This window comes from Streptomyces sp. CB01373, from assembly GCF_002803075.1.
In the GTDB taxonomy this organism is placed as follows: domain Bacteria; phylum Actinomycetota; class Actinomycetes; order Streptomycetales; family Streptomycetaceae; genus Streptomyces.
Genome location: NZ_NNBK01000011.1, coordinates 306,506 through 413,467, shown reverse-complemented (window position 1 = coordinate 413,467; position 106,962 = coordinate 306,506). Strand labels below are relative to the sequence as shown.

General features: G+C 70.3%; 96 protein-coding genes and 2 pseudogenes (1 of these 98 running past the window's edge). 47 read left to right on the top strand and 51 right to left on the bottom strand.

Annotated features, from left to right (window positions below; genetic code table 11):
• Window positions 1-97 precede the first annotated feature (97 nt).
• Window positions 98-727, bottom strand: coding sequence for a recombinase family protein (locus tag CG719_RS19745; protein ID WP_159024900.1), 630 nt, complete (start codon window positions 725-727; stop codon window positions 98-100).
• A 494-nt stretch (window positions 728-1,221) separates the two neighbouring features.
• On the opposite strand from CG719_RS19745, the gene CG719_RS19740 reads away from it, so the two are divergent.
• From CG719_RS19740 to CG719_RS19710, 7 genes are read left to right on the top strand one after another with little or no spacing between them, the layout of a single operon-like run.
• Window positions 1,222-1,617 carry a hypothetical protein gene (locus CG719_RS19740; RefSeq protein ID WP_100569971.1) on the top strand — a complete coding sequence of 132 codons (396 nt, stop codon included), beginning with the start codon at window positions 1,222-1,224 and terminating at the stop codon, window positions 1,615-1,617.
• 58 nt (window positions 1,618-1,675) lie between these two features.
• Window positions 1,676-3,919, top strand: coding sequence for a hypothetical protein (locus CG719_RS19735; protein ID WP_100569970.1), 2,244 nt, complete (start codon window positions 1,676-1,678; stop codon window positions 3,917-3,919).
• 36 nt (window positions 3,920-3,955) lie between these two features.
• The gene (locus CG719_RS19730) at window positions 3,956-5,182 is read left to right on the top strand and encodes a hypothetical protein (protein ID WP_100569969.1); all 1,227 of its coding nucleotides are present in this window, start codon (window positions 3,956-3,958) and stop codon (window positions 5,180-5,182) included.
• Window positions 5,179-6,348, top strand: a complete 1,170-nt coding sequence (locus CG719_RS19725) for a serine/threonine protein phosphatase (RefSeq protein ID WP_234375649.1) — start codon at window positions 5,179-5,181, stop codon at window positions 6,346-6,348. Before CG719_RS19730 ends, CG719_RS19725 begins: the two co-directional genes overlap by 4 nt.
• Window positions 6,345-7,499, top strand: a complete 1,155-nt coding sequence (locus CG719_RS19720; RefSeq protein WP_234375648.1) for a protein kinase domain-containing protein — start codon at window positions 6,345-6,347, stop codon at window positions 7,497-7,499. Before CG719_RS19725 ends, CG719_RS19720 begins: the two co-directional genes overlap by 4 nt.
• Window positions 7,500-7,513: 14 nt before the next feature.
• On the top strand, window positions 7,514-8,224 hold the full coding sequence (locus CG719_RS19715) for a vWA domain-containing protein (protein ID WP_100569968.1): 711 nt from the start codon (window positions 7,514-7,516) through the stop codon (window positions 8,222-8,224).
• Window positions 8,221-8,649, top strand: a complete 429-nt coding sequence (locus CG719_RS19710; RefSeq protein WP_100569967.1) for a hypothetical protein — start codon at window positions 8,221-8,223, stop codon at window positions 8,647-8,649. Before CG719_RS19715 ends, CG719_RS19710 begins: the two co-directional genes overlap by 4 nt.
• Here the strand turns inward: CG719_RS19710 and CG719_RS19705 are convergent.
• Complete coding sequence (locus tag CG719_RS19705; protein ID WP_159024899.1) at window positions 8,618-9,127, bottom strand: hypothetical protein; 510 nt, start codon at window positions 9,125-9,127, stop codon at window positions 8,618-8,620. The two genes, CG719_RS19710 and CG719_RS19705, sit on opposite strands and share 32 nt — an antisense overlap.
• Before the next feature lie 190 nt (window positions 9,128-9,317).
• Here CG719_RS19705 and CG719_RS19700 point away from each other — a divergent pair, with 190 nt between their 5' ends.
• On the top strand, window positions 9,318-9,770 hold the full coding sequence (locus tag CG719_RS19700; RefSeq protein ID WP_159024898.1) for a hypothetical protein: 453 nt from the start codon (window positions 9,318-9,320) through the stop codon (window positions 9,768-9,770).
• Between the two features lie 168 nt (window positions 9,771-9,938).
• Here CG719_RS19700 and CG719_RS19695 read toward each other — a convergent pair.
• A pseudogene (locus CG719_RS19695) lies at window positions 9,939-10,094 on the bottom strand (DUF255 domain-containing protein); the annotation flags it as partial.
• A 192-nt stretch (window positions 10,095-10,286) separates the two neighbouring features.
• Here CG719_RS19695 and CG719_RS19690 point away from each other — a divergent pair.
• Window positions 10,287-13,487, top strand: coding sequence for a tetratricopeptide repeat protein (locus CG719_RS19690; protein ID WP_100569964.1), 3,201 nt, complete (start codon window positions 10,287-10,289; stop codon window positions 13,485-13,487).
• Between the two features lie 59 nt (window positions 13,488-13,546).
• Here the strand turns inward: CG719_RS19690 and CG719_RS19685 are convergent, their stop codons facing one another.
• A complete protein-coding gene (locus tag CG719_RS19685; RefSeq protein ID WP_199836689.1) occupies window positions 13,547-13,792 on the bottom strand; it encodes a hypothetical protein in 246 nt (81 codons plus the stop codon).
• Window positions 13,793-13,798: 6 nt separating this feature from the next.
• Window positions 13,799-14,656 (bottom strand): mycothiol conjugate amidase Mca, encoded by an 858-nt coding sequence (gene mca / locus CG719_RS19680; protein WP_199836693.1) that lies wholly within the window; start codon window positions 14,654-14,656, stop codon window positions 13,799-13,801.
• 221 nt (window positions 14,657-14,877) lie between these two features.
• On the opposite strand from mca, the gene CG719_RS19675 reads away from it, so the two are divergent.
• Together CG719_RS19675 and greA are read left to right on the top strand one after the other, a co-directional pair.
• A complete protein-coding gene (locus CG719_RS19675) occupies window positions 14,878-15,276 on the top strand; it encodes a DUF4307 domain-containing protein (protein ID WP_100569961.1) in 399 nt (132 codons plus the stop codon).
• 175 nt (window positions 15,277-15,451) lie between these two features.
• Entirely contained in the window at window positions 15,452-15,949 is a 498-nt protein-coding gene (greA, locus tag CG719_RS19670) for a transcription elongation factor GreA (RefSeq protein WP_100569960.1), read from the top strand.
• Between the two features lie 104 nt (window positions 15,950-16,053).
• Here greA and CG719_RS19665 read toward each other — a convergent pair whose 3' ends face one another.
• From CG719_RS19665 to ilvA, 3 genes are all read right to left on the bottom strand, one after another.
• Window positions 16,054-16,911, bottom strand: coding sequence for an ABC transporter permease (locus CG719_RS19665; RefSeq protein ID WP_100569959.1), 858 nt, complete (start codon window positions 16,909-16,911; stop codon window positions 16,054-16,056).
• Entirely contained in the window at window positions 16,908-17,927 is a 1,020-nt protein-coding gene (locus CG719_RS19660; RefSeq protein ID WP_100569958.1) for an ATP-binding cassette domain-containing protein, read from the bottom strand. Before CG719_RS19660 ends, CG719_RS19665 begins: the two co-directional genes overlap by 4 nt.
• Window positions 17,928-18,174: 247 nt before the next feature.
• A complete protein-coding gene (gene ilvA, locus CG719_RS19655) occupies window positions 18,175-19,404 on the bottom strand; it encodes a threonine ammonia-lyase (RefSeq protein ID WP_100569957.1) in 1,230 nt (409 codons plus the stop codon).
• Between the two features lie 162 nt (window positions 19,405-19,566).
• Here ilvA and CG719_RS19650 point away from each other — a divergent pair, with 162 nt between their 5' ends.
• From CG719_RS19650 to CG719_RS19640, 3 genes are all read left to right on the top strand, one after another.
• Complete coding sequence (locus CG719_RS19650) at window positions 19,567-20,064, top strand: MarR family winged helix-turn-helix transcriptional regulator (protein WP_100569956.1); 498 nt, start codon at window positions 19,567-19,569, stop codon at window positions 20,062-20,064.
• A gap of 217 nt (window positions 20,065-20,281) precedes the next feature.
• Window positions 20,282-20,785 (top strand): sigma factor-like helix-turn-helix DNA-binding protein, encoded by a 504-nt coding sequence (locus CG719_RS19645; protein ID WP_100569955.1) that lies wholly within the window; start codon window positions 20,282-20,284, stop codon window positions 20,783-20,785.
• Window positions 20,786-20,878: 93 nt separating this feature from the next.
• On the top strand, window positions 20,879-21,127 hold the full coding sequence (locus CG719_RS19640) for a hypothetical protein (protein ID WP_100570006.1): 249 nt from the start codon (window positions 20,879-20,881) through the stop codon (window positions 21,125-21,127).
• On the opposite strand, the gene CG719_RS19635 is transcribed toward CG719_RS19640, so the two are convergent.
• Complete coding sequence (locus CG719_RS19635; protein WP_100569954.1) at window positions 21,128-22,282, bottom strand: cystathionine gamma-synthase; 1,155 nt, start codon at window positions 22,280-22,282, stop codon at window positions 21,128-21,130.
• A 130-nt stretch (window positions 22,283-22,412) separates the two neighbouring features.
• Between CG719_RS19635 and CG719_RS19630 the strand changes: the two genes are divergently transcribed.
• The 3 genes from CG719_RS19630 (at window position 22,413) to CG719_RS19620 (ending at window position 25,694) form a co-directional block, all read left to right on the top strand.
• Window positions 22,413-23,531 carry a hypothetical protein gene (locus CG719_RS19630; protein WP_100569953.1) on the top strand — a complete coding sequence of 373 codons (1,119 nt, stop codon included), beginning with the start codon at window positions 22,413-22,415 and terminating at the stop codon, window positions 23,529-23,531.
• 375 nt (window positions 23,532-23,906) lie between these two features.
• Complete coding sequence (locus tag CG719_RS19625) at window positions 23,907-24,500, top strand: DUF4291 domain-containing protein (RefSeq protein ID WP_100569952.1); 594 nt, start codon at window positions 23,907-23,909, stop codon at window positions 24,498-24,500.
• 240 nt (window positions 24,501-24,740) lie between these two features.
• Window positions 24,741-25,694: an NADP-dependent oxidoreductase gene (locus tag CG719_RS19620; protein ID WP_199836688.1), complete on the top strand. Its 954-nt coding sequence runs from the start codon at window positions 24,741-24,743 to the stop codon at window positions 25,692-25,694.
• Between the two features lie 75 nt (window positions 25,695-25,769).
• Here the strand turns inward: CG719_RS19620 and msrA are convergent, their stop codons facing one another.
• Window positions 25,770-26,282 (bottom strand): peptide-methionine (S)-S-oxide reductase MsrA, encoded by a 513-nt coding sequence (msrA, locus tag CG719_RS19615; RefSeq protein WP_100569951.1) that lies wholly within the window; start codon window positions 26,280-26,282, stop codon window positions 25,770-25,772.
• A 364-nt stretch (window positions 26,283-26,646) separates the two neighbouring features.
• On the opposite strand from msrA, the gene CG719_RS19610 reads away from it, so the two are divergent.
• On the top strand, window positions 26,647-27,012 hold the full coding sequence (locus CG719_RS19610; RefSeq protein ID WP_100569950.1) for a hypothetical protein: 366 nt from the start codon (window positions 26,647-26,649) through the stop codon (window positions 27,010-27,012).
• A gap of 161 nt (window positions 27,013-27,173) precedes the next feature.
• On the opposite strand, the gene CG719_RS19605 is transcribed toward CG719_RS19610, so the two are convergent.
• On the bottom strand, window positions 27,174-27,779 hold the full coding sequence (locus CG719_RS19605; RefSeq protein ID WP_100569949.1) for a TetR/AcrR family transcriptional regulator: 606 nt from the start codon (window positions 27,777-27,779) through the stop codon (window positions 27,174-27,176).
• 130 nt (window positions 27,780-27,909) lie between these two features.
• On the opposite strand from CG719_RS19605, the gene CG719_RS19600 reads away from it, so the two are divergent.
• From CG719_RS19600 to CG719_RS19590, 3 genes are all read left to right on the top strand, one after another.
• Window positions 27,910-28,827 (top strand): alpha/beta fold hydrolase, encoded by a 918-nt coding sequence (locus CG719_RS19600; protein WP_100569948.1) that lies wholly within the window; start codon window positions 27,910-27,912, stop codon window positions 28,825-28,827.
• A gap of 196 nt (window positions 28,828-29,023) precedes the next feature.
• The gene (locus CG719_RS19595) at window positions 29,024-30,244 is read left to right on the top strand and encodes an FG-GAP-like repeat-containing protein (RefSeq protein WP_100569947.1); all 1,221 of its coding nucleotides are present in this window, start codon (window positions 29,024-29,026) and stop codon (window positions 30,242-30,244) included.
• A gap of 58 nt (window positions 30,245-30,302) precedes the next feature.
• Complete coding sequence (locus CG719_RS19590) at window positions 30,303-31,823, top strand: recombinase family protein (protein ID WP_100569946.1); 1,521 nt, start codon at window positions 30,303-30,305, stop codon at window positions 31,821-31,823.
• A 186-nt stretch (window positions 31,824-32,009) separates the two neighbouring features.
• Here the strand turns inward: CG719_RS19590 and CG719_RS19585 are convergent, their stop codons facing one another.
• From CG719_RS19585 to CG719_RS19570, 4 genes are all read right to left on the bottom strand, one after another.
• A complete protein-coding gene (locus CG719_RS19585) occupies window positions 32,010-33,368 on the bottom strand; it encodes a replication initiator (protein ID WP_100569945.1) in 1,359 nt (452 codons plus the stop codon).
• Window positions 33,369-33,664: 296 nt separating this feature from the next.
• Complete coding sequence (locus CG719_RS19580; protein WP_100569944.1) at window positions 33,665-33,862, bottom strand: hypothetical protein; 198 nt, start codon at window positions 33,860-33,862, stop codon at window positions 33,665-33,667.
• The gene (locus tag CG719_RS19575) at window positions 33,859-35,160 is read right to left on the bottom strand and encodes an FtsK/SpoIIIE domain-containing protein (RefSeq protein WP_100569943.1); all 1,302 of its coding nucleotides are present in this window, start codon (window positions 35,158-35,160) and stop codon (window positions 33,859-33,861) included. Before CG719_RS19575 ends, CG719_RS19580 begins: the two co-directional genes overlap by 4 nt.
• A complete protein-coding gene (locus tag CG719_RS19570) occupies window positions 35,160-35,504 on the bottom strand; it encodes an SCO3933 family regulatory protein (protein ID WP_100569942.1) in 345 nt (114 codons plus the stop codon). Before CG719_RS19570 ends, CG719_RS19575 begins: the two co-directional genes overlap by 1 nt.
• A 164-nt stretch (window positions 35,505-35,668) precedes the next feature.
• On the opposite strand from CG719_RS19570, the gene CG719_RS19565 reads away from it, so the two are divergent.
• Window positions 35,669-36,448, top strand: a complete 780-nt coding sequence (locus tag CG719_RS19565; RefSeq protein ID WP_100569941.1) for a GntR family transcriptional regulator — start codon at window positions 35,669-35,671, stop codon at window positions 36,446-36,448.
• A gap of 410 nt (window positions 36,449-36,858) precedes the next feature.
• Here CG719_RS19565 and CG719_RS19560 read toward each other — a convergent pair whose 3' ends face one another.
• Together CG719_RS19560 and CG719_RS19555 are read right to left on the bottom strand one after the other, a co-directional pair.
• The gene (locus CG719_RS19560) at window positions 36,859-37,167 is read right to left on the bottom strand and encodes a hypothetical protein (RefSeq protein ID WP_442802735.1); all 309 of its coding nucleotides are present in this window, start codon (window positions 37,165-37,167) and stop codon (window positions 36,859-36,861) included.
• Between the two features lie 311 nt (window positions 37,168-37,478).
• The gene (locus CG719_RS19555; protein WP_100569940.1) at window positions 37,479-38,045 is read right to left on the bottom strand and encodes an ATP-binding protein; all 567 of its coding nucleotides are present in this window, start codon (window positions 38,043-38,045) and stop codon (window positions 37,479-37,481) included.
• A gap of 209 nt (window positions 38,046-38,254) precedes the next feature.
• Between CG719_RS19555 and CG719_RS19550 the strand changes: the two genes are divergently transcribed.
• On the top strand, window positions 38,255-39,628 hold the full coding sequence (locus CG719_RS19550; protein ID WP_100569939.1) for a sporulation protein: 1,374 nt from the start codon (window positions 38,255-38,257) through the stop codon (window positions 39,626-39,628).
• A gap of 3 nt (window positions 39,629-39,631) precedes the next feature.
• On the opposite strand, the gene CG719_RS19545 is transcribed toward CG719_RS19550, so the two are convergent.
• From CG719_RS19545 to CG719_RS19535, 4 genes are all read right to left on the bottom strand, one after another.
• Complete coding sequence (locus CG719_RS19545; protein WP_100569938.1) at window positions 39,632-40,546, bottom strand: phosphotransferase enzyme family protein; 915 nt, start codon at window positions 40,544-40,546, stop codon at window positions 39,632-39,634.
• 240 nt (window positions 40,547-40,786) lie between these two features.
• A complete protein-coding gene (locus tag CG719_RS35420) occupies window positions 40,787-44,683 on the bottom strand; it encodes an NACHT domain-containing protein (RefSeq protein WP_159024897.1) in 3,897 nt (1,298 codons plus the stop codon).
• A gap of 818 nt (window positions 44,684-45,501) precedes the next feature.
• Window positions 45,502-48,030 (bottom strand): ABC transporter permease, encoded by a 2,529-nt coding sequence (locus tag CG719_RS19540; protein WP_100569937.1) that lies wholly within the window; start codon window positions 48,028-48,030, stop codon window positions 45,502-45,504.
• Window positions 48,027-48,746: an ArsR/SmtB family transcription factor gene (locus CG719_RS19535; protein WP_100569936.1), complete on the bottom strand. Its 720-nt coding sequence runs from the start codon at window positions 48,744-48,746 to the stop codon at window positions 48,027-48,029. The genes CG719_RS19540 and CG719_RS19535 overlap by 4 nt, the downstream gene beginning before the upstream one ends.
• Window positions 48,747-49,076: 330 nt before the next feature.
• On the opposite strand from CG719_RS19535, the gene CG719_RS19530 reads away from it, so the two are divergent.
• Entirely contained in the window at window positions 49,077-49,412 is a 336-nt protein-coding gene (locus CG719_RS19530) for a hypothetical protein (protein ID WP_100569935.1), read from the top strand.
• An 18-nt stretch (window positions 49,413-49,430) separates the two neighbouring features.
• On the opposite strand, the pseudogene CG719_RS19525 reads toward CG719_RS19530, so the two are convergent.
• The 6 genes and pseudogenes from CG719_RS19525 to CG719_RS19495 all read right to left on the bottom strand — a co-directional run bounded on the left by CG719_RS19525 (window position 49,431) and on the right by CG719_RS19495 (window position 59,313).
• Window positions 49,431-51,478 (bottom strand): annotated as a pseudogene (locus CG719_RS19525) (restriction endonuclease).
• 198 nt (window positions 51,479-51,676) lie between these two features.
• A complete protein-coding gene (locus tag CG719_RS19520; protein ID WP_442802734.1) occupies window positions 51,677-54,970 on the bottom strand; it encodes a S8 family peptidase in 3,294 nt (1,097 codons plus the stop codon).
• A 177-nt stretch (window positions 54,971-55,147) separates the two neighbouring features.
• The gene (locus CG719_RS19510) at window positions 55,148-55,831 is read right to left on the bottom strand and encodes an ABC transporter ATP-binding protein (RefSeq protein ID WP_100569934.1); all 684 of its coding nucleotides are present in this window, start codon (window positions 55,829-55,831) and stop codon (window positions 55,148-55,150) included.
• Between the two features lie 69 nt (window positions 55,832-55,900).
• A complete protein-coding gene (locus CG719_RS19505) occupies window positions 55,901-57,367 on the bottom strand; it encodes an ABC transporter permease (protein WP_100569933.1) in 1,467 nt (488 codons plus the stop codon).
• Between the two features lie 115 nt (window positions 57,368-57,482).
• Window positions 57,483-58,727, bottom strand: coding sequence for a L,D-transpeptidase (locus CG719_RS19500; protein WP_100569932.1), 1,245 nt, complete (start codon window positions 58,725-58,727; stop codon window positions 57,483-57,485).
• Between the two features lie 220 nt (window positions 58,728-58,947).
• Window positions 58,948-59,313 (bottom strand): hypothetical protein, encoded by a 366-nt coding sequence (locus CG719_RS19495; RefSeq protein WP_234375647.1) that lies wholly within the window; start codon window positions 59,311-59,313, stop codon window positions 58,948-58,950.
• 109 nt (window positions 59,314-59,422) lie between these two features.
• Between CG719_RS19495 and CG719_RS19490 the strand changes: the two genes are divergently transcribed.
• Window positions 59,423-59,758 (top strand): LPXTG cell wall anchor domain-containing protein, encoded by a 336-nt coding sequence (locus CG719_RS19490; protein WP_100569931.1) that lies wholly within the window; start codon window positions 59,423-59,425, stop codon window positions 59,756-59,758.
• A gap of 173 nt (window positions 59,759-59,931) precedes the next feature.
• On the opposite strand, the gene hutH is transcribed toward CG719_RS19490, so the two are convergent.
• The 3 genes from hutH to CG719_RS19475 form a co-directional block, all read right to left on the bottom strand.
• Window positions 59,932-61,500 (bottom strand): histidine ammonia-lyase, encoded by a 1,569-nt coding sequence (gene hutH / locus CG719_RS19485; protein WP_100569930.1) that lies wholly within the window; start codon window positions 61,498-61,500, stop codon window positions 59,932-59,934.
• 96 nt (window positions 61,501-61,596) lie between these two features.
• Window positions 61,597-62,748, bottom strand: coding sequence for a GGDEF domain-containing protein (locus tag CG719_RS19480; RefSeq protein WP_100569929.1), 1,152 nt, complete (start codon window positions 62,746-62,748; stop codon window positions 61,597-61,599).
• 329 nt (window positions 62,749-63,077) lie between these two features.
• Window positions 63,078-63,872 carry an enoyl-CoA hydratase/isomerase family protein gene (locus CG719_RS19475; protein ID WP_100569928.1) on the bottom strand — a complete coding sequence of 265 codons (795 nt, stop codon included), beginning with the start codon at window positions 63,870-63,872 and terminating at the stop codon, window positions 63,078-63,080.
• A gap of 227 nt (window positions 63,873-64,099) precedes the next feature.
• Here CG719_RS19475 and CG719_RS19470 point away from each other — a divergent pair, with 227 nt between their 5' ends.
• Window positions 64,100-64,819 (top strand): hypothetical protein, encoded by a 720-nt coding sequence (locus tag CG719_RS19470; RefSeq protein ID WP_234375656.1) that lies wholly within the window; start codon window positions 64,100-64,102, stop codon window positions 64,817-64,819.
• A gap of 19 nt (window positions 64,820-64,838) precedes the next feature.
• Here CG719_RS19470 and CG719_RS19465 read toward each other — a convergent pair whose 3' ends face one another.
• Both CG719_RS19465 and CG719_RS19460 read right to left on the bottom strand, forming a co-directional pair.
• Window positions 64,839-66,002 (bottom strand): adenylate/guanylate cyclase domain-containing protein, encoded by a 1,164-nt coding sequence (locus tag CG719_RS19465; RefSeq protein WP_100569927.1) that lies wholly within the window; start codon window positions 66,000-66,002, stop codon window positions 64,839-64,841.
• 250 nt (window positions 66,003-66,252) lie between these two features.
• Complete coding sequence (locus tag CG719_RS19460; RefSeq protein WP_100569926.1) at window positions 66,253-67,137, bottom strand: biotin--[acetyl-CoA-carboxylase] ligase; 885 nt, start codon at window positions 67,135-67,137, stop codon at window positions 66,253-66,255.
• Window positions 67,138-67,248: 111 nt separating this feature from the next.
• Here CG719_RS19460 and CG719_RS19455 point away from each other — a divergent pair, with 111 nt between their 5' ends.
• The 4 genes from CG719_RS19455 to CG719_RS19440 all read left to right on the top strand — a co-directional run bounded on the left by CG719_RS19455 (window position 67,249) and on the right by CG719_RS19440 (window position 69,928).
• Window positions 67,249-68,850 (top strand): acyl-CoA carboxylase subunit beta, encoded by a 1,602-nt coding sequence (locus CG719_RS19455; RefSeq protein WP_100569925.1) that lies wholly within the window; start codon window positions 67,249-67,251, stop codon window positions 68,848-68,850.
• A 9-nt stretch (window positions 68,851-68,859) separates the two neighbouring features.
• Entirely contained in the window at window positions 68,860-69,069 is a 210-nt protein-coding gene (locus tag CG719_RS19450; RefSeq protein ID WP_100569924.1) for an acyl-CoA carboxylase epsilon subunit, read from the top strand.
• A gap of 77 nt (window positions 69,070-69,146) precedes the next feature.
• A complete protein-coding gene (gene mmpB / locus CG719_RS37155; RefSeq protein WP_100569923.1) occupies window positions 69,147-69,275 on the top strand; it encodes a morphogenic membrane protein MmpB in 129 nt (42 codons plus the stop codon).
• A 32-nt stretch (window positions 69,276-69,307) separates the two neighbouring features.
• Window positions 69,308-69,928 (top strand): Maf family protein, encoded by a 621-nt coding sequence (locus CG719_RS19440; RefSeq protein WP_100569922.1) that lies wholly within the window; start codon window positions 69,308-69,310, stop codon window positions 69,926-69,928.
• Here CG719_RS19440 and CG719_RS19435 read toward each other — a convergent pair whose 3' ends face one another.
• Window positions 69,929-70,519, bottom strand: a complete 591-nt coding sequence (locus CG719_RS19435) for a hypothetical protein (protein WP_234375646.1) — start codon at window positions 70,517-70,519, stop codon at window positions 69,929-69,931.
• A 374-nt stretch (window positions 70,520-70,893) separates the two neighbouring features.
• On the opposite strand from CG719_RS19435, the gene CG719_RS19430 reads away from it, so the two are divergent.
• The gene (locus tag CG719_RS19430; protein WP_100569920.1) at window positions 70,894-72,666 is read left to right on the top strand and encodes an acetyl/propionyl/methylcrotonyl-CoA carboxylase subunit alpha; all 1,773 of its coding nucleotides are present in this window, start codon (window positions 70,894-70,896) and stop codon (window positions 72,664-72,666) included.
• A 142-nt stretch (window positions 72,667-72,808) separates the two neighbouring features.
• On the opposite strand, the gene CG719_RS19425 is transcribed toward CG719_RS19430, so the two are convergent.
• Window positions 72,809-73,768: a DeoR/GlpR family DNA-binding transcription regulator gene (locus tag CG719_RS19425; RefSeq protein ID WP_100569919.1), complete on the bottom strand. Its 960-nt coding sequence runs from the start codon at window positions 73,766-73,768 to the stop codon at window positions 72,809-72,811.
• Between the two features lie 172 nt (window positions 73,769-73,940).
• Window positions 73,941-75,413 (bottom strand): NAD(P)H-quinone dehydrogenase, encoded by a 1,473-nt coding sequence (locus CG719_RS19420; protein WP_100569918.1) that lies wholly within the window; start codon window positions 75,411-75,413, stop codon window positions 73,941-73,943.
• A gap of 108 nt (window positions 75,414-75,521) precedes the next feature.
• Between CG719_RS19420 and CG719_RS19415 the strand changes: the two genes are divergently transcribed.
• From CG719_RS19415 to CG719_RS19405, 3 genes are all read left to right on the top strand, one after another.
• Window positions 75,522-75,959 (top strand): gamma-glutamylcyclotransferase, encoded by a 438-nt coding sequence (locus CG719_RS19415; RefSeq protein ID WP_100569917.1) that lies wholly within the window; start codon window positions 75,522-75,524, stop codon window positions 75,957-75,959.
• Between the two features lie 149 nt (window positions 75,960-76,108).
• On the top strand, window positions 76,109-76,933 hold the full coding sequence (locus tag CG719_RS19410; protein ID WP_100569916.1) for a purine-nucleoside phosphorylase: 825 nt from the start codon (window positions 76,109-76,111) through the stop codon (window positions 76,931-76,933).
• A gap of 509 nt (window positions 76,934-77,442) precedes the next feature.
• Window positions 77,443-79,116 (top strand): phospho-sugar mutase, encoded by a 1,674-nt coding sequence (locus CG719_RS19405; protein WP_100569915.1) that lies wholly within the window; start codon window positions 77,443-77,445, stop codon window positions 79,114-79,116.
• A 179-nt stretch (window positions 79,117-79,295) separates the two neighbouring features.
• Here CG719_RS19405 and CG719_RS19400 read toward each other — a convergent pair whose 3' ends face one another.
• Window positions 79,296-79,982 (bottom strand): PH domain-containing protein, encoded by a 687-nt coding sequence (locus CG719_RS19400; protein ID WP_100569914.1) that lies wholly within the window; start codon window positions 79,980-79,982, stop codon window positions 79,296-79,298.
• A 145-nt stretch (window positions 79,983-80,127) separates the two neighbouring features.
• Here CG719_RS19400 and deoC point away from each other — a divergent pair, with 145 nt between their 5' ends.
• The 3 genes from deoC to CG719_RS19385 are packed head-to-tail and all read left to right on the top strand — an operon-like array spanning window position 80,128 to window position 83,433.
• The gene (deoC, locus tag CG719_RS19395) at window positions 80,128-81,078 is read left to right on the top strand and encodes a deoxyribose-phosphate aldolase (protein WP_100569913.1); all 951 of its coding nucleotides are present in this window, start codon (window positions 80,128-80,130) and stop codon (window positions 81,076-81,078) included.
• A 5-nt stretch (window positions 81,079-81,083) separates the two neighbouring features.
• Window positions 81,084-82,520, top strand: a complete 1,437-nt coding sequence (locus CG719_RS19390; protein WP_100569912.1) for an aldehyde dehydrogenase family protein — start codon at window positions 81,084-81,086, stop codon at window positions 82,518-82,520.
• Window positions 82,513-83,433: an aldehyde dehydrogenase family protein gene (locus CG719_RS19385; protein ID WP_100569911.1), complete on the top strand. Its 921-nt coding sequence runs from the start codon at window positions 82,513-82,515 to the stop codon at window positions 83,431-83,433. Before CG719_RS19390 ends, CG719_RS19385 begins: the two co-directional genes overlap by 8 nt.
• A 99-nt stretch (window positions 83,434-83,532) precedes the next feature.
• Here the strand turns inward: CG719_RS19385 and CG719_RS19380 are convergent, their stop codons facing one another.
• The gene (locus CG719_RS19380; RefSeq protein ID WP_100569910.1) at window positions 83,533-83,931 is read right to left on the bottom strand and encodes a hypothetical protein; all 399 of its coding nucleotides are present in this window, start codon (window positions 83,929-83,931) and stop codon (window positions 83,533-83,535) included.
• A 128-nt stretch (window positions 83,932-84,059) separates the two neighbouring features.
• On the opposite strand from CG719_RS19380, the gene CG719_RS19375 reads away from it, so the two are divergent.
• Entirely contained in the window at window positions 84,060-84,695 is a 636-nt protein-coding gene (locus CG719_RS19375; RefSeq protein ID WP_100569909.1) for a uridine kinase family protein, read from the top strand.
• A 341-nt stretch (window positions 84,696-85,036) separates the two neighbouring features.
• On the opposite strand, the gene CG719_RS19370 is transcribed toward CG719_RS19375, so the two are convergent.
• Window positions 85,037-85,798: a SigE family RNA polymerase sigma factor gene (locus tag CG719_RS19370; RefSeq protein ID WP_100569908.1), complete on the bottom strand. Its 762-nt coding sequence runs from the start codon at window positions 85,796-85,798 to the stop codon at window positions 85,037-85,039.
• A 205-nt stretch (window positions 85,799-86,003) separates the two neighbouring features.
• Between CG719_RS19370 and afsQ1 the strand changes: the two genes are divergently transcribed.
• The 5 genes from afsQ1 (at window position 86,004) to CG719_RS19345 (ending at window position 90,022) form a co-directional block, all read left to right on the top strand.
• Window positions 86,004-86,681, top strand: coding sequence for a two-component system response regulator AfsQ1 (gene afsQ1, locus CG719_RS19365; RefSeq protein WP_100569907.1), 678 nt, complete (start codon window positions 86,004-86,006; stop codon window positions 86,679-86,681).
• Window positions 86,678-88,276 carry a sensor histidine kinase gene (locus tag CG719_RS19360; protein ID WP_100569906.1) on the top strand — a complete coding sequence of 533 codons (1,599 nt, stop codon included), beginning with the start codon at window positions 86,678-86,680 and terminating at the stop codon, window positions 88,274-88,276. Before afsQ1 ends, CG719_RS19360 begins: the two co-directional genes overlap by 4 nt.
• A complete protein-coding gene (locus CG719_RS19355) occupies window positions 88,273-88,881 on the top strand; it encodes a hypothetical protein (protein ID WP_100569905.1) in 609 nt (202 codons plus the stop codon). Before CG719_RS19360 ends, CG719_RS19355 begins: the two co-directional genes overlap by 4 nt.
• A 241-nt stretch (window positions 88,882-89,122) precedes the next feature.
• Window positions 89,123-89,704 carry a VanZ family protein gene (locus CG719_RS19350; RefSeq protein WP_100569904.1) on the top strand — a complete coding sequence of 194 codons (582 nt, stop codon included), beginning with the start codon at window positions 89,123-89,125 and terminating at the stop codon, window positions 89,702-89,704.
• A gap of 117 nt (window positions 89,705-89,821) precedes the next feature.
• Window positions 89,822-90,022, top strand: a complete 201-nt coding sequence (locus CG719_RS19345) for a PspC domain-containing protein (RefSeq protein ID WP_100569903.1) — start codon at window positions 89,822-89,824, stop codon at window positions 90,020-90,022.
• A gap of 112 nt (window positions 90,023-90,134) precedes the next feature.
• Here CG719_RS19345 and CG719_RS19340 read toward each other — a convergent pair whose 3' ends face one another.
• Both CG719_RS19340 and CG719_RS19335 read right to left on the bottom strand, forming a co-directional pair.
• Window positions 90,135-90,488: an ATP-binding protein gene (locus tag CG719_RS19340; RefSeq protein WP_100569902.1), complete on the bottom strand. Its 354-nt coding sequence runs from the start codon at window positions 90,486-90,488 to the stop codon at window positions 90,135-90,137.
• A 128-nt stretch (window positions 90,489-90,616) separates the two neighbouring features.
• Entirely contained in the window at window positions 90,617-91,780 is a 1,164-nt protein-coding gene (locus tag CG719_RS19335) for an adenosine deaminase (RefSeq protein ID WP_100569901.1), read from the bottom strand.
• A gap of 112 nt (window positions 91,781-91,892) precedes the next feature.
• On the opposite strand from CG719_RS19335, the gene CG719_RS19330 reads away from it, so the two are divergent.
• Complete coding sequence (locus tag CG719_RS19330; RefSeq protein ID WP_100569900.1) at window positions 91,893-92,654, top strand: alpha/beta fold hydrolase; 762 nt, start codon at window positions 91,893-91,895, stop codon at window positions 92,652-92,654.
• 96 nt (window positions 92,655-92,750) lie between these two features.
• Here CG719_RS19330 and CG719_RS19325 read toward each other — a convergent pair whose 3' ends face one another.
• Window positions 92,751-93,704: a LysR family transcriptional regulator gene (locus tag CG719_RS19325; protein ID WP_100569899.1), complete on the bottom strand. Its 954-nt coding sequence runs from the start codon at window positions 93,702-93,704 to the stop codon at window positions 92,751-92,753.
• Between the two features lie 63 nt (window positions 93,705-93,767).
• Here CG719_RS19325 and CG719_RS19320 point away from each other — a divergent pair, with 63 nt between their 5' ends.
• Window positions 93,768-95,042 carry an MFS transporter gene (locus tag CG719_RS19320; RefSeq protein ID WP_100569898.1) on the top strand — a complete coding sequence of 425 codons (1,275 nt, stop codon included), beginning with the start codon at window positions 93,768-93,770 and terminating at the stop codon, window positions 95,040-95,042.
• A gap of 112 nt (window positions 95,043-95,154) precedes the next feature.
• On the opposite strand, the gene CG719_RS19315 is transcribed toward CG719_RS19320, so the two are convergent.
• Complete coding sequence (locus tag CG719_RS19315; protein ID WP_159024896.1) at window positions 95,155-95,424, bottom strand: hypothetical protein; 270 nt, start codon at window positions 95,422-95,424, stop codon at window positions 95,155-95,157.
• Window positions 95,425-95,604: 180 nt separating this feature from the next.
• Here CG719_RS19315 and CG719_RS19310 point away from each other — a divergent pair, with 180 nt between their 5' ends.
• On the top strand, window positions 95,605-96,621 hold the full coding sequence (locus CG719_RS19310) for a sigma-70 family RNA polymerase sigma factor (protein ID WP_100569896.1): 1,017 nt from the start codon (window positions 95,605-95,607) through the stop codon (window positions 96,619-96,621).
• Here CG719_RS19310 and CG719_RS19305 read toward each other — a convergent pair.
• The gene (locus CG719_RS19305) at window positions 96,505-96,891 is read right to left on the bottom strand and encodes an STAS domain-containing protein (RefSeq protein WP_159024895.1); all 387 of its coding nucleotides are present in this window, start codon (window positions 96,889-96,891) and stop codon (window positions 96,505-96,507) included. The two genes, CG719_RS19310 and CG719_RS19305, sit on opposite strands and share 117 nt — an antisense overlap.
• 134 nt (window positions 96,892-97,025) lie before the next feature.
• On the opposite strand from CG719_RS19305, the gene CG719_RS19300 reads away from it, so the two are divergent.
• Entirely contained in the window at window positions 97,026-97,946 is a 921-nt protein-coding gene (locus CG719_RS19300; RefSeq protein WP_100569895.1) for an AEC family transporter, read from the top strand.
• 137 nt (window positions 97,947-98,083) lie between these two features.
• Here the strand turns inward: CG719_RS19300 and CG719_RS19295 are convergent, their stop codons facing one another.
• The 8 genes from CG719_RS19295 to CG719_RS19260 all read right to left on the bottom strand — a co-directional run.
• Window positions 98,084-99,367: a thymidine phosphorylase gene (locus CG719_RS19295; RefSeq protein WP_100569894.1), complete on the bottom strand. Its 1,284-nt coding sequence runs from the start codon at window positions 99,365-99,367 to the stop codon at window positions 98,084-98,086.
• 81 nt (window positions 99,368-99,448) lie between these two features.
• Window positions 99,449-99,850 (bottom strand): cytidine deaminase, encoded by a 402-nt coding sequence (locus tag CG719_RS19290; RefSeq protein WP_100569893.1) that lies wholly within the window; start codon window positions 99,848-99,850, stop codon window positions 99,449-99,451.
• Window positions 99,847-101,109 carry an ABC transporter permease gene (locus CG719_RS19285; protein ID WP_100569892.1) on the bottom strand — a complete coding sequence of 421 codons (1,263 nt, stop codon included), beginning with the start codon at window positions 101,107-101,109 and terminating at the stop codon, window positions 99,847-99,849. Before CG719_RS19285 ends, CG719_RS19290 begins: the two co-directional genes overlap by 4 nt.
• Entirely contained in the window at window positions 101,109-102,236 is a 1,128-nt protein-coding gene (locus tag CG719_RS19280; RefSeq protein WP_100569891.1) for an ABC transporter permease, read from the bottom strand. The genes CG719_RS19285 and CG719_RS19280 overlap by 1 nt, the downstream gene beginning before the upstream one ends.
• Window positions 102,233-103,828, bottom strand: coding sequence for an ABC transporter ATP-binding protein (locus tag CG719_RS19275; protein WP_199836692.1), 1,596 nt, complete (start codon window positions 103,826-103,828; stop codon window positions 102,233-102,235). Before CG719_RS19275 ends, CG719_RS19280 begins: the two co-directional genes overlap by 4 nt.
• A 227-nt stretch (window positions 103,829-104,055) precedes the next feature.
• Window positions 104,056-105,105, bottom strand: a complete 1,050-nt coding sequence (locus CG719_RS19270; protein ID WP_100569889.1) for a BMP family lipoprotein — start codon at window positions 105,103-105,105, stop codon at window positions 104,056-104,058.
• A 302-nt stretch (window positions 105,106-105,407) separates the two neighbouring features.
• Window positions 105,408-106,445, bottom strand: coding sequence for a BMP family lipoprotein (locus CG719_RS19265; protein ID WP_100569888.1), 1,038 nt, complete (start codon window positions 106,443-106,445; stop codon window positions 105,408-105,410).
• Window positions 106,446-106,716: 271 nt separating this feature from the next.
• On the bottom strand, window positions 106,717-106,962 hold the 3' portion of the coding sequence (locus CG719_RS19260; protein ID WP_100569887.1) for an amidohydrolase. 993 nt of this gene lie beyond the right edge of the window; 246 of the gene's 1,239 nt are visible here — the last part of the coding sequence; the start codon falls outside the window, past its right edge; the stop codon is at window positions 106,717-106,719.

Sequence of the window (106,962 nt, the reverse complement as noted above, 5' to 3'; positions counted from 1 at the left end):
TCCGCGAGGGCGTGCAGGGGCAGACTGTCGGGTGCGGTCATCGTGCTGATCTCCTTCAAAGACTTGGTCGTCTTGAAAGATCAGCCGGTGGCCGTTCTCATATCCGGACACTCACTCCGACGCCGGACCAAACGCCCGGATCAGGTGGGAGCCCGTACACCACTTCCCAGGACGCAACCCCCCTCCGGCCTTCGGCCTTGTGCGAGTCGTGGCCGATTCTGACACGCTTCGCCATGTCCTTCGCCTCCTCTCTGGCGCGCTCGCTCAGGATCGCGAAGACCATGCGGCCACCCTGAGATGAGTCCAGACCTTCGGAAACGGAGACGAGCCGCGCTTGCCGGCGGTCGAACTCGTCGAGCAACCGACCCACCGCCCCCATACCGCGCCGGTCGAAGCGGTCCGCCTTCCACACACCGAGTGTCTTGGACTTGCCGTCCATGATCGCTTGTGTGGCCTTCTCGAACTCCCTGCGTCGTACGTACGTCTTGGAAGCCGAGAGTTGTTCAAACCAGACGTGCCGGATCTGAAGCCCGTTCGCCTGCGCCCAGCGCACCACCTCTCGCAGATGCCCCCGCAGCGTGGCCAGGTCTTCCTTCTTGTTACTGCGTCGCAGGTAGGCATCCATGAGGCCGGACGGGTCCGACATCACAGGCTTATCCAATCCCAGGGTTTTCAGTTCCTCAGGGCTGAGCCCCAACCCGACTAGCGTCGCGTGATCCTCACGCACCACAACCCCCCTCTGCCCTCAGGAGAAATGGTACGGAAGTAATGGACCTTAGACGGCTACTTTCACGAAGTGCGGCACTACCTACGCGCGGTCGACGTGAAGGTGCTGGGATCGAGGTCCATCACACAAATCAAGGAGTGGTGTCATTCCGGACGCTGGAGTGCCCTGGCCGTTCTAACGGCGCTGCTGCCCACAGGACCAACACGGCTGAGGGATTGCGCACCAGCGTGACCGATCTTGCCTCCGTCCCTTACGTAGGCGCCCCACGCCGTCGGCACTGAGGCTCGCCGGCTGTCGCGCTTCCTCAGTAAGATCCAAGATCAAAACGCCCTCTCGGCACCCCGTTTACGTACCCGCTGCTCTACGCAACGGACAACTTTCGGCCAACCTGCACCAGAGATGGGAAAGGCCTGCCCAGCCTCCACCCACATGGCCTAGCTTGGCAGGCTGGGCTGCATGCGCCATCGGTCCATGGGCGAAATCGGGGGAATGAGATGGATCCAGTGACGGCTGTCGCGGCCGCGGGTGTCGCGCTCGTGGTCAAGGGGGCGCTGGAGAGCGCGGGTCAGGAGGCCGGGCGTTCGGGGTGGAGCGGCGGTACTCGACTGATCGAGCGGATCCGCGCGCGGTTCCGCGGCGACTCCGCCGCCGAGGCTGCGCTCGTCGAGGTGACTCGGACGCCCGACGACGAGAGCGCCCAGCATGCCCTGGAGCGGTTCCTTGCCGCCCATATGCTGCACGACCGCGGCTTCGAGGATGAGATGCGCCGCGTGGTGGATGAGGCCGTGGCGGCGCAGGGCAAGGGTGCGCAGGTCAACGCGGCGCTAATCAAGAACTCTCAGGTATTCAACGAGAAGGTCGAGATCAAGGGCGACTGGAACATCTCGTAGTCGTCCGAACGCCGCACTTCACTCCGTGTCACCGCCAAGCCCGGAAGACCGAGTTCCCTTGAGCGAGGAAGCAGCATCAGAGCACCGCCGGCCGGTCGGCACCTCCGCACCCGACAGCGCGCCGACGGACCCCGCACCGTCCACCGAAGAGTCCCCGAAAAGCGAATCACGCCCCTTCGACGAGGAGCGGGACGGGCCCGTCAGTGAGTCGGACGCACTGCGTTCGCTCACCTCGGACACTGGGCACGACGCAGCCGAGCGGGCCGAAGCGCGGCGGGCATCCGCAATCGCCGACCTCATCTCCGCGCGTCTGAACGCCGACGCGTCGGAGACCCGTATCGGCACGCTCGCGCTCTTCAACGAGACCGTCAGCTTCGGCGGCGGGTTCCACACCGGGGGTGCGCGCGACGCGGGGGAGCCACGGCGGGCAGGCACCGTGGTCGCCCTCGACAGCGTCGAACTCATTGAATTCACTGAGCTGTTCGTACAGCCTCAGGGGTACGACACAGCCCTCGACGACCTGTGCGAACAGTCCCTGCTCGTGCTGACCGGGCCGCCCGGCAGCGGACGCGCGGCCACCGCCGTCAACCTGCTGTCCGAGGCCTCCGCTCTCAGCGGCACCCAGGACGGCAACTGTTACCGCCTGCTCGATCCGTCGGCCCTGACCGAGTCCGGCTGGGAGCCGCCCGCGAAGAACTGCGGGTACCTCGCGGAGCTCGACGAAGGGCCTGCAGGTGCAAGGGATTTCGGGGTACGTCAGTTGGTGTCCGTTGCCGCTGCGCTGCGTGCGACCGGCTGTCGGCTCGTCCTTACCGGCGGCCACGACCTCGCGCTCGCTGCCACCAGCGCGAGCGGCAGCGAGACGTTCGCCCGTTACGAACTCAAGCCGCTCGACCCGCAGATGATCCTGGAGCGTCGGGTGCTCGGCCACGCACCGGAGCCCGATGCGCGAGCCCGGCTGCACGCGCTCCTCAGGGCCGACCACGCCATCAGTGCGCTGCGGGAGCAGCCCGCCGCCCGGAACGCCGTACACCTCGCATCGGTGATCACCGCGGAGGGCGATCTGGCCGCCGCAGTCGCGGCCCTGCGTGATCCGAGCGACCAGGTCCGTTCCTGGTTCCAGCAGCACCGGGCGCCCGAGGCGGTCGCCTTCGCACTCGCTGCCGCCGTACTCGAGGAGAGCAGCTACCTCACCGTTGCCGAGGCCGCCGTGAAGCTGCACGCCGCCCTGACCCCGCCCGAACCGGCCCCACCGGACCTGCGGTTCGCCGACCGTCTCGGCCATGAGCAGCAGTGGATTCGACTGGACTCCACCGGCTTGGGGCCGCTCGGTGCGAGCGGCCCGCCCCGGGTCCGGTTCCGAGGCGCGCTGCTCGGCCAGGCTGTCCTGGTCCACGCGTGGAACACGCTGGACGGGCGCCGCGAGGCCTTCCTCGAGTGGCTGCGCCGACTGCTCGGCCACCGCGACCTGGCGGTGCGGGCCCGCGCCTCCGTCGCCGCCGGGGTCCTCGCCTGGGCGGACCACCACTACGCAGTGCATCGGTTCCTCACCGGCTGGGCGAGCAGCACGTCCTGGCCCCAGCGACAGGCCGCCGCAACCGCGCTCGGGGTGGCCGGCAGCCGCCCCGAATCGGCCGAGGCCGTCTGGGCATTGCTGGACGACTGGGCTCAGGGGGGCAGCACTGCGTACGAACGGCGCCTCGCGGGCACCGCGGCGAACGCGGTGGGCGGGATCCTCGGACGCACCGCCCCCGACCGCGCCGCAGGCGTGCTGCGCAGCGCGCTCGACCACGGCGACGACTGGGGCACGCTGCCGTCGGTCGCCTGGGGCGGCGTCCACCTTGTCCATCAAGGACAGGCGGCCGCGCTCCTGGACGCCTACCTGGACTGGTCCGCACCCGGGGACCTCTCCCCCATGGTCGTCAAGACGCTGTCCGCCTTCGTCTTCGCAGTCTCCCGGCCGTACGAGCGTCCATCGGCGGAGACGGAGGCGTCGGGCGTCCCGGGTGTGCCCCTGCTACTCAGCTCCCTGCCCGAGCACGGTGAGCAGGTCGCGGAGCTGTGGGCGCGCGCGCTGGCCAGGCGCCCGGTGCAGGACTCCGCGCTGCCGGCCCTGCGGGAGTGGATCGACACCTACGCGCCCATGTGCCCCGAGGGCCTCGACCGTATCGCGGCGCTCCTCGCCGATGTGGCCCGCAGACCCGGCAAGCACCGCGAACGGCTGCTGTGGTGGCTCGACAAGTGGTCGACCGACCGCGACCGCCCGTCGGCGAACGCAGCGTGGCTGCGCCGCCGTATCTGACCTGTAGACGCAAGAGAGCGAGGCGGCAGACAGACCATGCAGGAACAGACATACGATCCGGTCGTCGAGGTCGCGGAGCTGCCCAAATGGCGGCTGACGAGTCCGCTGCGCCCGCCGGACCCCGGCCGCGCCCTGGTTTTGGTCCGCGACAGCGGCCCTTCGCTGACGATCCGCAGTGGAGAGGAGATCCCGTCGGCGCGATACGGCAGTTATCGCTCGGTGTTCACGGTGGATCTCGGGGAGCACCGCCTCGTCCTGGACATCCCGCTGCTCAGTCGCGACCCCACGTTCTCCTTCCGCAGCCGCCTCGACCTGATCTGCAGGGTCGCGGACCCGGCAGAGGTCGTCGCCCGCCGCATCCGTGACATGAGCGGCGCCCTGTACGGATATCTGCGCAGGACACTGAAAGAGGTGGCGCGGGACTACGACATCGCCGAGTTCCACGAAGCGGAGCAGGCGCTCAACACCGCGCTCGCCTCTTTCACCGGCGATGATGCCGTCCGGCTGCGCAACATCCACGTCGAGCTTCTGGTCGACGAGGACGAGATCGCCACCAGCGGGCGCGAGTACAGGGACGTGGTGCGGGAGACCAGGCTCTCGCGCATGCGGCGCACCCGGCACGTCGAGATGATCCGCGAGGAGGGCATCGACGGCCTCATCGCCGAGATCATGGAGAAGGAGGGGCCGCGCGCCGCGCTCGCCTGGATTGAGAAGAGCGAGGCGGAGAAGCGCGCGGTCAAGCGCGAGGTCATGCGGATGGTCCTGGAGCGCGGCGACAGCGACAGGGAACCGTTCGAGCAGACCGAGCTGGAGCGAACGGTACTGGAGGAGGTGCTGCGGGACGAGAACGGCCTGTTCGAGACGGCGACACGGCGCGGACGGCTGCGCGGTTCACTGTCCCGGGCCCTCGAACCGGCCGCGGCCGAACCCGCCGAGGAGGGAGCCAAGGCCCCACCCATCAGGGGCGAAGTGTTGCGCGAGGGCTCCGAAGCGCGGGGTGCCGGCCGGGTCTCTGGAGGCCGTACGGCCGGCGGCCGACGCGGGTTCGGTACGGACGACGCCCCGGGCCATGGGCGGGACGCCGACCGTGACGCACCCCCTCGCCGTCTCGCCGTCTCCGACGCACCGCCCGAGGACGAACCGTTGCCGCCCACGGGCAGCGCCTCGCCCCCGCGTCCCGCCGCTCCCGAGGCGCCGAAGGTGAGCCGGGTACGCGGCACAGCCAAACGCCGGCCCACCGATCCCGGCAGGGAGCCGCGATGAACCATCCGCGCCAGGACAGCAGCGCACCACCCCCTCAGCCCCGGCCCTCGTGGGTCGGGACCGGGGCGGCGACACTCGCGCCCGGACCCACCGTGCCGGCCGGACCGTCGGCGCCTCTGCCCACGCCACCCCGGCTTGCCTGGGGCGAGGAGCAGGGGCTGCTCCAGGCCGTGTCCGTGTGGACCGAGCGGGTCCCGGGTCGCGGGGAGGACGCGGAGCCGTTCGTCGCCCACCATTGGGAGTCGGGGCAGGGCATGCTGGCCGTCTTCGACGGCTCAGGGGGCGCCGGCGCGGCACCGGCGTGGCAGGCACCCGACGGCACGTCCCGCACCAGTGCCTGGGTGGGAGCGCGCACAGCGCGGCTCGCCACCGAGTGCTGGCTCCATGACGTCACCAGGGAGCGCCAGGACGTCGAACCGCAGTCGCTGCACACGTACCTGAAGTACTTCCTCGACAAGGCGCCGCAGCGGCACAGCAAGATCGGCGGCACTATGCGCCGCCAGTTGCCCACCACCCTCGCGGGCGTGCACTATCAGGTTTCCGACGGGGAGGCAGAGGTCGAGCTGCGCCCGCTGTGGGCGGGTGACTCACGGGCGTACGCACTGCTGCCGGAGAGCGGGTTGCACGTCCTCACCCGCGACCACACCCGGGAGAGCGACGCGCTGGAACTCCTGCGCAGCGACCCACCGATGACCAATCTCGTCTGTGCCGACCGGGACTTCGACATCGACACCCATCACTTGGTCCTGCGGCTACCGTGCGTGCTCGTCGCGGCCACGGACGGGTTCTTCGGCTACGTCCACGCGCCCGCCGACTTCGAGTACCTCCTGCTACGTACGCTGCAGCAGGCCGGTGGCGCGGCCGAATGGGCCCACCTGCTCCGGCGCGAGGTGGAGGCCTTCACGGCCGACGACGCCTCGCTCGCGCTGCTCACCCTCGGCTACCCGGACTTCGATTACCTGCGGTCCCGATTCGTGCCCCGTCTACGGGAGTTGGCCGACCAGCTGTCGCGTGGCAGGCCGAGCGCTCTCACGGCCGCGCCGGACCCTGCCGCGGATCCGTACGAGACTGCGGCCCAGATCAAGGCATGGCAGGACCAGTCGTGGCAGGCGTACCGCCCCGATTACGAGTCGTATCTGCCGCCTGCGCCCGAGGAGCTCGCATGAAGCAAGGAGACGTGATCGCGGGTTACCGCATCACCACCGCGCCCACCAACGCCAACGGCGGGAAGTGCATCTGGGCCTTCGCCGAGAAGTCCGGCTCCACGTACTTCATCAAGCAGTTCCTCGAGCCCAAGCGGCCAAAGGACGACGCCCATGACTCGCCGAGTCTGCGGGTCAGGCGGCAGCTGGCCCAGGAGTTCGAGGAGCGGCACCGCACGATCATGAAGCGGCTGCGGCCCGACGCGCACGGCGGCGGCAACCTTGTGCTCGCCACGGACTTCTTCCACGAGGGCAGCACCTACTACAAGGTCACCGAGCGCATCGACACCTCCAGCCTGGAGAAGCCGCAGGCGCTGGAGCCACGCCCGAAGATGGTCCTGCTCAAGACGCTCGGCACCAGCCTGAAGCAACTGCACGACATCAACGTGGTGCACGGTGATCTCAAGCCGCTCAACGTGCTGGTGCAGAAGCGGGACGACGCGGCTTTCCACACCGCGAAGTTGATCGACTTCGACGATTCGTACGTCGCGGGCAAGCCCCCCGCGCCCGAGGACATCTCCGGTGACTCCGTGTACGGGGCGCCGGAGTGGCGCCGCTATCTGCAGCAGGACGCCTCCGTCGGGCCCGAGCGACTGACCTGCGCCGTGGACGTGTTCGCGCTCGGCTTGATGACCCACCTGTACCTGGCAGGCGAACTCCCTCGCCACGACGCACGATTCGGCTCTCCGGCGGACACGGTCAACGCAGGCGAGCGGCTGCGCCTCGATCCGCGCCTGTCGGACGAGATCCAGGGGCTGCTGCGGGCTATGACCCAGGCGGACCCCAAGCAGCGCCCGCGCATGATGACGTATCTCAAGGCGCTGTCGGACCCGAAGGTGTGCGCTCTCCAGAACCGCCGTTCCGGTTCTGCTGCACCGAAGAAACCGCCCACAGCGGACAGTTCAGCACCGCGCCCGCGCACGAGCCGGGTCCGCGCCAACCTCAAGCCGCGCACGGGAAGCCCCGCCCCCGCACCGCGCCCCGCACCGGCCGAGCCCGCGCCCGCTTCCCCGGAGCCGGACGCCGTGCCGGCCCCGGCCACCCCGCCCGCTCCCCGGTCCTCCCGCGTACGCATCAACCTGGGCGACCGCAGCCGGGACCGCAACGCACCGTGAACCAGGAGTCGTACATGAACCTCACCAACGACCAGTACCAGGGAAATCTGCAGTACGCCGTCGACATCGTGCTCTGCATCGACGCGACCGGCAGCATGTTCCCCGTCCTCGACAACGTGAAGTCGAGCGCGCTGCAGTTCCACGACCGCCTCAACGACGTGATGGCGAAGAAGGGCAAGGCCATCAGCCAGCTGCGTCTGAAGACCATCGCATTCCGGGACTTCGGTGACGACCCGGCGACGGCGATCGAGCAAACCGACTTCCTGCGTCTGCCCGACCAGGCCAAGGACTTCGAACGGTTCGTGCGCGGCATCGACGCGGGCGGCGGCGGTGACATCCCGGAGTCGGGCCTCGAAGCGCTCGCCCTCGCCATCAACTCCCCCTGGGAGACCGGTCTGGACCGCAGGCGCCACGTCATCGTGATGTTCACGGACGCCCCCGCCCACCCGCTCGGCACCGTGGGCGCCTCCGCTCAGACCTACCCGAGGAGCATCCCGCGCAGCATCGACGACCTCTTCGAGCAGTGGGGGTACGCCCGCAGCCAGACCGCTGTCATGGAGCAGTCGGCCAAGCGGCTCGTTCTGTTCGCGCCGGACCAGGAACCGTGGAAGGACCCGATCTCCGAGGAGTGGGACCTCACCTTGCACTTCGAGTCCAAGGCGGGCGAGGGCCTCGAGGAGTTCGAGATGGACGAGATCATCGAGACGATCGCGAACAGCCTGTGATCCTGCGACTGGAGTGGCCCGGATTCCAGCTCGTCTACGACGAGGGGGTTCTGGGACTGCGCTGGTCCCGCGCCGCGGACCTGGAGGTCAAGGCCGAACTCTGCATCGAGGCCTCCCTGCGCCCCAAGTCGGGCGACGGGTTGTGCCAGTTGGTGCTCCGGTTCAAGAGCGCACCATCCGATGCGACTGACCTGATCGTGGTGCGGGTCGGCGTCCCAGCGACCCACGTCCAGAGCGTCGAGCAACTGATCCAGCGGCTGCGACGCGAGCACGACGTGCCAGACCGGCAGGCCGACGAGGTCGAGACCGACGAGTTCGTCCGGGCCCCCATGGGGACCGACGGCTGGGTCTTGGCGCCCACGGGTCCCGCGTCCGAGGAGCTCTTCGGCGAGGTCATGGACCGGATTGAGAACGACACCGACTGAGTCGGGGACTCCCGGCCCACGTACCAGGGAAAGGCATTACAGGGGTGGCGGCAACGGCCAACTGGCGCTGCGCGGACTGCGACACCTTCAACAATCCCGCGGAGAAGGCCTGCACGATCTGCAGCAGTACCCGACGTGCACCCGCCCCCGCTCCTGCCACGACCCCGCGCAGCAAGAGCGCTCCGCGGCCGGCGGCCAAAAGACCGTCACCGGCCAGGCCGGCCACGGACTGGCGCTGCACCAAGTGCGACACGAACAACCGAAGGTCTGATACATCCTGCTTTGTCTGCGGCACCAGCTGGAGGGCGGTGACAAAGCCTGCGAGGAAGTCGCCGTCCAAGTCAGCCAAGCCCGCTTCGGGCGTCTCGGCGAAACCGGGGCCCAAGAAGCCGATCCCGAAGAAGACCACGTCCTCGTCGGGCTCGTCGGGCTCGTCGGGCTCGTCGGGCTCGTCGGGCTCGTCGGGCTCGTCGGCCAAGAAGACTACCCCGAAGCGCCCGTCGTCCACTGGCTCTACGGGCTCCACGCGCACGGCGTCCAGCCCGCGCCCCGAAAGCCTCTTCCACCCGCCGTCCACCGCCACAACGGGCTACACCCCGACCGCCCCACGCCCGACCCCACCGCCTCCCCCGGCTCCTGGGCCGCGCTGGTCACCGCCAACGGCTCCGGTGAAGAAGGACAACGGCTGGGTGAGCTGCCTCGGCGCCCTCGCCATAGGCATCGTGCTCCTAGTGGCCGGCCGGAGCTGTATCAGTGCGCTTGACTCCGGCTCCAGCACGCCGGACGGCTCCGACAGGAGCCCGAGCAATATCGTCTCCTGCCCAACGCGCATCGCCGACGAGCTGCCATCGGGTGATGGTGCAGAGCTGGTCGAGGCCTTCCGCACGAGGAACAAACAGATCACGCTGTGCCGCACCAGCAGAGGCAAGCTGTACTACTTCGGCGAGTTCAGCGATCACCGCGAGCCGGGCATTGCCATGCCTGCCAAGCGGACCAGCGGCGGCTATGAGGCGAGCAACCCTCCGTACCGCTACGACATCCGCGACGGCGTCGTGACGATCTACAAATCGGGCACGCGAATCGGCCAGGAAGAACTGACGTTGGAGCCCTCCCCCAGGTGATCAGCATGGGGCTCGCCACACGGCAGCCGACGTCGGGCCTCCATCGTCCTGCTCAGGTGCTGCTTCTCCTTGCGTCTCGTGGGTAAACGCCACCGATGCCTCGGCGGGCTACGGGACGTGATGTTGCGGAACCGCACCTGCATCTGACCGCACCGGACGCCGCACTCACCAGTGGCAACTGCTGTACCCGACGCTCAGCAGCACGGGGACATCGCGCCGCCGCGCCTCCTCGAAGGCCTCCGCCGACCACGGCCACCAGTCGACCGGGTTGTCGGCGTGCTGGAGCAGATAAGGGGACGTCTCGTGGGCCAGTCGGTTCGGCATACCCCCATCCTGCCTCACCCGGCCCCGCCGGACGCGAAGGGTGATCGCACCGCGACTCCTCGTGTGCCCGCTGCTCTCTGTTCCCCGGGCGGCCGGCGACGGTCGGGACATGTGATCGCCGCCCCCTCGCGCTCCCGCGCGAGCCGAAGGACACTCGTAGGCAACGGAGTTGTCGCCGGAGGGGGACGGGACATGCGAGATGGCCATCGGGCGGACGCCGAGCGGCTGCTGACTCGGGCCGTGGAGGAGGAGGTCCGCCGCTCGGGCGGCCGGGTGGACGGAAGCGTGCTGCTGTCCCGGGCGCGCGGCGCGCTGGACACCATGGCCGAGACCGCGGCGGAGGAGTACGGGACCTACACGCGGGCGCTGGACGAGGCGGCCGCCGGGCAGCTCACGTTCGCCCAGCGCTACGCCCGCGAGGGCGGCGGAACGCCCCTGCTGATCGCGGGAGTTGCGGGACTCGCCGCCGTCGTCGCCGATCTGGCGCTGGGCACCGGCGGCGGCACCGCCGTGGGCGCGGGCGTCACCGCCGGGGTGGTGGGCGCCGCCGCCACCGTGGTGAAGGTGACCGCGACCCATGTACCCGCCGCCCACCGCCGGGCCGGGGCGGCCGGCCAGCCCGGCGGACCGCAGCAGTTGCGGTTGCAGTGGCTGACCGCGCTGGAGGTGCGCGGCATCCGTCCGTTCCTCGACCAGCAGCGGGTGCTGAGCGCGTCCACCACGCCGAAGAAGGCGGCGCCCCGGCTGCGCGGCACGGACAAGAGCGCGGCGGCCCGCAGACGCAGTGCCCTTGAGCAGTCGTTCGGCCAACTGCCCGAGTCTGTGGGCGTGTTCGCGGGGCGGCGGCAGGAGATGGCGCGGATCCGGCAGTGGGTGCAGGCGGCCCGCGCGTCCACCGAGACCCGGCCGACCGTCGTGGTCCTGCACGGAGCGCCGGGCTCCGGCCGCAGCACGCTGGCGGTCCGCGCGGCCCACGATCTGAAGGACCAGTTCCGGGGCGCGGTCGTGGTCGACCTGCGCGGCGGCAGCCGGGAGGAGCCGCCGCTGCCCGTCCGCGACGCGCTGCTGCACCTGCTGAACCGGCTCGGCGCGCCCCGCGAGCAACTGCTGTTCCGTGACCGCACCTCCCCCGATCAGCAGCTCAAACGGCTCGGCGAGCTGTACCACCAGCATCTGACCGGGCTGCCGGTCACGATCGTGCTGGACGACGCGTCGGACGCCGAGCAGGTCCGCGCCCTGGTCCCCGAGCGGTCCGACAGCCTGGTCCTGGTCACCGCCCGCGAACCGCTGCGACTGCCCGCCGACCTGCCCGCCTGGGTGCACCAACTGCCCGTCGAGGCACTGGACGCGGTGGGCGCGGAGGAACTGCTGACGGCCGCCGCGCAGGACAGTTCGGGGCCCTACGACGCGGAATCCACCGACCGGATCACGCAGTTGTGCGGCGGGCTGCCGCTGGCCCTGCGCATCGCGGGCTCCTGCCTCGGCCCGCGCTCACCGCGCCGGCTGGCCGGCGACCTCGGCGCGTACGGCCCGGTGGAACCGGTGGAGCGTGCCCTGTGGCTGCGCTACACCGACCAGTCGGAGCAGGGCCGCCGGCTGCTGAGACGGCTCGCCCTGGCCGGACGCGCCTCCATGGGCGGCGCGGCGGCGGCCGCGCTGCTGGCCACGGACGAGACGGAGGCGAAGCGGCAGCTGACGGCCCTCGCCAGGGCGGGTCTGATCGACCTTGTGCGGGGCAACCGCTACCGGCTGCACGACCTGGTGCGGGGCTTCGCGCACGCGCGTCTGCTGGACGAGGAGGACCCCGCCGAGCGGACGGCCGCGCAGGAACGGCTGATCGAGAACTACGCCGAGCTGGCCGACTCGGTGCTGCGCCTGGTCGACGGGAACATGTCCACCCGGTCGGACCGCTTCAGCCCGCACGGTTTCACCTCCCTGGACGAGGCGCTGCGCTGGCTGGACGACGAGTCGAGCTTCATCACGGCCGCCCTCAGGCACGCGGAGGGCGTGAACCAGGGCGCCGTGCTGAACCTGCTCGGCGCCCTGTGCGACTACTGCCTGCTGCGCGGCGACCTGTACCGGCTGGGGGAGATCAGCGAGCTGACCCAGGCCGTCGACCAGGGGCTTCTTGTCCGGTCGGTGCAGTGGCGTACCGGCATCGCCGCCCGCCAGCTGGGCGAGCTGGACAAGGCGCGGACCACGCTGGCCTCGGTCGTCGACCTCTACCGGGAGGCCCACCACGAAGCGGGCGCGGCCCGCGCGCTGAACTCCCTCGGCATCACGCTGCACCACCAGGGCAACCTGACGGAGGCGGCGGCCCGGCTGCGGGAGGCCCTCGATCTCCAGGCGGCGCCCGAGCTGGCGACCGACCGCGCCTGGACGATGCACGCGCTGGCGGCGGTGGAGCGGGACCGGGCGCACCTGGCGGAGGCGCTGGAGCTGCTCACGCAGTCGCTGGTGCTGCACCGGGAGGGCGGTTCGGTGCACGGCGAGGCATGGGCCCACTTCCAGCTGGGTCAGCTCGCGCTGCGCAGGGGCGACGTGGAGCGGGCCGAGGCGGATCTGCGCCAGGCGCTGGAACGCTACCGCCGCACCCGGGACGCCCGCGGCGAGGCCTGGGCCCTCACCCAGCTCGCCCGGGCCCGGCTGCTGGCCGGCGAGTCGGCCGAGGCGGTGGAGGAGCTGCGGCAGGCGGCGGCGCGGCACCGGGACAACGAGGACGCGCGCGGCGAGGCGTGGACGCTGTACTACCTCGGTCAGGCGCTGGAGGAGACCGGCGCACTCGACCAGTCGGTGCGCGAGCTGGAGCGTGCCCGCACCATGTTCTCCCGGATGCGGGACGTGTACGGGCTGGCCTGCGCCCGGCACCACTCGGCCAGGGTCACCCGGGACCAGCGGGCGGCGCAGACCGGCTCACTGCGCAACTCCGGTTTCGCCCGCCAGCTCCTCGTCGACGCCCGCGCCGACTTCCAGCGCATCGGCCTCGCGCACGGCGAGGCGTGGACGTGTCTGGAGCTGGCCGTGGTGGACGCCGGCAACGCCCGCACCCAGCAGGCACTGGCCCTGTGCGACGAGGCGCTGGCCCTGTTCGCCACCTACGGGGACCGCCGCGGCGAGGACTGGGCGCGGTTCCTGCGCTGCACCCTGCTGCCGTACGCGGCCCCCGGCGGCACGGAGGTCGGCACGGCGGTGGCCCAGGAGGAACTGGCCCAGCTCGCCCGCGGCGCCCATCCGCTGCGCGACGGCAAGCTGAACGACTACGTCGAGGCCTACCGGCTCCTCCTGGAGCGTGGCGTGAGCCTGGAGGCGGGCTGGCAGGCCTGGCGCCTGGGCATGGTGCCGGAGCGGCACGCGCGGGAGGTGATGGGGGTGGCGGTGCCGGACGGGAACTGACCCCTCCGTCCGGGCCGGGCCGGACGAGAGGCCGTGGGGCGGCACCGCCCGCCCGGGTGTCAGCCCCGCTCGGCCTTGGCCTCGCCGGAGGCGGCGCCGGGCCGCGTCGCGGGGTCCGGGGCCTCCTTGAAGTCGATCCTGCCCATGTGGCGGTTCATGGACTTCATCAGGGCCCACACCGCGAGGGCCATCACCGCGAAGACGACGAAGCCGAGGACGCCGGGGGTGACCTTGTTCTTGTCGAACTCGGCGAGAGGGACCAGGTGCGTCATTGCCAGGCTCACGCTTGCACTCATGTCAGGCATTGTCCCTCACGACTGCCGGACACCCGCAAAGAGGTCGTCCTCCGGGAGCGAGGTGTCGACGAGCGACTTCGCGAGCTCGTACTCCTCCGTCGGCCAGACCTCCTTCTGGATCTCCATCGGCACCCGGAACCAGCCGCCGTCGGGGTCGATCTGCGTGGCGTGGGCGATCAGCGCCTTGTCGCGGATCTCGAAGAAGTCGGCACAGGGGACGTGCGTGGTGAGCGTGCGCTCGGTGTGCCCAGACTTCTCCCAGCGCTTGAGCCACTCGCCGTAGGGGGACTCCAGGCCCCGGTCGAGCAGGGCCTGGTGCAGCGTCTCGGTGCGCACGCGGTTGAAGCCCTGGTTGTAGTAGAGCTTCTGCGGCTGGTAGGCCGGGCCGTACTCGTCCTCCGGGTACTTCTCGGCGTCCGCGGCACCCTCGAAGGCCACCATCGAGATCTTGTGGGTCATGATGTGGTCGGGGTGCGGGTAGCCGCCGTTCTCGTCGTAGGTGGTGATCACCTGGGGACGGAAGGAGCGGATCTGGCGGACCAGCTCGCCGGCCGCCTTGTCGAGGTCCTCCAGGGCGAAGCAGCCCTCGGGCAGCGGGGGCAGCGGGTCGCCCTCGGGCAGACCGGAGTCGACGAAGCCGAGCCACTCCTGGCGCACGCCGAGGATCTCGCGGGCCTCGTCCATCTCCTTCCTGCGCACCTCGTGGATGTTCTCCTCGATGTACTTGTCGCCCTGGAGCTTGGGGTTGAGGATGGAGCCACGCTCTCCGCCCGTGCAGGTCACCACCAGCACGTCCACCCCCTCGGAAACGTACTTGGCCATGGTGGCCGCGCCCTTGCTCGACTCGTCGTCGGGGTGCGCGTGCACGGCCATCAGTCGCAGCTGGTCAGTCAAGGCTCAGTCCTCAGGTCAAGTCGGTGCCCGGTTCGGCGGGCAGTCAACGGTGCCGTCCCGCGGCAGGATCGGTCCGGGGTCGCGGTCGGTCGGGCGGGCGCGGGCTTCTATAGTGACCGAATCGGGGGGCGAATAATTCCGGGGTCCGGCTCCGGAAGCCCCCGCGGGGCGCACGTCCCGCACCGGCCGAGAGGACGATCATGAGCACGGCGAGCACCCGGCTGCCCGAGGGTCGCTACGGCCGCTCCGCGAACGAGCGCGCCGACCACAAGCTCAAGATCACCGGTGCCGTCCTGGGCGCGGCCCTGCTCGCCCTGATCGGCTACTTCGCCTACCACTACGTCGGCCAGAACAAGATCAGCGCGCAGGTCGTCGCCTTCCAGGCCTCGGACGACGCGGTGCGGGTCCATCTGGAGGTCCACAAGGACGCCGGCGCCCGCGGCTACTGCACGCTGCGCTCGCAGGCTGCCGACGGCTCCGAGGTCGGACGGGCGGACTTCCGCTTCGACGAGCACGCCTCGCAGATCGACAAGGTGCTCACCCTGCGGACGACGGCCCGGGGCACGACGGCCGAGCTGCTGGGCTGCAACGCCGGGTGACGCGTCGGCGTTGACCGGAATAGCGGTGGCTGACCTGCGTTGACGTAGGTCTCACGGCTTATGTCCTCCCCCTTTGCGCCCTGAATTGTTAGGCTCGTGGTTTCGCCCATCCATGAGGGAACATTCTTCTGGGTAGGGCGATGCTTTGTATTCCCAGCACCGACGAGGAGCACCTGTGACCCAGACCAGCGAGAACGTCACCTGGCTGACCCAGGAGGCGTACAACAAGCTCAAGGACGAGCTTGCGTACCTTACTGGTCCTGCGCGCACGGAGATCGCCGCCAAGATCGCGGCCGCGCGCGAGGAGGGCGACCTGCGCGAGAACGGCGGGTACCACGCGGCCAAGGAGGAGCAGGGCAAGCAGGAGCTCCGTGTGCGCCAGCTGACCCAGCTCCTCGAGACCGCCCAGGTCGGCGAGCCGCCGGCCGCGGACGGCGCGGTCGCGCCGGGCATGGTCGTCACGATCGCCTTCGACGGCGACGAGGACGACACCCTGGCCTTCCTGCTCGCCTCGCGGGAGTACGCGAGCGCCGAGATCGAGACCTACTCGCCGCAGTCCCCGCTGGGCTCCGGCGTGCTCGGCCACAAGGTCGGCGAGGACGCGGAGTACGAGCTGCCGAACGGCAAGGTCGCCTCGGTCAAGATCCTCAAGGCCGAGCCGTACAGCGGCTGAGTCCCCGCACCGCCTTCCGGTGAAGCCCCCGGCGCTCCGCGTGAGCACCGGGGGCTTCGTCATGTCCGGGCCACCACTGACCCGGGCTGCGCCGTTGCTCGTGCTCAGGCCGTGGCCGAGCGGTACTTGCGCACCGCCAGGGTGCGGAAGACGAGGATGATCAGAGCCGAGTAGATCAGCGAGGCCCAGACCGGGTGCTGCATGGGCCAGGCGGTGGACGTGGACTGGCCGGGGTTGGCGAAGAGCACACGGCAGGCCTGGACGGTGGCGCTGAACGGGTTCCACTCCGCGACATGCCGCAGCCACGGCGTCATCTTGCCGGAGTCCACGAACGCGTTGGAGACGAACGTCACGGGGAAGAGCCAGATCAGACCGCCGGAGGTGGCCGCCTCGGGCGTGCGGACCGACAGGCCGATCAGGGCGCCGATCCAGGTGAAGGCGTAACCGAGCAGGAGCAGCAGGCCGAAGGCGGCCAGCACCCGGCCGACGTTCGTGTCGCCGTCCGATCCGACGCGCCAGCCGACGAGCAGGGCGACGGCGGCGAGGACGAACAGGGTCAGCGCCGTCTGCACCAGGTCGGCGAAGGTGCGCCCGGTGAGCACCGCGCCGCGCGCCATGGGCAGCGAGCGGAACCGGTCGATCAGGCCCTTGTGCATGTCGTCGGCGATGCCGGCGCCGGAGCTGGCGGTGGCGAAGGTGACGGTCTGCGCGAAGATGCCCGCCATCAGGAAGTTCTTGTAGACGCTGGGATCGGTCGTGCCCTGGATCTGCATGGAGCCGCCGAACACGTAGGTGAACAGCACCACGAACATGATCGGCTGGATGAGCCCGAAGATGACCATCTCGGGGATCCGGGTCATGCGGATCAGGTTGCGCTTGGCGACGACCATCGAGTCACGGACGGACTGGGTCAGTACGTTGCCGGGCGGCGCGATCCGCGCGCTGTCGGTGGCGGCACTCACTTGGCAGTCTCCTTCTTGTTCCGGCGGTCCCTGGCGTCGGCGCCCCGGGCGCCGCTCGTGCCGCTCTCGTCCTTGGCCTCGGCCACATGGCCGGTCAGGGACAGGAACACGTCGTCGAGGGTCGGGCGGCGCAGACCGATGTCGTCGATCTCGATGCCGCGCAGGTCCAGCTCCCGGATGATCTCGGCGAGCAGCTTCGCGCCGCCGCTGACGGGCGTGGTGATCTTGCGGGTGTGCTCCTCGACGCCGGTGTCGCCCTTGCCGAAGCCGCGCAGCACCTCGGCGGCGGTGGGGATGTGCTCGCGCTCGTGCACCACGACCTCGACGCGCTCGCCGCCGGTGCGGGCCTTGAGCTGGTCCGAGGTGCCGAGGGCGATGACCCGGCCGTGGTCGACCACCGCTATCTCGTGCGCCAGGTGGTCGGCCTCTTCCAGGTACTGCGTGGTGAGCAGCAGGGTCGTACCGCCGGAGACCAGCTGCTTGATGACCTCCCACAGCTGCTGGCGGTTGCGCGGGTCGAGGCCGGTCGTCGGCTCGTCCATGAACATCACCGGCGGGGAGACGACGAGCGCCGCCGCCAGGTCGAGCCGGCGGCGCATGCCTCCGGAGTAGGTCTTGGCGGGCCGGTCCGCGGCGTCGGCGAGGTTGAACTGCTCCAGCAGCTCCCCCGCCCGGGTCTTCGCCGCCGCGCCCCTCATCTGGTACAGCCGGCCGACCATCTCGAGGTTCTCGCGGCCGGTCAGATACTCGTCGACCGCGGCGAACTGGCCGGACAGTCCGATCGAGCGCCGCACCTCGTTGGGATGTTTGAGCACGTCCAGGCCCGCGACGACGGCCTTGCCACTGTCGGGTCGCAGCAGCGTGGTCAGACAGCGGACGGTGGTGGTCTTGCCCGCGCCGTTGGGCCCGAGCAGTCCCAGCACCGTGCCCTCGGGGACATCGAGGTCGACGCCGTCCAGAGCCCTTACGTCGCCGAAGGTCTTCACCAGACCTTCGGCATAGATGGCGCCTGGCATATGAGTCTCCACGTCGTCGGGGATGGGTCGGAAAAGCCTAGAGAGGCAGGTGTTGTTCCGCTGGGAATTTTCGTCCGCGCCACGTCCGGGCCGCGTCCGCGCAGACCGCGCCACCCGTTCGCGAACACGACACACCATAACGCGATGTATCGCGTCTGCTCAATGGGATTTCCCGAACGAGTGAGGAAGGACTGGTGACCTCCGTGTTCCGCTCGTCCGCCGCCCGACCGCCCGGCGGAGGGCGGGCTCAGTCGATGACCGTGTAGCCGGACTCCCGCAGGGACTGGCCGACCTCGGCGCAGTGCGCCGGCCCCTTCGTCTCCAGGTGCAGCTCCACCTCCGCCTCCGCGAGTCCGAGCCGTGGATCGGTCCGGACGTGGCTGACGTCGAGGACGTTTGCGTCGACCGCCGACAGCACCCCCAGCAGCGTGGCGAGCGCGCCCGGCCGGTCGGTCAGCCGCAGCCGGACCGCCAGGTAGCGGCCCTGTGCGGCCATGCCGTACCGCAGTACCCGCTGGAGCAGCACCGGATCGACGTTCCCGCCGGACAGCACCGCCACCACCGGACCGGCCAGGGGGCCCGAACGGCCCAGCAGCGCCGCGACCGGGCTCGCCCCGGCCGGCTCGACCACCAGTTTCGCCCGCTCCAGGCACAGCAGCAGCGCGGCGGACAGCTCGTCCTCGGTGACCGTGCGCACCTCGTCCAGCAGTTCGCGCAGGATCCCGAACGGCACGTCGCCCGGCCGCCCGACCCTGATGCCGTCGGCCATCGTCACCGGGGTGCCGACCGTCACCGGACGGCCCGCCGCAAGCGAGGGCGGGTACGCCGCCGAGCCCGCCGCCTGCACCCCGACGATCCGCACGTCCGGCCGCAGCGACTTCACCGCCACCGCGATGCCGGCCGCGAGCCCGCCGCCGCCGATTCCGACGACGATCGTGCCCACCTGAGGGCACTGCTCCAGGATCTCCAGGCCCACCGTGCCCTGGCCCGCGATGACGTCCGGATGGTCGAACGGGTGGATGAACACCGCGCCCGTCCGGTCCGCGTACTCCTGGGCGGCGGCCAGCGTCTCGTCGACCACCTGGCCGTACAGTCGCACCTCGGCGCCGTAGTCCCGCGTGGCGCTGATCTTCGGCAGCGGGGCGCCCCTCGGCATGAACACCGTCGAGTGCACCCCGAGCAGCGACGACGCCAGCGCGACGCCCTGCGCGTGGTTGCCGGCGCTCGCCGCCACGACCCCCGCGGCGCGCTCCTCGGGCAGCAGTCCCGCGATCCTGACGTAGGCGCCGCGCAGCTTGAACGAACCCGTCCGCTGAAGGTTCTCGCACTTCAGGTGCACCGGCGCGCCCACCAGGCCGGACAGGTGCCTGCTGCCCTCCATCGCGGTCACCCGTGCCACCCCGGAGAGCATCTTCTGCGCGCCGCGCACGTCGTCCAGGGTGACCGGCCAGGGGGAGCCTGCCGTGCTGTAGCTCATGCCTCAAGTCTCGCAGTTCACAGGCCGCGGACGCCGTTGTGACCATCCTCCGAGACCCGGATCGCGCAGCGCCGGTACGACTTGCCACCAGTCCGCGTAACCTGTCCCCCAACCCAGCAGCTCTCCAGAAGCGAGCCCCCGGACATGCCCACACCCCCCGACATGTCGACGGACGGGACGACCGTCGGTGACACCGGTCTCCTCGACACCCTCCAGCACGAGGTGGCGGTGTTCGCCCGCCGGGCCGAGCAGACCCGCCTCGGCGGCGTCGGACAAGTGCGCAACTCCATGGACCGCGCCGCGTACCTGCTGCTCAACCGCCTCGACAAAGAGGGCCCGATGGGTGTCAAGGCGCTCGCGGCGAGCATGGGCATCGACTCCTCCACCGTCACCCGACAGGTCGCGCCGCTCGTCGACACCGGCCTCGTCAAGCGCACCTCGCACCCCGAGGACGGGCGGGCCGTGGTGCTCCAGCTCTCCCCGCGCGGGCTGTCGCGGCTGGAGGAGGTCCGCTCGTCCAGACGGCAGCTGATGGCCGAGCTGACCCACGACTGGGAACCGGCGGAACGCGAGACCTTCTGCTCACTGCTGACCCGCTTCAACGACGCCCTCGCCGCCCGCCAGGGCATACCGCAGACGGACTCCCCCTCGGCGTCCTGAAGTCCCCGGCCGCGTGCGGTCCGCGGGATGTGAACGCGGCTCTTGACCGACGGGCCGTCCCTGCCCTCAGATGAGACCGGGCCCTCCTCGTGCCCGGTCGTCCTGCCCGGCCGTCCCGGCCGTCACGCCTGACCGTCACGCCTGGTCGTCGTGCGCGGTTCAGGAGGCCGTACGAGAACGGGTCCCGCGGTCACGGTCGCCCTTGGGGGGAGGCGCGGTGCGAGAGCGGCAGGCGGCCCGAGGTGCTCGCCGGGCCCGGGAGTTCGAGGCGTTCGTCGCGGGCGCGGCCGGGCGGCTGCTGCACGCCGCCACACTGCTCACCGCCGAGGCCCCCGGCGCCAACCCGCGCGCGCGGCGCCTGCTGACCCTCGCCCTGGCGCACACGTACGCGTGCTGGGACCGGCTGCGCGCCGAGGACCCGTACCACCACGCCCGCCGGCATCTGGCCGCCCGCTTCGCCCGCGAGGCGTGGCACCACCGCTGCGGTCCGGGGCGCAACCGCCGCAGGCCGCCCGGCGCCCTGGCCGGGCTCACGGCCCAGGAACGCCTGATCATCGTCCTCAGGCTGTACGAGGGACTGGCCGAGGAACAGGCGGCGGCCCTGCTGGGCCTGCCCGCGGACCGGGTCCGCGTCCTCTGCGACCGCGCGATCACGACGCTCACCCGTGCTCCGGTGCGCCGGGCACCGGCGGTCGGCGGGGCCGGGGCGGCGGCCTCATGAATGGATCGCGCTGATGAGTGGATCGCGGGGAGCGGGCTTCCGTGGCCTGCGCGGTCCATGTGGCCTGCGTGGCTCCTGTGGCCGGTGGCGGCCGTGAACCGGTCCGAACGGGAAGCTGCCGTACGGCGGATCCTGGAACAGCGACCGCCGCAGGTGCCCCCGGAGCTGTACGAGGACGCCGTACGGCGCGGGGGGCGGATGCTGCGCCGCCGCACGGCCGCCCGCCGGATGATGTGGCTGGTGCTGGCCGCGGCGGCCGTGGCCTTCACGGTGTGGGCGCTGACGGCCCGCCCCTGGGTGGAACCGCCGTCGCAGACGACTCCACCCGTGACCGGCTGGTGACTAGCCGAGGGCCTGCTTCAGGTCCTCGAGCAGGTCGTCGACGTTCTCGATGCCCACGGACAGGCGCACCAGGTCGCCGGGCACCTCGAGGGCGGAGCCCACCACGGACGCGTGCGTCATGCGGCCGGGGTGCTCGATCAGCGACTCGACACCGCCCAGGGACTCGCCGAGCGTGAACACCTTGGCGCGGTTGCAGACCTCGACGGCCGCCTCCTCGCCGCCGTCGACCCGGAAGGAGATCATGCCGCCGAACGCCTTCATCTGCTTGGCGGCCACCTCGTGACCGGGGTGCTCCGGCAGCCCCGGGTAGAGGACCTGGCTCACGCGCGCGTGCCGGGTCAGCATGTCGGCGACCTTCGTCGCGTTCTCGCTGTGCCGGTCCATGCGCACCGCGAGCGTCTTGGTGCCGCGCAGCACCAGCCAGGAGTCGAAGGGGCCGGCGACGGCGCCCATCGCGTTCTGGTGGAACGCCAGTTCCTCGCCCAGCGCGGCGTCGCCGACGATCAGCGCGCCGCCGACGACGTCCGAGTGACCGCCCATGTACTTGGTCAGCGAGTGCACGACCACGTCCGCGCCGAGCGCGAGCGGCTGCTGAAGGTAGGGCGTCGCGAAGGTGTTGTCGACGACGAGCCGCGCGCCGGCGTCCCGGGCGACCTGGGCGACCGCGGCGATGTCGGTGATGCCGAGCAGCGGGTTGGAGGGGGTCTCCACCCATACGGCCTTGGTCTTAGGTGTGATGGCGGCACGTACCGCGGCCGGGTCCGCGGTGTCCGCGACCGACCACTCCACACCCCACCGGGAGACGACCTTGGCGAACAGGCGGAACGTGCCGCCGTAGGCGTCGTTGGGGATCACGACGTGGTCGCCGGGGCTGAGCAGCGTACGCAACAGGCAGTCCTCGGCCGCCAGTCCGGACGCGAACGCGAGTCCGCGACGGCCGCCCTCCAGGGCGGCGAGGTTCTCCTCCAGGGCGGTCCTGGTCGGGTTGGCGCTGCGGCTGTACTCGTAGCCGTCGCGCAGACCGCCCACGCCGTCCTGCTTGTAGGTCGAGACCTGGTAGATCGGCGGGACGACCGCCCCGGTCCGGGGGTCGGCCGTGTTGCCCGCGTGAATCGCGAGCGTCTCGAAGTGCTCACTGATGTGCCTGTCGCTCATGGGCCCGAGGGTAGTGCGCTTGTGGGGGTGGTGCGGGACCGCGGGTCCCGGGCGGCACAGCGGGCAGGGTTTTCCACAGGCTCGCGGCACAGGTTGGCCAAGTGTCGGCACCGTCTGGTTCGCTTGTCGCATGGAGATTCTCTGGGTCGTGATGGCGCTGGCCATGCTGGGCTTCGTGCTGGTCCCGTTCCTCAGGCGCAGCCGTGCCGGCATCGGGCAGGTTCCGCCGGGGCATCCGGACGCCGCGGACCCGGCGAACTACGGATTCGTCCGGCAGGAGGAGCTCGACGTCCGCATGCCCGGACCGGACCAGGACCTGCTGGACGTCCTGGAGCTGGTGCAGCGCACGCAGGACTACCGCGCCGCCTCCCAGCTCCTCGCGGGCACGGAGAAGGAGGGCGAGCTGCGCTGGCAGCGCGTGCAGGCCTTCGCCGGGGCGGCCTCGGTGGAGCTCCAGCAGCGGCCGGGCGGGGTCGGCGAGACGCCCGGCGCGCAGTGGCTGCGGGTGTGGCGGGCCGAGGCGCCCAAGGATCCGGGCGGCGCGGCGGTGTACGCCGAGTTCCTCGTGCAGCAGGCGTGGCGTACGGCCACGCCGGGCACGAACGAGTTCCGGATCATCATGGAGGAGGCCCGGGAGGTCTGTGGGCAGGCGGCGCTGCTGGCCCCGGGCGACCCGGTTCCCTGCATCGTCGAACTGTCCGTGGCGCGGGGCCTGGCGTACTCGCACCCGGAGTTCGAGAAGCTGTGGCTGAAGATCCTCGACCGCGCGCCGGCCCACACGGGGGCGCATCTGGCGGCCCTCCACTACTGGTGCGAGAAGTGGCACGGCTCGCGTGACCTGGCGTACTCCTTCGCGGAGGCCGCCGCGGCCCGTGCGCCCCGGGGTTCGCTGCTGGCGGCCATGCCGCTGTTCGCGGTCTTCGAGCACCTGCCCGAGGTCAACCTGGTCAGGGGCTTCTACGAGAGCGAGGTCGTGACCAAGGCGGTCCACGGCGCGCTCTTCGCGGTGCACGCGGCCCGGCCCGACGACCCGATGCTCGCCCACGTCCGCCATCTGCTGCTCTTCTTCCTGGTCCGCTCCGAGCGCTGGGCGGAGGCGATGAGCCAGCTCATATACGTCGACGGCCATGTGGGCGCGGTGCCGTGGACCCTGTCCGAGGACCCGGCGGCGGAGTTCGCCGTCTACCGGGCGCTGGCCGTGGCGGGCTACGAGGCCAACGGCGGCAGCCCGGCGACGCTGCACCACTGACAGGCCCCGGGCGCGCACCCGGTACGGGCCCAACCGCCTGCCCCGCCGGGGCGGAAGCCGATACGCCCGCCGGAATGACGACGGCAGCGGGATCGTTGTCCTGGATGCCGCCGCCCGCGCACGCGGGACCGGCGGAAGCGACGGGCCCGTTGTGACGGACGGGCCCGCCCCGGGCCTGACCGGCGTCCTGCCCGACGGGCATCGCTCCGGCGCCGGAAGGTCGCGGACAAGCAGCCGGCGGTAGCGCGGTAGGTACGGGAGCGGGCGCCGTGGGCCGGCAATGCGCACGGTGCTGCGGCCGGCGCTCTCCGTCGCAGTGAAACGGCAGTCGAAAATCAGTGGCCGCCTGAAACGGCTGACTCCAGGCTGTACGCCATGGAACAACCGCAACGCGGGATCCGTGCGGCCCACGCGGACTCCACGATCACCGTCTACCAGGCGTACGCCCCGGAAATCGGCCTGCCCGCCGTCCGCGAGGGCCGTTTCCCCGCCGCGTGGAAGCGCGACAGGATGACGTGGGTCAAGCCGTCGTTTCTGTGGATGATGTACCGATGCGGCTGGGGCGCCAAGGAGGGGCAGGAGACCGTTCTCGCGGTCGAGATCAGCCGTGACGGCTTCGAGTGGGCGCTGCGTCACGCGTGCCTGTCGAGCTACGTCCGCGGGGTACACCCCGACCGGGCCGCCTGGCAGCGTCAGTTGAAGCGCGCGCCCGCTCGCGTGCAGTGGGACCCCGAGCGGGATCTGCACCTGCGACCCCTGCCGTACCGGTCTTTGCAACTCGGCCTCTCCGGTGAGGCCGCACGACGCTACGCGGACGAGTGGACGGTCGCCATCCGCGACGTGACCCCACTCGCCCACGAGATCCACGCACTGGTCAACGGTGGCGATCTGGAGTCCGCCGCCCGGCTGTTGCCCCGAGAACGCCCCTATCCCGTTGGAGACCGGCTTCTTGCCCACCTACTCGGATGACGAGCCGGTCCGCGCGACAGTCCGACGCGTTCGTAGTTGCGTAGTTGAACGGACCCGGCCGGCGCATGAACCGGGGGCCGCTTCCGCCTACCGGGTCGGCTGTGTGGTGCTCGATCGGCACGGCGCGGCAGCACGGATCCCTTGAATGGGCGATACCTGGCGCCGGTCGTACCTGTGAGGCTGGTGGTGACGGCGTGGCCTTCGGCACGGCACCGCCCATCATCAGGAGGTGATCGCCTCATGGACACGATGCGCGCAGTACGCGCTCACCGGCGCGGAGGTCCCGAACAGCTGGTCTACGAGACCGCGCCGCGTCCGCAGCCCGGGCCCGGCGACGTCGTCGTCGCGGTACGGGCCGCCTCCATCACCGCAGGAGAGCTTGCCTGGGACGCCACCTGGACCGACAGCTTCGACGGATCCGGGCAAGAACGGACACCCGTCATTCCCGCGCACGAGGTGTCCGGTGTCGTGGTCGAGCACGGGGCCGGTGTCACAGCTCCGGCCCTGGGTGCCGAGGTGTACGGACTCATCCCGTTCCTGCGTGACGGAGCCGCCGCCGAGTACGTCGCCGTACCGGCCGGGATCCTCGCCGCCAAGCCGGCCGGACTGGACCACCGCAGCGCGGCGGCCGTCCCGCTGCCGGCGCTCACGGCGTGGCAGGGACTGGTCGGCCAGGCTCACCTGGAGTCCGGCCAGCATGTCCTCGTCCACGGCGGCGCCGGAGGCGTCGGCTCGTTCGCCGTACAGATCGCTGCCGCGCTGGGCGCACGGGTCACCGCGACCGCCTCGGCCCGCGATACCGAATTCGTCGCGGGCCTCGGCGCCCGGAAGGTCATCGACTACGCAGGCGGCCGGTTCGACGACCACGTGGCAGACGTGGACGTCGTATTCGACACGGTCGGCGGCGACACCCAGACCCGGTCCTGGACCGTTCTGCGCCCGGGCGGCGTCCTCGTCAGCATCGTGACGCCCCCCGACCCCAGGGCGGCCCGAGGCCCTGCTGCGCACGGAGTGTTCTTCGTCGTCGAGCCGGACCGTGACGGGCTCGACTCCATCAGCGAGTTGATCACGAGCGGACGGCTGACCCCGCAGATCGACCGGGTCGTTCCCCTGGCACAAACCCGCGCCGCGTACGAGGCGCTCAACGGGGAGCACCGGCGTGGCAAGGTCGTCATCCATGTCGCGGACGGGTAGTCAGCCGCGGCCCACGACGGTCGGTCCCGCTGCCTCTGCCGGTCGGCCTCCGCTTTCCGTCAGGCCGCCTCGCGGTCAGCCCTCCGCGCGGGCGGGCAGCCGCCATCCCGGGCGCGGGAAGTGGCAGGTGTATCCGTCCGGGTAACGCTGCAGGTAGTCCTGGTGCTCGGGCTCGGCCTCCCAGAAGGGGCCGACCGGCTCCACCTCGGTGACGACCTTGCCGGGCCACAGTCCGGAGGCGTCCACATCCGCGATCGTGTCCTCGGCGATCCGCTTCTGCTCGTCGTCCACGTAGTAGATCGCCGAGCGGTAGCTGAGGCCGATGTCGTTGCCCTGGCGGTTCTCGGTGCTCGGGTCGTGGATCTGGAAGAAGAACTCCAGGAGCGCGCGGTAGTCGGTCTTCGCGGGGTCGAAAAGGATCTCAATGGCCTCCGCGTGCGTGCCATGGTTGCGGTACGTCGCGTTCGGCACGTCACCCCCCGTGTATCCGACCCGGGTCGCCGTCACGCCCGGGAGACGGCGGATCAGCTCCTCCATGCCCCAGAAGCATCCGCCGGCCAGCACTGCCCTCTGCGTCTGCGCAGCCATTACGGGCCCCTCCAATATCTGTCAGCTCGGTCGTTCGGGCTGCTCGGCTCGCACACCACCGGCATCCCATACCCGTTGTCCTCAACGCACGAGGCTGCGAAGCGATTCCTCGCCCGTCCAACCCGCCCTGCGGTCGCCGACCACCGGCCACCAGGAAGAGGGCCACCGACCTGTCAACCCACCCCCGCGCCGGGGCCTCACATCCGGAGAGCCCTACTCACACACGGCTACCGCGTTCACAGCCCCATTCAGGACTCGTCCCACACTTCACGCCCGCAGCCGAGCCGCTTGCTGAGCGCCCGGCGTCGCGTGGTTCGGCGTAACATCCTTCGCTGGTGGTCGACATGGCCCGTGGGGGGCGAATATGAAGAAACCGGACGACCGCATCGCATCCGCCCTGCGCTTCACCGCTGAACTCGTCGCCTGGGTGGCCACACCGTGGGCCTTGTCCAAGTACTCATGGGTGCTCGCCGTCCTGGCCGTGGTGGTACTGATCGGACTGCCGACCGTCTTCTCCACTCCGGGGGACAAGAAGCAGGTGATCATTCCTGTCTCCGGTACGGTCACGATCCTGCTCGTGCTGCTCCAGCTCGCCGCTGCCGTGATCGCCGCATGGTCGGCATGGCCTGGCTATGCGGCGGTGCTCGTGTCTCTCCTCGTGGCCGCCACCCTCGTAACGGAACGCCACCGCTGGCGGTGGCTGGTCTCCACGGACCGGCGCGCCGGCTGAGCGGCGGCAGGATCCTGATCCCGTCAGGCTCGTGATGGGAAGAAGTAAGCGCAGGGCCGTCTCATGCGGTCGGCCGCGTCAGCCTCCGTGTGTCGGAGCTCCGGCAGAGCCACCCTGCCCCTCGATCGCCCTTATCGCACCCGCCTCGTCGGCGAACCCCGTCAAACGACCTGGAAGATCCGGTCCAGGTGACGGTTCAGGACCGCGGCTGCGGACTCCGGGCTGCGCTGGCCGACCAGGATGCTGGTGCCGAGTCCGGCCGACATGGCGAGCAGGCTGACCGCTTCGTCTCTCGCGTCGATTCCGGGCCCGGTGAGATCGGCCCCTCGCGCCTGCCGGAGGAGCCCGGTGAGGGTGTCCTCGGCGGCATCGGGGTTCGCGATGAAGGGCTGGGCGGCAAGCGCCTCGTCGGTCACGGCCAGGACGGCGTACGAGGTGTAGAGGAAGTGGAAGGTGCGGCTTTCGTCATCGGTCGGGAGTGCCGCCATCAGAAGTGCCTCGATCACCGCGCGGGGGCCCGGACTGGCCCCGGCTGCCCGAACCCGGGCGGCGACCCGTTCCTCGAACCTCTCCGTCAGATGTTGCAGCCCGAAGAGCAGCAGCTTCTCCTTGGTCTCGAAGTAGTACTGGACCAGCCGCAGTGACACGCCGGCCTCCGCTGCCACGTCGCGCATCCCCACGGCGTGCAGTCCGCGCCGCCCCGCGGCCCTGACGAGTGCCTCGGCGATCTCGGTTCGTCGTTGTGCGTGGTCCACGCGCTTCGGCATCGGCTGCGCCTCTCGTCCACCGTCTGTGCTGGTTGCCCGACCCGATCCGGCCATTTTCATGATACAGCCGTATCAAGTTGATGATACGGCTGTATCATGAACGAGTTGTTGCCTCTGGAGGTGGCCTTCCGTGCCCGAGACCACGACCCGCGAACGCCTCCGGCCCGACGTAGGGCGATATGTGAGCGACGCCCTGCGTGAGCGCTACTTCTCCGCGTGCGACGCCGTCTACGCCATGGGGGCGCCGGCTGTCGCGCAGGAGGATGTGGAGACCAGCTTCGGGACGACGCACGTCTACCGGTACGGCCCCGACGACCCGGCCGGCGCCTCCCGCACCCCGGTGGTCCTGGTGCATGGCGCCGGCAGTTGCTCCGCCATGTGGTACCCGAACACTCCGGCGCTCAGCGCCGAGCGCCCCGTCTACGCGATCGACACACCCGGCGACCCCGGCCGCAGCGTTCAGCGTGAACCCATTCACCAGCCCGAACGTGCCGCCCAGTGGCTGGACGAGACACTCGCCGGACTCGGCCTCGACCGCGTCCACCTGGTCGGTTCCTCCTACGGAGGATGGCTCGCCCTGAATCAGGCGCACCGCAGGCCCGCACGCCTCGCCTCGGTCACCCTGCTCGATCCCGGCGGCCTGGAGAAGGTCGGCCCGCGCTTCTTCGTCTGGATTTTCGCCGGCCTCTTCGCGACCTTCGCGCCCAAGGCGCTGCGCCCCCGACTGGCGGCCTGGCTGGAGCAGCCGGTCCTCGTCGTACCGCAGCTGCGCGCGATGACCAGAGCGGCCGTCCGCGCCCACCGCATTCGCCGCCCGTCTCCACTGCCCCTGTCCGAGCAGGAGCTGTCCACCGTCCACACCCCGCTCTATCTGGTACTCGGCAGGCGAAGCCTCCTCGTACATGCGAAGCGGCAAGTGGAGCGCGTTCCGCGGCTGATACAGGGCGCCCGGGCCGAGATCGTCTCGAACACCGGTCACGGACCGCAGATCGACCACGCGGACGAGGTCAACCGCCGGATGCTGGGCTTCATGGACTCGGTCGGCTGACGGGCGCTGACCTGGGCGGGTCCCAGCCGCCCCCGCCGGTCCAGTGACCGTCTCCCGACGAAGGGGCTCAACGTACTTTACGATCAGTTGGCTTGCGTCGGACAGCCGTCGGGGATCCACAGCAACTTCGTGGAAATCCCGGCTCGTTGTGGGGACAAGGTGCCGGCGCGCGTCAATGGGGGGGGGAACACCGCACATGCAGAACCGTTTCAACCGGGGCATGGCGACACTCGTCGGCCTCGTACTCACCGGCACCGGTCTGGCCGCCGTGAACGCCGCTCCGGCGGCCGCGAGTTCGAACAGCTGCCCGGCGGGCTACTTCTGCGGGTGGAAGGGCAAGAGCCCCAGCGGCTCGATGTGGAAGACGAACAAGAACGTCGCGTCCCTGGGCAGCTGGGACAACAAGATCCACACTTACACCAACCGCACGAAGAAGTTCGCCTGCCTCTACGAGGACAAGAACTACGTGCCGGGGGGCGGCTACTGGGCCCAGAGGCCGAACAAGGCCGGCGAGTGGGCCTGGGGCCCGGACGCGACCACCAGCTCGATCAAGTTCGTCCGCACCAAGCGCGAGTGCTCCTCGCCCGCCTACCCGCGCTGGTATTCCGAGACCTCTCCGAAGGCGCTGGGCTTCGGGGACATGAACGGCGACCGCAGGGCCGACATGATCGTCCGCGACAAGGCCGGACGGCTCTGGTTCACTCCGGGCAACGGCAAGGGCAAGCTCATCGGCTCCAGCGGCTGGAACAAGATGAACGCCCTCACCCGCCACGGCGACTTCAACGGTGACGGCCGTGAGGACCTCATCGCCCGCGAGGCGTCCACCGGCAAGCTGTGGCTCTACCCCGGCACAGGTACCGGTTCCCTCGGCAAGCGCAAGCTCATCAGTTCGGGCTGGAAGTCCATGAACCACATCACCGCCTTCGGCGATCTGACGGGTGACCGGCGCTCCGATCTGATCGCGGTCGAGAAGGCCACGGGCAAGCTGTGGCTCTACCCGGGCACGTCCAAGGGCAAGCTCGGCAAGCGCAAGCTCATCGGCTCCAGCGGCTGGAACAAGATGAACGCGCTCGTCGCCATGGGCGACGTGACCGGCGACGGCCGTCCCGACCTCTACGCACGCGAGGCGTCCACCGGCAAGCTGTGGCTCTACCCCGGCACGTCCAAGGGCAAGCTCGGCAAGCGCAAGCTCGTCGGCTCAAAGGGCTGGAAGGCCATGGCAAACCTGATATCGGTCGGCGACTTCTCCGGCGACGGACGTCCCGATCTCGCCGCCGTGACCAACACGAAGTACGTGATCGACGGCTACCCCGGCCACCCGGGCTGGCTGGTCACCTACCGGGGACGGGACACGGGCACCCTGACGTCCGGCCAGCGGACCGACGGCGATTGGTGGGAGCTCAACGGCTTCTGCTAGGCCGGGCCGGCAGCGGGACCGGACGACGTGGACCATGCCGTGCTCATAGCCTTTTTCCATGGCTGAAGACGACAGGAACCAGCAGACGGACGCCCAGTTAAGGCGAGCCCTCAGGGCCAGACAGGCGGCCGGAACACAGAGGACCAAGAAGCACCGTTCCGACTGGACTGGGGAGTCCGCGGCGATCTACTGCCGCATTTCTCACGTGAACGATGACGATCAGACCGGAGTGGAGCGCCAGGAGCGCATCTGCCGTGACGTGGCCGACCGCCTTGGGCTCATCGTCGACGAAGACCAGGTCTTCGTGGACAACAACCGGTCGGCATGGCAGCGGAAGCGCAAGCGCCCGGGATGGGACGCACTTCTCTCCGAGGCGAGCAAGGGCCGCACCCGCCACGTTCTCACGTACCACCCGGACCGGTTGATGCGGCAGCCGCGCGACCTCGAAGAGTTGTTGCAGATCGCCGACGACCACGACATCACGTTGCACGGCCAGGCGAACCGGCGCGATCTCGCGGACCCCGACGACCGGTTCTTTCTGCGCATCGAAGTCGCGCACGCGTGCCGCTCCAGTGACGACACGTCTCGCCGACTGATCGATTCCATGATCGACCGTGCCCAGGACGGGAGGCCGCACACCGGCAAGCGTCGCTACGGGTACGACAAGACCGGCACGGTGATCATCCCGGAAGAGGCCGCCATCGTTCGGGAGATCTTCACCCGCTATCTCGATGGTGTGAGCCCGGTCCAACTCGCCAAGGAGTTGTACCACCGCGGCGAGAAGACCGCCGAAGGGCGCAACTGGAGTCCCCCGCGGGTTCGGGATGTTCTCGGCAGCCGCCACGTGTCGGGCATCCGCGTCTTCCGCGGCGAGGAGATCGGCGACGGCGAGTGGCCCGCGATCATTGACCGCGGCATGTGGCTGGAAGCCCAGACGCGCCGTGAGTACCGCGCCGCACAGTCGGCGAACGGCAAGCGGCCGAGCCGGTTCTATCTGCTGCGCGGTGTGGTCACCTGCACGGGATGCGGGAGGGTAATGGCCGGTTCGGGGGGCAGCCGCCCTAAGTACGCTTGCATTCACCGCACCCACAGGCTCGACGTCCCACGCTGCAACAGAGTCGTCTCCGCGCCGATCCTGGAAGACTTCGTGAGCGAAGCCGCGGTCAACCTCCTCGAACGTCTTGACCTCAGTGAGGCACCGACGTCTTCCGAACTGCCGGAAGAGGACCGGGCAGCAGTCGAGGCCGACCGCCGCGAACTCGACGAACTGAAAGACATGTGGGAGAACCGGGAGTTGAAGACGCGGGAGTACCGCGAGATGCGCAAGACGGTTGAGGCGCGCATCGCTGAAGTCGAGCGCAAGATGATCGTTCGCCCGACTACAGAGGTCTTGGAGGGTCTTGTCGGCCCGCACGCGCGCGAGAGGTGGGAAGCGCTGAAGAAGGCTGAGGACTACCAGCGGATGAACGCCGTGATTTGCTTCCTGTTTGCCGCTGTCAAGATCAAGGAAGCGACGAGGAGGGGCAGGCAGTTCGACTACGGCAGGATCGACATTGAGCAGAATCCCATCTGGAACTGACGCCCGGCTGCGGCAAGAAGGGGCCTCGGAAGAGGCCCCTTCTGCTGTCTCATTCGATCTTCCCCACGGGCTGGCGTTCCAGGAGACGAGCCAGGCGTCTTGCCGACTTCGGGCCGATCTTGGTCGAGAACGTCCGGCAGACTCTCTCCAGGTGGCGCGCCCTTTCCGCTTCACGGTCCCCTCTTGTCAATGGCCCACCCTCATCCTGTGGAGCGCTTCGCGGACGATCTCGCGGTTCCGTGTCAGATCGTCCGCGATTCCTGCTGCGATGAGCTCGGCGCCAGGCGTGTGGCCGGAGCCGGCGTAGCGCCAGTACCGTTCGGTGACCACGTCGGGAATGTCGACGTGGCCCACGTGGTGGGCGCGCTCGGCGCGGAGTGCCGCGTAGGTGGTGGAGTAGGCACGGGATTTGGTGAGGATGTGGCCCCGGTAGCCGAGGGTGTGAGCCCAGTCGCGGAGGCGAAGAGGCGCGTACTCGGGGAGGCCGCCAAGACGCCAGCAGGCCCGAATGAGGGCGCGGACGTGTTCGCTCACGGGCGCCGACTCGATGTCGCCCCAGGTTGAGAGCGCGTGGTCGAGGCCGGCGCCTGTTTCCTTCGCGCCTTTCGTGACGTACTTGGCCACGTACGCGGCGACTGCGTCATCGTCGGGTCCGTTGCCGTCGGCGCGCAGGGGCCGGGCGTCGACCTGGGCGCCCCAGCGCAAAGTCAACTCGCCCACGGCGGGGCTGTAAGGGGTGCGGACCAGGACCCGCCGGGTGGAGGCGCGCACGGCGTCGATGAGCAGTTCCGCGGTGCCCCAGGGTGGGGGTTCATCCGTCGGTCCCGCTGGTCCGTCGAGGCGGACGACGGCGTGCACGTGGACGGCCGCACGTTTCTGGTACTCGGCGACGCGGGCGAAGGAGAGCCGGGCGTGCTGAGCGAAGCGGGACTGAACGATGCCAGCCGAGGAGGCCAAGCGCCGCCGGACGTCGATGGCGAACCGGTCCCACAGTTTGGATGCGTGTGCGTGCCACAGCACGTGGCACGCGTAGTCGTAGCAGTCGGCGCAAAGGGGTTGGCCGACAGTCGGCGCGTCCGGGGCGTGGACGGCTCCGCAGCCGAGAAGACGGCCGTGTTCGCAGGTTCCGCTGTCGCGGCGGGGGCGGCACAACTCCCCGGCCCGATGGACCGGGCCGAAGGACGGGGCGGTGAGGGTGACGAAGAGGCGGGGGCGGTGGCGGACGGTGGCGGGTATGTTCTTGCCGCCGAGGAGGCCGGCGCGGACGAGGTGGTAGGTGTCTCCGGCGTGGAGGCGGGAGCAGGCCGGGCAGACGGTGGCGCGTCGGTTGCGGCAGCGGACGAGGAGGCGTTCGCCGGGCTCGTTGCGGGTGTCGTAGTGGTGGAGGATCTCGCCGGTCGCACCGTCCAGGGTGGTGGTCGAACCGGAGAGGTGGACCGGGTGAGCACAGCCGCCGGTGGCGGTGATCTGCTCCAGCCAGCGGGCGAACTTGGGGTCTTGGGCAAGGCGGATGGCGTCGCGGTCCGCTTCGGGGAGCTGACGCAGGCGCGCCGCGCGGTCGAGGGCGGCGCGCCGGTCAGCCGCGGGGTAGTGCGGGGTGATGGTGGTGGCCTTCCGGGGTGGGCCGCCGTAGCGGCCGGGTGTGTGGTGGGTGGTGCGTTGTGGGTCATGGGGATCTCCTCTGTTGCGGGTCGGATGGGGTGCGAAGTCAGCGAATGGTTCCGGTGCCGCGGCAGACGCGGCAGCGCCGCTGTCGTCCGGTCCAGGTCTTGCGGGCTCCGTCGCCCTTGCACTGGGGGCACCTCACGCGGGGCATGGGCATGTGGTTGTGTCCTTTCTGCTCAGGGGTGGGAGAAGCCGTTGATCAGCCAGGTGATGAGGCCGTGGATGGTGTAGATCACGGGGGTCTGGCCGAGGTAGAGCCCGAAGAGGCCGACACAGACCGCTTCCCAGGCGCGGACGTCGCGGGAGCGGACGAGGAGGACGGTGATGATGCCGAAGATCACCGAGAACGTGAACGCCGTACCTTCGCCGATCACTTCTCTTCTCCTTCCAGCGCCGCAAGGGCGCGCGTCAGGCCGGGCAGCTCCGGCGTAAGGGCTGCGTGCTTCCGGGCCGTCGCCACGGCCTCTTGCGTGGGGGTGAGGTGGGAGCGGGCGCGGCTCCAGCCGCCGTCCGGACCGGTGCACACGGCCACGCCGCGTTCCTCAGCTGTGATCGACTGGGCGACAACCACGGCGTCCTTGTTCAGGTCGCCGAGGGTCATCTCTGCGGTGCCGGGGTCGTTGACGCGGTGACAGATGCGGCCGCCGAGCTGCGCCCGCAGGGCCGTGACGCCGGGGCCGAGGTCGGAGCCGACGCGTTGGCCGGCGACGACCAGGTGCATCCCCAGCGCGGCCCCGAGCTGGGCCAGCCGGAGCAGCAGCGTGGAGCACTGGTCGGCTTCCGCCTTGCTCTCGCGGGTGCCGTCCGACAGGTACAGTTCCGCGATCTCGTCCACCAGGACCACGACCGGGATCGGCCGCAGTTTCTCGGGTAGCTCCCAGATCGAGCGGACCCCAGCGGACCGGCAGGCGCTCATCCGGTCCTGCATGTCGACCACGAGCGCGGAGAGCACGGCGACCGCTTCCCTGCGGCAGGTCGCCAGCGCGCTGAGCCGTCCGGCGAACAGGCCAAGTTCCATGCCGCCCTTGCAGTCGATGCCGACCAGGGCCACCGGTTGCCCAGCGAGCTGGGTGATCAGACGGGCCAGCAGCGTGGACTTGCCCGAGCGGGTGGCCCCGGCGATGAGCCAGTGCGGCACGAGCCGCAGGTTCATCACCCACGCCCCGCCGGACTCCAGCACGCCTATCAGCGCGGAGAGGAGTTCGGCCGGAGCCGTGGCTAAGCCAGGCCGCTCCAATGGATCCGTGGCCGTCGCCGTCAGCAGGACGAGCCCGCGTTCCGGCGAGGTGACCCGCACGGCGTGCAACTTCCACGCGTGCACGAACGCGTCCGCCGCCTTCAGGTACGTCGCCGGGGTCTGGCCCGCGTGCAGCCGCACGATCACCGTCAGGCCCAGGCGGGTGGCGCGCGGGAAGGAGACCCGCGGAGCCACCGGCCGCAGCGGATCACCCTTCACCACCAGGTCCCCGAGCAGCCCGCGCGGCGGACGGCGGGACACGGCGAGGTCGTTGAGCATGGCGACCTTGCGCCAGGTGAACACCACCCGGCACGCGGCGGCCGGATAGCCCACCAGGTACCAGTGCCAGGCCGGACGGCGCCGGCGCACCAGGTCACCGACCACCAGCACCCAGGCCAGCACCGCCAGCACGAAGGCGAGCAGGATCGGCCCCATCAGGCGCCACCGCCCTTGACGTGCGCCGGGCCCGGCACGGGCGTGATGGCGTCGGCGCGGAAGCTGACGCCGTGCCGCTCGCCCATCGACCAGACGAACGCCGTCAACCCGGTGACCTTGACGATCTGCCCTTCCTCGATGCCCTTCGGTTCACCGGTCACAGCGATCTCGATGACGGAGATACGCCGCCGGTCCTGCCGCACCGTGACCGCGACGGTGTAGACGGGGTTGCCATCCCGGTCCTTCTTCACCTCCTGTGTCTCGGGGTTGCTGATCTTCGCTTCGGGCGCGATGGCGCACCGCAGTACGCCCAGCCGCGCCGTGTCCACGGGAATGGACTGCATTTTCTTTGGCCTCCCTGGCCAGTCGGGACGCCAGCGATGTACTGACGTCACTTGTCCTTACGAGTTACGACTATGGAGTCCTGTACGGCAGAGGTGCAACTACTTATGCTGACGAGTGATGTCGCGCGTGCGACGTGCCTACGACCTCACCCGGAGAAGCCGAGATGACCGAGATCCAGCGCCCCGGAGCCCTATACCAGCAGGTGGCCGCAGCGATCAGGGAAGCGATCCTCACGGGCGAGTTCGCCCCCGACTCCCTGCTTCCGTCCGAGGCCCAGCTCATGGCCCGCTATGGCGTCTCCCGCCCCACGGTCCGCAACGCGATCGCCGCCCTGCGCGCGGAAGGGCTGATCGATGTCCGGCACGGCAAGGGCAGCTTCGTACGCTCCGACGGCCAGCCGGCCCTCACCTTGGAGCGGCGCATCAGCCGCACCGCCGAGGGCAAGTTCGTCATGCCCAACGGTGACGTATGGCAGGAGGCCGAGGAGCCGAGCACCTACCGCACCCACACCACGAAGGACACCGGCCGACTGCTTAAACTCGATGAGGAAGAAGCGCTGTTCGGCTCCGACCGGCTGCTCACCGACCCCGGCACCGGGACCCGCGCCATGCACCGCACACTGATCCCCTTCGAGATCGCCGAGGCTGTCCCGCTGCTCGGCAAGGAGCCCTGCAAGCCTCCGGCAGCGATCTACTGGGTACTCACCCAGGCCGGACACAAGCTGTCGTGGACCGAGACGGTACGCGCCCGCATGCCGCTGCCCGACGAGCGCGCCACGCTCCAGCTCCCCGACGCGACCCCGATCCTGCACATGGCCCGCGTCACCCACGGCACCGACGACCGCCCCCTGATCCTCGAAGAACTGCGCATCGGCGCGGACCGTGCCGAACTCGCCTACCGGATCACCGCCGACAAACAGCCCGCCCGACGCCCCCGCGCCTGAGCAGCAACCGGCATCGGTCGAAACCGCCTTCACTTCCTCAAGGGCGCGCCTGCGGCGCGCCGGGCCGCCCGGCCGCCCCGGCCGGGCGTGCGGCGTGGACGCCGGTCCCGTCCGGTCGCCGGACGCCCCACGCCGCAGCCAGCCGGAGAAGTCGAGGCGTCGGCCGGCTGTCGCGGGCCGGGGCGTGGATGGCTGGGGGTCGCCGGCCTCCGAGACTTTACGCAGCTCCCATGGGGCGAGCCTCGAAGAACAGGGGGCCCATCGGGCACAACCGCGGGCAGGTCCACTACCTGCCCGATTCGCCGGGCCAGCGTAAGGCCCCCTGTTCACTCGCCCCATGGCAGCTACTGCCCAAAGTCTCTCCAGCCAGCGACGTGCGCCCCTACAGCACTCACCAGCGAAAGCACCCCTCATGCCGCACCGCCGTCACCGTCGGCGAGCTGCTCCAGGAGCCCGGCGAGCCGGTCCACCGCCTCCGGCCAGCCCGCCAGGCGTACGACCCCGCGCCCGTCCTCACCCGTCGAGGCGACCGCCCGCACGGCAGACAGCTCGAAGCCCGCACCGAGCAGCGCCCGGTTCAACCGGTCGGCAGCCTCCCGAGCCTCCCGCCAGCCCGTCACATAGTCGACTCCCGGCACCCACAGGCCGTGGTCGACGCCCATCACGTCATCGAGGCCATCGCTCAGCCAGCTCTCACCGGCGCCAGTCACCTTGCCCACCTCTGCCCTAATTTAGGTAACGGATCATCAACTCTGTTTGGTCCAGGGCAGACGAGCAGCACGACGGCCCCGGTACCATCAGGCACCGGGAACCGCCGTGTTCCCAGCCGGGCCACCCTTCGCTTTCCAGGGCTGATGGGGTGGCCCGGTCTCGGTATGTGGTTGTCAGGCGCGGCCCCTCAGCCGGGAGGGGAGCTCCCACGACCGGAGGGACCGCGCCCGTGACCGGAGCGGGTCGAGCTCCGATCGGTGTCCGGTCCGCCGCCGACTCCCGATCGCGAGGGAGCAAACCGCAGACGGCGAATCGGAGATCACCAGCGCGGTCTGTGCTCAGCCCCGTCGTCCAGGTCGAAGCGACACCAAACCGTCTTGCCGCCCCCGTCCCCCGGCGTCCACCACACAGCCGTGGCCAGTCGTTGAGCGATGAACAGCCCGCGCCCGCTGTCCGGCAACACTGCCTCGGACAGTTCCCCCACCAGTCCCGGCGAGAAGGTCTCGCCCGCCGGAAGCAGGGGAGGCGTCGAGTCTTCATCGGCAACGCCGATGAACAGCCACTTCGGCCACACCTTGAAGATCACATCGATGCGCCGGCAGCCACCCGGACGGGTCAGATCCCGATCCGGCACCGCGTGGTTCACCACGTTCCCGACCAGTTCCGAGACGACCAGCCGGGCATCGTCCACCACGTCACCGGCGCCCGCGCCCGCGCCCCGAAGGAACTCGGCCGTCTGATCACGCGCGACGCGTGCCGTGTTGCCGCACGCGGCGAAGAGCGTCAGCGTCAGGAAGTGCCCAGCGGAGGACGCATCCGGCGCCACGAACCAGTGGGCGTACGCGTCCAACTCTCTCGCCAAGTGCTTGGCATTCCCCGCATCCATCACATTCCCTTCCGAGCCTGAGACGGCCCTTACGGCACCACTTGCTGCACGCAAGCCAGTACACGGCGGAAGGCCTCTGACCGGGAGCGTTCACCAGGGGGTTCACGTGAACACCGGCAAACGCGAGGGGGTTCACCAATGAACCCCCCAGCGAGAGACTGCTGTGACACGATGAACACTCGCCGTCATTCTCGGGTTGGCAGGGGAGCATGAGCCGAGAGCCGAACGCGCAGTTGATCGCCGTCATGGACGAAGCCAAGGTCTCGAACAAGGGTCTGGCGAAGCGGATGCAGGACGCCGCCGCGCAGCGCGGCGTGAGCCTCGGAACGACACACGTCTCCGTGAAGCGATGGCGCGAGGGTTCAGGCATCCAGCCGCAGGCAGCAGTGATCATGGCGGATGTCCTCAGCGCCAAACTGGGCCGCTGCATCACCCCTGGCGATCTCGGCTTCTTCGACCTCGCACGGCCAGCGGCCCCTCAGCCGGTCGGATACCCCAGCACGGTGCCCGAGGCGCTCTCCGTGCTCGGAAGCCTTGCCGATGAGCGCGCCGAAGCCCCAACCGCCGATCAGCTGACCATCGCAGATGGAGATCTCAGCTCAGCGGTCCTGTCGTGGATGATCGCGCGCCCCGACGGCATCCAGGCCGACCGACCCGCACACCAACGAGTCGGCATGCGCGACGTCCGCGCCATCAGGGACGCCGCCAGCATGTTCATGCAACTCGACTTCAAGTACGGCGGAGGCCACGGGCACAAAGCCCTACGCCACTATTTCCGCCATGAGGTCTTGCCGCTGTTGGACGCCAGCTACAGCGAGAAGACGGGCACCGCGTTATTCAGCGCCGCCGCAGAGGTCTCGCAACTGCTCGCATGGACCGCGTACGACACCGGAAACCACCGGCTCGCCCATCGCTACCTGACCTCCACTCTGCGCCTGACCCAGGTCATCGACGACCGCATGTTCGGCGCCCGCATCCTCGGCAACCTCAGCCACCAAGCCAACTACCTCGGACGCCACACCCAAGCGATCCAACTGGCCCGCGCCGCAGTCGAGGGCGCCAAGAGCCGCGCCACCCCACGTGCCATGGCGAACTACTCGGCGATGGAGGCCCGCGCCCTGTCCAACGCAGGCGACGGCATCGCGGCAGGCCGAGCCATGAACGAGGCAGAACGTCACTTCGAACGCGCCGACACAACCGAAGACCCCACATGGCTGGCCTACTTCGACTCCGCGGAACTCATGGGCGAGCTCTGCCACTGTTTCCGCGACCTCAAGATGCGCCACGAAGCAGTCGAGCAGGCGCAGCGCGCCGTGGACAGCACGGATCCGAAATACGCTCGAACCGTCGGGTTCTGCCGCATGGTGCTTGCGCAGAGCCAGCTACTGAACGGCGAACTGGAGGCCGCCGTCACTACCGCGAGCCTCGCAGTCGACGGCGGCGACTCCCTTCAGTCCACCCGCTTCCAGCGCTACGTCACCGACTTCCATGCCGAGGTGAGCGCTCACGCGGCGAACCCGATCGTGGCCTCCTTCAACGACCAGGTGCGGGACGCACTTGCCCGTCTGGACGACGACGAGTAGCAGCTACCAGGGCCTCCAGTCGCGCGCAGCATCGTCGTTACGCAGGCCAGCGATCCGCCGGCGGTACTCGGCCGCTGTCCTCTCATCCTCCTGCACGTTCTGCATGAGCCATGTTGTCATGCCGAACTCTTGCAGCCCCCGTAGCGTCTCGTACCCAGGCCAGTCATACAGGTCCCGCCCGTACGCGGTCACGAAGCCGGCGTACTGTTCATCGGTCTGCCACCCAAGGCTGTGATGTTCAACGGCCGTGACCATGAGATCCCACTCGGAGTGATCGAAGCAGAAGGCTTCGAAGTCGATCAGGATGACCTGCCCCTGATCATCCACCATGAGGTTCTGCACATGCGCGTCACCGTGCACCGGCCCCTTGGGCGTCTCGAAGCGCAGTTCGGCGTACTTGTCCCGCAGTTCGCGCCAACGCTTCCGAAGGAACACCTTGTCGTCTTCCGGGATCACGGCCCGGTCAAGCCGGCGCTGTTGTTTGTCGAAGGGATCGAACGAGGGCAGCTCAAGCCCGTCCGGCACCGTCAAAGCGTGGAGAGCCCGAAGGGTGGCCCCCAGCTCCCCATACGTCGCCTTCCGGTCCCCCTCAACGATCAGATGCCAGAAGGTCACGGGGTGACCGTCGACCACGAGCGGCTGCTCAAGGTCCTCGACGATCCGAGCAGCCGGAAACCTCTCATCCGCCAACCACCGCGAGACAGCGACCTCTTTACGAGCCGTGGTCAACCACTCCCGCCCACGAGCCACACGCACGACTACAGGCACCGGGGCCAGCCGGAACAACGCGTTCTCCCCGAGCCGGATCAACTCCGCGCCCCTGTCATCGAGCCCCACAGCCCGGCACGCGGCACTCATCACCCGCTTGGCCCCTGCCGACGTGAACCCCTCTTCCGATCGAGCAGCGTCAACCGCCATGCCCGTACCAGCTCCCCTAGTCGCGCGCGATCAACCGGAGCACGCCTACGGGTGACCAACCCGACGTGCACTGGACACACGACCACGACGGTACCCAGGAGAAGGCCGTCTCAGCGAGAGTAGGAGCCCTCAGCTTGGGAAGCCGCGATCATTTGTGGCGCGTTCGGGTGCTGAGCTGGGCGAACGAAACTCCTATCAGCAAAGCACCTAGCCCTGTGTTGCGCAGATGTCGAAAACTGCCTAGCAGGGCCTCATTCTTTCGAATGAAATTCGGGTAGGCGCACTTGCTTGCAACTGCACAATGCGCTCATAGAAGACCACCTGGTCGTAAGGATCTAGATCCTCCCACAAAGCATCCAGCAATCCCAACAAGAACTCTTGACTCGGCGGGAAATGATTCAAAATAGCACGCCTAAGCACCTCGGCACATTCAATCTCTTTCAGAACAATTGCTTGCACCACATGCGAGAGGATGGAATTTGCCTCGTCAACAGACTGCGGCGGTCGGGAGTACAAAACGGAAATGGCCGTGATGCGTTCGTGCCTTGCACTTGAAGGTCCGTGAATCTGCACCTTCTCCCATTCGTGATTAATTCTGCGCTTCTCATCAGGTGACAGGTCCCGAGTGGGGTCCGAGAGAACCAACACTCCCAGCCCGATCCAGGCATCGAAGTTTTGCATCCACTGATGCCTCAGCTGATCCGGAACATCTGGCGCCCAGATATTCCCCATCAAAAGAGATCGCCCAATGCGGTCCAGTACAGAGAGCCACTCATGGTTCAACGGCGCTACTTCGAGCCAATCAAAGTTGTGGAAGCGACCCTCCACACCTAGAGCCTCGTACAACTTTCCGATTTGCTGTGCAGTGAAAGGGAACTCCGAAGAGTTATCGTATGGACCATGTGCCACGGAGTTTGCAATGTAAAGGCAGACCTTTTCACGGGCGACGTTGTCGGGAATCCTCAAGGCGAGATCAGCCAACTCGCCCAAGTCGAAGCCCTGTGTCGATCCAACCCGGTGCACGGCAGTTCGGCGGATTGACGAGCCTCCATGAAGAGCGCAAGCTAGGGGGGCAAAGGGCTTGCGTTCTGTCCGCCAGCCGGCGAAAGTGTTTTGAAATAGAATATCAAGCCGTTCAGTTGACCAAGATTCCTCAAGGGTTTCCCAATCGTTCGGCCCCCCAAGCTCTCCCCTTGCAATCAGGTCAGCCGCTCTCTGCAGCTCGCCAACCTCTTGCGCAAATTGAAGAGCGTACCAAATGATCCACGGAAAGAACGATGCTACCCTTTCGGGGTATTTCTCCCTGTCGGGCAAAATGCTAGTTACAACCTCGGCCAGACTCTCGCAGCTGGGGTTCTGCCCGAAATTGTGAATTTTACTGAGCCAATGTTCAGCTGGAAACCCAGCCGACATTACGGTATCAAGCTCGACAGAGCGGAAGTTCACGGAGACAATATTCAACCGAAAGCCCGGAGCGAGATGCAGGCGCTGAACCGGCACTTGTCTATGTGCAAAGTAGCTGAGTAGGGGGGCCACCCAAGCTTGAGAAGGGAAGGGTCGAGCGTTCATGCTGGCATAGCGCCATTTTGATACGCCTCCGCGGAAAACGGAAGACGCGGTGATCTTCGGATCGGCAAGGCAATCGGAGGCCAGGTTCACGATGGTCGGGTTATCAACGTCGATTCCAGCTTCGTAGATTTCCTTTCTGTCATCCTGAGACGCGCTTCTGTAGAGTTCCTCAAGCTTGCCTTCGCACCAACGGTCGCCATTGCTGGAGCGTGCACCTAGGAAGTCGAGAACGGCACGTTCGGGAATGATTCCGGTCTCCAGCTCGGAAGAGAGGAAATCTCTAGCGATTTCCATGCTTTGCTCACTAATAGATGCGGCCAAGATCTTGATGTGGCTTGAGGGCGGCAGCTTTAGCAGCTTTAGGGCTTGCTCTACGAGAATTCTTTCATAGCGTGGTGCCCTCACCATTCCGTCATTGAGGATCTCGACTGCAAGGCGCGATCCAGTGAGCGCTCGACGTTGAAGGGATCCGAACGAGTCCGAGATGGTATTGAGTTCAGAGACTAGCTGTGTAACGGAGTCCCGCAAGGTTCGTCGATTAGCGAAAATACTGCCCAGGGCGAACAGAAGAACGTTACGCCAATGCGAACTGACAGACATCTCGCGGAGCCGGGCGGGAATTTTTTCCTCCCCGCAATTCATCAAAGCATCGGCTGCCCAAAATTCTTGCAGTGAGCGGATTTCGAAGCTAACCTGACCTTCTCTGGAGGGGACGAGGAAGACAAGTCGATCAGTGGCAGCCTTGCTAATCGAATCCGTCAGTTGCGCTAGTCTGTCGCCCCAGTGTCCCTCTTCAGCGAGCCGATCCTTAATGATCACATTCAGTTCGCTAGTCGTCAGCCTGGATTCGGTCTCCCCGGATCGCTCACTGCGAGTCTGCAGCATTAGCCCGACGTCTGCGTGAATGGCGCTGATATCGGCGGCATGGTCCCGAAGGAGATTGCTCGCTGATCCTTCTTTTTCAAGTTCACGCTCATAAATCACGCGGTAGTAGTCCGCAAAGAGCGTGTAACGATCTTTAGGTGCTTTCCCAACTCTGTCTAGCAACACCGCCATAATTGTCACCTGCAGTGGCGTCGCCATCAGGTGCGCCGTTGATGGCTCGGCTGCAGCCTGCTCCAGACGGGACATCAAGACTGGAACACGGTCTGCTGATGTACCGTACCGAGCATGCGCCAACTTAAGACCATAGCCCAGGGCATTTTCGGTTTGCAGGGGAATCAGACTGTAGTGCTTGAAATACTTCGGGGAGAACTCGTCGGTATAACCTTGCGGACGAGTCGTCGCAACTATGACGAGGTCTGCATTGCATTCATCAGCTTCAATCTGGAAATTATTGACGTGTTCAAGAACCTGAGTCCTGTTACTGGAACCAGGAACTTCGTCCAATCCATCGAGAATCAGCAGCCACGGGAAGACCGAGAGCCAATCCTTAACGTCTGCCGCACTGACCGTAAAGCTTCCTGTTTCACTGACTCTCTGGGCAATGTAATCGAGAATGTTCCTGCATTTTCCCTTTGCTAGCTGATCGGCGAGTCTGGTCAATGGAATTTGAATTGGCCAACGCCTTGCCTTGGGAGAAAGGTCTTCTTTATCAGCCTCCTCTGTGATTTGTGTAACCGTGGACCGGACTTCAGGGTTGCGCATAGACGTCGTGTCTTTGACCAGATTGGCCCGGTAGAGCTGACAGACGAACTGACTTACCGTGCTCTTTCCTTGCCCGGGGCCACCCACAAGTACCATGCGGTTTGGGCTGAAGCGACCCTGACCATCTTCTAAATTATCGAGTTCTTCAGTTGAGTGCTTGAGGTCGCACGCCGAAATCAGGGTCTTCAGGCATTTTGCCTCATACTCCTGGCCATTCTCATTGCGCATTCCGATCGGGAGGTCGACAAATACGCTGGCCAATGGAACGGTGCGATCATCTGCAGCGCCGGCTTGGTCAAGATTTGCATACCGGTCTTTGACCAGTTCACGGGCCAGGAACGATTGCATTGCTTTGGGAACATCGGTGCGATCGTTATTCAGCGTTTTGTAGATGGCGTTCAAAATATCGCCAGGTAGAATCCAGGCTGAATATGATGTGCGAATCCCGTCGTGAATTTCGAGGAAGCGATGGATGTTTTCTGAGTGCCACACTGCCCAACCGGTAATACCGAGCCGGCGACACTCCTCTCTCATTACTTTCGTAACTCTATCAACACCTCCTGTGCGTGGGACCGCCGAAAGCGTGACGTTTGTGGCGAACAGGATAAAGTCGGGAAGCTCGATCCGGTTTGACGAAGTGCGCCATTGCTTGAACTCTTTGCGGATTTCGGAGATTAGCCAAGTAGCTTCTTCCCGCGGGCTCGCAGGCGTCTCCTTGTACTTGGCCTGAAGGACGCCAAGCCCGTTCCATTCGCTGGAGGACGCTCCCGTAATGGGGGAGCTGCTCTCGAACGTGGCTTCTCGACCTCCATCGGGCCCAGGACCGAAGAGAGTTACGAACGGTCCGAGTTCTGCAGAGGTGATTGCCTGGGTCAAGTTTTCGAACTCTCTCGGACCCAGGTTGTAGAGGTCGAAGCGCATAGCGGGGAGTATGCCCTAGCCGGAAGATCAGGGAGGGCGAAAGAGCGAAATTTGCATCTTGCGGCCATTGCCCTTTATGTCCCATTTGATGGTTGGCGGAGCGACTTTGGGCTGAGCCGACCGTCTCAGTTACGTACCTCTTCTCTGGCTTCAGGCGGCTGATCGCGGTGCGGGCGCTGGCCGGGCTGGAGCGGGGCGGAGACAGAAGCGCAGTCCCGGCCGGGGGCCGGGTCGCGCGCGGTGAGCGAAGCGAGCCGTTTTGAACCCGTGAACAAAGCTGTTGCTCAGGGTTCGTCTGTGAGGTTTCGCAAGTTCCGTAGCATCAGGTTCAAGGGTTCACACACCACAAGACACCAACGAGCCCCTTCCTTAACCGGGAAGGGGCCCACCTGAGGGGCCATTCCAGGCTTCTGTGTGACTGAGGTATCCATCTCAAAGTGCCAGGCGGTCACGAAAGGTCTACGAAAGATGCTTGACGTGGGTCATCAAACCGCGTTCACAGACGCCATCCATGCTCCCGCCGGCCTGCCTGGGAAGGTTCGCCGACGCCCGGGTCGGCTCGCGGGGTGGACCAGTTGGCCGCCTGAAGAGGAGAGCGGACAGCTCCCCGAGCGGAACCGGAAGATCCCCTGCGTTGTGAGAGGGCGGACTCTGCGGGGTCAGTCGAACGCCACGAGCAGGTGGCGACCGCCGGGGGCGAGGGCATGCCACTCGCCGGGAGCAAGCGTGGCCACGGGAAGCGACCGCGCTCGCAGGGGAGTTCTCTGACACGCAAGCTGACCATGCGGGTGCGGTGTCCGCCCGTCAGCTTCCCGGCGCTACTCCTTGGCGGTGGCCACCGTCACCGCGCGCACCCGGAGTGCCGCGCGTCCTGGCAGGGCGGTGGCGACGAGGGCGAGGAGTCCGGCGACGGCCACGACGGCGACGTACAGCAGCGGAGCGACGGCCGGGGCAGCGCGGCCGGTCATGCCGACGCTGAACGCGGTCAGGACCGCGAGGGCGATGCCGCTGCCGAGCACGGTGGCGAGGAGCAGCACCGACAGCGCCTCGATGCGCAGCATGCGCAGCACCTGTCGGCGTGTGGCCCCCGCGAGTCGGAGCAGTGCGAACTCACGGACTCGTTCGGAGACCGACATGGTGAGCGTGTTGACGACGGCGATGGCGGTGAAGGCCAGGACCAGTCCCATGGCGAGGTAGTTGACCTCCGCGTTCGCCTGCTGCTGCTTTGCCTGGAGGTGGTCGGCGGTCTGTGGGGAGACGACACGGACGCCGGGGAAATCACGGAGCGCGGTCGACATCTGCGTCTGCGTACGGGGCGTGCTGACGAGGACAGAGGTGGCGAGGGGGTTGTCGACGTGGCGTGCGACCAGGTCGTGCGTGAAGGTGAGGTCTCCGAAGCCGAGCCCCTTGGTGTAGACGGCGGCAACGGTCAGCGTGGCGGGCGTGCCGTCGCCGAGCGTGAGCTTCAGGGTGCTGCCGGGCTTCAGGTGAAGCCGGCCGGCAGCCAGTTCGCTCACGGCCACGGTGCCGTCGGTGAGCCGGTCGAGCGAGCCTGCGGTGACGCCCGGGTCCCAGGTGCGGGTGAGCCCGACGGGGGTGACGCCTTGCGCCGCGTACTTGTCGAGGCCGACCCGGACCGTCGTACGCACCACTTCGGTGGCCACGTCGTGGTGCGCACGGAACTTCCGTGCAGTCTCGGCCGGGACGCCCGGTCCGGCCGAGACGACGACCCAGTCGGCGCGCACGCCCTCGCGGGCCTGGGCGCGGGCGGCGTTGCCGAGAGTGGGCTGGACGAACAGGACCGTGCAGGTCATGCCGACGAGGAGGGTGAGAGGGGTGACGACGGAGGCCATACGGGCGGCGTTGCCGCGCAGGTTGGCCGTGGCCAGCCGGCTGCACGGCCCGGTCAGTCGCAGCGGGCCGCCGAGGAGCAGTGTGGCCGCCTTCACCAGGAGCGGCCCCAGCAGGGCGACAGAGGTGGACAGGACGACAACTGCCAAGAAAGTAATGGGTGTCGACGCGGGCTCGGTGTGCAGAGAGGCGAGCAGGACGACGAGGACCGTGCCGCCGGCCAGCAGCAGGAGTCCGGCAAGGGCGCGTCCCCACGGAGGCCGCGCGGGCTCGGTGTGGGACTCGGCGAGCGCCTCGGCCGGACGGATCCGGGCGATCCGGCGGGAAGCGACCCGGGCGGAGGCCCAGGCTCCGGCCAGAGTCGCGGCGACGCCGGCAAACGCAGGGAAGACGCTGACGGTGTGCTGGAGTGTTGCCGGGACAGCTCCCACGTCGACGAACCTGCTGTGCAGCCAGCTGCCCAATGGCAGCCCGAGCAGGGCACCTGCGATGCCGGCGACCGCACCGACGATCAGCGCCTCACGGCCCAGAAGACTGCGGATCTGTCCTGAGCCGGCGGCGATGGCGCGGAGCAGGGCGAGTTCACGGTACCGCTGCTGCACGGTCAACGCGAAGGTGCCGACGACCACGAGCACCGCCACGAGCAGCGAGGTGCCGCCCATCGCACCACCGATGCTGACCAGCTTGGTGCGGGCCGCGGCGGCGTCCAGGAACTCCGCGGTCCCGCGGGCGTCCCCGCTGCTGACCTGCGCGTTGGTGCCGCGCAGCGCCTGCACCACGGCTTGGCGCAGCCGTCCGGTGTCCGTGCCCCGGTCGGGGAGCACGCCGAAGGCGGTGACCTTCCCGGGGTGCGCGGCCAGCCTGCGTGCTTCCGCTGCGGAGAAGAACAGCGACGTCTGGTGCCGTACGTCCTTAGGAGGCGTGGCGATTCCGGAAATGCGGTAGCTGCGCGGTGCCTGCGTCGACTGGACGGTGAGCCGGTCGCCGACCTTCAGGTGGGCCCGCCCGGCGAGCCAGGAGTCGACGACGAGGTCGGTCGCGGCCTTGGGCGCGTTGCCCGCGGTCAGCCTGTAGGGCGTAAGGGCGGCGGAGTCCCAGGCATGCCCGTAGGCAGTACGGCCGCCCGTCTCGCCCGGTGCCGACGGCTCCGCGAGGAAGGTAAGTTCGGGCACGACGCGGGCGACGCCTGTGGCGTGTGCGAGGGTGCCTTCCAGACTCTGTGAAAGCCAGGCTCGCTCGGCGATGGGCTTCGCCTTGTGCTTGATCTTGGTCTTGCCCTTCTTGTGTTTGACGGTGGTCTGGTGGACGCTCTGGTCGGCCGAGACCACGACGGGGGTGGCGGCGTAGCGCTCGGTGCGGATAGTCCCGCGCAGGCCCGTCTCCAAGAGGGTGCCGCAGGCGGTGATCAGGGCCGCCGCGCACATCAGAGCGAGGAAGGCACCGAGGAATCCGGCCTTGCGGGCACGGACCGACTTCAGGGCATAGCGCAGCATCATGAGGGCTCGGTCCTCTTCGTCGTGGTCGGATTCGTGGTGTGCGCGGCACGGGGGTCTCGGCCGCCGCGGCCGTCGACGGCGGGTGCGGGGAAGGCGAGCATTCGGGTGACCACGGTGCGTGCGCCGGACGGGGTGCCGGCCTCGGGACGCTTGTAGCGGTTGAGCAGGGCGATGTACTCCTCGAAGAAGGCGTGGAGTTCGGGCAGCGTCAGCCGTATGCTGCCGCGCGAGTACGGGAAGGCGTCCGCCCAGGGATCGTCGTCGGCCGTGTCCTGCTGAACCTGCTCGAAGAGTTGCAGGTCGGCCGCGTAGGCGTGGTGGTTGAGCTCGTCCATGACGAGCCGCATCTCAGGACTCTGCCGGCTGCGCGGCGGGAACCGCCGGTCACCCGGGATCGCCCGCCACCACCGCTCCCGGCCGGTGGCCCCGCCCGCCTCCTTCGTCCCCTGCGCCTTCGCCGTCTCCTCCACGAAGCCGTGCCGCGCGAGTTCCCGCAGGTGGTAGCTGGTGGAGCCGGTATTCAGCCCCAGCGCCCGAGCGAGCGTCGCGGAGGTCGCGGGGCCTTGCATTGTGAGGTGCTGCAGCATGCGCTGCCGACGCGGATGCGCGAGTGCCTTCAGGGTGGCGAGGTCGGAGAGTACGACCGGATCGGGCGGCAGCGCCGGGGCCTGCCCGGCGGGCGCATGTGGTCCGGGAGTGCCGGGTTCCTGTGCCATGCGTACACAGTCGTCTGTGTACAGGGGCCTGTGCACTGAGGTGGACCGGCGTCTTCGACAGGGGGTCAGCCCTACCCAGGCGGGCAGCGGACCCGGTCGCTGCCGGAACCGGCGAGTGCACACCATCCGCCGCAGCGAACCGTGGTACTGGGCAGGCATCAACCGTGGCCCCGTGCAGCCGGTGGTCCGGGGGATGCGGCGGTCGCCGTCACCGAGCGCTCGGTCCGGCACGGACCGCGGCGGCGTCCTCGCCATGCGGGCCCGTCGGGTCTGGCGGATAGTGAAGGGAGGACGACGTCCGCCGCAGCTCCCCGTACTTCAGGAGGCTCGATGCCTTCTTCACGGTCGACGGCCGCGCTCATCGGCATCGCGTTGCTCGGCATCGCGCTCACCGCGTGCCAGGACCAGGCGTCCGGTCAGGTCGTGGCGCGGAGCGGTGTCCGGCTCGTGGAGACCCTCTCCAACCCGCCGATCCACGGATGTCATCGGTTTCCCGAGGGCGTGACACACGTCGAGAACCAGACACAGAGCAATCTGGTGCTGTACACCGCACCGGACTGCACGGTGCCGGCGGGCGGGCAGAGCAACTACCTGGACATCGGACAGTCCGACCAGGTCGCCAGCGTGACAAGTCCGTGGCTCAGCTTCGCCTTCGCCCCCGAGTGACATCGCGGGGTCGCCCGTCTACTCCACCTCGATGCCGAAGTCCCGCACCAGCTCCTCCAGGCCGCCCGTGTAGCCCTTGCCTCCGAGGACGAAGTCCCAGTCGCCGTTCGGCCTGCGGCGGAAGGAGCCGAGTACCAGTGCGGTTTCGCGGGGCCGGCCGTCGGACACCTCCAGTCGTCCCAGCTCGGCCAGTTTCGGGTCGAGCAGGCGGATGCTCGCGTCCGTGAAGCCGGAGAGGTCGGCGTCCGGGTTGGCCTCCGGGTCGACGGCGGCCACGAGGACGAGCCGGTCGGCCTCGCCCGGCAACGCGTCGAAGGAGACGCAGATCGCGGCCTTGTCGGGGGCGTGGGCGGGCAGGGCGCGTACCGAGCCGTCCGGTGTCCGCGGGTTGTTGAAGAAGACGAAGTGGTCGTCGCTGAGGACGCGGCTGCCACGGCAGACCAGGGCGCACACGTCCAGGGCGACGCTCCCGGTCCACGACATGCCCAGGACGTTGTGGTCGTCGGGCAGCCGGGTGTCGGGAGCCGCCGGCGTCGGCTGCGCCGCGGAGGGACGGGCACCGTCGCCCAGGCGCCCGCGCAGCCCGTGGCGGTGGAGCAGGTCGACGAGTTCGGTGCCCGGGATCAGTTCCAGCGGCTTGCCGTTGGCGAAGGTGTGCGAGCCGGGGCCGAACTTCGACGTCGTCACGAGGACGCCCTTGTTGGCGCCCGCGTCCTGCACGGTCCCGTACAAGTCGCGCACGGCGGTGGGCGGCACCGTGTTGCGGTAGCGCTTGACCTGCACGACGATCTTGCCGCCGCGGATGGGTGCCGGATCCAGCGCGTCGACGTCCACTCCGCCGTCGTTGGAGCGTTGGGTGGTGACCGCCTGCATCCCCATGGCCCGGAAGAGTTCGGCGACGAGGTTCTCGAAGGCGATCGGATCCATCGCGTACAGGTCGGGATCCTCGTCGCCGCCGTGTGTGACGACACGGTTCCCGACCTCCTGCGGCCTGCGGCCCGGCCGCACCGCGGCGAGCTGGTCGGGGCGGGCCGAGAGCTGCCCGTGCAGTGCGTCGGCCAGGCAGCTGCAGGCGTCCACCTGCGCCAGGTGCAGGTCGCGGAACGTGGCGCGCGGGGCCATGACGGTCGCCAGGTGGATGTGGCCCGGCCGGCCCGTCGTGGGGTCGTGCCCGTCCACGAACCCGTTCAGGGTCACGGATTCGAGGGCGCCCAGCTCGTCCGCGGCGAAGAGTTCGTGCAGGACGAGCAGCGCGCACTGCGCCAGGACCTCCCGGTAGAGGGCCCTGCGCTGCGTCACCGGCCGGGGCGTCTCCTTGTCCTGGTCCGTCGTGGACACGTACCGAACGGACTTGACCTCGGGGACGACGTCGTAGGCGGGCATCTCCCAGTCCAGCACGAGCTGTCCGGCCGCCGAGTCGTAGGCCGCCGCCACCTGACGGGGAAAGCCCTCCGGCCACGCGGTCGACGCGTACAGAGCTGCGGAGAAGTACTCGACCACCGCGTCGGGATCGCGGCGGCGGACTCCCTCGGTCAGCTCCACGATGCCCGCGTTGTGCCGCCGCACGTCGGCCAGTTGGGCGTCGGCCCACCGCTGGTACTCCCGCTGGTACGACGCCAGCTGCTGCTGCCGCCGCGCCTCCGCCGCCTGCGCCGCGTGCCAGTCCCGCTCGAAGCGCGCACGGGCCTCGGCCTGCGCCTGCGCCCGGCGACCGGCGGTCCACCCGCCCTGCGCCTGGTAGTGCTCGGCGTTCGGCATGGGCACGGGCTGAGCCAGTGGGCCCGGGGCGAAGGGCTCGATTGCCTCGGGGCGCGTGAGGGAGGAGGCCCTGAAGGCCGGGGCCCGGCATCCCGAGGCGAGAAGGCCTTGCAGGGACGCTACCTGTGAGTCCGGCGCCGGGCCTCCGCCTGCCGGTAGTCGCGGTGGCTCTGTGCCGCTCGCCGCTGACGGGCACGTGCCTGTTGCTCCTCCTGTCGCCGCCGTCGGGCCTCGGCCTCCGTCTGGCGCTGCTGCTGCCTCTGCATCTCAGCCCAGACACCGACCAAGCCATTGGAACGACGACTCATGTGCTGCAGGCCCTCCCCGAGGCGCTCTGGTTGTCCCCACAACCAGGTGTAAAAGGACGACTTTATCCAGCGAGAGCCGTCCCGCACATCCGCCCGGCAGGAGCAGGCTGCTCACAAGCACGGGAACGGCCCGCCGGAAGCCGTGCTTCCAGCGGGCCGCTCATCCGTCAAGAGCCCTCACGGGCCCTCGACACCGTCTCACTTGCCGCGGTACGCACCGTAGATCGCGACCGTGGACACGTTGCCCTTCTTGTCGGTGATCTTGGCCTTGTACGAGACGGCCTTGCCCTTCGCCGGGTTCTTGACCGTGATCTTGCCCTTCTTGACGGTGACCTTCTTCCAGGTCTTGCCGTCGTTGTAGGACACCCAGACGCTCAGCGACTTGAGGTTCTTGCCCGCGGCGGCACCCTCGACGGTGACCGGGAAGGTGGCCGTCCTGCCCGCCGGGACACGGTTGTCCAGGCCGGTGGTGGCCTTGAAACGGAGCGTGGAGGCCGGCAGCCGGACCTCGGACGAGCCGGACGGCTTCTTGGAGCGGAACGTCCAGCTCGCGTCGACGCGGGTGGAGGCGCCCGCGACCTTCGCGCTGCGCTTGACCGAGGTGGTCAGCCGGTACTGGGCGTCACCGGCCGTGACGTCGAAGAACTCGTCACCGAGCAGCGGGTCGTGGTTGGACGCGACCTTCTTGCCGTTGCGGTACAGGGTCGTCTGCGCCGAGGTGAACTTCGAGAAGCCCCAGTGTGCCTGGGAGTCGGCGAACAGCGGCAGGGAGCCGTAGAGCTCGTTCCTGTAGCGGAAGACGCCGTAGTCCTGGTTCAGGTGGGGACCGAACACCGCCCTGTTGAAGGTGTTGGTGTAGGTCTTGCCGCCCTTGTAGGCCTTCACGTCGTCGGGCGCGTACAGCGCCTCCCTGATCGGCAGGTTCCGCTCGTCGTGGCCCCCGAACTGCTCCACGAAGTGGGACCAGTAGATGCCGTTGCCCGTCGACAGGTACAGCGTCCGGGTGCCCGGCAGCTTCTGCTCGATGCTGTCCGCCATGATGGCGTAGTCGCCGACGAGGGCCCAGGGCGTGATCGCGCCGGTCTTGCCGGAGGCACCCGCGCCGACGGAGTTCTTCACCGTGGCGAGCTCACGCGCCGCGTAGTGGCGCACCTTGCCGCCCTGGAACCGCTTGACCTTCGCGGTGGTCGCCACGTCGTACTCGGCCGACGAGCCCTTGGTCCACTGGCCGCTCCAGACCTGGCTGAGCCCGCCGACGTCGCCGCCGATGGAACCGGTGCGCAGCTGGGACCACGAGCCGAGGGTCATGGAGATGCCGTACATCGCCGGGTCGTAGGAGTAGCCGATCGTCGCGCCGTGCTGCCGTGCGGCCTTGTCCGGCACGGTGATGTCGGCCGGCTTGGCGTTCCGGGCGTCGACCGTGACCGTTACGTTCCCGGTGACGGTCAGCTTCGGCTGGACCAGCCAGTCCAGGCCGCCCTTGAAGGAGGTGAAGTCCTTGGCGATCCAGGCGTCCAGCGTGTAGGTGCCCTTGGGCACGCGCACGGTCGTCGTGCCGGAGCCGTCCGGCACCTGGTAGGTGCGGTAGGCGCCGCGGCCGGTGTAGCCCCACAGGATCGTGTCATGGGCGGCGGTGGGCTTGCCGTCCCGGCCGATGTGCTTGACGGTGACGTCGTACGACTCGACCTCGCGCTGCACGGCCGCGGCCGTACGGACGCTCTGCCCTCCACCGGTCGCCGTCACGTACGCCGAGTACCCGCCGTCCAGGGTGCCGCCCAGCCGGGTGTTCACGGTCAGGTCGACGGAGGCCTTGTCACCGGCCGGGACCGTCACCTCCGTCGCGCCGAGCGTGAAGAAGCCGTCCGGGACCGGCCGGCCCTTGGGGTCGGCGGCCGTCATGGCCAGGCTGAGCGTGACGTCCTCGGTGCCGAGGTTGCGGTAGGTCAGCTGCTTGGTGACCGGCTCGTCGTCCGTGTGCGGCCAGGACTGGATGCCGAAGCTCACCGAGACCGGGTCGGCGATCACGGTCTGCTTGACCGCCTTGTCGACGGCGATACGGCCGGCGCCCTGCTCGAAGGGGGTGTACGCGCCGCCCTTGGCGGAGCCGGTCAGCGCGCCCTTCAGCTCGGCGTAACCCCAGTCCGGGTGCTGCTGCTTGAGGAGCGCGGCGGCACCGGCGACGTGCGGGGTCGCCATCGAGGTGCCGTCGATGGTCAGGTAGCCGGCCGGGCTCTCGCCGACCTCCTTGCCGATCAGGCTGCCCTTGGCCGCGGCGGCGGTGATGGCCACGCCCGGCGCGGTGACGTCGGGCTTGATGGCGCCGTCGCCCACCCGCGGGCCGGTGGAGGAGAAGTCCGCGAGACGGTCCTTCTTGTCGACCGCGCCGACGGTGATGGCGGAGTCGGCGCTGCCGGGCGAACCGACCGACTCGGGGCCCTCGTTGCCCGCGGCGATCGCGAAGAGGATGCCCTTCTCGGCGGAGAGCTTGTCGACCTCCGCCTCCAGCGGGTCGACACCCGGGGTGTCCTCGCCGCCGAGGCTGAGGTTGACGATGTCGGCGCCCTGCTGGGCCGCCCACTCCATGCCGGCCAGGATGCCGGAGTCGTCGCCGTAGCCCTCGTCGTCGAGGACCTTGCCGTTGAGGATCTTGGCGCCGGGCGCCACACCCTTGTACTTGCCGCCCGACTTGGCGCCGGTGCCCGCCGCGATGGAGGCGACATGGGTGCCGTGGCCGACCCGGTCGGCCGTGCTGTTGCTGGTGGTGAAGTTCTTGGCCGCCACCACCTGGGACTTCAGATCCGCGTGGGTGGCGTCGACACCGGTGTCCAGAACGGCGATCTTCACGCCCTCGCCGGTGTAGCCGGACTGCCACGCCGTCGGCGCGCCGATCTGCGGCACGGACTTGTCGAGGGTGACCTTGCGGACGCCGTCGAGCCAGATGTGCGCGATGCCCGCGCTGGTCCGGTCGCCGTCGGTGAGCGCCTCCCACAGCTCGGGCGTGTCCTTGACTGGGGTCTGCACCGCGTCGGCGTTCAGCGCCTTCAGGGCCCGGCGCAGGGTGCCGGCCTCGCGGACGTCGGCCCGGGCGGCGGTGGCCGCGCCCTGGTAGCCGACGATGACCTTCAGTCCGTCCTTGAACGACTTGCGGGTGGCGGACTTGTTCAACTCGGTTATGTCGAAGAGGCGTTGGTCCAGCTTGCCGGAGGCGATCAGGCGGGACGCGTCGGCCGGCACGACGAGGGTGCGTCCGCCCATACGGCGGACCTGCACGGGTATCTGCTCGCGGCCCTCGGCCCGGTGCAGGCCGATCACGCGGCCCTTGGCGTCCACGGTGACCCGGTCGCCGGTGATGAGAGTGATGGTGCGGTGGGCCGCGGACCCGGCGGCGTTGGCGGCGCGGTGCTCGGGCCTCGCCGACGCGGGGCTGGTCATACCCGCGGCGAGGGCGACGGCTGCCGCCGCGGCGACCGCGGCCGCGCCCGCTCTTTTCACTTGTCTGCGCAAAACTCCCCCTGGAAACGGAGTGTCGAGCGGATTCCCTGTCCACTCGACCGGGGGAAGGCTCGCACAAGTGCGCTACACCCCCACCCCCCGGAAGAGGAAGTATGCCGGGGGGTGATCACGCGCTCAATGGCGGGGTGCGGTCGGTTCCTCTCGTTTCCCTCCTGTTCAGGCCCCCGCGTTCTCCTTGACGGTGATGCGCCCCTTGCGGATGGTCGCCACCCGGGGGGCCTTCCTCGCGATGGCGGAGTCGTGGGTGACCATGACGAACGTCAACCCGTGCTCCTTCCACATGCGTTCGAGTACGTCCATGATCTCGTCGCGCATGGACTCGTCGAGGTTTCCGGTGGGCTCGTCGGCGAGCAGCACCTTCGGCTGCTTGACCAGGGCGCGGGCGATGGCGACGCGCTGCTGCTGGCCGCCGGACATCTCGGACGGCAGGTGTCCGAGCCGCTCGCCGAGCCCGACCGACTCCAGTGCCTCGGCGGCCCGTTCGCGCCGTGCGGCGGCCTTGATGCCGAGCGGGACGAGGGCGGTCTCGACGTTCTCCTGCGCGGTCAGCGTCGGGATCAGGTTGAAGGACTGGAAGACGAAGCCGATGCTCTCGCTGCGCACCCGGGTCAGCCGGGCCTCGGGCAGCTTCGCCAGGTCGGTGCCGTCGAGGACGACCTGGCCGGAGGTGGGCCGGTCCAGGCCGCCCAGCATCTGCAGCAGCGTCGACTTGCCGCCGCCGGTGGGGCCCTGGATGACCAGCCGGTCACCGTCGCCGATGGTCAGGTCGACCTCGTCGAGGGCACGGACGACCTCCTTGCCCCGGGTGTAGTGCTTGGTGACGCCGGTGAGTTCGTACATGAGGGAAGCAGCTCCTGGGATGCGGGGAGAAGGGGGCCGGTGGCCCGCCGGTTCGCGGAGGGCGGCGCGCTACTCGACGCGCCGCAGGGCGTCCGCCGGGCGCAGCCGGGAGGCCCGCCAGCCGCCGAACGCGCCGGCGATCAGGCCGCCGGCCACGGCGAGGCCGACCGCGAGGACGATGGTGGTGAGGCTGACCGGCGCGGTGAGCGCGACCTCCAGGGACTTCGCGGCCTGCCGGCCGGGACCGCCGAAGCCTCCGCCGCCGAAGCCCCCGCCTCCGCCGAAGGCACCCCCGCCGCCCGAACCGCCGCCCGAACCGCCGAGCTGTGCCTGGAGCGTCGGGCTGATCGCGGTCACCGCGTAGGCACCCGCCAGGCCGAGCGCGATGCCGAGGGCACCGCCGACCAGTCCGTTGACGACGGCCTCGCCGACCACCTGCCGGGTCACCCGGCCCGACTTCCAGCCCAGCGCCTTGAGCGTGCCGAACTCGCGCACCCGCCGGGAGACCGCCGAGGAGGTCAGCAGGCCGGCGACGAGGAAGGCGGCCACGAGCACCGCGATGGACAGCCACCTGCCGACGCTGGTGGCCAGGTCGGAGGCGGTGGACAGGGAGCCGGAGACGGTCTTGGCCAGATCGGCGGAGGTGGTGACCGTGGTGTCCGGGACGTTCTTCTGGATGGCGCCCTTGACTGCGTCGATCTGCTGGGAGTCGGTCGCCTTGACGTAGATCGTGGTGACCTTGTCCTTGTCGCCGCTGAGGGTCTGCGCCTGCTTCAGCGGGATGTAGAGGTTGGCCGCCGCGTCCCCGCTGCTGGCGGTGGCGATGCCGATCACCTCGTACTTGACCTTCTTGATGGTGACGCTGCCGCCGACCTTGAGCTTCTTCTCCTTGGCGTACGCCGAGTCGGCGACGACGACCTTGGCGTCGGTCTCACCGGTCTTGAAGGTACGGCCGTCGGTGATCTTCGAGGAGGTCAGCGGGCCGAGCTCCGGGTGGGTGACGTCGGTGCCGTAGACCGTGTACTGGTTGACGTCGAAGTCGGCGCCGCCGCCCATGACCCGGCCCTGCGGCCCGGAGCCGGGCGCGCCGCGCGTCTGCCCGCCCTCGCCGTCCTGCTTGAACTGGCCGCGGGTGAACTGGCCGTTGATCCTCACCACGTTGAGGCTGAGCCCGCCGACCGCGGAGGAGACGCCCCGCTGGTCCGCCACCTTGTCGACCGTGGAGGCGGGCAGGGTGGTGAAGCCCTGCGCCATGACCCGGTCGCTGCTCTGGTCGTTCTTGTCGCCGTTCTCCTGGGCGTCGAACTTGAAGCGCGGGCGCGCGTCGCCGGACGTCGGCGTGGCCGCCTTGCTGACGGTCATGTCCGTGCCCAGCCCGTACAGCGACTGCAGGACCTTGTCCTGCGCCCTGCTCATGCCGCTGGACACGGAGTTGACCACGATGACCAGCGCGATGCCCAGCGCGAGGCCGGAGGCGACGACGAGAGCCGCCTTTCGACGGCGGCGCAGCTCGCGCCTCAGGTAGGTGAAGAACATGCGGCCGACGGTAGGGGCGCACCGTGATGGGGACTTGAGGCCAGGATAAGAGAAGCATGAGAAGACCGGTGCAACCCCGAGGGGCGGCACCGGTCCTGGGGAGGCCGAGCGGTCGTCAGGCGGACGAACCGGCCTTCCACTGAGCCCAGCTCAGGTTCCAGCCGTTGAGGCCGTTGTCCGGGGCGACGGTCTTGTCGCCGGTGTTCTGGACGACGACGACGTCACCGACGATCGAGTTGTTGAAGAACCACGCGCCCGGGGTGTTCGGGTCGTTGGCGCCCTTCTTGTCCTGCAGGCCCACACAGCCGTGGCTGGTGTTGACGTTGCCGAAGACGCCCGGCCCGCCCCAGTAGTTGCCGTGGATGAAGGTGCCGGAGTTGGTCAGACGCATGGCGTGCGGCACGTCCTTGATGTCGTACTCGCCCTTGCCGTCGTCGTCGGTGAAGCCGACCGTGGCGCCGTTCATCCGGGTCTGCTGGAACTTCTCGGAGATCACCATCGCGCCCTCGTAGGTGGTGTTCTCGGGGGAGCCGGCGGAGATCGGGATGGTCTTGACGGTCTTGCCGTCCCGCGTGACCCTCATCTGCTTGGTCTTGGCGTCGACGTAGGAGACCTGGTTGCGGCCGATGTTGAAGGTGACCGTCTTCTGCTGCACGCCGAAGACACCCTGGGCGCCCTCGACGCCGTCGAGATCGAGCTTCAGCGTGACGGTGGAGTTCTCCTGCCAGTAGTGCTCGGGACGGCAGTCCATCCGCTGGACGCCGAACCAGTGGCAGGCGACCTCCTGACCGCTGGAGGAGGTGACGGTGATGCCCTTCTCGACATCCGCCTTGTTCGTGATCGCCTTGTCGAAGTTGATCGACACGGGCATGCCGACACCCACGGTGGTGCCGTTGTCCGGCGTGAACGAGCCGATGAAGCTGTGCGCGGGGGCGACCGTGGTGAAGGAGCCGTTCTCGTGGGCGTCGCGGCCCTTGGCGTCCGTGGCGGTCGCGGCCACCTTGTAGGTGGTGGCCCGCTCGAGCTGGCCGCTGGGCTTCCAGCTCGTCTTGTCGGCCGATATCTGCCCCTCGACGGCCTTGCCGTCGGTGGTCGTCATGGTCACCTTCGTCAACGTGCCCTTGGCCACGGTGACGGCAGCGGAGTTGTTGATCGAGGCGTTGTCGGAGCCGTCCGCTGGTGTGATCTTGATCTGGGCCTCCGACGACTCCTCGGCCGCGGCCTTGTCGGCCTTGGCCCGCGAGGAGTCCCCACCGCCGTCGGCCGCGTCGCTGCCGCCGGAACAGGCCGTGAGCACCAGTACACCGCCGAGCAGTGCGGACGCGGCCGTCAGGCGCTTGCGCCGCTTACTGTTCGTCATCACACGCTTCTCCATCGTTGGCGAGTCCCAAAACACCTCGAGTCCCCCGTCGCGAGCACTCAACGCTACGACCGTTTCGTCCCATTTCCCACGTCGTGAGGTGTGGAACCCGCCACGTCCGCCGCAGCGGACGGTGCGCGGCCCGGCCTGCGCGTTGCGTGAGACGACGAAACCCCGGGCGCCGGTTGCGCCCGGGGTCGCCGATGTGACCCGTGCGACGTCAGCCGGAGTGACCCGCGGCGTCCACTTCCTCGTCGTCCCCGTCGACATCATCCTCGTCGAACTCCCAGTCCGGCGAATCGGGGTCGTAGTCGATGCGTTCGCTCGACCAGGAGGCCTGCTGGAGTTCGACCCCCGGTACCTCGCCCACCAGGTCGAACGGATCGACCAGGTACGCCAGGGCCTCGGCGGTGTCCTCCGTCACAGCTCCCTCGGCGTGCGCCCGCTCCGCGGGGTCCAGTTCGCCGTCCTCGGCGTGTTCGGCGATCCGGCTGCGGGCCGCGGCGATGACGGCTTCCGCGTCCTCGATCTCGACGACGAGCTCGACGCTGACGCGGACAAAACGTGAAGTCTCTGGAGTGCTCATGGACGGAGCGTACGGCTCAAACCTCCCGTGACTTTCCCGTGACCCGCGACGTTCACTAACATCGCCCCACACGGCCAATTCACCAGCGCCACAAGGGGATCGATATTCCGTGTCATCCGCTCGCCGTACGTTGCTGACCGCCACCGCCGCGGGCACCCTGCTGGGCGCCCTGTGGTTCGTCCCCTCCGCGGACGCCTCGGTGGGCACTCCGGCGAGAGGGGCGGACCCGGCGCCGCCGACGGCCCAGGTCACGGAGCAGGGGCGACCCGCCGCGGCGGCGCAGGTGTCCGACGTCCAGGAGGACGCGCCCACCGGCGGCGGGACCGAACTCGCCGACACCGGAAGCATCGACACGACCCCCTACGTCGTCGGCGGCACCTCGCTCCTCATACTGGGCGCCGGTTTCGTGGTCTACTCCGTGCGCCGGGAGCGCCTGGGCTTCTGAACCAGTGCCGCGACAGGCAACGTTCGCCCCAGCGCGACGCCCGGCACTCCCCCGAGCTCTTCGAGCAGGGGGGACCCGCAGAGCACGCACCGGACGCCGCTCCTTCACGGGCAAACGTCACCTGCCGCGGCACCAGCCCGGCACTCCCCCGACTTGGGCTCCGGCCCGCCGTCCTACTGCAGCGGGCCGGTGACGGTCTCGGCCGCCGCGAGGAGGCCGCCGTCCCGCACGAAGGCGTCCGCGGCGGCGAGGTCGGGCGCGAGGAAGCGGTCCGGGCCCGGCCCGCCGACCCCCGCCTCGCGAGCGGCGTCGATGACCGCCCGGCTCGCCGGAGCCGGCGTCAGGCCCTCGCGCAGTTCCACGGCGCGCGCGGCGGCGTAGAGCTCGATCGCGATGATCCGGTTCAGGTTGCCGACAGCCGTCCGCAGCTTGCGTGCCGCCGACCAGCCCATGGAGACGTGGTCCTCCTGCATGGCGGAGGACGGGATGGAGTCGACGGAGGCCGGTACGGCGAGCCGCTTCATCTCGCTGACCAGCGCGGCCTGCGTGTACTGAGCGATCATCAGGCCCGAGTCGACACCGGCGTCGTCGGCGAGGAACGGCGGCAGGCCGTGGCTGCGGTTCTTGTCGAGCAGCCGGTCGGTACGGCGCTCGGCGATGGAGCCGAGGTCGGCGGCGGCGATGGCGAGGAAGTCCAGCACGTAGGCGACCGGGGCGCCGTGGAAGTTGCCGTTGGACTCCACCCGCCCTCCCCCAGAGCCGAAAGCCTGGGAGGTGCCCCCAGGCAGCACGACGGGGTTGTCGACGGCGGAGGCCAGTTCGCGCTCGGCGACCAGGCGGGCGTGCGCGAGGGTGTCACGGCCGGCGCCGGCGACCTGCGGGGCGCAGCGCACGGAGTAGGCGTCCTGCACGCGGGGCGCGTCGCCCTGGTGGTGCCCGGTGAGGCCGGAGCCCTTGAGCACGGCCAGCATGTTGGCGGCGGAGGCGCCCTGTCCCGGGTGCGGGCGGATGGCGTGCAGCTCGGGGGCGAGGACCTTGTCCGTGCCGAGCAGCGCCTCCAGGCTGAGGGCCGCGGTGATGTCGGCGGACTTGTACAGGGTGTCGAGGTCGGCGAGGGCCATGATCAGCATGCCGAGCATGCCGTCGGTGCCGTTGAGGAGGGCCAGGCCCTCCTTCTCGCGCAGCTCGACGGGCTGGATGCCGTGCTCGGCGAGCAGCTCGCCGGCCGGGCGTACGACACCGTCGGGGCCCTCCGCGTCGCCTTCGCCCATGAGGGCGAGAGCGCAGTGGGACAGCGGGGCGAGGTCGCCGGAGCAGCCGAGGGAGCCGTACTCGTGCACGACCGGGGTGATGCCGGCGTTGAGCACGTCGGCCATGGTCTGCGCGACCTCGGGGCGCACGCCGGTGTACCCGGAGCACACGGTCTTCAGCCGCAGGAACATCAGCGCCCGCACGACCTCACGCTCGACCGCCGGGCCCAGGCCGGCGGCGTGCGAGCGGACGATGTTGCGCTGGAGCTGGGTGCGCAGCTCCTGGCTGATGTGCCGGGTCGCCAGGGCGCCGAAGCCGGTGCTGACGCCGTAGACGGGTTCGGGCTTGGCCGCCAGCGCGTCCACGATCTCCCGCGCCGCCGCCAGGGCCGCCACCGTCTCGTCGGAGAGCTCGACACGGGCGCCGCCGCGTGCCACCGCGAGAACGTCGGACGCGGTGACCCCCGACGTCCCCACCACCACAGTATGCATATCCATATTCAGGAGCGTACGCAGTGAATGCGAAGATGTCACTAGTGGGTGGCGGGAGTGGCTCTTACAACGCGCGGCCGGGATGCCCGGCGCCGGTCAGGGCCTGCGACCCCGGAAGCGGCGCCGCTCCGCCGGGGCCTCCGGTACGGGCGGGGGTGCGTCGGCGAGGCTGACGACCGGGTCCTGCGGGCCCTCACGGCCCGCGACCACGGGCCGGTCGGCGCGCAGCGCCTTCGCCCGGTACTGGGCGGCGTCGGCGAGCCGGAACAGCCGCCGGGCCGACGGTACCGGCCCGATCGCGTGCTCGGTCGAGGCGACCCCGCAGGCGACGCCCTCACCCAGCTCCAGCTCGGCCGCGCGCCGGCACAGCTCGTCGGCCGCCTTGATCACCTCGTCGGCCGGCGGCCCGACCGCGACCAGGCAGAACTCGTCGCCGCCGAGCCGTGCCACGAGCGCACCCGGCACCATCGCGCCGCACAGCGACAGCACGGAGCCGAACCGTTCGAGGAGCCGGTCGCCGACGGCGTGGCCGAGGGTGTCGTTGACCTGCTTGAGCCCGTTGAGGTCGCAGACGACGAGGCTGACGGCGACCCCGTCCAGCCGGTGCCGCTCGATCGCCTCGTCGAGCATCACGTCGACGGCACGGCGGTTGGCGAGCCCGGTCAGCGCGTCCGTGAACGCCAGCCTGCGGGCCTCTTCCAGCCGCTCGCTCTGGGAGAGCCCGGCGGCGACCACGGCGGCCAGCACGGTGGCGAAGTCGGCGTCGGAGCGGCCGAAGAGGGGGAGGCCGACCGGGCGGGCGACGTAGAGCTCGCCCCAGGCGCGTCCGTGCTGCACGATCGGCGCGACCACGCAGCAGCCGCGCCCGCGCCGGCGCAGCGCGGCCACGCGCTGGTGGCTGTAGCCGGGGTGGCCCGCGGCCGCACCGTCGGCGGTCTCCACCCAGGCGTCGGGTTCACCGCCCGAGGCCCACCGTTCGTGCAGGAACTCGGTGATCTCGGGGAACTGGTGAACCGGATAGGCCTCGTCCTCCGGGAACTCCCGCTCCTCCGGGGCCCGGTCCCCCACGTTCACCAGGACCCGCAGCCGGCCGCGCTCGCGCTCCCATACCGAGAGCGCGGCGAAACTCCCCTCCAGCGCCCGGCACGCGCCGAGCGCGGCCGCCCGCCACGACTCACGCGAGGTCTGCGCCGCGGCCATCCCCTGCGCCAACGCCACCACGGCCGCCAGCCGCCTGTTCTCGCCCATCACCCCAGGCTAGGGATGTTTCGCCTGAATCGAGACATTGGCCCACGTGAAGACACACCGGGACCGGCGGCTCCCGGGTACGCACCTGACGGCAACCCCGCCGCCGCCCGGCAACCGGCGGCGCCGCTGGGCCCCACAGGCGCGGGGCCGACGACTTCCGGCCCGGGGGCCGGGCGGTCGCCGCCCACCCGCCGACCGCGACGGTCGGGCGGTCCGGCGGGCGCGGCGAGCGGCGGGGGGCGGGGGCGCAAGCCGGCCGGGGTGTGCGGATACAGCCGCCTCTTCCGGGGCCGGCGGCTGCCGGACCGGCCGCTCTCGTCAGGGGGTGGTCACTCCCCCGGCCACTGGGGGCGGCGCTTCTCGTTGAAGGCCGCCACTCCCTCCGCGCGGTCCGCCGAGAAGGCGACCGAGCGCCAGGCCGCGTCCTCGACCTCCAGGGCGGCCCGGAGGTCGAGGCCGTGGCCGAGTCGCAGCGCGCGCTTGGCGGCGCGCAACCCGATCGGAGAGTTCGCCGCCATCCGGGAGGCCAGCTCCAGGGCCTCCTCGCGGTCACGGCCCTCGTCCACCAGCCGGTCCACGAGGCCCAGCTCGGCCGCCTCCGGCGCCTCCAGCCGGCGCGCCGTGAAGATCAGCTCGGCGGCCCGGGCGGCACCCACCCGCCGGGGCAGCAGCTGCGTACCGCCGCCGCCGGGGATCACCCCCACCGAGACCTCCGGCAGCCCCACCACGGCCGTACGGTCGGCCACGATCACGTCGCAGGACAGGGCCAGCTCGAAGCCGCCGCCGAGTGCGAACCCGTGCACCGCGGCGATCGTCGGCATGGGCAGCTCCAGCACGCCGGTGTACGCCCCGCGTGCGACCGGGCGCTGGCGCACCAGGTCGGCGTCGCTGAAGGAGTTGCGCTCCTTCAGGTCGGCCCCGACGCAGAACGCCCGCTCGTGCGAGGACGTCAGGACGACCACGCGCGCGTCCCGGTCGGCGGCGAGCGCCGCACAGGCCGCGGCGATCGACCGCGCCATGTCCGTGGACACGGCGTTCATCGCCTTGGGCCGGTCCAGGACGAGCTCCGCGACGTACTCGTGCCGCCGCACCAGCACGAACTCGCCGAACCGCTCCTCGGTCATGACACCCTCCTGGTTAACGTGGGTTAACAAGAAACCAGGCCCGATCATCGCAGCAGGGCCCGCGCCGGGGGAAGGGCGGACGGATTACAGGCGCGGCCCCGTTGTCGAGACCCGGCACCCCGTTCGAGTGACATCCCCGCCCAACTCCCGCCGAACCCCCAGGAGAGCGCATAACGTGCGTCCGCCATGGCGCATCGGGGGGCGCGAGCGCATCGGGGAGGACGGCGATGACGACGCACACGGCCACAGTCCGGCAATCCGCCGACAACGACGACAACGACGACAAGACAGGCATAGACGGGACGGGCGGGGGCGGCGGCGACGCCGCGGACGAGACCGCCCGCGCGCAGTGGGGCCCCGGCGCCCGCGGGCGGCACCGCAGGCGCCGGCCCCGCAGGGCGCTGCTGGCCGCCGGAGGGCTCGCGGTGGCCGCCGGTGTGCTGAGCCTCGTACGGCTGGCGCCCGAGTCCGGGCTCGGCGGTCCGGGCACCGCCGAGGCGGAGCCCCACGCGACCCAGGGCAAGGACTCCGGCCGCTCCGCCGGAACCCCCACCGGCGCCTCCACCGCGCCCCGTACGAACGCCGCGCCCTCGGCGGACGTCGCCCTGGGCGGGGTGAGCGCCGCACCGGTCGCGGAGTCGGGCGCCGTGCCGACGGCGTCCCCGTCCCCGGCGGCCGCGGCGGGGCCCTCGGCGCTCCCGGAGACCACGACCGTTCCCACGGCGCCTCCCGAGGACCTCGAGGACGCGGACCCGCCGGAACACCCGGATCCCACCGCGGACGCGCCACGGCCGTCCGCCACCACGGCCCCGGCCCCGGCTCCGCACCCCGCACCGACCCCGAGCCGGAGCACGCAGCCCCCGGCCCCGCCCTCCGGCGGAAGCGGCGGCCTGTGTCTGCCGATCATCGGGCTGTGCGTCGGCGTCGGGGCCGGACCCGCCCGCTGAACCGGGCCACGACCGCCGCTCAGGCGGGCCCGCCGTTGCGCCGGGTGAGCAGCCAGGGCTCGACCACGCCCAGACCGCGCACCGGGCGCTGCCACATCGGCTGAAGGGCGAACCCGTACACCGGCGGCTCCTCGCCCTCCTTCTCCGCCGTCGCCGCGGCCTCGGCCGCCTCCGCCTCGGACGCCGGGGCGTCCCCGGTGCGGATCAGCTCCTCGGCGAAGGCGCTGTCCACAAGGACGGCGTCGCGCGGAGCTATCGAGGTGAGCCGGGAGGCGAGGTTGACGGTGGTGCCGAACACATCGCCCATACGGGTGGTGACCGTGCCGAACGCCATGCCCACGCGCAGCTCCGGCATCGTCTCGTCGTGGGCCATCGTCTCGACCAGCCGCAGCGCGATGTCCGCCGCCGTGCCGGCGTCGTCGGCGGCGTACAGCACCTCGTCGCCGAGCGTCTTGATGAGCCGTCCGCCGCGCGCGGCCACGAGGTCGGCCGAGGTCGTCTCGAACGCCTCGACGAGCTCGCCGAGCTCCTCCTCCTCCATGCGGCGGGTCAGCCGGGTGAAGCCGACGAGGTCCGCGAAGCCCACGGCCAGCCGCCGGTCGACCATCTCCTCGTCGTCGGCGGCCTGCACGACCCGGCCGGCCGAGGCGGCGAGCTGGCGGCGCCAGACGTAGACCAGGAACTCCTCCAGCTCGGGCAGCAGCAGCTCGACGATCGGGTACGTCACCTCGGTGCGGGTCATACCGGGCTCGGGCGGCTCGGTCAGGCCCTCCAGGAAGGAGTCCATCTGCCATTCGGCCAGACGGGCGGTGGTCTGCCCGGTGGACCGGGCCACCTGCACCGCCATGGCCTCGCTGAGCAGCCCCGCCTCGACCAGACCCGCGAGCCGCCGCAGGGCCAGCACGTCGGCCTCCGTGAGCGCCCTGGCCTGGCCTATGTCGGCGAAGCCCATGGCCCGCCAGAAGCGTGAGGCCAGCTCCATGGAGACGCCGGCGCTGCGGGCCGCCTGGAACGGGGTGTAGCGCCGCTCCGCGCCCAGGATGAGCTGTTCGAGGCGCAGCGCGAGAGGGTGTGCGCCGGAGTCGGCGGCGTCCGGGTCCTCCTGCTCGTGCGAGGACGAGAATGGCGGAGGCTCCTCCGGGCCGTCCGCGTCCGCGCCGGAGCCCGTGTCGTCGACGGTCACGCCTGCTGCCCTTCCGATCTGCCACGGTCAGGTATCGACCGGCCTCAACTCTACGGCAGGTGTGCGCCAGCTCACTCCGTCAGGTTCCGCCGAGAGCGGAGCCGCTGTGTGCGGCCCGGGGTGGAGCTGACCGGCGCTGTTCCGGCACCCGCACCGGCGTCACCGGGTGCGGGGACCGCGGACCGGCGCCCGCGCCCACCGTGACCGCGCACGGCCGCGGCGGGCATCCCGCACGCCCCCGCCGGACGGTTCAGGCGGGGCGCAGATGCACGATGTCGCCCGCGCCGACCGGCTCCTGCACACCCTCCTCGGTGGCGATGACCAGACGGCCGTCCCCGTCCACCGCGACGGCTTCCCCGACCACCGACCGGTCGCCCGGCAGTTCCGCCCGGACCATCCGGCCGAGCGTCGCACAGCCCGCCGCGTACGTCTCCTGGAGACCGCTCGCGGCCGCGTCGCCTCCCACCGCCCGCCACCGGCCGTACCAGTCCTCCAGGGAGCGAAGGACCGACCGCAGCAGCGGATCGCGGTCGGTGCTCACGGCTCCGGCGAGCGCGAGGGAGCCGGCCTGCGGGACCGGGAGTTCGTCCTCCCGCAGCGAGACGTTGATGCCGATGCCGATGACCACCGCGTCCGCGCCGGCCCGCTCGGCCAGGATGCCGCCGGCCTTGCGTTCCTCGCCTCCGACGGTCACCAGCAGGTCGTTCGGCCATTTCAGCGCCGTGTCGACCCCGGCGGCCCGGGACAGGCCCGTGGCCACCGCGACGCCGGTGAGCAGCGGCAGCCAGCCCCAGCGGGCCACGTCCACCTCGCTGGGCCGCAGCAGCACCGAGAAGAACAGTCCGGAGCGGGGCGGGGCCGTCCACCGGCGGTCCAGGCGGCCCCGGGCGGAGGTCTGCTCCTCGGCGACCAGGACGGCTCCCTCGGCCGCCTTCCCCGCGGCGGCCCGGGCCACCAGGTCCGTGTTGGTGGAGCCGGTGCTCCCCACCACGTCCACCTCGGACCACAGCCCGCCCGCCCGTACCAGGCCGCGCCGCAGCGAACCGGCGTTCAGGGGCGGGCGGTCCAGGTCGGACCAGCGGCTGTCGTGCGGCTCGTTGCCGGGGTTGTCGTCTGCTGCATCTCGCGGCGTCATGCAAGCCACCCTAGGTGTGGGAAACGCCGCACTGCCGATCGGCGGACCCCCTACTACGCTACGGATGAGTAACCGTCCCCCCTTGTGAGCAGGCAGGGAGCCGCGATCCCGATGTCCGAGCCGGATGAGCGCCAAGAGATCGACATTCACACGACCGCGGGCAAGATCGCGGATCTTCAGCGCCGTGTTCTGGCGGCGACGCACGCCGGCTCCGAGCGCGCCGTGGAGAAGCAGCACGCCAAGGGGAAACTGACGGCCCGCGAGCGGATCGAACTGCTGCTCGACGAGGGGTCGTTCGTGGAGCTGGACGAGTTCGCCCGGCATCGTTCCACCAACTTCGGCCTGGAGCAGAACCGCCCGTACGGGGACGGCGTCGTCACCGGCTACGGCATGGTCGACGGCCGCCCGGTCGCGGTGTTCTCGCAGGACTTCACGGTCTTCGGCGGAGCGCTCGGCGAGGTCTACGGGCAGAAGATCGTCAAGGTCATGGACTTCGCCCTGAAGACCGGCTGCCCGGTCATCGGGATCAACGACTCCGGCGGCGCCCGCATCCAGGAGGGGGTCGCCTCCCTCGGCGCGTACGGGGAGATCTTCCGCCGCAACACCCACGCCTCCGGGGTGATCCCGCAGATCAGCCTGGTCGTGGGCCCGTGCGCGGGCGGTGCGGTCTACTCGCCGGCGATCACCGACTTCACGATCATGGTCGACCAGACCTCGCACATGTTCATCACCGGCCCGGACGTCATCAAGACGGTCACCGGCGAGGACGTCGGCTTCGAGGAACTGGGCGGCGCCCGCACCCACAACACCGCCTCCGGCGTGGCCCACCACATGGCGGGCGACGAGAAGGACGCGATCGAGTACGTCAAGCAGCTGCTGTCGTACCTGCCGTCGAACAACCTCTCCGAGGCGCCGGTCTTCCCCGAGGAGGCCGACGTGGCCGTCTCGGCCGAGGACCTGGAGCTGGACACGGTCGTCCCGGACAGCGCGAACCAGCCGTACGACATGCACACGGTGATCGAGCACGTCCTGGACGACGCCGAGTTCCTCGAGACCCAGCCGCTGTTCGCGCCGAACATCCTCACCGGGTTCGGGCGGGTGGAGGGCCACCCGGTCGGCATCGTCGCCAACCAGCCGATGCAGTTCGCCGGCTGCCTGGACATCGACGCCTCCGAGAAGGCCGCCCGCTTCGTACGGACCTGCGACGCCTTCAACGTGCCCGTGCTCACCTTCGTCGACGTGCCCGGCTTCCTCCCGGGTGTCGACCAGGAGCACACCGGCATCATCCGCCGCGGCGCCAAGCTGATCTTCGCCTACGCCGAGGCCACGGTCCCGCTGATCACGGTGATCACCCGCAAGGCGTTCGGCGGCGCCTACGACGTCATGGGCTCCAAGCACCTGGGCGCCGACCTCAACCTGGCCTGGCCGACCGCCCAGATCGCCGTCATGGGCGCCCAGGGCGCGGTCAACATCCTGCACCGCCGCACGATCGCCGAGGCCGAGGCCGCCGGCGACGCCGAGGCCACCCGCGCCCGGCTGATCCAGGAGTACGAGGACGCGCTCCTCAACCCCTACGTCGCGGCCGAACGCGGCTACGTCGACGCGGTGATCAAGCCCTCGGACACCCGCTCCCACCTTGTGCGCGGCCTGCGTCAACTGCGCACCAAGCGGGAATCCCTGCCTCCGAAGAAGCACGGCAACATCCCCCTGTAAGGAGCCGCTGTGATCAAGGTCGTACGAGGCAACCCGACCCCGGAGGAGCTTGCCGCCGCCCTGGCGGTGGTCCGGGCCCGCGCCGTGGCGGCCGCGGATGCGCCGTCCGGCGCGGCCCCCGGCCACCGGGACTCGTGGTCCGATCCGTCGCGGATCGCCGCGCGGCGGGTGCCGTCGCCAGGACCGGCGGCCTGGGCCCGGACCTACTGGCCGGGCTGAGCCCGGGCGGGGCGCCGGCCAGAAGTTGAGTACGCGTACTCAGGCGCGCGGCGCCACCCCGGTCGCACGATCGGGGGATGCTGTGGTCCGACCCCGAGAACGAGCCGCCGAAGGAACTGCGTGACATGCAGGACATGTTGCGGCGGCTCGGCATTTTCATGGCGCTGGCCATGGTGCTGGCCATGTTCGTGATCGGCATGAGGTGAGGCGGAGCAGCCGCCGCCGATACGCTGACCGTATGACTGACCAGCCGCGCCGCCGACTCGTGCTCGCCTCCCAGTCCCCCGCCCGGCTCGGGCTGCTCCGGCAGGCCGGGCTCGACCCGGAGGTCGTCGTGAGCGGCGTCGACGAGGACGCGGTCACCGCGCCCACCCCCGCCGAACTCGCCCTCGCCCTCGCCGAGGCGAAGGCCTCCGTGGTGGCGGCCCGCCCGGAGGTCCGGGGCGCGCTCGTGATCGGCTGCGACTCCGTGCTCGACCTCGACGGCCACGCCCTCGGCAAGCCCGCCGACGCCGAGGAGGCCACCGCCCGCTGGAAGGCGATGCGCGGCCGGGTCGGCACCCTGCAGACCGGGCACTGCGTCTGGGACACGGAGAGCGGGCGGCACGCCGCTGCCACCGCCTCCACCGTCGTCCGCTTCGGTGAACCGACCGACGACGAGATCGCCGCGTACGTCGCCTCGGGCGAGCCCCTGTACGTGGCCGGCGCCTTCACCCTGGACGGCCGTTCGGCGCCCTTCATCGACGGCATCGACGGCGACCACGGCAACGTCATCGGCATCAGCCTGCCCCTGGTCCGCCGCCTGCTGGCCGAACTCGGCGTGGGCATCACCGAATTGTGGGCGCCGACCGCGGGCTGATCAGGGGGTACGGGCCTCGGCCGGAGGAGGAGTGAGGGGCTTGGGCGGCTCCTCATGGACATGATCCGTCTGCTTCCCCAGCACCGGCGGACCGGCGGTCCGCCCGGATCCGGGAGTGGCTTCGGAGCCGGGAGTGGCTTCGGCCTCCGGCCCGCCCGCGTCCGCGGAACGGCCGTCCCGCGCCTCGCCCGCCGGACCCTCCTCGTGGTCGTGCGTCATCAGCAGCAGCACGATGAGGCCGAGCACCACCACCATGAACAGGAACGCCCGCCGGCCCACCAGCCCCCAGGCGAACGCGCCGAGGAGGCCGTGCACCACGGCCGCGCTGATCAGCAGGACGCGCCCGGCGCCGGCCGGGCGGTGGCCCCGTAGCGCCACGAGCAGGGCGACAAGGCCGCACAGGGCGAAGTAGAGGCCGAAGACCAGGCCGCCGGCCTTCGACGAGGTCGACATGACGTTCGGATCCAGGCCGGCCAGGGACATCCTCTGCCGGTGCACGACCATCCCGAGGAACCAGTTCAGCGCAGCCACGCCGAACGCCTCCGCGAAGAGCACGAGCGCCACCACCCACGCCACCGGTCTGCGCACCACGGGTCCCACCCACTTCCGCCTGCCGCTCCGCGCGGAGCCCTGTTACCGCGAGTACTACCGAGACATCCTGAACGCTACTAACGGGTAAACCCGGGGACAAGAGTTCTGCCACCGGCAAAGAATCATTGGGCCATTCGTAGGGACTCCACAAAGAAACGAAGTGCGTCGCAGCACGCCCTCACAGAGACCTTGGCCACATGGGAGGACTAGGGTTTTCCGGAGGAGTCCTGCGTACAGCGATGCGACAAGGGATTTCGCGAGTCGAGCGCGCCTCGGATCACGCTCCGTGTGGGCAAGCTCACCATGGGGGACGGGTCGAAGTGCCGTGTCGGCAGTCCCTAAACTCGGCTTGTTTCAAGGAGGGAGCCTCAATCGTGCGCAAGGTGCTCATCGCCAACCGTGGCGAAATCGCTGTCCGCGTTGCCCGGGCCTGCCGGGACGCCGGTATCGCGAGCGTGGCCGTCTACGCCGACCCGGATCGGGACGCTCTGCATGTCCGCGCCGCGGATGAGGCGTTCGCCCTGGGCGGTGACACCCCGGCCACCAGCTACCTGGACATCGACAAGGTGCTGAAGGCCGCGAAGGAGTCCGGCGCGGACGCGATCCACCCCGGATACGGCTTCCTCTCGGAGAACGCCGAATTCGCCCAGGCCGTGCTGGACGCCGACCTCGTCTGGATCGGCCCGCCGCCGCAGGCCATCCGCGACCTCGGCGACAAGGTCGCCGCCCGGCACATCGCCCAGCGCGCCGGTGCCCCCCTGGTGGCCGGCACCCCCGACCCGGTCTCCGGCGCCGAGGAGGTCGTGGCCTTCGCCGAGGAGAACGGCCTGCCGATCGCCATCAAGGCCGCCTTCGGCGGCGGCGGGCGCGGCCTGAAGGTCGCCCGCACCCTGGACGAGGTCCCCGAGCTCTACGAGTCCGCCGTGCGCGAGGCCGTGGCCGCCTTCGGCCGCGGCGAGTGCTTCGTCGAGCGCTACCTGGACCGGCCCCGCCACGTGGAGACCCAGTGCCTGGCCGACCGCCACGGCAACGTGGTCGTCGTCTCCACGCGTGACTGCTCCCTCCAGCGCCGCCACCAGAAGCTGGTCGAGGAGGCCCCGGCGCCGTTCCTGTCCGAGGAGCAGGTCGCCGAGCTGTACCGCGCCTCCAAGGCGATCCTGAAGGAGGCCGGCTACGTCGGCGCCGGCACCTGCGAGTTCCTGGTCGGCCAGGACGGCACGATCTCCTTCCTGGAGGTCAACACCCGCCTCCAGGTCGAGCACCCGGTCACCGAGGAGGTCGCCGGCATCGACCTGGTGCGCGAGATGTTCCGCATCGCCGACGGCGAGGAGCTCGGCTACGACGACCCGCCGCTGCGCGGCCACTCCTTCGAGTTCCGCATCAACGGCGAGGACCCGGGCCGGGGCTTCCTGCCCGCCCCCGGCACCGTGACGAACTTCGCCGCGCCCTCCGGCCCCGGCGTCCGCCTGGACGCGGGCGTGGAGTCCGGCAGCGTCATCGGCCCGGCCTGGGACTCCCTGCTGGCCAAGCTGATCGTGACCGGCCGCACCCGCAAGGAGGCCCTCCAGCGGGCTGCCCGGGCCCTGGAGGAGTTCCAGGTCGAGGGCATGGCCACGGCCATCCCCTTCCACCGCGCGGTGGTCACCGACCCGGCGTTCGCCCCGGAATTGACCGGATCCAGCGACCCGTTCACGGTCCACACCCGCTGGATCGAGACCGAGTTCGTCAACGACATCAAGCCCTTCACCGCCGTCGCCGACACCGAGGCGGACGAGGAGGCGGGCCGCGAGACCGTCGTCGTCGAGGTCGGCGGCAAGCGCCTGGAGGTCTCCCTGCCCACCTCGCTGGGCATGTCCCTGGCCCGCACCGGCCTCGCCGCGGGCGCCAAGCCCAAGCGCCGCGCCGCGAAGAAGTCCGGCCCCGTCGCCTCCGGCGACACCCTCGCCTCCCCGATGCAGGGCACCATCGTCAAGGTCGCCGTCGAGGAGGGCCAGGAGGTCAAGGAGGGCGACCTGGTCGTCGTCCTGGAGGCCATGAAGATGGAGCAGCCGCTCAACGCCCACCGCAGCGGCACCATCAAGGGCCTGTCCGCCGACGTCGGCGCCTCCGTCACCTCCGGCGCCGTCATCTGCGAGATCAAGGACTGATCTCCCGGAGCACCCGCAGGAGCCCGGCGAGCCGCGCGAGCGGCCCGCCGGGCTCCGTGCTTTCCGGGGCGAGGCGGTCCGCGGTCCTTCCCGAGCGCGGCCCGAAGACCTCCCCAGGCCTCTCCCAGGGGCGGCGAAGCCCTCAGCGCCTCCGGAGGTCCGCCACCCGTGCGGCCGGACGCTCCGTGCCGTTCGGCTGGTCCCCGCCCAGGGACGCCGGGCGGAGGTTCGCGCCCGGTGGCTGGGTGCGGCGGGGGCCCGGGAGGGGCACCTCACGGCGGCGGTCGCGGGGCGGGGGCTGATCCGCCGCCGGGTTTCCCGCCGCGCCGGTCACGGCGATCTGGACGCCCTGGTCGGCGAGGGCCTGGAGCTCGGTGGCCGCGCGGTCGTCGTGGGCCGGGGGATCGTCCGTCACCAGGCGGGTGATGAGGTCGGTCGGGACCGTCTGGAACATCGTGTCCGTACCGAGCTTGGAGTGGTCGGCGAGCACCACCACCTCCGCGGCGGACTGCACCAGTGCCCGGTCGACGGACGCCGACAGCATGTTGGACGTGGACAGGCCGCGCTCGGCCGTCAGTCCGCTCCCCGACAGGAAGGCCTTGGACACCCGCAGCCCGTGCAGCGACTGCTCGGCCCCGGACCCGACGAGCGCGTAGTTGGAGCCGCGCAGCGTGCCGCCGGTCATCACGACCTCCACGCGGTTGGCGTGGGCCAGCGCCTGGGCGACCAGCAGGGAGTTGGTGACGACGGTCAGGCCGGGCACCCGGGCGAGCCGGCGGGCCAGCTCCTGGGTGGTCGTACCCGCGCCCACGACGATCGCCTCGCCCTCTTCGACGAGGCCCGCGGCAAGGTCGGCGATGGCCGTCTTCTCCGCGGTCGCGAGATGCGACTTCTGCGGGAAGCCGGACTCACGGGTGAACCCACCCGGGAGTACCGCACCGCCGTGCCGGCGGTCGAGGAGTCCTTCGGCCTCCAGCGCCCGCACGTCCCGCCGTACGGTCACTTCGGAGGTCTGGACGACGCGGGCGAGTTCACGGAGCGACACGGCACCGTTCGCTCGCACCATTTCGAGGATCAATTGGCGACGTTCAGCAGCGAACACGAAACTGACAGTAACCCCAGCGACCGTCTGCTTTCAGCAGTTTGCGCCGATTAGCAGAAGTTGTTCGCAGGGCAGAACGCCAGATGGTATAGAGCCTGTTCCGTTCGCTCCTGCCACCGGCATGGTCCACGACTCCCCGTGACCGGCGGGGAGTCGCAACCGTGCCGAGCCCCTACGCCTCGCCCGTCGCCTTGCGCGTGTGCAGCTGCCGTGCCACCTCGGCGATCGAGCCCGACAGCGAGGGGTACACGGTGAACGCGTTCGCGATCTGCTCGACCGTCAGGTTGTTGTCGACGGCGATCGAGACGGGGTGGATCAGTTCCGAGGCGCGCGGGGCCACGACCACGCCGCCGACCACGATTCCCGTGCCCGGACGGCAGAAGATCTTGACGAAGCCGTCCCGGATGCCCTGCATCTTGGCGCGCGGGTTGCGCAGCAGCGGCAGCTTCACACACCGGGCGTCGATCTTGCCCGCGTCCACGTCGGCCTGGGAGTAGCCGACGGTGGCGATCTCGGGGTCGGTGAAGACGTTGGAGGAGACCGTCTTGAGGTTCAGCGGGGCCACCGCGTCGCCCAGGAAGTGGTACATCGCGATGCGTCCCTGCATCGCCGCCACCGAGGCCAGTGCGAAGACCCCGGTCACGTCGCCGGCCGCGTACACGCCCGGAGCCGTCGTCCGGGACACCTTGTCGGTCCAGATGTGACCGGAATCGCGCAGCTTGACGCCGGCCTCCTCCAGGCCGAGCCCGGCGCTGTTGGGGATGGCGCCGACGGCCATCAGGCAGTGGCTGCCCTCGATGACCCGGCCGTCCGCCAGCGTCACCTCCACGCGGTCCCCGACCCGCTTGGCCGCGGCGGCACGCGAGCGCGCCATGACGTTCATGCCGCGGCGGCGGAAGACGTCCTCCAGGACGGCGGCCGCGTCCGGGTCCTCACCCGGCAGCACGCGGTCGCGGGAGGACACCAGGGTGACCTTCGAGCCGAGCGCCTGGTAGGCGCCGGCGAACTCGGCGCCGGTGACGCCCGAGCCGACCACGATGAGCTCCTCGGGCAGCTCGTCGAGGTCGTAGACCTGGGTCCAGTTGAGGATGCGCTCGCCGTCCGGCTGGGCATCGGGCAGCTCGCGCGGGTGACCGCCGGTCGCGATCAGTACGGCGTCCGCGGTGAGCCTCTCCTCGCTCCCGTCGGCCGCCCTGACGACGACCGTGCGCGACCCGTCGAGCGCCTGCATGCCCTCCAGCCGGCCGCGCCCGCGCATGACCCGGGCGCCGGCCCGCGTCACGGACGCGGTGATGTCGTGGGACTGGGCGAGCGCCAGCCGCTTGACCCGCCGGTTGACCTTCCCCAGGTCGACGCCCACCACCCGGGCGGCCCGCTCCGCGGGCGAGGCCTCGGCGGGGCCGCCGTCGGAGAGGGTGTCGGCGACGGTGATCCCCAGTTCCTCGTACGACGAGTCGAAGGTGGTCATCACCTCGGCCGTAGCGATAAGGGTCTTCGACGGCACGCAGTCGGTCAGCACCGACGCTCCGCCCAGACCGTCGCAGTCGACGACGGTCACCTCCGCGCCGAGCTGCGCCGCCACCAGCGCCGCTTCGTAGCCGCCGGGTCCACCACCGATGATCACGATCCGAGTCACGTACTCCATTGTCCCGCACCGTTCAAGGTGCTACGGCCCCGGGGCGGCGCGGCACGGTGGTCCCGCGTTGCCCGTGGGACCCGTGAGACGGGTGCGCGGCTGTCGTACGCTCGGTGCATGTCGCTCTATGCCGCATACTCCGGCAATCTCGACGCGCGGCTGATGTCCCGCCGCGCCCCGCACTCGCCGCTGCGTGCCACGGGCTGGCTGAACGGCTGGCGGCTGACCTTCGGCGGGGAGCAGATGGGCTGGGAGGGCGCGCTGGCGACCCTTGTGGAGGATCCGATCTCCCAGGTCTTCGTGGCCCTGTACGACATCGCCCCGATGGACGAGGACTCCCTCGACCGCTGGGTGGGCGTGGGGCTCGGCGTCTACCGGCGGACACGCGTGCGCATCCACACCCTGGACGGCGAGGAACGGGCCTGGGCCTACGTCCTCGACGGCTACGAGGGCGGGCTCCCCTCCGCCCGCTACCTCGGCGAGATCGCCGACGCGGCGGAGTCGGCGGGGGCACCCCACGACTACGTGATGGAGCTGCGGAAGCGGCCGTGCTGAGCGGCGCCGCCGACCTCCTGGAAGCCTGACCGGACCCGCCTCGAGGGCCGTCGGGAGCCGTTCCTCGTCGGAAACGACAAGACAACGATCGCATTGCCGTGACCACGGGCATCTACGCGCGTAGGCGAATAGCGGCTACGCTCGTCGGCGTGAACGCATCTCTTCTTCCGGACGACATCCAGGGCGACCCGTACGCCGCCGCCGACGCCGCCGCCGCGCGCCTGCGCGAACTCACGGGTGCCGAGTCCCACGACGTCGCCCTCGTGATGGGGTCCGGCTGGGCACCGGCCGTCGACGCCCTGGGGACCCCCGACGCCGAGTTCCAGGTCACCGAGCTGCCCGGATTCCCGCCGCCGGCGGTCGAGGGCCACGGCGGCAAGATCCGCTCGTACACCATCGGGGACAGCCGCGCGCTGGTCTTCCTGGGCCGCACCCACTACTACGAGGGCCGGGGCGTGGCCGCCGTGGCCCACGGCGTGCGCACCGCCGTCGCGGCCGGCTGCAAGACGATCGTGCTCACCAACGGCTGCGGCGGCCTGCGCGAGGGCATGCGCCCCGGCCAGCCGGTGCTGATCAGCGACCACCTCAACCTGACGGCCACCTCGCCGATCGTCGGCGCCAACTTCGTCGACCTCACCGACCTGTACTCCCCGCGCCTGCGCGCCCTGTGCAAGGAGGTCGACCCCACCCTCGAGGAAGGCGTCTACGCGCAGTTCCCCGGCCCGCACTACGAGACGCCGGCGGAGATCCGCATGGCCCGCACCATCGGCGCGGACCTGGTCGGCATGTCCACCGTCCTGGAGGCCATCGCCGCCCGCGAGGCCGGCGCGGAGGTCCTCGGCATCTCCCTGGTGACCAACCTCGCCGCGGGCATGACCGGCGAACCCCTCAACCACGAAGAGGTCCTCCAGGCGGGCCGCGACAGCGCCACCCGCATGGGCTCCCTGCTGACCCAGGTCCTGGGCCGCCTCTAGTGCTGTGACCGGAAAGGTTCACCGGCTCGCGGCGTCCGGCACGGCTCCCCCAAGCTCTTCGAGCAGGGGGGACCCCCAGCCGCGTTGTCGCATCACCCGAGTACATCCAGTACACGGGCGATGCTCCGCCTTGCGATGCTCCCCCACTGCCCGAAGGGCGTGGGAGGTGCCCCCAGCACCGGACGCCGCGAGCTTTCCGGCAAACCTTTCCGGTCACAGCACTAGCACCACGAAGAAGGCGACGGCCCGCCGAACAAGCGGTCCCCACGGCGACGGGGAAGCCGCCGAACGGCGGAAGGGGCCGTGGGGGTGGGTCGACAGCCCGCCGCATACTTCGTCTCTGCCCAGTCCCACCATGGAAAGACCGGGCAGCACGCCCGTGCGCGGCGGGCCGGCCCCACCCCCACGGCCCCGACCCACAACGCACCCCGGCGCACCGGCCCACCGCCGGAGGCACCGGCATCCCCCGCCGAAGCCGGGCCGACACACTCACGAGAGGCTGACCCAACGTGCACGACGACCTCATCGCACGGGCCAAGGCGTGGCTGGCCGAGGACCCCGACCCCGAGACCCGTGACGAACTCGCCCGGCTCCTCGAAGCCGTGAACGCCGAGAACCCCGAGAACCCCGAGAACCCCGAAGAGCTGAGCGAGCGCTTCGCCGGCACCCTCCAGTTCGGCACCGCGGGCCTGCGCGGCGAACTCGGCGCAGGCCCCATGCGCATGAACCGCTCCGTCGTCATCCGCGCCGCCGCCGGCCTCGCCGCGTACCTGAAGAAGAACGGGACCGCCCACGGGGACGGGAATGCCGGCCTCGTCGTCATCGGCTACGACGCCCGCCACAAGTCCGCCGACTTCGCCCGCGACACCGCCGCCGTCATGACCGGCGCCGGCCTGCGCGCCGCGGTGCTGCCGCGCCCCCTCCCCACCCCCGTTCTCGCCTTCGCCATCAGGCACCTCGGCGCGGTCGCGGGCGTGGAGGTCACCGCCAGCCACAACCCGCCCCGCGACAACGGCTACAAGGTCTACCTGGGCGACGGCTCCCAGATCGTGCCGCCCGCCGACGCGGGGATCGCCGCCGAGATCGACGCGATCAAGAGCCTCCACGACGTCCCCCGTCCGGACTCCGGCTGGGAGACGCTCGACGACTCCGTCCTTGAGGCCTACCTCGCCCGCACGGACGCGGTCCTCGCCCCCGGCTCGCCCCGTACGGCCCGCACCGTCTACACGGCGATGCACGGCGTTGGCAAGGACACCCTCGTCGCCGCGTTCGCCCGGGCCGGCTTCCCCGCCCCCGAGCTGGTCCTCGAACAGGCCGAGCCTGACCCGGACTTCCCGACCGTCGCCTTCCCCAACCCGGAGGAGCCCGGCGCGATGGACCTGGCGTTCGCCAGGGCCCGCGCCACCGACCCCGACCTGGTCGTCGCCAACGACCCGGACGCCGACCGCTGCGCGGTGGCCGTCAAGGACGGCGCCGACTGGCGCATGCTGCGCGGCGACGAGGTGGGCGCCCTGCTCGCCGCCCACCTGGTCTCCCGCGGCGCGACCGGCACCTTCGCGGAGTCGATCGTCTCCTCCTCCCTCCTCGGCCGCATCGCCGAGATGGCGGGCCTGCCCTACGAGGAGACCCTCACCGGCTTCAAGTGGATCGCCCGCGTGGAGGGCCTGCGCTACGGCTACGAGGAGGCCCTCGGCTACTGCGTCGACCCCGACGGCGTACGCGACAAGGACGGCATCACCGCCGCCCTGCTGATCACCGAGCTGGCCTCGCGGCTCAAGCAGGAGGGCCGCACCCTCCTGGACCTGCTCGACGACCTCGCCGTCGAGCACGGCCTGCACGCCACCGACCAGCTCTCGGTCCGCGTCCAGGACCTCTCGCTGATCGCCGACGCGATGCGCCGCCTGCGCGAGCAGCCCCCGACGGCGCTCGCGGGCCTGCCCGTCACCCGCGCCGAGGACCTCACCCGGGGCACGGACCGGCTGCCGCCCACGGACGGCCTGCGCTACACCCTCGACGGCGCCCGCGTGATCGTCCGCCCCAGCGGCACGGAGCCCAAGCTGAAGTGCTACCTGGAGGTCGTGGTCCCGGTCGGCACCCACGCCGGCCTCCCGGCGGCCCGCGCCGAGGCCACCGAGCTGCTCGCGTCGATCAAGCGCGACCTGTCGGCGGCCGCGGGCATCTGACCCGTACGGAAACGGGAACGGGTGTCCCTCACCGAGAGGGACACCCGTTCCGGCCCGGAAACAGCCGGGAGACACCCGCCGCACACACGTCCGGGCGGACACCGGACGACACACGCGCCACGGACACTCGCGTCACGGACCCACACGCCGCCGACGCTCGCGCCGCCGACGCCTCCGCGTCAGCCCACCGCGATCAGAATCGCCAGCACCACCGCACCGGCCACCGCCGGGCCCACGATCTCGTACGCCCAGCGGACCGTCACCTCGCCCTGCGCCGTCTCGGCGTGCTCACGGGCCTCGTGCAGCTCGCGCAGGTCGTCCATGAACTGGTCGCCCGCCGCGCGGACGGGACCGTCGTCGGCCGCGCTCCCGGACCCGAAGGCGCCGCCTGCGCGTCCGCCGGCCCTGCCCGCCCCCGCCGCGCGCTCGCCCGCCGCCTCGGCCCGCGCCTGCCGCCGGGTGGCCCGCTTGCGCCCCCGCAGCGAGACGGGCACCGCCCAGAGCTGGTACTTGGTGCCGGACTGGTCGAACACCTCGTTCGAGAAGCCGGAGCGCAGCCCGGAGACCTGGCCCCAGGGCAGCACGATCACGCGGAAGGGGTTGCGGATACGCAGCCGGTCGGTGTTGGCGTACACGGCGGGCCGCAGGGTGAAGGCGACCACGAGCGGCACGACGAGGATCATCCCGGCGAGCGCCAGCCACGGGGTGCGGCCCTCGCCGACCACCAGCGCGTCGATGCCCAGCCACCCGACGATGGCGAGGAGCAGGGCACCGCTCGCGATGCCTGCGGACGACCGGTTGACCCGGTCCTTGAACTCTGGGGCGGCAGGTCGCGGCGCGGGGGGTTCGTGCTCGGGCGTCGTCATGGTCCCGATTCTGCCCGACGGCCGGACGGGCTCTCATCCGCGGTGCCCGCGGACGGGAGGGGCGCCGTGCGAACATCGGCCGGGTCACAAGACAGCTCGGGGGGTGTACAGCCGCTACGCGCGTAGATATGCTCGCCTGGTGACCATGCCCACCACTGCACCCCCTCTCGCTGACGTCACCGCGTCCGACAGCACGCTGCGCCGCTTCCTGCACGGGCTGCCCGGTGTCGACGCGGTCGGCCTGGAGGCGCGCGCCGCCTCGCTCGGCACCCGTTCCATCAAGACCACCGCGAAGGCGTACGCCATCGACCTCGCCATCTCGATGGTCGACCTGACGACGCTGGAAGGCGCGGACACCCCGGGCAAGGTCCGGGCGCTCGGCGCCAAGGCGGTCCGCCCCGACCCGACGGACCGTACGGCCCCCGCCACGGCCGCGGTCTGCGTCTACCCCGACATGGTGGCCGCCGCGAAGGAGGCCGTGGCCGGCTCGACCGTGAAGGTCGCCTCGGTCGCCACCGCCTTCCCGGCCGGCCGGGCGTCGCTGGACGTGAAGCTGACGGACGTGCGCGAGGCGGTCGCCGCGGGCGCCGACGAGATCGACATGGTCATCGACCGCGGAGCGTTCCTCGCCGGCAAGTACCTGAAGGTGTACGACGAGATCGTCGCCGTGAAGGAGGCCTGCGGGAGCTCCGCACGCCTGAAGGTCATCTTCGAGACCGGCGAGCTGTCGACGTACGACAACATCCGCCGTGCGAGCTGGCTCGGCATGCTGGCGGGCGCCGACTTCATCAAGACCTCCACCGGCAAGGTCGCCGTCAACGCCACCCCGGCCAACACGCTGCTGATGCTGGAGGCCGTGCGTGACTTCCGGGCGCAGACCGGCGTGCAGGTCGGCGTGAAGCCGGCCGGCGGCATCCGCACCTCCAAGGACGCGATCAAGTTCCTGGTCCTGGTCAACGAGACCGCAGGCGGGGACTGGCTGGACAACCACTGGTTCCGCTTCGGCGCCTCCTCGCTCCTGAACGACCTGCTGATGCAGCGTCAGAAGCTGGCCACCGGCCGCTACTCCGGTCCCGACTACGTGACGGTGGACTGATCACCATGGTTTCCCCCTTCGAATACGCACCGGCGCCCGAGTCCCGCTCGATCGTCGACATCGCGCCGTCCTACGGCCTGTTCATCGACGGCGAGTTCGCCAAGGCCGCCGACGGCAAGGTCTTCAAGACGGTCTCCCCCAGCACCGAGGAGGTGCTGTCCGAGGTCGCCCAGGCCGGCGAGGCGGACGTGGACCGCGCGGTGAAGGCGGCCCGCAAGGCCTTCGTGAAGTGGTCGGCGCTGCCCGGCTCCGAGCGCGCCAAGTACCTGTTCCGCATCGCCCGCATCATCCAGGAGCGCAGCCGTGAGCTGGCGGTCCTGGAGACGCTGGACAACGGCAAGCCGATCCGGGAGACGAGGGACGCGGACCTGCCCCTGGTGGCCGCGTACTTCTTCTACTACGCCGGCTGGGCCGACAAGCTCGGCCACGCGGGCTTCGGGCCGTCCCCGAAGCCGCTGGGCGTGGCCGGCCAGGTCATCCCGTGGAACTTCCCGCTGCTGATGCTGGCGTGGAAGATCGCCCCGGCGCTGGCGACCGGCAACACGGTGGTCCTCAAGCCCGCCGAGACCACCCCGCTGTCCGCGCTGTTCTTCGCGGACATCTGCCGCCAGGCCGGCCTGCCGAAGGGTGTCGTCAACATCCTTCCCGGCTACGGCGACGCGGGCGCCGCGCTCGTCGCCCACCCCGACGTGAACAAGGTCGCCTTCACCGGCTCCACGGCCGTCGGCAAGGCGATCGCGCGCACGGTCGCGGGCACGGACAAGAAGCTCACCCTCGAGCTGGGCGGCAAGGGCGCCAACATCGTCTTCGACGACGCGCCGATCGACCAGGCCGTCGAGGGCATCGTCAACGGCATCTTCTTCAACCAGGGCCAGGTCTGCTGCGCGGGCTCGCGGCTGCTGGTGCAGGAGTCGATCCACGACGAGCTGCTGGACTCCCTCAAGCGCAGGCTCTCCACGCTGCGCCTGGGCGATCCGCTCGACAAGAACACCGACATCGGCGCGATCAACTCCGCCGAGCAGCTGGCCCGGATCACCACGCTCGCCGACAAGGGCGAGGCGGAGGGCGCCGAGCGCTGGTCGCCCGCCTGCGAACTGCCCGAGAGCGGCTACTGGTTCGCTCCGACGCTGTTCACCGGCGTCACCCAGGCGCACACCATCGCCCGTGACGAGATCTTCGGCCCGGTGCTCTCCGTCCTCACCTTCCGCACCCCGGACGAGGCCGTGGCCAAGGCCAACAACACCCCGTACGGGCTGTCCGCGGGCATCTGGACCGAGAAGGGCTCCCGGATCCTGGCGGTGGCGAGCAAGCTGCGCGCCGGTGTCGTCTGGTCCAACACGTTCAACAAGTTCGATCCGACCTCGCCGTTCGGCGGCTACAAGGAGTCGGGCTTCGGCCGCGAGGGCGGCCGGCACGGCCTGGAGGCGTACCTCGATGTCTGAGAAGTCCGAGAAGTCTGGGGCGACGACCGAACCGCGGCTTTCGGTCCTCAAGACCTACAAGCTGTACGTGGGCGGCAAGTTCCCGCGTTCCGAGAGCGGCCGGGTGTACGAGGTGAGCGACTCCAAGGGCAACTGGCTGGCGAACGTTCCGCAGTCGTCCCGCAAGGACGCCCGTGACGCGGTCGTGGCCGCGCGCAAGGCGTTCGGGGCGTGGTCCGGCGCGACCGCGTACAACCGGGGCCAGATCCTCTACCGCATCGCCGAGATGCTGGAGGGCCGCCGCGAGCAGTTCGTCCGCGAGGTCGCCGAGGCCGAGGGCCTGTCCAAGGCCAGGGCGGCCGCGCAGGTCGACGCGGCGATCGACCGCTGGGTCTGGTACGCGGGCTGGACCGACAAGATCGCCCAGGTGGTGGGCGGCGGCAACCCGGTGGCGGGCCCGTACTTCAACCTCTCCTCCCCCGAGCCGACCGGCGTGGTGACCGTCCTGGCCCCGCAGGAGTCGTCGTTCCTGGGCCTGGTCTCGGTGATCGCCCCGGTGATCGCGACCGGCAACACGGCGGTGGTGGTCGCGAGCGAGAAGTCCCCGCTCCCCGCGCTCTCCCTCGGCGAGGTGCTGGCCACCTCCGACCTGCCGGGCGGTGTCGTGAACGTCCTGTCCGGCCGTACGGCGGAGATCGCCGCGCCGCTCGCCGCGCACCAGGACGTCAACGCGATCGACCTCGCGGGCGCCGACGCGGACCTGGCGAGGGAGCTGGAGGTCGCTGCGGCGGACAACCTCAAGCGGGTCCTTCGTCCACAGCCTGTGGACAACTGGTCGGCGACACCGGGCACGGACCGTATGACGGCCTTCCTGGAGACCAAGACGGTCTGGCACCCGACGGGCTCCCTGGGCGCCTCCGGCTCGTCGTACTGAGCCGTCCGGGGCGCCGCACGCGCCCCGCACAGACGAGAGCCGCGTCTCCCCTGCGTCCGGGGGAGGCGCGGCTCTCCGTGTGCGCGGGGTGCGCCCGGGTCAGCGCACCGACCCGAGCAACTGGCCGACGACCGGCACGGCGCCCACCGACGGGGCCTGGGCCACCGGGCCGGTGACCGTCTTCGAGCCGACCGGCTGGAAGTCGGCGACCTGGGTGCCGACGCCGTTGTCGAGCGGGTCGACGCCGGTGCCCGCGAGCGGGTTGGGCTTGAGGGCCGTGACGGTCCCGGTGGTGTGGCCGACCGTGCCGGCCAGCGCCTGCACACCCGACTGCGCGTCGGCCCGGCCGAGAGAGCCGAGCAGGCGCCCCTCGCCCCCGCCCGGGAGGATCTCCGCCGAGGCCGTCGTCGCGCCCACGCCCAGGGCGGCCCCGGCGGTCACGACGGCGACCAGGGCACGGCGGGCGGTGGGACGAGGTGAAGACGCGTGTCGAGCCATGACTGGTGCCGCCTTACGGATGCGGTCGGTAACGAGAACAGCGCACAGGGTAGTTGAGACGTAGCCCACGTTCCAAAGCCGACCCGCGGGGTCGGCAGGCGCGCCACCATGCGTCAAACTGGTGTTCCGTGAGCCTTCATCCTCCGCCTCCCGCCCGTGTCGTACTGCTGTGCGGCCCCTCGGGCTCGGGCAAGTCCCTGGTCGCCGCCCGCGCCGGACTGCCCGTACTGCGCCTCGACGACTTCTACAAGGAGGCCGGCGACCCGACGCTGCCGCTGGTGGCGGGGAGTTCGGACATCGACTGGGACCACCCCGGCTCGTGGGACGCGGACGTCGCGGTCGCGGCGATCAGCCGGCTGTGCGCGACGGGCACCACGAGCGTGCCGGTGTACGACATCTCGCTGAGCGCCCGCACCGGCGAGGACACGCTGCACATCGGCCGCACCCCGCTGTTCATCGCGGAGGGCGTCTTCGCCGCCGAGATCGTGGGGCGCTGCCGTGAACTCGGCGTCCTGGCCGACGCGCTGTGCCTGAACCGCGGACCGGTCACCACGTTCCGGCGGCGCTTCGTGCGGGATCTGAAGGAGGGCCGCAAGTCGGTGCCGTTCCTGATCCGCCGCGGCTGGCGGCTGATGCGCGCCGAACGGTCGATCGTGGCCCGTCAGATCACGCTGGGCGCGCACGCCTGCGACCGGGACGAGGCCCTGGGCCGGCTGGCCGCCGCGGCGGCGGGACGGCAGGCGCAGACACGGACGGCCGCCTGACCGGCGTACGACTCGACCGGCCTACGACTCGACCGGCCTACGGCAGAGGGGCGTACGCATCTCGTACGCCCCTGGTGCGCCCCCTCGCGCGTCAACGCGCGTGCGCACGTGCCCGGAAGCGGGACACGAAAGCGGGACTGGACAGACCCCCCGGTCCTCCAGCCCCGCTCCCTTGGTGCTCCCCCACTTTCCCCCGTGGGTTCCCCCGTGCTTTCCCCCGTTTCCCCGTTTCCCCACTTCCCCCGTGTTCCCGAGTCCCCCGTGGCTCCCCCGAGCCCTGTGTTCCCCCCCGGGATTCCCCCGCTTTCCCCTTCCCCCGTTCCCCCTGCCCTTCGGTCGTGTCAGGCGACCAGTTCGCCGAAGGACTCCTCACGGTCACGGCCGAAGCTGAGGACCTCGTCCTCGCGCAGCCGGCGCAGGGACCGCCAGATGCTGGACTTCACCGTGCCGACGCTGATGCCGAGGATGGCCGCGATCTCCGGGTCCGTACGGCCCTCGTAGTAACGCAGGACCAGCATGGTGCGCTGGAGCTCGGGCAGCCGGGCCAGCGCCTGCCACAGGACGGTGCGCAGCTCGGTGCCGCGCATGGCGTCCGTGTCGCCGGGCGTCTCCGGCAGTTCCTCGGTCGGGTACTCGTTGAGCTTGCGGCGCCGCCAGGCGCTGATGTGCAGATTGGTCATGGTGCGGCGGAGGTATCCGCCGACGGCCGCCTTGTCACTGATCCGGTCCCACGCCCGGTAGGTCGAGAACAGCGCGCTCTGCAGCAGGTCCTCGGCCTCGAAGCGGTCGCCGGTCAGGTGGTAGGCGGTTGCGTACAGGGAGGCGCGGCGCTCCTGGACGTAGGCGGTGAACTCCGCTTCCGACAGCGTGCGTCGCTCCCCCGAGCCCTCCCCGTACGCGGTTCCCCCGTGTGTTTCCCCCGTGTTCGCGTCAACCACCGTCATGCGGGGCTGAAGCCCCTGTGGCGCATGCGCGGTGTGCTGACGCCCGGTGCCGCGAGCGCACCCCCGCCCGCTCACGGCACCGGACTTCTCCGGAGACCGGGCCACATCGTGCAGACGCGTGACCACTGCGCTCTGGCTGGTGCTCTGCAGTGTGTTCATTTGCGCCCCCCGTCGTGGAGTCCCGGTGTTCCGTCCTGCTTCCTTGCCCCGTGCCGAAAAGCTTGCCGTGGTCACTTCATGACCATGTCCGCCGACTGTCACAGACCTGTCACAGGAGTCGGGAGCCCGTTACCGCGCGCAGGTCGCGGTACGGGTGCCGTACGGGTGTCGAAACAGCGACCCCGCATGGGCCAGAATGAGGTCCGTGCCTTCCCTGTTGCTGATCGAGGACGACGACGCCATCCGAACGGCCCTGGAGCTCTCATTGACGCGCCAGGGACACCGGGTGGCCACTGCTGCCAGCGGCGAGGACGGTCTGAAGCTGCTGCGCGAGCAGCGGCCGGACCTGATCGTGCTGGACGTGATGCTGCCCGGCATCGACGGGTTCGAGGTGTGCCGGCGCATCCGGCGCACGGACCAGCTGCCGATCATTCTGCTCACCGCGCGCAGCGACGACATCGACGTGGTGGTCGGGCTGGAGTCCGGCGCCGACGACTACGTGGTCAAGCCCGTGCAGGGACGGGTGCTGGACGCCCGGATCCGGGCCGTGCTGCGGCGCGGCGAGCGGGAGGCGAACGACGCCGCGACCTTCGGCAGCCTCGTCATCGACCGGGCGGCGATGACCGTGACGAAGAACGGCGAGGACCTCCAGCTCACCCCGACCGAGCTGAGACTGCTGCTGGAGCTGAGCCGCCGGCCCGGGCAGGCGCTGTCCCGGCAGCAGTTGCTGCGGCTGGTGTGGGAGCACGACTACCTCGGTGACTCGCGGCTCGTGGACGCCTGCGTGCAGCGGCTGCGCGCCAAGGTGGAGGACGTGCCGTCGTCCCCGACGCTGATCCGAACCGTGCGCGGCGTCGGTTACCGCCTGGACGCGCCTCAGTGACCGACGAGCAGGGCGGGCTCGGCGACTGGGCCTCGGATCGCAACAGGGGGACGCTGTCCCGGCTCCGGTTCACCAGTCTGCGGCTGCGGCTGGTCGTCGTCTTCGCGCTGGTGGCGCTGACCGCGGCGGTGTCGGCGTCCGGGATCGCGTACTGGCTCAACCGCGAGGCGGTGCTCACCCGCGCCCAGGACGCGGCGCTGCGCGACTTCCAGCAGGAGGTGCAGAACCGCGCGGGCGCGCTGCCGGTGCACACCACGCAGGACCAGCTCCAGCACACCGCGGGCCAGATGGCGGGCAGCAGCCAGCGGTTCAGCGTGCTGCTCGTCGGCCAGGACGCGAACGGCAGGACGCTGTACGGCAACTCCGGCGGGCTGAACGGCTTCTCGCTGCAGGACGTGCCCCTCTCGCTGCGCACCGCGGTGAACAGGCAGCAGCCGCTCTCCAAGGCCAACAAGGCGCCGTACCACCTGTACTGGCAGCGGATCGTCATGCACGGCACCCCGTATCTGGTGGCCGGCACGCGGGTGATCGGCGGCGGTCCGACCGGCTACATGCTCAAGTCGCTGGAGCCGGAGGCCAAGGATCTCAACTCGCTCGCCTGGTCCCTGGGCATCGCCACCGGCATGGCCCTCATCGGTGCCGCCCTGCTCGCCCAGGCCGCCGCCACGACGGTGCTGAAGCCGGTGCACCGGCTGGGAGTCGCCGCGCGCCGGCTCGGCGAGGGCAAGCTCGACACCCGGCTGCGGGTGTCCGGCACCGACGAACTCGCCGATCTCTCCCGGACGTTCAACAAGGCGGCCGAGGCGCTGGAGAAACGGGTCGCCGACATGGCGGCCCGCGACGAGTCCTCCCGCCGCTTCGTCGCGGACATGAGCCATGAGCTGCGTACGCCGCTGACCGCCATCACCGCCGTGACGGAGGTCCTCGAGGAGGAACTGGAATTCGAGGGCGGTGGCATCGACCCGATGATCGAGCCGGCTGTGCGGCTCGTCGTCAGCGAGACCCGGCGGCTGAACGACCTGGTCGAGAACCTGATGGAGGTCACCCGCTTCGACGCGGGCACGGCCCGGCTGGTCCTGGACGACGTCGACATCGCCGACCTGATCACCGCCTGCGTCGACGCCCGCGCCTGGCTGGACGCCGTCGAGCTGGACGCCGAGCGCGGCATCCACGCCCAGCTCGACCCGCGCCGCCTGGACGTCATCCTCGCCAACCTCATCGGCAACGCGCTCAAGCACGGGGGCTCGCCGGTGCGGGTGTCGGTGCGCGAGTCGGCCGCGGAGGGGGAGCGGCCCGCCGAGATCGTCATCGAGGTGCGCGACCACGGACCGGGCATCCCCGAGGACGTGCTGCCGCACGTCTTCGACCGCTTCTACAAGGCGAGCGCGTCCCGGCCCCGCTCCGAGGGCAGCGGCCTCGGGCTGTCCATCGCCCTGAACAACGCGCACATCCACGGCGGTGGCATCACCGCGGCCAACTCGCCCGAGGGCGGTGCGGTGTTCACGCTGCGGCTGCCGCGGGACGCCTCCGAGCTCGCCGCGGAGCGTACCGAGCACGGGCAGAAGGACAACGGCTCGAAGGGGGCCGCCCGATGAACGCGCGCCGACTCCTGCCGGCGGCGCTGACCGCCCTCGGCCTGCTGCTCGCCGGGTGCGGGATCCGGCCCACCGAGGTGCCCACGGACTTCGGCGGCGCGCCCTCCCGTGTGCCCTGCTCGCTGTCCCAGCCCGACCTGGCCATCCAGTCCTCGCGCGGCGTGCCCGTCCAGGTGTTCCTGCTGTGCGGCTCGTCGCTGGTGACCGTCGACCGTACGGTACGGGTGCCGGAGAGCACCGTGGACGCGCGGCGGCGGGTGATCGTGGCCCAGGGGCTGCTCGACCAGCTCGCCACGCCGCCGTCGCCCGGTGAGAAGGCGGCCGGGTACACCACGCACGTCCCGGGCGGACTGAGGGTCGAGGGGCCCCGCCCCCGTGACCCCGCCGACACGCTCCGGCTGAGCAGCGCGCCGGCCGGCCTCGCCCCGTACGCCCTCGCCCAGATCGTGTGCACCCTGTCCGACTCGGCCGCCGCCGAGGGAGACGGCTCCGTCGTCCTCGGCGGCCCGGACGACACGGCCCTGCGCCGCTACGAGTGCACCGGAGAGCTCCGCTCCCGCCCGGGCACCGGCCTGCCCCCGTCGGCCCCGGTGGGGGACGGCTGACGGGAGAGGCGGCGCGCGGCAACGGCACCGGTACGGGGCACCACGCCCGGCACGGGAACGGCACCGTGTGCCGTTCCCGGGGGCGGCGCCGGCGCGGCGCACCGGGACGCCACCGCGCGTGACACGCACGTGCGGGGCACGGGCGCGGCGCCGGGTGTGGTGCCGGGTGTGGCGCAGCACTCACCTGTCACTGGGGTGTCCGGCCGGAACCGATCGTGCCGGGGGGTGCGTCTTGGGTGGCGTGCAGCGTCAAGGCTCCAACCGCGGCAGCGCCGCGATCCACGTCCGCGTGACAGGGGGTGTCCTCCTCGTCGCCCACCTCGCGCTCGTCGCCTGGCTCACGCTGCGTCCGCTGGACGTCCCCTGGGTGACGCCGCCCAATCTGCGTCCGCTCTCCACCATCCGGGCCGACCTGGCGCTGGGCTGGCCCGGGGCGGCCCGGCGCATCGGCGAGGGACTGGCGCTGCTCGGGCCACTGGGCGTACTGCTGCCGATGACACACGGCTGCCTCCGTGTCTCCCCTGTCGGCTCGCTGATCCGCACGGTCGCCGCCGGCGCCCTGGCCTCGCTGGGCATCGCCCTGCTGCAGACCGGCGTGCCGGGCCGGGTGGTCGACGTCGACACGGTCCTGATGAACACCGTGGGCGTGGCGCTCGCCCACCTCGCGGTCGTCCCCGCCGGCCGCTCCCGCCTCCGCCGCGGGGCGGAGCGCAGGGACCGGACCGCCCATCGCCAGGAGGACCCGCCTCAGGGGCGCACCCCGACGATTCCCAGGGTCGGCCTCGCCCCGTGGAGCGACGCTCTGCCGCCTTCGTCTCCGTAGCGTGGAACCAGTGCCCCGACAGGCAGCGTTCGCCCCTTGCAAACGTCACCTGCCGCGGCACCAGGACGGGGCAGCCGACGGGGAGGCCCCGCACCGACAGACCACGAAGGAGTCGAGATGACCGCCCTCGCCCGCCCGACCCACGGCCGCATGATCGGCGGAGTGTGCGCTGCGCTGGCACGGCGCTTCGGCACCTCCGCGACGACGATGCGCGTGCTCTTCCTGCTGTCCTGCCTGCTGCCGGGCCCGCAGTTCCTGGTCTACATCGCGCTGTGGATCCTGCTGCCCTCCGAGGAGACGGCCGGCAGCGCGTGGTGAACGCCGCATCCGCGGACACGGCGGCACGGCTGGGGCGCACCCTGGAACCAGGAGGTACGCCCCAGCCGTGCCGGTGTGTCCGCGGCAGGGGGTCGGCGAGAGGCCCCGGGGCTCAGCCCAGCGGCAGGCCGTTCAGCGGCAGGCCGTGGGTGGGCAGGCCCTGCAGCGGCAGGCCGCCGAGCAGACCGCCGACCGGCTTGGTCGGGCCGTTCTGGAGCAGGCCCTGAGCGGCCGGCTGCGCGGCCGCGAGACCCGACTGCATCGCGGGCTTGGCCTGGTCCAGCGCCTGGCCGGCCCCGGGCAGCGACTTGGTGACGTTCTCCGTCGGGAGCGCCTTGCCGACGGTGCCGAGTGCCTGGCCGGCGTCCGGAACGGCCGGCGCGGCGTTCGCGGCACCCGCGCCGACGGCGGCGAAGGCGGCCCCGAGGGCGACGACACCGAGGGACTTGGCGGCAGACTGCTTCATGAAAACGCGTCCTTGGGTGGAAGACAGGGAACTGAGCGGTCCACGACCGTAAACACGCCGAGCCGCCTTCCGCAAACATCGAAATACGGACGGAATATGCGTCCCGGAGGTGTTCCCGTATCCGCCGATCACTCTCCCGGGGAAGAGAAACCCCTGGTGGACACGGTCTGCTGAAACAGCCATTCGGATTTCAGCGCCGCATATCCGGGCTTGATCACGTCATTGATCATCGCCAGCCGTTCATCGAAAGGGATGAATGCTGATTTCATCCCATTGACAGAGAACCATTGCATGTCGTCGAGCGTGTATCCGAATGCCTCGACCAGCCGCTCGAACTCCCGGCTCATGCTGGTGTGGGACATGAGACGGTTGTCCGTATTGACGGTGGTCCGGAAGTGGAGCCGGCGCAGCAGCCCGATCGGATGCTCCGCGTACGAGGACGCCGCCCCGGTCTGGAGGTTGGAACTGGGGCACAGCTCCAGCGGGATGCGCTTGTCGCGGACGTAGGAGGCCAGCCGCCCGAGTTCGACCGTGCCGTCCTCGTGGACCTGGATGTCGTCGATGATGCGCACGCCGTGGCCCAGGCGGTCCGCGCCGCACCACTGGAGCGCCTGCCAGATGGACGGCAGCCCGAAGGCCTCGCCCGCGTGGATCGTGAAGTGGTTGTTCGCCCGCTTCAAATACTCGAAGGCGTCCAGGTGCCGGGTGGGCGGGTAGCCGGCCTCGGCGCCCGCGATGTCGAAGCCCACCACGCCCGAGTCCCGGTAGCGGTTGGCGAGTTCGGCGATCTCCAGGGCGCGGGCCGCGTGCCGCATCGCGGTCAGCAGCACGCCGACCCGGATGCGGTGACCGTTCTCCAGGGCGGTGCGCTCGCCCTCGCGGAAGCCCTCGTTGACGGCCTCGACGACCTCCTCCAGGCTCAGCCCGCCCTCCAGGTGCTGCTCGGGGGCGTAGCGCACCTCGGCGTAGACGACGCCGTCCTCGGCGAGGTCCTCGGCGCACTCGCGGGCGACCCGGACGAGGGCGTCACGGGTCTGCATCACGCCGACGGTGTGCGAGAACGTCTCCAAGTACCTTTCCAGCGAGCCGGAATCGGCGGCCTCGCGGAACCACAGGCCGAGCTTGTCCGGGTCGGTCTCGGGAAGGTGCGCATAGCCCGACGCGCGGGCCAGGTCGACGACGGTTCCCGGGCGGAGCCCGCCGTCGAGGTGATCGTGGAGCAGAACCTTGGGCGCCCGGCGGATCTGGTCCGAGCTCGGGGTGTTCCCCTGGTGCGCAGTCTGGCTCGTCATTTTCGCACTGTAACTCCTACGCGCGTAGATCACGTGTGTACACAACCGTCGATATGTAACGGTGACCGCCCGGACGGGTGGCGTGCAGCGGTGTTTCTGACACTGTTCTGGCATGGCACACCAAGCGACGCCGGTTCGCACGGCCCGGCTGGGGAGGACGCTCGGCACGGAGCCGGCGGCGGTGGGCGGAGCGGTGCTGCTGCTCCCGGGCGCCCAGGAGGTGTCCACCCGCAGACCCTCGCCGGTGCTGGCGGCCGCCTCGCTGCGCGCGCTGGGGCGCCGGCTGGCCCGCGCCGGGCGCGAGGAGGACCTGGCCGTGCACGTGGTGCACTACCGCTTCCGCGGCTGGAACGGCGCCGAGGCACACGCGGCCGCCGACGCCGCGTGGGCGGTCGAGGAGGTCGTGCGGCGCTACGGGGACGTGCCGGTATGCCTGGCCGGTCCCGGCATGGGCGGCCGCGCCGCACTGCACGCGGCCGGGCACGAGACCGTCAACTCCGTGGTGGCCCTGGCTCCTTGGCTGCCCGAGGACGACATGGCGGCCTCCCCCGAACCGGTCAAACAGCTCGCCGGGCGCCAGGTGCTGATCGTGCACGGCACGAACGACGAACGGACCGACCCCGAGCTGTCGTTCCGGTTCGCGGAGCGGGCGAAGAAGGCGAACCGGGACGTGTGCCGGTTCGAAGTGCACGCCGACGGGCACGGGTTGCGCCAGTACCGGGACGAAGTCCTGGCGCTCACCACCGACTTCGTCATGGGCTCGCTGTTCGGGCGGGTGTTCTCACGGCCGGTGCAGGACGCGCTGGCGGCGCCGCCGCCGCTGGGGTTGCGGATGCCGCTCGCGGCCGGGTTCGGGAGGACACTGCGGCGGTAGGGCCGCAGGCCGCCCTCGGGGAGCAACTCGCGGTAGGTGGCGAGCAGTCCGCCGCCGGTGGGCCGCGGCGGCCCCCGGAGGGGAGGCGACTCGCCCTCAGGCGGGCAGCAGCCTGCCGCGTTTGGCGAGCAGGAACTTCTTGAACGCCGCGACCGGCGGCGTGTCCGGGTGGCCCTCCAGCCATGCCACACCGATCTCCCGCACCGCGCGCGGCGCCGTCACCGTCAGCTCGGCGACTCCGGGGCGGGGGAAGGCCGGCGGGGGCAGAAGGGCGACCCCGAGGCCCGCCGCGACCAGTCCGCGCAGGGTCTCGGCCTCCTCGCCCTCGAAGGCGACACGCGGCTTGAAGCCGGCCTCCCGGCACAGGGCGTCGGTGATGCGGCGCAGGCCGTAGCCGGGCTCCAGGGTCACGAACGACTCCTCGGCGGCCTCGGCCAGGCGGACGCGGCGCCGGGCGGCGAGCCGGTGCTCGGCGGGGACGACCAGACGCAGCTTCTGTTCGTCGAGACGGCGGGCCACCAGATCGGGGGCGTCCGGCACGGGGGACGTCAGGCAGAGGTCGAGCTCGCCCGCCCGCAGTCCCTCCAGCATGGCCTCACCGTAGTTCTGCACCAGGCTGAAGCGGACGCGGGGATGGTCGGCGCGGAAGGCGTGGATGAGGCCGGGTACGGTCTCGGCGCCCATGGTGTGCAGGAACCCGAAGGCGACCTTGCCGGTGGCCGGGTCGGCGTCCGCGCGCACCTCCTCGGCGGCGCGCTCGATCTCGGCGAGGGCGCGCTGCACGGAGGTCAGGAAGGTGCGGCCCGCGGGGGTCAGGGAGACCGTGCGGCCCCGGCGGGCGAAGAGGTCGACGCCGAGGTCCTGTTCCAGCCGGACCATGGCCCGCGAGAGCGTGGACTGCGGGACCCGCATCTCCTGCGCGGCCCGGGTGACGTGCTCGGTGCGGGCCACGCCTGCGAAGTGCGCGAGGCGGGGCGCCAGCAACGCGACGATGTCTTCTGTGTCACCGGTCTGTGACAGACGCGGCTGCGACCTCGACTGATGCACCATGGGAACGATTATGCCGAGTCCATGCATTGGACGGATGAGTGCGGGCCTTCTTACGGTCGACGCATGACTCCCGCCGATACCGGGGCGCCCACGATCATGGGCGCCGTCGCCTCAGTCCCCGACTCCGACTCCCGTATGACCCCGGGAGGCCCCGGCTACCGCCGGATGAGCCTCGCCCTCTTCCTCGCGGGTGTCGCCACCTTCGCGCTGCTGTACTCCACCCAGGCCCTGCTGCCGCTGATCTCCGGCGAGTTCCATGTGGCGGCGGGCGACGCGAGCTGGACGGTGGCCGCCGCGACGGGCGGCCTGGCGCTGTTCGTGCTCCCGGCGAGCGCCCTGTCGGAGCGTTTCGGACGGCGTACGGTGATGACGGCCTCGCTGGCGGTCGCGGTGGTCGTCGGGCTGCTGGTGCCGTTCGCGCCGTCGCTGGGCGCGCTGGTGGTGCTCCGGGCGCTGCAGGGCGCGGCCCTCGCGGGGCTGCCCGCCTCGGCGCAGGCGTATCTGGCGGAGGAGGTCCGGCCTCGGGCCCTGGTCACGGCGATCGGCCTGTTCGTGGCCGGCAACAGTGTGGGCGGCATGAGCGGCCGGGTCATCACCGGCTGGGTCGCCCAGGAGTGGGGCTGGCGGGTGGCCGTCGGGGTGATCGGAGTGATCGCGGTGGGCTGCGCGGTGGCCTTCCGCCTGCTGCTTCCGGCGCCGCGGCACTTCAGGGCGGGCTCGCTGCGCCCACGGGTGCTGGCGCGCTCGGTCCGCGACCACCTCGCCGATCCGCTGCTGCGCCGCCTGTACGCGATCGGCGCGCTGTTCATGACGGTGTTCGGCGGGGTCTACACGGCGATCGGCTACCGCCTGACCGAGGCGCCGTTCTCCCTGCCGCAGGGCATCGTCGGGTCGATCTTCCTGGTGTACCTGGTGGGCACGGTGTCCGCGTCGACGGCGGGGCGGCTGGTGGGCCGCCTGGGCCGCAGGGGCGCCCTGTACCTGGCGGGCGCCACGACGGCGGCGGGTCTGCTGGTGTCCCTCGTGGACTCGGTCGCGCTGGTCCTGCTGGGTCTGGTTCTGATCACCGCGGGCTTCTTCGCCGGTCACGCGGTCGCCTCCTCGGCGGTCAGCCGGACGGCGACGCACGGCCGCGCGCAGGCCTCGGCGCTCTACCAGTCCGCCTACTACGTGGGCTCCAGCGTGGGCAGCACGGTGGGCGCCATGGCCTTCCACGCACAGGGCTGGCCGGGAACGGCCGGGGTCGGCGTGCTGGCCGTCCTGGGCGTCGTGACGATCACGGCGCTCGGCTCTCGGGCGGCCAGGGTCGCGGCGCGGCGGGAGCCGGTGCCGGCGTAACGGCACATCGCACACCGGACCACTCAGCCGCGCCGGGAGCTGGGCGGCTGGGCGGCTGGGCGGCTGGGCCGCTGGGCGGCTGGGCCACGGTGGGCGCCGGGCGGCTCGGTGGTCACGGCCGGATGCCGGATCGCTCAGCCGCGCCGGGCGCGGTGTATGCGTAGCCGCGCCGGACGCAGAACAGCTCACCGACGCCGTGTGCCAGGCCTCTCAGCCGCGCCGGGCCGGGAGTCGGGCGCCCGGCGCCGACGCGGCCGTGGTGGGAGGCCGGCGGCCGGTCGGTGTCGGCGCCTTCGTCGGCTCCGGCACCGTCATCGTGGGCGAAGGCGACATGGCGGGCTCCGCCGGGGTCGTGCGCCCCGTCGGAGAGTTGGTCGCCCACCGCCCCGATGGCCGTCCGGGACGCCGGTGTCCGGGCCGCGGGTTCATGGCCGTACAACCTCCCGACCTGCGGGTTCTTCCGCTCCAGGGGCCGTTGTCAGTGGGCTGCGGTAGCTTCCGGAGTGCTGGGCGTGATGACGCGCACAGCCACGAACGGGACGGCCACGGGGGCGGGTGGACGATGGGAAACGGCACGACGGCGACGACGGGTCTCGACGAGCGGCTGGAGGAGTACCGGGTCGAGCTGACCGGTTACTGCTACCGCATGCTCGGCTCGTCCTTCGAGGCGGAGGACGCGGTCCAGGACACCCTCGTGCGGGCCTGGCGGAGCTACGACAAGTTCGAGGGACGCTCCAGCCTCCGCTCGTGGCTCTACCGCATCGCGACGAACGTCTGCCTGGACATGCTGGCAGCGGGCAACAAGCGCGCCCGGCCCATGGACCTGACCGAGTCCACGCCACTGGCCCGCGCGGCACTGTCCCCGCGCCCGGACCACACCTGGCTGGAGCCGATGCCGGACGCCCGGGTGCTGCCCCCGGTCGAGGATCCGGCGGAGGCGGCCGTCACCAGGGACTCGGTGCGGCTCGCCTTCATGGCCGCGTTGCAGCAACTGCCGCCCAAGCAGCGGGCCGTGCTGATCCTGCGCGAGGTGCTGGCCTGGCGGGCGAGCGAGGTCGCCGAGCTGCTGGGCACGTCGGTCGCCTCGGTCAACAGCGCCCTGCAACGGGCCCGCGCCACGCTCGCCGAGCGGGGCGACAAGGCCGTCGAGGCGGCCGTGTCGGACCCGCTGGACGAGGCCCAGCGACGGCTTCTGGAACGCTATGTGAAGGCGTTCGAGGGGTACGACATGGCGGAGCTGACCGCGCTGCTGCACGAGGACGCGGTGATGACGATGCCGCCGTTCGACCTGTGGCTGACGGGCCCGTCGGACATCACGGGCTTCATGACGACGCTGGGCGCGGCCTGCGCGGGCTCACGGCTGCTGCCGGTGCTGGCCAACGGGATGCCGGGCTTCGCCCAGTACAAGCCGGACCCGGACAACGGCGGCTTCACCCCGTGGGCGGTGCAGGTCCTGGAGACGTCAGAGGGCCGGATCACCGGGTTCCACTGCTTCCTCGACACCCAGCGGTGGTTCCCGCTGTTCGGGCTGCCGCTCCATCTCGAAGGAGAGGCCGACCAGACCAAGGAGGGCGTCTAGCGCCGGATCGGGGTCGCGCAGCCGGATGCGGCCGCCGGCCCGCCGGGCGGTGAGCTGGAGCCGCGCCAGCAGGTCGACCACGCCGAGCCCCGGCGGTCCGAGCCCCCCGACGTCACACACCACGACTCCGGCCCGGGTGTCCTCCAGCAGGACCCGCACGTCCGCGCACAGCCGCGCCACCTCCTCCCGGGTGACGGGGCCGGCGAGCACGAGCACGGCAGGTGTCCTGGCATCCACAGTCTGTAGACCGTGCGGCCGGGCACAACTCATCGCGGACCCGTGGCCAAAGGCCCGCCGGAGATCACATTGACCCGCTCCCCGCCCTCACCTGAGGGTGACCGTATGCCCCACGGATCAGCACCGCCCTGGATACCCGACGGCCTCCTGCCCGTGGAGGAGGCCGTGTGCAAGGGGTGCTGAGCGGGTTCGCGGTCATCGCGGTCGTGATCGGCGTCGGCTACGTCATCGGGCGCCGCGGCTCACTCGGCGACCAGGGCCGTGAGGTGCTGACCAGGCTGGCCTTCCACGTGGCGTCCCCCGCCCTGCTGTTCACGACGCTCGCGCGGGCCGACCTGTCGGTGATCTTCTCCAGCCGGCTGCTGGTGACGGCGCTGAGCACGGCCGCGACGGCGTGCGTCTTCGTGGCCTTCGGCGCGGTCCGCCGCTGGGGCGTGGGCCGCACCACGATCGGTGCCCTGTGCTCCAGCTATGTCAACTCCGGCAACCTCGGCATCCCGATCGCCGTGTACGTCCTGGGCGACGCCTCCCTGGTGGCCCCGGTGCTGCTGTTCCAGCAGATCATGGTCACGCCCATCGCCCTGACGGTGCTGGATCTCTCCGGCACGGGCGAGAAGGGATCCCTGTGGCAACGCCTGCTCACCCCGCTGCGCAACCCGATCGCGGTGGGCTCCCTGAGCGGGGTCCTGGTCTCCGCGACCGGCCTGCGGGTACCCGGCGCGGTCATGGACCCGATCGCCCTGATCGGCAACATGTCGGTCCCGGCCGTCCTGCTGGCCTACGGCATCTCCCTGCGCGGCAGCGCGGCCCCCGGCCGCGGCCGCGACCGCCACCTGGTGCTGCTCGCCGTCGCCCTGAAGTCGGTGGGCCAGCCACTGGTGGCCTGGGCCCTGGCGGCGGGCGTCTTCGGTCTGAGCGGAGCGCCGCTGCTGGCAGTGGTGGTGACCTCGGCCCTGCCCGCCGCACAGAACCTGTTCACCTACGCGAGCCGCTACCGCGTCGGCGAGTCCCTGGCCCGCGAGTCCATCCTGCTGTCGACGATCCTGTCGGTGCCGGTGCTGGTGGCGGTCGCGGCACTGCTGGGCTGACAGCCTGTCAGCCTGTCAGCCGCTGACGATGAGTGCGCTCACGACGGATCCCTATCGGTGCGTCACCGATCCCAGCATGCCGAACGGGACCGGTGGAGGTCCACCGATCCCGTTCAGCCGAACACGGAAAGCGCAGGTCAGGCGATACGTTCCAGCACCACCGGCGAGGCGGTGAAGTCCGTGCCGGGGGCCGCGATGTCGTACGAGCCCTCGACCGACTGGAGCGCGTACTCGAAGCGCTCGGGGGTGTCGGTGTGGAGGGTCAGAAGGGGCTGGCCCTCGGTCACCAGGTCGCCGGGCTTGGCGTGCAGCTCGACGCCCGCGCCCGCCTGGACCGGGTCCTCCTTGCGGGCACGGCCGGCGCCCAGGCGCCAGGCGGCGACACCGACGTCGTAGGCGTCGAGGCGGGTCAGGACGCCGGAGGACGGGGCCGTGATCACGTGCTGTTCCCGGGAGGTGGGCAGGGGGGCGTCGGGGTCGCCGCCCTGGGCCGCGATCATGCGGCGCCAGACGTCCATGGCGGAGCCGTCGGCCAGGGCCTTCGCCGGGTCCGCGTCCTTCAGGCCGGCCGCGTCCAGCATCTCGCGCGCCAGGGCCAGCGTCAGCTCGACCACGTCCGCCGGGCCGCCGCCGGCCAGGACCTCGACCGACTCGCGGACCTCCAGCGCGTTGCCCGCCGTCAGGCCGAGCGGGGTCGACATGTCGGTCAGGAGCGCGACGGTCCGCACGCCGTGGTCGGTACCCAGGCCGACCATCGTGGAGGCCAGCTCACGGGCGTCGTCGAGGGTCTTCATGAAGGCGCCGGTGCCCACCTTCACGTCGAGGACCAGCGAGCCCGTGCCCTCGGCGATCTTCTTGGACATGATGGAGGAGGCGATCAGCGGGATCGCCTCGACCGTGCCGGTCACATCACGCAGGGCGTACAGCTTCTTGTCCGCGGGGGCCAGGCCGTCGCCCGCCGCGCAGATCACCGCGCCGGCGCCGTCCAGCACGGACAGCATCTCCTCGTTGGACAGCAGCGCACGCCAGCCGGGGATCGACTCCAGCTTGTCCAGCGTGCCGCCGGTGTGGCCGAGGCCGCGGCCCGAGAGCTGCGGGACGGCCGCGCCGCAGGCCGCGACCAGCGGGGCCAGCGGCAGCGTGATCTTGTCACCGACACCGCCCGTGGAGTGCTTGTCGGCGGTCGGGCGGGACAGGGAGGAGAAGTCCATGCGCTCGCCGGAGGCGATCATCGCCGCGGTCCAGCGGGCGATCTCCCCCCGGTTCATGCCGTTGAGGAGGATGGCCATCGCGAGCGCGGACATCTGCTCGTCGGCGACCTCCCCGCGGGTGTACGCGTCGATCACCCAGTCGATCTGCTCGCCGCTGAGTTCGCCGCGGTCCCGCTTGGTGCGGATGACGGAGATGGCGTCCATGGCCATGAGGTTCGGTTCCTTCCGGGGTGCGAAGGGGGCGGGCGGCTTCCCCGGCCCCAAGGGGGGTACGGGAAAGCCGCCCGGGTCCTACTTGGTGAGGTGGTCCGGCCCGAAGGCCTGCGGCAGCATCTCGGACAGCGGCAGGATTCCAGCCGGGGTCTCCAGGATCAGCTCCGGCCCGCCGAACTCGTACAGCAGCTGGCGGCAGCGCCCGCACGGGACGAGGATCTCGCCCTTGCCGTCCACGCACGTGAAGTGCGTCAGCCGGCCGCCCCCGGTGTTCGCGAGCTGCGAGACCAGACCGCACTCGGCGCACAGGCCGAGCCCGTAGGAGGCGTTCTCGACGTTGCAGCCGGTGACGATCCGGCCGTCGTCGGCCAGGGCGGCGGCGCCGACCGGGTAGTTCGAGTAGGGGACGTACGCGCGGGTCATCGCCGCGCGCGCCTCCTGGCGCAGCGCCGCCCAGTCGACCGTCGTGTCCGCGCTCACTTGCCCTGTCCCTTCCGGTACGGCTGACCGTCCGCCTTCGGCATCCGCAGGTGCTGTGCCGAGAGCGACAGCACCAGCAGGGTGACGATGTACGGCGTGGCGGTCACGACCTGCTTGGGCACCTCGTGGGTGCCGAGGTACCAGGCGAACATCCCCGCCGAGACCACGGCGGTGATGACGGCGGGCACCAGCCTCTTCTTCCAGAGCAGGTATGCCGCGCCGAACACCAGCAGGATCGCAAGCAACAGGATCAGCGCGTGCACGTTGGTCGTGCCGCCACGCAGGTTCAGGCTGTCGGTGTAGCCGAACAGGCCGGCGCCGAGGGCGAGGCCGCCCGGCATCCAGTTGCCGAAGATCATCGCGGCGAGACCGATGTAACCGCGGCCGGCGGTCTGGCCGTCGAGGTAGACGTTCGAGGCCACGATGGACAGGAACGCGCCGCCCAGGCCGGCGAAGCCGCCGGAGATGATCACGGCGATGTACTTGTACTTGTAGACGTTGACGCCGAGCGACTCGGCGGCCACCGGGTTCTCGCCGCAGGAGCGCAGGCGCAGCCCGAAGGCGGTGCGCCACAGCACCCACCAGGACAGCGGCACCAGGGCGACCGCGACGACGGTCAGCGGCGACAGGCCGGTGATCAGACCGCCGAGCAGGCCGGCGACGTCGGAGACCAGGAACCAGTGCTTGCCGTTGAGGGTCTCCAGCCAGCTGGACAGGCCCGGTACGTCGAAGGTGCCGAGCGAGTCGATCGGCGGAGACTGCTTCGAGGAGCCCCCGGGGGCGTGCTCGAAGGTGAACTTCGACAGGTAGCGGGTGGTGCCGAGTGCCAGGATGTTGATCGCCACACCGGAGACGATGTGGTTGACGTTGAAGGTCACCGTGGCGATGGCGTGCAGGACGGCGCCGAGCGCGCCGCCGATGATGCCGAAGACGACACCGGCCCACGGGCCCCACTGGTAGCCGGCCCATGCGCCGAACCAGGTGCCGAGGATCATCATGCCCTCGAGGCCGATGTTGACGACGCCGGACCGCTCGGCCCACAGGCCGCCGAGGCCGGCGAGGCCGATCGGGACGGCCAGGCGCAGCGCGGTGGACATCTGGCCGGTCGAGGTGATGCCGTTCGCGCCGGTGACGATGCGGACGACCGAGGTCAGGACCAGCACGCCCGCGATGATCAGCAGGAGTACCGGGAGGGAGACACGGCGGCTGCCCTTGCCGGGCTGTTTGGCCTGCGGCTTGGCGATGGTCGCGGTGGACATCAGGCCGCCACCTCCTTCTTCTGGACGTTGTTCTGGGCGGCGGCCGCGGCGAGCTCGGCGCCGACCTGCTTCTGCTGGCGGCGCAGGCCCCACTGGCGAACGGCCTCGTAGGAGATGACGACCGCGAAGACGATCAGGCCCTGCATGATGGTGGCGATCTCCTTCTCGTACGCCACGGGGGTGGCGTAGTCGAGGGCGGGAGAGGCCTTGTCGAGGAAGGCGATCAGGAGGGCGGCGAAGGCGATGCCGACCGGGTTGTTGCGGCCGAGCAGGGCGATGGTGATGCCGGTGAAGCCGAGGCCGGTCGGGAAGCTCAGGCTGTAGGTGTGGGCGTCGCCGAGCAGCAGCGGCAGGCCGGACAGGCCCGCGACCGCGCCGGAGATCAGCATGGCGGTGAGCACCATCTTCTTGGCGTTCACACCGGATGCGGCGGCGGCGCTCTCCGACGCGCCGGTGGCGCGCAGGTCGAAGCCGAAGCGGGTGCGGTTGAGGACGATCCAGTAGACGACGCCCATGACGACGGCGAGGAGGACCAGGCCGTAGATCTGGCCGACGTCCGAGCCGAGGTCGATGCCCGAGACCCAGCCGGACTCCTTCATGGTGCCGGTCGTCATGTTGTTGCCGACCTGCACACCGAAGACGTCGCTGAGGGTGAGGTAGCCGATGAGGCTGGTGGCGATGGCGTTGAGCATGATCGTGGCGACGACCTCGCTCACGCCCCGGGTGACCTTCAGCAGACCCGCGACACCGGCCCAGAGGGCGCCGGTGAGCATGCCGACGAGCAGCAGCGTCGGTATCTGCAGGAAGGACGGCAGCGCCAGGTGGGCGCCGACGACGGCGGTCATCATCGCGGCGAGCCGGTACTGGCCGTCGACGCCGATGTTGAACAGGTTCATGCGGAAGCCGACGGCCACCGCGAGCGCCGCCAGGTAGTACATCGACGCCTGGTTGATGATCAGCACCTGGACGTCGGAGTACGACGCCTGCTCGAGCATCAGCGTGTACGGCTCGATCGGGCTCTTGCCCGAGGCGATCAGCACGACCGAGGTCAGCAGGATCGCCGCGACGAGCGCGATGACCGGGCCGGCCACCGCGAGGAGCACGCGCTCCTTGTCGAACTTCTTCATCGGGCCTCGTCCTCCGGACCGGCGTCTTCCGCGGTGGTTTCGGTGTCTTCCAGATGGCCGGACGCGGCACCCGTCATGGCCGAGCCCAGTTGCTCGGGGGTGATGGTGGCGGGGTCGGCGTCGGCGACCAGGCGGCCGTTGTAGATCACCCGCAGGGTGTCGGACAGACCGATCAGCTCGTCCAGGTCGGCGGAGATCAGCAGCACCGCCAGGCCCTCGCGGCGGGCCTCACGGATGTGGTCCCAGATCGCGGCCTGCGCGCCGACGTCCACACCGCGGGTGGGGTGGGCGGCGATCAGGAACTTGGGGCTGTGGCTCATCTCACGGCCGACGATCAGCTTCTGCTGGTTGCCGCCGGACAGGGAGGCGGCGGTGACGTCGATGCCGGGGGTGCGGACGTCGTACTCCTCGACGATCCGGCGGGTGTCCTCCTGGGCACCCTTGGGGTCGAGCCAGAAGCCCTTGGCGTTGGGGCGCTCGGTGACGTGGCCGAGGATGCGGTTCTCCCACAGCGGGGCCTCCAGCAGGAGCCCGTGCCGGTGGCGGTCCTCGGGGATGTAGCCGACGCCGGACTCGCGGCGCCTGCGGGTGGGCCAGGAGGTGACGTCCTCGTCCCCGAGGGTGATCGTGCCGGAGTCGGCGGACTTCAGGCCGATGAGCGCCTCGATCAGCTCGGTCTGGCCGTTGCCCTCGACGCCCGCGAGGCCGAGGACCTCGCCGGCGCGGATGGTGAAGCTGATGTCGTCGAGGACGGCCCGGCCGCCCTCGGCCTCCAGGCGCAGCTTGTCGACGGTGAGGACCGCGCGGTCGGTGACCGTGGACTCGGCGGTCTCCGGGGTGGGCAGTTCGCTGCCGACCATCATCTCGGCGAGCTGGCGCGAGGTGGTCTCGGCGGGAACGGCCGTGCCCACGGTGGTGCCGCGGCGGATGACGGTGATGTCGTCCGCGACCGACAGGACCTCGCCCAGCTTGTGGGAGATGAAGATGACCGACAGGCCCTCGGCCTTGAGCTCGCGCAGGTTGTCGAAGAGCGCGTCGACCTCCTGCGGGACGAGCACGGCGGTCGGCTCGTCGAGGATGAGGGTGCGGGCGCCGCGGTAGAGGACCTTGAGGATCTCCACGCGCTGACGGTCGGCGACGCCGAGGTTCTCGACCAGGGCGTCGGGGCGGACGCCGAGGCCGTAGCGGTCGGAGATCTCCTTGATCTTCCTGCGGGCGCCGCCGCCGATGCCGTACAGCTTCTCGCTGCCGAGGGCGACGTTCTCCAGCACGGTCATGTTGTCGGCCAGCATGAAGTGCTGGTGGACCATGCCGATGCCGCGGGCGATGGCGTCGGCGGGACTGCCGAAGCTCACCTCCTCGCCGTCGACCGCGATGGTGCCCTCGTCCGGCTTCTGCATGCCGTAGAGGATCTTCATCAGGGTGGACTTGCCGGCGCCGTTCTCGCCGACGAGGGCGTGCACGGTTCCCTTGCGGACCGTCAGGTGGATGTCGTGGTTGGCCACGACCCCGGGGAACCGTTTGGTGATGCCCGCGAGCTCTACCGCGATGGTCGGCTGGGCGGTGAGCGGAGGGCTGCTGGACGCGTCGATGGCGACTCTCCTTGGGGAAAGGGGCCGCTCTACGCGCGTAGCGCCCCTGCTTTAAATAGTGCCCGGACCTGATCGACCTTGACTTGTCCTCGATCCGTTCCGAGCATTCTGCCGCGTGAACGGGGTGCGAGTCGCTGTGCGCTTCCACACCCCGTTCCGCCGCCGTGACGCTGCCGCCGCAGCGTCGTTCAGGCCATCCCTACGAGGGGCCGCCCGCGGTCGTTCGGTCAGGAGTCCTTGACCGTGATCGAGCCGTTCTTGATGGCTTCCTCGGCCTTCTTGATCGCCTTCTGGAGGTCGGCGTTCTTCTTGAAGACGGGGTTGGAGTCGGAAAGGCTCACACCGCCGGTGGCCAGGCTGGCGCGCACCTCACCGGTCTCGGGCTTGCCGTCCTTGACGGACTTGGCCAGGTTGAAGACCGCGCCGGAGACGTCCTTCATGGCCGAGGTGAGGATCGAGTCCTTGTACTTGGCCAGCGCGCCCTGCTTGTACTGGTCGGAGTCGACGCCGATGGCCCAGATCTTGTGCTCGGAGGCGGCCTTGATCACACCCTGGCCGGACAGGCCCGCGGCGGCGTAGACGACGTCGGCACCGGCGTCGATCTGGCCGTTGGCGGCGTTCTCACCCTTGTCGGGGCTGGAGAAACCGCCCTCCTCGGCGGTCTGGGTCAGGTACTGCGACTTGACCGTGACACCCTTCTTGGTGTCCGCGACGCCCTGCTTGAAGCCCGCCTCGAACTTGTGGATGAGCGGGACGTCCACGCCGCCGACGAAGCCGACGGTGTTCGTCTTGGTCGTCTTGGCGGCGGCGACACCGGCCAGGTAGGAGGCCTGCTCCTCGTGGAAGACCAGGTCGGTGACGTTGCTCGCCGAGATCTGGTTGTCGTCGACGATGCCGAAGGTGGTCTTCGGGAACTTGGCGGCGGCGGCCTTGACGGCCGGCGCGTAGGCGAAGCCGACGCCGATCACCGGGTTGTAGCCCTGCTTGGCGAGCGTCTCCAGGCGCTGTACCTTGTCCGCGTCCGACTCACCGTCCTGCGGCTCGACGGCAGTGCTCTTGTAACCGAACTCCTGGTCGGCCTTGTCCATGCCGGCCGTGGCGGCGTCGTTGAAGGACTGGTCGCCCTTGCCGCCGACGTCGTAGGCGAGGGCAAGACCGAGGTTCTTGTCGCCGCCACCGGCCGACGAGCTGGACGAGCTGCTGCCACATGCGGAAACAGTGACGGCGAGAGCTGCGGTCGCGACACTCGCGACCGCTATACGGGACACCCGGCGCATGGAACGAGACTCCTTCGTGCAAGCGCCCATACCAGGCGCTGGTTCCGCCGCAGCGTAACGCGCGTAGACATGGCGGAAAACCCCTCCTTGCCAGAGTGTTATCCGACCGTTTTGATCCTTCGGTTCCAATCTGGCCCGGCGCGGGCACACGCCGGGGACTCCCACCGGCCCCCGTCCTGGCGGGCCGTGGCCGCCCCGTCACGGCGGGCATGCGCGCCGCACGCCGGCACCGGGACGCGGGAAGGCCCCGGACCGGTACGGTCCGGGGCCTTTCAGCCAGTGCTTGCGGCCCGACGGCGCGGTCACTGGGTCTTGATGGTGACCTTGCCGTCGATGATGTCCTGCTTGGCCTTGTCGACGGCGGCGACGACGTCCTTCATGGCCTTGTACTTCGGGTTGGAGTCGGCGAAGCCCACGCCGCCCGACTTCAGGTCGCCGCGCACCTCGCCGGACAGCGGCTTGCCGTCGACGACGGACTTGGTCAGCTCGTAGACCGCGCCGCCGACGTTCTTCAGGGCCGAGCCGAGGATCCACTCCTTGTACTTGTCCAGGGAGCTCTGCTGGTACTGGTCGGAGTCGACGCCGATCGCCCACACCTTGTGCGCGGCGGCGGACTTGATGACGCCCTGACCGGACAGGCCGGCCGCGTGGTAGACGACGTCGGCGCCGGCGTCGATCTGGCCGTTGGTGGCGCTCTCACCCTTGTCGGGGCTGGAGAAGCCGCCCTCCTGCGGGGTCTGCGTCAGGTACTGCTTCTCGATCTTGATCTTCGGGTTGACCGACTGGGCACCCTGGACGTAACCCGCCTCAAACTTGTGGATGAGCGGGATGTCCACACCGCCGATGAACCCGATGTGGTTCTTCTTGGTGGCCTTGGCGGCGGCGACACCGGCGAGGTAGGAGGCCTGCTCCTCGTGGAAGACCATGTCGGCGACGTTGTCGGCCTTCACGGTCTCGTCGTCGATGATGCCGAAGGTCGTCTTCGGGAACTTGGCGGCGACCGCCTTGACCGCCGGGCCGTACACGAAGCCGACCCCGATGATCGGGTTGTAACCGGCCTTGGCGAGCTGTTCGAGGCGCTGGATCTTGTCGGCGTCGGACTCGCTGTCGTTCGGCTCGACGTCCCGGCCGCCGATCTTGAACTCGCTCTCGGCCTTCTCGAAACCGGAGAAAGCGGCGTCGTTGAAGGACTGGTCGCCCTTGCCGCCGATGTCGTACGCCAGGCCTATGCCCTTGCCGGAGTACGCGCCGGACGCGTCGGAGCCGCCGCCGCCGCCGGACGAGTCGTTGCTGGACTTGCCGCACCCGGCGGCCGCGAGAGCGATGACCGCTACGGTCACCGCGGCTCGGGAGAACCTGGTCCTCGATGAGTTCAGACGCACAGCAAGCACCCCTTCTTGCCCACGGCACCGTCGCCGGCCCGCTTTCCCCATGAGCCGCCGCTGGTGGCGATTCCGGCGCACAGTAACGCGCGTAGAGGCCGAGGGAAACGGGGTTGAACCCGGCGTTACCGAACCGTGCCGACAGGGGGTGATTCGCGGGGCCCGGGACGGGGACGGGTGACACGACCGGAGGAAGGGGCACCTTCCGGGCGCCCCTTCGCCGGCCGGATCAGTGCGTCGGGTGCAGCAGGGCGGCGGCGGTGAACAGCTCCACGCCCACCCTGATGGCGGACTCGTCGGCGTCGAAGTCGCCCTGGTGCAGGTCGCGCACGGTCCGCTCGCCCGGGGTGCGGACCCCGAGCCGGGCCATCGCGCCGGGCACGTTCTCCAGGTACCAGGAGAAGTCCTCGCCGCCGAGGCTCTGCTCGGTGTCCTCCACGGCGGCGGCGCCGCGCCGGGCGGTCATCGCCTCGCG

Coding starts and splice junctions, on each gene's coding strand:
- CG719_RS19740 (WP_100569971.1), top strand. CDS start 1,222: ATGGATCCAGTGACGGCTGTCGCGGCCGCGGGTGTCGCGCTCGTGGTC.
- CG719_RS19730 (WP_100569969.1), top strand. CDS start 3,956: ATGCAGGAACAGACATACGATCCGGTCGTCGAGGTCGCGGAGCTGCCC.
- CG719_RS19725 (WP_234375649.1), top strand. CDS start 5,179: ATGAACCATCCGCGCCAGGACAGCAGCGCACCACCCCCTCAGCCCCGG.
- CG719_RS19720 (WP_234375648.1), top strand. CDS start 6,345: ATGAAGCAAGGAGACGTGATCGCGGGTTACCGCATCACCACCGCGCCC.
- CG719_RS19715 (WP_100569968.1), top strand. CDS start 7,514: ATGAACCTCACCAACGACCAGTACCAGGGAAATCTGCAGTACGCCGTC.
- CG719_RS19690 (WP_100569964.1), top strand. CDS start 10,287: ATGCGAGATGGCCATCGGGCGGACGCCGAGCGGCTGCTGACTCGGGCC.
- CG719_RS19685 (WP_199836689.1), bottom strand. CDS start 13,792: ATGCCTGACATGAGTGCAAGCGTGAGCCTGGCAATGACGCACCTGGTC.
- mca (WP_199836693.1), bottom strand. CDS start 14,656: ATGGCCGTGCACGCGCACCCCGACGACGAGTCGAGCAAGGGCGCGGCC.
- CG719_RS19675 (WP_100569961.1), top strand. CDS start 14,878: ATGAGCACGGCGAGCACCCGGCTGCCCGAGGGTCGCTACGGCCGCTCC.
- CG719_RS19660 (WP_100569958.1), bottom strand. CDS start 17,927: ATGCCAGGCGCCATCTATGCCGAAGGTCTGGTGAAGACCTTCGGCGAC.
- ilvA (WP_100569957.1), bottom strand. CDS start 19,404: ATGAGCTACAGCACGGCAGGCTCCCCCTGGCCGGTCACCCTGGACGAC.
- CG719_RS19650 (WP_100569956.1), top strand. CDS start 19,567: ATGTCGACGGACGGGACGACCGTCGGTGACACCGGTCTCCTCGACACC.
- CG719_RS19635 (WP_100569954.1), bottom strand. CDS start 22,282: ATGAGCGACAGGCACATCAGTGAGCACTTCGAGACGCTCGCGATTCAC.
- CG719_RS19630 (WP_100569953.1), top strand. CDS start 22,413: ATGGAGATTCTCTGGGTCGTGATGGCGCTGGCCATGCTGGGCTTCGTG.
- CG719_RS19625 (WP_100569952.1), top strand. CDS start 23,907: ATGGAACAACCGCAACGCGGGATCCGTGCGGCCCACGCGGACTCCACG.
- CG719_RS19620 (WP_199836688.1), top strand. CDS start 24,741: ATGGACACGATGCGCGCAGTACGCGCTCACCGGCGCGGAGGTCCCGAA.
- msrA (WP_100569951.1), bottom strand. CDS start 26,282: ATGGCTGCGCAGACGCAGAGGGCAGTGCTGGCCGGCGGATGCTTCTGG.
- CG719_RS19610 (WP_100569950.1), top strand. CDS start 26,647: ATGAAGAAACCGGACGACCGCATCGCATCCGCCCTGCGCTTCACCGCT.
- CG719_RS19605 (WP_100569949.1), bottom strand. CDS start 27,779: ATGCCGAAGCGCGTGGACCACGCACAACGACGAACCGAGATCGCCGAG.
- CG719_RS19595 (WP_100569947.1), top strand. CDS start 29,024: ATGCAGAACCGTTTCAACCGGGGCATGGCGACACTCGTCGGCCTCGTA.
- CG719_RS19590 (WP_100569946.1), top strand. CDS start 30,303: ATGGCTGAAGACGACAGGAACCAGCAGACGGACGCCCAGTTAAGGCGA.
- CG719_RS19575 (WP_100569943.1), bottom strand. CDS start 35,160: ATGGGGCCGATCCTGCTCGCCTTCGTGCTGGCGGTGCTGGCCTGGGTG.
- CG719_RS19570 (WP_100569942.1), bottom strand. CDS start 35,504: ATGCAGTCCATTCCCGTGGACACGGCGCGGCTGGGCGTACTGCGGTGC.
- CG719_RS19565 (WP_100569941.1), top strand. CDS start 35,669: ATGACCGAGATCCAGCGCCCCGGAGCCCTATACCAGCAGGTGGCCGCA.
- CG719_RS19555 (WP_100569940.1), bottom strand. CDS start 38,045: ATGGATGCGGGGAATGCCAAGCACTTGGCGAGAGAGTTGGACGCGTAC.
- CG719_RS19550 (WP_100569939.1), top strand. CDS start 38,255: ATGAGCCGAGAGCCGAACGCGCAGTTGATCGCCGTCATGGACGAAGCC.
- CG719_RS19545 (WP_100569938.1), bottom strand. CDS start 40,546: ATGGCGGTTGACGCTGCTCGATCGGAAGAGGGGTTCACGTCGGCAGGG.
- CG719_RS35420 (WP_159024897.1), bottom strand. CDS start 44,683: ATGCGCTTCGACCTCTACAACCTGGGTCCGAGAGAGTTCGAAAACTTG.
- CG719_RS19540 (WP_100569937.1), bottom strand. CDS start 48,030: ATGATGCTGCGCTATGCCCTGAAGTCGGTCCGTGCCCGCAAGGCCGGA.
- CG719_RS19535 (WP_100569936.1), bottom strand. CDS start 48,746: ATGGCACAGGAACCCGGCACTCCCGGACCACATGCGCCCGCCGGGCAG.
- CG719_RS19530 (WP_100569935.1), top strand. CDS start 49,077: ATGCCTTCTTCACGGTCGACGGCCGCGCTCATCGGCATCGCGTTGCTC.
- CG719_RS19510 (WP_100569934.1), bottom strand. CDS start 55,831: ATGTACGAACTCACCGGCGTCACCAAGCACTACACCCGGGGCAAGGAG.
- CG719_RS19505 (WP_100569933.1), bottom strand. CDS start 57,367: ATGTTCTTCACCTACCTGAGGCGCGAGCTGCGCCGCCGTCGAAAGGCG.
- CG719_RS19500 (WP_100569932.1), bottom strand. CDS start 58,727: ATGACGAACAGTAAGCGGCGCAAGCGCCTGACGGCCGCGTCCGCACTG.
- CG719_RS19495 (WP_234375647.1), bottom strand. CDS start 59,313: ATGAGCACTCCAGAGACTTCACGTTTTGTCCGCGTCAGCGTCGAGCTC.
- hutH (WP_100569930.1), bottom strand. CDS start 61,500: ATGCATACTGTGGTGGTGGGGACGTCGGGGGTCACCGCGTCCGACGTT.
- CG719_RS19480 (WP_100569929.1), bottom strand. CDS start 62,748: ATGGGCGAGAACAGGCGGCTGGCGGCCGTGGTGGCGTTGGCGCAGGGG.
- CG719_RS19475 (WP_100569928.1), bottom strand. CDS start 63,872: ATGACCGAGGAGCGGTTCGGCGAGTTCGTGCTGGTGCGGCGGCACGAG.
- CG719_RS19470 (WP_234375656.1), top strand. CDS start 64,100: ATGACGACGCACACGGCCACAGTCCGGCAATCCGCCGACAACGACGAC.
- CG719_RS19460 (WP_100569926.1), bottom strand. CDS start 67,137: ATGACGCCGCGAGATGCAGCAGACGACAACCCCGGCAACGAGCCGCAC.
- CG719_RS19455 (WP_100569925.1), top strand. CDS start 67,249: ATGTCCGAGCCGGATGAGCGCCAAGAGATCGACATTCACACGACCGCG.
- mmpB (WP_100569923.1), top strand. CDS start 69,147: ATGCTGTGGTCCGACCCCGAGAACGAGCCGCCGAAGGAACTGCGTGAC.
- CG719_RS19440 (WP_100569922.1), top strand. CDS start 69,308: ATGACTGACCAGCCGCGCCGCCGACTCGTGCTCGCCTCCCAGTCCCCC.
- CG719_RS19420 (WP_100569918.1), bottom strand. CDS start 75,413: ATGGAGTACGTGACTCGGATCGTGATCATCGGTGGTGGACCCGGCGGC.
- CG719_RS19415 (WP_100569917.1), top strand. CDS start 75,522: ATGTCGCTCTATGCCGCATACTCCGGCAATCTCGACGCGCGGCTGATG.
- CG719_RS19400 (WP_100569914.1), bottom strand. CDS start 79,982: ATGACGACGCCCGAGCACGAACCCCCCGCGCCGCGACCTGCCGCCCCA.
- deoC (WP_100569913.1), top strand. CDS start 80,128: ATGCCCACCACTGCACCCCCTCTCGCTGACGTCACCGCGTCCGACAGC.
- CG719_RS19390 (WP_100569912.1), top strand. CDS start 81,084: ATGGTTTCCCCCTTCGAATACGCACCGGCGCCCGAGTCCCGCTCGATC.
- CG719_RS19385 (WP_100569911.1), top strand. CDS start 82,513: ATGTCTGAGAAGTCCGAGAAGTCTGGGGCGACGACCGAACCGCGGCTT.
- CG719_RS19380 (WP_100569910.1), bottom strand. CDS start 83,931: ATGGCTCGACACGCGTCTTCACCTCGTCCCACCGCCCGCCGTGCCCTG.
- CG719_RS19370 (WP_100569908.1), bottom strand. CDS start 85,798: ATGAACACACTGCAGAGCACCAGCCAGAGCGCAGTGGTCACGCGTCTG.
- CG719_RS19355 (WP_100569905.1), top strand. CDS start 88,273: ATGAACGCGCGCCGACTCCTGCCGGCGGCGCTGACCGCCCTCGGCCTG.
- CG719_RS19345 (WP_100569903.1), top strand. CDS start 89,822: ATGACCGCCCTCGCCCGCCCGACCCACGGCCGCATGATCGGCGGAGTG.
- CG719_RS19340 (WP_100569902.1), bottom strand. CDS start 90,488: ATGAAGCAGTCTGCCGCCAAGTCCCTCGGTGTCGTCGCCCTCGGGGCC.
- CG719_RS19335 (WP_100569901.1), bottom strand. CDS start 91,780: ATGACGAGCCAGACTGCGCACCAGGGGAACACCCCGAGCTCGGACCAG.
- CG719_RS19330 (WP_100569900.1), top strand. CDS start 91,893: ATGGCACACCAAGCGACGCCGGTTCGCACGGCCCGGCTGGGGAGGACG.
- CG719_RS19325 (WP_100569899.1), bottom strand. CDS start 93,704: ATGGTGCATCAGTCGAGGTCGCAGCCGCGTCTGTCACAGACCGGTGAC.
- CG719_RS19320 (WP_100569898.1), top strand. CDS start 93,768: ATGACTCCCGCCGATACCGGGGCGCCCACGATCATGGGCGCCGTCGCC.
- CG719_RS19310 (WP_100569896.1), top strand. CDS start 95,605: ATGGGAAACGGCACGACGGCGACGACGGGTCTCGACGAGCGGCTGGAG.
- CG719_RS19305 (WP_159024895.1), bottom strand. CDS start 96,891: ATGAGTTGTGCCCGGCCGCACGGTCTACAGACTGTGGATGCCAGGACA.
- CG719_RS19295 (WP_100569894.1), bottom strand. CDS start 99,367: ATGGCCATGGACGCCATCTCCGTCATCCGCACCAAGCGGGACCGCGGC.
- CG719_RS19285 (WP_100569892.1), bottom strand. CDS start 101,109: ATGTCCACCGCGACCATCGCCAAGCCGCAGGCCAAACAGCCCGGCAAG.
- CG719_RS19280 (WP_100569891.1), bottom strand. CDS start 102,236: ATGAAGAAGTTCGACAAGGAGCGCGTGCTCCTCGCGGTGGCCGGCCCG.
- CG719_RS19270 (WP_100569889.1), bottom strand. CDS start 105,105: ATGCGCCGGGTGTCCCGTATAGCGGTCGCGAGTGTCGCGACCGCAGCT.